Below are 112502 nucleotides of genomic sequence, written 5' to 3'. Positions count from 1 at the left end.
TCCTCGCAGTGGCCGGGGTGGCCGCGCGGGCGGCCGCCGACCTGCGCATCGCCTCCTTCGCCGTGCGGCCGCGCACGCCCCTCACCGCCGGGATCGGTTCGCGGGCCGAGGACGCCGTCGCGCAGGAGTGGGCCGCCGACGCCGTGCGTGCCCAGCGCGCCGTGCTCGCGCAGGTCGAGCGGCTGCCGCGCCGCCCGTCCACGATCGAGGCGGCGGTGGGGCACGGCCCGGACTGGTCGGCCGCGCTCGAGGGCATCGGCTGGAACGACGGCGACCTGCTCGCCGTCGGCTCCAGCACGGCCGGCCCTCTGGAGCGGGTGTTCCTCGGCTCGCGCTCGTCGCGGATCGTCCGGCACTCGCCGGTGCCGGTGGTGGTGGTGCCGCGCGCCGCAGCGCAGGCCCTGGCCGAACGGGCGGAGCGGGGGTAGCGCGCCACTCGGCACACCGGACGCCGGCTGTGCGAAGTGACGCCGGATCACGCTGCGGACTTGGCGTGCACCGTGCCGGGGGTTATGCCTCGTCCCTCCAGGTGGCGGCTCGTCGCCCAGCCCAGGGCTGTGGCTGTCAGGGCGAACGCCACGAGCAGCCAGAGCAGCAGGTTCGGCGAGGATGCCAGCATGCTCGGCGTGACCAGCGCGAACAGGGCGAAGACGAACCGGCCGACGGCATAGGTGAAGCCCTGGGCGGTGGCACGGGCCTCGACCGGCAGGCTCTCCTGCGTCCAGACCTTGTAGTTGGCTTCGCCCGCCACGTTGGAGCCGATGTTGTAGATCACCAGCGCGAGGACGTAGACCAGGAGGACGCCGTTGCCGAGGCCGGCGACCGCCATGGCGCCGGCCTGCACCAGCCCGCCCACGACGAACACCGGATTGCGCCACTTCGTGTCGACGATGCGCACGAACAGCAGTGTGAACAGCAGCCCGACGGGAATGAGCGCAACGTTCAGGCCGGTGGCCAGGGTCTGCCCGGCTCCGCCGACGGTGATGAGGAAGTAGGTGCCGAACTGGCCGAACGTGTTGGCCATCATGCCCCAGAAGATGTAGTACACGCCGGTGAGCGCGATGGGCACGAGCATCGCGCGCGACGTCATGATCGTCCGCAGCGGCAGGGCGGGTCGCGCGGTCTCGTCGCCGCCGCGGCGGGTGACGACCTCGGCCTCCAGGGAGCGCAGCGCCGGGTGGAACCGGCGCACGGCCCAGGTGGCCAGTGCCACCACCACGAGCTGCGCGAAGATGATCCGGATGCCGGTGATCCCCAGGCCGGAGAACGCGAAGCCCAGCAGCTGGGTGGCGGCGATGCCGAGGAACCACATCACCTGCGTCGTGCTGACGAGCCGGCCCTGGGCGCCCTGCGGGGAGCGCTCGGACACCACCGCCACCGACGTCGGGAGGTCGGCACCGGCGGCGAGGCCTGCGATGACGATGCCGACGAACAGCATGGTCTCGTCGACCGCGGCGGCCATCACCGCCATGCCCGCCGCGTAGAGCAGGATGTAGAAGGTGAAGGCGCGCATGCGCCCCACCAGGTCGGCGACCCGCCCCCCGACGAACGCGCCCGCGGCGATGCTGAGCGTGAGGGCGGCGCTGAGGGCGCCGACACCCCAGGTGCTCATGCCGAAGTGCTCCTGCAGGACCGCGAGCCCCACCCCGAGCCCGACGATGATCGCCGAGTCCAGGTAGGACGCCATGCCCGCGGAGATCGCCAGGGTCCAGTGCCGGCGGTCGGGCCGGTCTCCGGAGAACAGCGGTGCGACGCCGGGATCGGTGGTCATCGTTGAACCATCCTTTGCGGGTGCTGGTACGAGCGGCCGTCAGTCGACGTGCACGGTGACCGGACCGAAGAGCCCGGATGCGAGTTGCGCGGGGAAGACCCACGTGGTGGGGGTGGACTCGTGCAGGAACGGGCCGAGGGTGCCTGCGACGGTGATGTCGAGATCGACGGGCCCGTCGGCGGGCGGCAGCGCCCAGCGGAACGGGGCGCAGAACGCCTCGGCCACCAGCTCGCCGTCCACCCGCACGTCGACGCTGCCGCGCAGGTCGCCGAGATCGAGCGTCCAGGGCCGCCCCGCGGGCAGCTCGACGGTGCGCCGGTAGCGCACCGCGCCGCTCCAGGAGCCGAGCCCGATCGCGCGCCAGTCGCCGAGCGCGATCGGGGCGGGCGCGTGGCGGACGAGCGCGGGGCCCGCCCACGCCGCCCCGCCGCGCCGGACCGCGGTGGCCTCGGTGACCACGTCCAGCGTGGCGGGCGCCGGGAGCGGGGCATCGAGCGTGATCACACCCTTCTCCACGGGCACCGGCACGCCGTCGATCGCGCAGCCGGCATCGACCAGCAGCGGCACCGTGACCTCGCAGGTCCCGGCGGGCAGCGCGACGCGGAACTCCTGGCGGGCGGGCGAGGCCGAGTCGGTGACGTGCAGATCCAGGACGGGCTCGCCGACCTGCGGCCTGCCGTTCAACCAGTCCGCGCCGGGCAGCGGGTGCGGTCGGCTGACGGCGTACGCGGACTCCAGCGGTGACCACTGCCCGGCCCGGGTGCGGACGCAGCCGCGGCGCCCGGCGGTGGCCGAGGTCCAGCCGCTGCCGCCGCTCACCAGCGTGCGCGTTCCGGCCGAGCCGGTGACGGCGAGGTCGACGTAGACGACGTCGTCCGGGTCGGTGGTGGCCAGCGCGACGGTGAGGGTCTGCCCGCCGCGCACCCGGCCGGTGAGGTCGTGGGCGAAGAACGCCGGGTCGGCGCCCCGCTGCGACTCGTAGTACTCGACCTTCTCCTGCCGGGCCAGCGCCGTGCCGTCGACGAGCACGGTGGCGGCCGTCGCGGCCCCGACCACGAGCTGCGCGCAGGACACCGCGCCCGCGTCCGGGACCGTCGCCGTGAAGGTGATCGTGCCGTCGCCCGCGCCGGACAGGTCCGAGGCCATGTACTCCGGCCTCGGCGTGTAGCCGCCGGGCGGGGTCAGGGTGAGCGCGGACCCGAGCGGGGCGTCGCCGCCCATCAGGTCGACCGTGGCGGAGGCGCCCAGCCGGTACTCGACGACGTTGACCTCCCGGTCGACGTCCACGCCGGACACCGTCACGTAGGTCTCCCCGGCCGGGGCGAGCAGGCGCGCGCCGTTCCACCACACCTGTGCCGGCGCGCTGGTGGTGAGGACGAGGTCGGCGGGCCCGCGGTGGTCGGTCACGACGAGCGCGCGCACGACCACCTGCCGGCCCGCGCCGGGGTCGGGCGTGAGCACGTGCTCGACCGGGACGCGGCCCTTGGTGCCCAGCGCCCCGGCGTGGTCGCGCCGCACGCCGCGGCTCGCCGAGTACTCGTGCCGGGTCCAGCCCGGCCCGGTCCCGAGCGCCGCGCCTGCGGCGACCTCGGCGCACTGCGCGGGGTCGAGCGGCGCCGGGAGGTCGGCCGGGGCCGCGGGCCGGTGCACGAGGACGCGCTGCCCGAACGTCGCGGTGGTCTCCTGCCACGCGCCGGTGTGCTGCTCGCGGGTGGACATGGCCCAGACCTGCAGGTCCGACAGGTCCGCACCGACCGGGCGGGCGAGGTCACCCCAGGTGTTGTCCAGGGTGGGCACGAGCTCGCCGGTCCAGCCGTCGCTGATGTCGAGCACCTCACCGGCCGCCGGTGGCGTCGGTCCGGCCTGCGCACCGGCGGGGCCGTCCTGCCAGGTGAGCAGGACCATCGGCGCCCCGCCGGTCTCGACCGTGATCGTCGAGGTGCCGTCCGCGGCCACCGCGACGGGGGCGGCGCGCCGCTCCCCGGTGGCGGGGTTCCACACCTGCGCGCCGGCCACCTCGGCGCGCACGGTGACGGCGTGCTCGCGGGCGTAGCGGGAGCGGTCGAAGTCGTCGTCGGTCCAGCGGCCCTGCGCGCCCGCGCGCCGCGGGTACGCGCTCGCGCTCGGGTAGGCGCCGCCGACCAGCGCGATCGACGTGCCGCCGTCGCGCCGCACCAGCAGCGGGGTGCCGGACCGCGCGTACTGCGCGTCGGCGGGCAGGGCCGCGACGGCGGCGGGCACGTCGTCCACGACCGTGCAGCGGGGGTGATGCAGCACCGCGGCGGCGGCAGCGTCGTTCCCGCCGCGGCCGGTGGCCCACCGCGGGCCCTCCCCGACGACGACCACGCGCCCGCCCGCGTCCATCAGCCGCACGAGCGCCCGGGCGCTGTCCTCCTCCAGGAACGGGGCCGACGGGAGCACGACCGTGGAGTAGGCCTGCTCCCGGATCCGCAGCAGGCCGTCGGTGGCGTCGCCGCCTTGCAGGGAGGCGTCGTCGAGCACGTCGAAGGCGATCCCGGCCGCGTCCAGGGCGCTGGGCTCGAAGTGGAACCAGTCGTTCTTGCCGCACAGCTCCCGATAGACCTGTTGCGTGCGCTCGACGTCGGTGAACCCGCCGGTCAGCGGCGTGGTGGGGAAGTGGTCGATCGCGACGTCGAGCGGGATCGCGGCCTGCATCGTCGCGGTCGGGTGCAGTACCGCGACGTCCGCCTCGAAGCGGCCCCACGACATGAGCGCCGCCACCCGCGCGACGGCGCGCGCGAACGCCGGGTAGTGCCGCCAGTAGGGCTGGCGCCAGTCGGTGGACGGCGGTGCCCACTCGAACCAGCCGCCCACGGTGGAGTAGTAGCTCGCGTGCGGGTTGTAGAGGGTGGCGCCGCTGCGCAGGAACGGCAGCAGCCAGTCCCAGGTGTCCTCGAGCGTGCCGCCCCAGCCCGAGGAGTGGAATGCCTCGATCCAGACCCGGTCGTGGCCGTAGAGGTGGGCCATCGAGCTGTGGACCTTGGCGTCGCCCTCGTGGTCGGAGCCGACGGCGGAGAACCAGCGGTGCGTGCGGAAGTAGTCGGTGTAGATCTGCGTGGACTGGGCGGGCAGCCCGGCGCGCGCGGGGTTGGACTGGTCGGCGCCGAGGAGCAGGCCGTGCCCGGCGTGCCACCGGGCCAAGGGCCGGAAGAGGGCCTCCTCGGTGAGCGCGGCCCGCACGGCGTAGTAGTCGGAGCGGACCTTCGCAGCCGCGAGGTCAGCCTCGTCGGATCGGGGGCGTCCGAACAGTGCGGGCAGGTGGTCGAGCAGGTCGTAGCCGGTGCGGGCGGCGAACTCCGCGGCGAACCGCGGCGTCCAGGCGTTGGTGGCGGGAAGCTCGTCCTGGAAGCTCCCGACGACGACGTCGCCCAGGTACTCCGGCACCCGGCGGGCGAACTCGCGGTGCACGGTGTCGAGGAGCAGGTCGACGGCGGCGGGGCTCAGGTAGTCGAACGCCGTCGGGTGCGCGGTGACGAGCAGCAGCTCGGTCGCCTCGGTGTCGGCGCCGACGTCGACGCGCCGACCGTCCGCGGTGTAGGCGGCGACGGGTTCGGCGTCCCCGGGCAGGACGACCCGGCCCGCGGTGGCCGGGGTCGTGGTGGCGCGCAGCGTGCGGCCGGTGGCCCACGGGTGCTCGTGGGTGATCCGGCCCTGGATGTTGGCGCCGGAGAACCCGATCTGGTCGTAGAACCACAGGCGCATGCCCAGCGACCGGGCCACCGCGCAGGCGTCGCGGAAGCGGTCCCACCAGGCGTCGGAGAACCACGGCGGGTCGTCGGCCACCGCGCCGAACAGCGGCCCCGCCGGGGCCAGGTTGATCACCACGAGGTCGTCGATCCCGCCCTCGTGGAAGCGGTGCATCTGCCACTCGAGGCGCTCGCGCGTGACGGGCTCGGCGCTCCACCACCACAGCGGCGTGGGCCCGAAACCGGGGGGCGGGGCGTCGAAGAGGGCGTCGAGCTCGGGGATCACGGGCGCACCTCGACCAGCTCGAGTCCTTTGAGCTCGGCGAACGCGCGCAGGTCGGCCACGCGGTGCCCGGTGCCGAGCGCCCAGTGGTGGTGCACGCCGGTGGCGCTCCAGGCATCCACCCAGTCGCCGGGGTGGCAGCCGAAGTCGACCCGCGAGGTGGTGTTTCCGATCTGCAGCAGCGGGCCCGGCACCGTCTCGCCCTCGGCGGCGACCAGCCGGTAGCGGCCGTCGCGGGTCTGCGCGACGCCCAGCAGCGTGACCGGGCCGTGCGCGACGTCGAACTCCACGGAGACGCCGTGGCCGCGCTTGCCGTGGTAGACGCCCAGGCCGCGCAGCAGCGGCCGGGCAGAACTGATCGCGAGGTGGGCCGGGCCGTCGTGGCCCATCTCGACGACGTCGTCGGTGAAGTCCAGGGCCTGCAGCTCCGTGAACGAGCCGCCTGCGCCGAGCCGGTCGAGGACCAGCATCGCCAGCGACGTGCGCAGCTCGTACTCGCCGACGGTCGGGACGCCGCGGGCGGTGAGCAGCGACGCGCCGAGGATGAGGCCCGCCGCGAGCCGCTCGTGCAGCTCGCCGCCGAGGCCGCGGTGGTAGTAGGCGAGGGAGTCGAGGTCGAAGTCGGCGACGAGCCGGTCGAGCCCGACCGAGACCTTCGCCGCCCAGGCGAGCTCGTCGGGTTCGACGGTGGCGTCCAGGTCGAACACCTCGCGGGCCAGCGCGGCACGCGCCGCCGCCTCGTCGTCGCCGACCTGGGCGACCCGGACCCGCAGGTCGTCGACCTCGAGCACCTCGACGTGGCCGCCGAACTGGCTGGTGACCATCGTGAGGTCGGTGGAGACGTCGAGCATGCCGGGGTAGAGGTGCCCCATCAGCCCGTGCCGGGTGGTGGTCAACGCCGCCGACAGCCCGGCCGCGGCGACCCAGCGCGCGATCTTCTCCCAGGCGCGCTCCTCCTCCATGTGGCCCGACACCGAGCGGAAGGCCACGCCCAGGCGCTCGAACAGGTTCGCGACCTCGGGCAGGGAGCAGGCGCCGCAGTAGGCGAGCCACTGCCCGGTGTCGAAGCTCGCGTGGTCCATCCGCTCGGTCGGCTGGAGGTTGAGCACCAGCACGGGGGCGCCGGCGCGCTGCGCGATCGGTGCGACCATCGACGAGGTCAGGTACGTCGGGACGTAGAGCACGACGATGTCGCAGCCGGCGACGCGCAGCTCCTCGGCGGCGCGGGCGGCGTCGGCGGCGTCGGAGACGAACCCGGCGTCGACGACGTCGGCGGGCATCGCCCCGATCCGCTCGGCGACGCGGGCGGCCCCGCGGCGCAGCTGGGGCAGCAGGTCGGGGAACTGCGGCCAGTAGGCGCCCAGGCCTCCTGCCACCAGTCCGACCGTCGGGCGGCGGGCGACCACCCGCTCGAGGGGTCCCGGCCGGTCGTCGGTCGCGGTCATCGTGGCGCTCCTCACGTCGTCGTGGGCGGGACCATAGCCCGCATTTAAACGTTCTAACAAGCCCGCGCGTCCGTCGCGGTCGGAGGGGCGCGGTTCGTACACTCGCGGCGTGAGGAAAGCGCCCGGGGTGCACGAGGACGGCGGGCCGGCAGGTCGACGCAGGTCGGGCGCTCCGGCGCGGCTCGCCGACGTCGCGCTCGCCGCGGGCGTGTCGACCGCCACCGTGTCCAACGTGCTGAACTGGCCCGGGAAGGTCGGGCCCGCGACCACCGAGCGCGTGCGGCAGGCCATGGCGGCGCTGGACTACGTACCGCACGAGGGTGCCGTGCGGCTGCGCCGGGGGAGCAGCCGGTCGATCGGGCTGGTGCTCCCGGACGTGGCGAACGCCTTCTACGCGCGCATGGCCCGGGGCGCCGCCGACGCCGCCTTCGACCACCACTACACGCTCATCCTCTGCGACAGCGCCGATGACGCCGAGCGTGAGGAGGGCTACCTCGCGATGCTCGCCGAGCAGCGCGCGGCCGGCGCCGTCGTCGCCCCGCTCGGGGCCGGCACGGCGCGGCTACTGCGGCTGCGCCGACGAGGGGTGCGCCTGGCCGTGGTCGACCGGGCGGAACCGACCACGCAGAGCTGCTCGGTGTCGGTGGACGACGTGCGGGGCGGGCGCCTGGCCGTGGAGCACCTGCTGGCGCTGGGGCACCGCAACATCGCCCTGGTCAACGGCGCGCTGTCGATCCGGCAGTGTGCCGACCGGTACGAGGGCGCGCTCCAGGCCGTCGCGTGCCGCCCCGACGCGCGGCTGCGGCAGGTGAACGTGGCCACGATGGATGCGGAGTCCGGGCGTTCGGCCGCCTCCGGGCTGACCGGCGCGGACGCGCCGACCGCCGTGTTCGGCACGAACGACCAGCTCGCGATCGGCGTCACGCAGGCGTTGCTCGGGGCCGGGCTTCGGGTACCGGACGACGTCGCGGTCGTGGGCTACGGCGACCTCGAGATCGCGCCGTACGGTCCCGTTCCCCTGACCACGGTGGCGCAGCCCGTCTACGAGCTCGGTCGCACAGCCGTCGAGCTCATGCTCGACGAGATCGACCAGGGCGACCGGCACGAGCACCGATCGCGGGTCTTCGCCCCGGAGCTGGTGGTCCGGCAGTCGGCACCCCGAGTTTCTTGAGCTGTTCCAGAAACTGCGACAGACTCCGGTCGTGGATCTTCGTGTCAGAGATCCCTGACGCCGTCGTCGGCGAGATGAACGAGGAGAGCGCGGGCGGTTGTCCCCCGACCGCGCCCGGCTTCAGGGGACCGATTTCGTGAGCGTCACGCCCGCCACTGACGGTCCCCGATCACTGCAGCTTCGGTGCCACCGTCGGCGAAGATCACCTGACCGGTGACGAAGCGGTTCTCCGGGCCCGCCAGCCAGCTGAGGAGGTGACCGACCCACTCCGGTCGGCCCGGGAAGCCGCCGAGGGGTTGCGGCGCGGCTGCCTCGATGGTGGTACGCACCTCGTCGTCGGCGAGTATCCAGGCGGCGGCCGGGGTGTCCACGACGCCGGGTGCGACCGCGTTGAGCGGGATGCCGACGCCGGCCCATTCGGGCGTTGGGGCGGTCCTTCGTACCCACCCGTTCAGCGCGCGCTTGGCAATGCCGTAGGCAGAATCGCGCAGCGAGGGATCGGCGTCCACCAAGGCGGTCGCGGTTGCTTCGTCGCCGTCCGCGCAGGCCTGCAGGACCCGTTCGTCCGCGGGCGCCAGCGATGAGGTCGAGGACACGGCGACGGCCCGAGGGGCCTCGCTGTCCGCCAGTAGGGGGCGCAACCCTTCGAGTGTTGCGACCGCGCCGAAGTAGTTCGTCTCGAGGAGCCCGGTCCGGCCGCCGCCGGCGATCGCCAGCACCGCATCGATGTGCCCCCACTTCGCCACCTGGTCGACCAGCGATCGGCGGCCGGCGGGCGTCGACAGATCGGTGATGACGTCGGCGTTGCTCAGGTCGCAGCCGATGACCCTGGCACCTCGGTCCCGCAGGATCGACGCAGTGGCGGCGCCGATGCCCGAAGCCGAGCCGGTGACGACGTACCTGCGCGCGGTCACCGGCCCTCCCCGCATGTGCTGTCGTCAGCAGGTTCGACCTGGAGGTACGGTGCGCCCTTGCGCCGGAAGTACACCTGACTGCACACCTCGGCGAGAATGATCACCGCCACGAGCTTGAGCGCCCCTATCAGCGGGACGCTGTCGATCGGCATCGTGTAGGCCAGTATCACCGTGGTCGCGGCGTCCAGCAGCAACGCGAAACCCCAGGTCATCGTGCCCACGCGCACCACCCGGCGGAAAGCCGGCGTGTCACGCCACGCGGCATTGATCTGCTCGCGCAACGAGCCGCTGGTGAAGAGCTGCAAGGCGGACAGGTAGTACGGGGTCCGCAGGAGGGTGAGGAGGATCCAGATGCCCGCCATCGCGGTGATCCAGCCGTCACGCGCCAGCAGGGTCCTCGGACTGCCGGTCAGGAACGACAGCGCAACGCTGAGAAGCAGGACGGTCACGACGAGACCGGCGAGCATGTCGATCCGCCGCTTCGTGACCACCGAGTGCACCGCCTTGGCGGCCGGTGCGACCAGGCCCAGCATCAGGGCCGGCCACTGGTCGACCCCAGCAGCGCGCAATCCGTAGAACACCGCGATCGGCGCCACCGCGTTGACCACCAGGCTGACGGCGATCGCGCGTTGCGGGCTGACCTCGTTGCTGGTCGGTGCCGGATTCGCGGCAGGGGAGGTCGGGTTCATCCTCGCCCGCCGCGAGCGTGGAAGCGCGTGCTGTTGACCACGCCGTCAATAGTAACTGACTGCGAGGTCAATAGTCGAGCGAGGCGGGTGCGCCGCGTGATGATCTCGATCCGCGGGCGGGCCTGCGCCTGCGTCAGCTCCTGGCCTGCATACCGCCGAGCAGGATCTCTGCGAGCTCCGCCGCGTAGGCGCGCGGTTCGACGTCGGGATGCTCTTCGAGGTACGCGAGCATGGTGTCGATCGAGCCCTGGTAGGTGACCGCCATGACCCTGGTATCGAAATCACCCAGGCTGCCCTCGGCCTGGCCGCGACGGAACAGCTCCTCCTGTCCGAGGTAGGTCTCCTCGTAGAAGTCGGTGGTCACCCGTTCGCCGCCGTCCGGACGGCGCAGGTTGTGCACGATGCGGCTCAGCGCGACCAGTTCGTTCCGGCTGGTCAGGATCTGAGAGGCGGCCTCACGCAGGGCGGCGCGGATGACGTCCGGCACGGGCTGACCGAAGTCGAGCGTGTCGACGATGTTTTCCCGAAGGGTCTCCATCGTCGCTTTCGCCGTCGCCTCCATCAGGTCGTCCTTGCCGCTGAAGTAGTGCCAGACCAACCCCTTGGCGACATCGGCGCGCAGGGCGATGCGGGTCAACGACGCGCCCTCGTAGCCGCGGTCGACGACCTCCTGGATCGCTGCCACCATGATCTGCTTCCGTCGTTGGTCCTCGCTGAGGCGTTGACGCGGGCCGCGCGGCAGGCGGGAGTGGGAAGTCATGACAGGGCCGGCTCCGGCAAAGGCTTCCCCTCCACGGCGCGCATGCTACGGCCCGCAACCTGCGGCCGAGGCCCGGCTGACATCGCATCGTGCGTGAGCAATTCCCGACACGGCCTTCGAGCGGCACCGGCGGCGCCACGGAGCCCGGTTCGTCCGTGCCCGCCCCGACCTACAGCCTGCAGACGTTCCGACGTCGGCGCCGTGCCCGCCGGACGAGAGCCGGAGTTCAGTCAACTGATCGAGTGGAAGCCGGGCGCCGACGAGGACATCGTCGAGGCATGCGACCGTGCCACCGGCGCGGTGCGGTGGACGGCAGCCGCGTCGACCTCGTCTTCGGCTCGAACTCCGAGCTGCGTGCCCTCGCGGAGGTCTACGCGAGCGAGGACGCCGGGGAGCAGTTCGTGAAGGACTTCGTGGCCGCGTTCGCCAAGGTCGTGGACTCCGACCGGTTCGACGTCTGACCTGCCCCGCCGGGGGGAAGCCCGAGCCGCTCAGCGCGTCCGCGGCTCGGGCTTCCCCGCGACGCGCTCGAGCAGCGGCGTGAGGCGGTAGTCGACGAGCCGGCGCATCACGAGCGAGGTCGTGGTGCGCTCCACGCCCTCGGTCGCCAGCAGCAACCCGGCGATGCGGTAGAGGTCGTCGGCGTCGCGGGCGACGACCTGCACCAGGAGGTCGGCCTCGCCCGAGAGGCCCTGGACCTCGAGCACCTCGGGGATCCGTGCGAGTGCCGCGGCCACCGGTCCCAGCTCGCGCTGCACGACCCGCACGGTGACGTACGCGGTGAGCGGGTAGCCCAGCGCCGCCGGGTCGATCCGGCGCTCGAACGTGTCGAGCACGCCCCGCTCCTCGAGCCGCGCCAGCCGGGCCTGCACGGTGTTGCGGGTGAGCCCGACCTCCTCGGCGAGGGCCACGACGGTCGCCCGCGGATCCCGGGTGAGCGCCTGCAGCAGGCGCCCGTCGACTGCGTCGATCGGAGTGCGCACGCTGCCGGTCCTTCCTGTCGTCTGGCTGCGCTGGATTGTGCATCCTGCTCGATCTGGCGTCCACCGCTTGTGCATCGAGATCTGCTCTGTTCGACTCGGTGAGCACACTGCTGCAGGAGGAGCCACCGTGACGACGATGTCGACCCGCCCGACCGAGAGCGACGCGCTCGCCGTCCTGCGGGAGGTCGAGCAGCGGGTGCTCTGGCTGTCGGCGGCCGTGGTGCACCACGCCAACCGGGTGCGGCCCAACACCACGGGGCTCAAGGTGGGCGGGCACCAGGCGTCGAGCGCCTCGATGGTGACGATCATGACGGCGCTCTGGTTCGAGCACCTGCGCGCGGGGGACCGGGTCTCGGTCAAGCCGCACGCCTCGCCGGTGCTGCACGCGATCAACTACCTGCTCGGCGAGCTGGACCAGCGCTACCTGACGACGCTGCGCGAGTTCGGCGGCCTGCAGAGCTACCCGAGCCGCTCGAAGGACCCGGACCCGGTGGACTACTCGACCGGATCGGTCGGGATCGGGGCCACCGCGCCGATCTGGGGGGCGCTGGCCCGCCGGTACGTCGACGCGAAGGGCGCGGGTACGGGTGCCGGACGGCAGTACTCGCTCGTCGGGGACGCGGAGCTGGACGAGGGTGCGGTCTGGGAGGCCGTGCTCGACCCGATGGTCGCCGAGCTGGGCGAGCTCGTGTGGATCGTCGACGTCAACCGGCAGTCGCTGGACCGCGTGGTGCCCAACATCGGGGTCACCCGCCTGCAGGGGATGTTCGCCGCGGCGGGGTGGCAGGTGCTCACCGTCAAGTACGGGCGGGTGCTGCAGGAGCTGTTCGAGCGTCCGGGCGGCGACGCGCTGCGCCGCCGGATCGACGAGATGACCAACCCCGAGTACCAGCGGCTGCTGCGGTGCAGCCCCGAGCAGCTGCGCGAGCGGCTCCCGGCCGGGGATGCGGCGCTGCAGCGGCTGGTGGCCGGCCTGGACGACGACACCCTGCACACGTGCGTCCGCAACCTCGGCGGCCACGACCTCGACGCGCTCGGCGAGGCCTTCGGCGCCATCGACGACACCCGGCCCACGGTCGTCTTCGCCTACACGGTGAAGGGCTACGGGCTGGCCAGCGAGGGGCATCCGCAGAACCACTCGTCGTTGCTGACCGACGAGCAGTTCGGCGAGCTCGCCGCCCGGGTCGGTGCCGCGGTCGACGCGCCGTGGGAACGGTTCGCGCCGGGCTCGGCGCCCGCGCGGCTGTGCGCCGCGGTCGCCGAGCGCCTGCGCCGCGACCCGGTGGTCCCGACGCCCGTCCCGGAAATCCCGGCCGACATCGGGCGCACCCCGTCCGGCACCGCCACGACCCAGGCCGCGTTGGGCCGCGCGCTGCTCGACCTCACCCGCTCGGCCCCCGAGGCCGCGGCGCGCGTGGTGACGCTGTGCCCGGACGTGAGCTCCTCGACCAACCTCGGCGGCTGGGTCAACAAGGTGGGCGTGTGGTCGGCCGCCGAGCGCCCGGACTGGTTCGACGACGACCCGGAGACGATCCTGCACTGGCGGGAGCGCCCGGAGGGCCAGCACGTGGAGCTGGGGATCGCCGAGACGAACCTGGTGGGCCTGCTCGGCGAGCTGGGCGCCACCTGGTCGCGGTGGGGCGAGCCGCTGCTGCCGATCGGGGTGCTCTACGACCCGTTCGTCGAGCGGGCGTTGGAGCCGTGGTCGTTCGGGATCTACGCAGGCGGCCAGTCGATCCTCGTGGGCACGCCGTCCGGGGTGACGCTCGCGCCGGAGGGCGGCGCGCACCAGTCGATCACGACGCCGTCCGTCGGCCTGGAGCAGCCGGGCTGCACCAGCTACGAGCCGGCGTTCGCGATCGACGTCGAGTGGACGTTGCTGGCCGCGCTCGCCCGGCTCGGCCGGCCCGACGGCACGTCGGCCTACCTGCGCCTGTCGACGCGGCCGGTGGACCAGTCGCTGGCCGCCGTGCCAGGCGATCCCGCCGCCCGCGAACGGCGGCGCCGGCAGGTCGTGGCCGGTGCCTACCCGCTGGTCCGCGCGTCCGGAACGCCGGCCGTGACCGTGGCGGCGATGGGGGCGTGCGTGCCGGAGGCGCTCGCGGCCGCCGCCCGCCTGGAGGCGCTCGGACACCCCGCCGACGTGGTGTGCGTGACCAGCCCGGGCCTGCTGTTCGAGGCGGTGCAGGCCCGGGCGGGGCAGGGTTCGTCCGAGAGCTGGGTGCTCGACGCCGCCTTCCCCGCCCGACGTGCCGCGCCGATGGTCACCCTGCTCGACGGGCACCCCCACACCCTGGCCTTCCTGGCCGGGATCCACCGGGTGCGGGCCGCACACCTGGGCGTCACCCGGTTCGGCCAGTCCGGCGACCTGGACGCGGTGCAGAGCCACCACGGGCTGGACGCCGACACGGTGGTGCGCGCCGCGCTCGACCTGATGTGAGCGACCTGACGGCGCGGAGGGCGGGCGGACCGGTGTCAACCCACGACGACCCGGTGGTGGGTGAAGAGCCTCCGCTCCCGGTCGACCACCGTCGCGTTCACCCGTTCCCGCCACTCGGTGGACACCGCTCGCCGGTACTCCGGGGTGTCGAACACCGCCGGGCCGCTGAGTTCGTGCACGGCGAGCCGATCCGGCCCGGCGCCCTCCACCCGCTGGTACCGGACCGTTCGCCGCCAGCCCGGCACCGCCGCGAGCAAGGGCAGGTGTTCCTCGGCGTACCAGGTGTCGAGCTCGTCCGGGTCCGTGCTGGTGAGCGCGACGGTGAGCAGGAGCGGACAGGCCGTGGGCGTGGCCTCTCCCGGCCCGTCGATCCTGGCGTACACGCGGCGGTCGAGTACCGCCAGCCGGTCGACGACCGTCTGCTCGTAGGGGCTGCGTACCCGGGCCGCCGCGTAGGCCGGCGAGTCCAGCGCCGCGAGGCGTAGGGGATAGACGGCCAACCAACCGGGTGCGAGCTCGTCGGCGGCTCGGAAGCGGTGCCCGGCGTGCACGCCCGGCACCCGCAGCCGGGCCGGGCCGTGGTCGGTGTCGTACCAGTGGTGGAACTCGTCCAGCGGTACGCGACCCGGCTCGGACAGGACGAACAGCAGGCCGTCCGGCTCGCCGGTCACGGGAAGTCGAAGCAGGTCGTGGGGTTGTCCACGAGCAGCCGCCGGCGCCGCGCGGGGTCGGGGGCGATGTCGGCGAGCAGGTCGACCAGGTCACCGTCGTCGGGGACGAACCCGTGCGTGTTGGGGTGCGGGAAATCGGTGCCCCACACCACCCGCTCGGGCGCGCTGCGCACCAGCAGCGCGGCCAGCGCCGCCGAATCCGCCATCGACGGCGGGGAGACCGCCAGGCGGTCGCCCCCGGACGCCTTCACCCACACCTCGCCCGTGTCGAGCAGCCGGCGCAGCGCGGTGACGGCGGGGGAGTGCAGGCCGGCACGCAGGTCCACCCGGGCCATGTGATCGATCACCACCGGCAGCGGCAGCGAGCGCACCAGGTCGGCGTGTTCGGCGATGCCGTCGCCGGCCACGTGCAGCGCGACGTGCCAACCGTGCGGGCCGATCAACCGCACCACCGCGTCGATCTCCTCGGCCGACGGCGCCGTCCCGAGGTGCGGGGTGAAGTGCAGCCGGGCGCCGCGGACCCCGGCCTCGTGCAGGCGGGCCACCTCGGCGGGCGAGGTGTCCGGGCGGATCAGCGCCACGCCTCGGTACCGCCCGGCGCCCTCGGCCAGCGCCGCCTCCAACGACGCGTGGTCGGTGCCGTGCGCGGCGGACTGGACGATCACCGCGCGCTCGAGCCCGAGCAGGCGGTGCAGCGCCTGCAGGTCGGTCAGTGGCGCTTCCGGCGGGGTGAAGGTGCGGTCCGGGGCGTAGGGGAAGGCGTTCGTCGGACCGAAGATGTGGCAGTGCGCGTCGCAGGCCCCGGCCGGCAGGGCGAGCGCCGGCCGGTGCGGGTCGGGGTGCGGGCCAGGATTGTGCGGGCCCTTCCGGGTCGTCGTCATTCTCCTGCTCCTCAGTCGCAGCGGGCGGTCATGCCGCCGTCCACGACGATCTCGGTGCCGGTCACGAAGCGGGCCTCGTCCGAGGCCAGGAACAGCGCAGCGTGCGCGGTGTCGCGGCCGTCGCCCATGAACCCCAGCGGGATGCGAGCCAGCCGCTGGGCGAGCAGCGCGTCCACGTCCCCTCCGGCGCGTTGCCCGGCCAGTCGGGCCTCCACCAACGGGGTGTGGAGCTGCCCGGGAACCACGGTGTTGACCCGGATGCCGTGCGGTGCGTGCTCGACGGCCGTGACCTTCGAGAGCTGGATCACTGCCGCCTTGGCCGAGGCGTAGGCCACCTGCGGCGATCCGGTGAACCGCTGCCCGGAGGTCGAGGCGATGTTCACGATCGCGCCGCCGCCACGCGCGCGCATCGCCGGGATGGCGTGCCGGCAACCGAGGTACACGCTGGTCAGGTTGAGCTCGATCTGGGCCCGCCACCCGGCCTCGTCGAGCTCGGTCGGGCCGCCGTGGCGGGACCCGCCGACGTTGTTCACCATCACGTCGACCCCGCCGAAGGCGGCGATCGCCGCAGCGATCATCGCCTCGACCGCCGCCGAGTCGGTGACGTCGCAGATGTGCCCCTGCGCGGTGCCGCCCTCCTCAGCGATGAGGTCGAGGGTCGCACTCAGCGGCTCCGGGGCGCGGTCCACGGCCAGCACCCGTGCGCCCTCCCTGGCGAACACCACCGCGGTTGCCCGGCCGTTGCCCCAGCCGTTGCCGACGCTGCCCGCCCCGGTGACCACCGCGACCTTGCCGTCCAGCCTGCCTGCCATCACGCCGCTCCGCGCTCGCCCTCGTCGCCGACGTGCAGGGCGACGAGGAACCGGGACACCAGGTTGTAGGCACCGATGGTGACGGTCAGTTCGACCACCTCCCGGTCGTCGAAGTGCTCGCGCAGGTATGCGAACACCTCGTCCGGGACGGTGACGTGCGCCGTCATCGCGTCGGTGTAGGCGAGTGCGGCGGACAGGCGGGGCGCGAGCGTGCCCGGGTCGCAGTCCCCGCGCAGCGCCGTGAGATCGGCGTCGGTGAGCCCGGCGGCCCGCCCGAGGGGCTCGTGCGCGCGCCACTCGTAGTCGGCGCCGTTCAGCGCGGCGACCCGCAGGATCGCCAGCTCGCGCACGTCGGCGGGCAGCGTGGAGGCGGTGCGCACCGCGCCCATCAGGGAGTTCCAACCGTCGGCCAGCGGGGGGCTGTGCAGCAGCATCCGGTCCAGCGAGGTCAGCGTGCCGCCGCGGCGGGCGCGGATCCGCTCGACGATCTCGTCGTCCGGGCCTGCGGGGAGGCCGGATCCGGCGTAGTCGAGGCGAGCCATGAATCTCCATGTCGGGTCGGGTGCGGGAGGTCAGGTGGTGGTGACGGCGCCGGTCGGGGTCTCGGTGGTGTGCCCGGCGCCTGCGGCTCCCGGCATCTCCGACTCCGGCAGCTCCGCCACCTCGTCGCCGTTCAACACCGCGCGGGCGCGATCGACGTCGAGCCGCTGCTCCCAGCGGGCGACGATCAAGCTGCCCATGATCTGGCCGGACAGGCTGACCAGGCCGCGCATGGTGGACATGAACCGGTCCACACCGATGATCAGCATGATGCCGACGACGGGGACCACCCCGGTGCTGCTCAGGGTTGCGGCGAGGATCACGAAGCCGGCTCCGGCGACACCGGCGCTGCCCTTCGAGGTGATGAGGAAGACGGCGAGCAGGCCGATCTGCTGCCACAGCGACAGTTCGAGGTCGAAGGCCTGTGCGATGAACAGGCTGGCGAAGCCGAGGTAGAGGCAGACCCCGTCGCCGTTGAACGCGTAGCCCGAGGGCACCACCAGGCCGACGATCCGCTTCGGCGCGCCGAGATGTGTGAGCTTGCGCATCAGGGCCGGCATGACCACCTCGTAGTTCGAGGTGCCGAGGGTGATCAGCAACTCGTCGGTGAAGTACCGGTAGAGCTTGAGGATGCGGAGTCCGCAGAGTCGGGCGACCACACCGAAGACCAGCAGGCTGAAGACGATGCCGCTGACCCAGAACAGCAGCACGAAGCTGCCAAGGCTCACGAGCGTGGTCAGGCCGAACTTCCCGGTGGTGTAGGCCATCGCGCCGAACGCGCCGAGCGGGGCCAGGTACATCACGAGCCTGATCACGCCGAAGGTCGCGTCACCGATCTTCGCGACGCCGCGGACGACCGGGTCCCCCGCGGACCCCATCGCCTTGATCGCCACCGCGAACAGGATGGACACCAGCAGCACCTGCAGCACATTGCCGTCGGTGAACGCGCTGACCACGCCGTCGGGGATGATGTCGAGCAGGAAGTCGTACCACCGGGTGTTCTCGGCCTGCTGCACGTACTGCTCCGCGGAACCGGAGATCTTCAGTGCGCCCGGGTCGGCGTGCAGAGCGGCCCCGGGGCGGAACACGTCCATCACCACCAGGCCGACGATCAGCGCGAGCGTGGTGACGACCTCGAAGTAGACCAGTGCCTTGACGCCGACCCGGCCGACCGAGGCCAGCTCTCCGGCCGACGCGATGCCGGTGACGATGGTGCAGAAGATCACCGGTGCGATCAGCATCTGGATCAGGGCGATGAACCCGGTGCCGACCGGCTGCATCGCGGCGCCGACGCCGGGGGCAGCGAGGCCGAGTGCGGCGCCCGCGACGATCGCGACGAGCACCGTGATGTAGAGCTTCGTCGTGAAGGCGCTGCGGACGAGCGAACGTAGTGACATCGGAAACCTCGCTGTCTCCAGGACGGCCTCGGGGAGCGGCACTTGTGCGACTGACGTACAACTGTGCGATGGACGTACACACGGTTCCGCCGTTGTGCGCCGATGTCAAGGCCTCCCGCGCGGTGCGGAGGTGATCGGGCACCGGCCGGGACCGGTGGGAGACTGCGCGGGTGTCCCGACAAGACCCGGACTTCATCGACTCGGTGGACAAGGCGCTGCAGGTGATGCTGGTGTTCTCGGCGGAGAACCCCGAGCTCAGCGTCAGCCGCGTCGCGGAGCTGACCGGGCAGACCCGGGCGACCGTCCGCCGGGTGCTGCTCACCTTCGCCCGTCTCGGCTTCGCCGAGGTGCGTGACCGCCGTTTTCGGCTCACCTCGAAGGTGCTGCGCCTGGGCTACGGCTACCTCTCCTCGGCGCCCTGGTGGGAAGCCGCCGAGCCGCACATGCGCAGCCTGTCGGGCGAGCTGCAGGAATCGTCGTCGCTGGCCACCCTGGACGGTGCCGAGATCGTCTACCTGGCACGGGTGCCGAGCCCGCGCAGCGTGGCGATCACGTTGAACATCGGTTCCCGGCTGCCGGCCTACCCGACGTCGCTGGGACGGGCCCTGCTGGCGGCGCTCCCCGAGGACGAGCTCGACGCCTACCTGGAGTCGGTCGACCTGCGTCCGCTCACCCCGCACACGATCACGGATCCGGCCCGGCTGCGGGAGGTCCTGCACGACGTCCGGCGCGACGGCTACGCGCTGATCGACGGCGAGCGCGAGGTGGGTGTCCGCTCCGTCGCCGCGCCCATCCGGGATCGGGACGGTGTGATCGCGGCCCTGAACATCTCGGTGAACGCGGCCCGGCTCTCGGTCGACGAGCTGCGCGAGCGGTGCGCTCCGATGGTCATCGAGCACGCGGAGGCCATCTCGGCGGAGATCGCCACTCGCTGACGCCGCGCCGCGTCACGGGCGTCAGCAGCGGCCGGACTGCTGATCGAGGGTGCTGAGGAAGTCGGTGAACGCCCTGTCCGTGCGGGCGTGGTCGCCGGTGGCGTCGAGGTCCATGAGGAGACCGCGGATGACCGCGAGGAGGAGGGTCGCGAGCTCCGGTCGCCCGATGCTGCGCAGGCCTTCTTCGAGCGGCCCGAGCCAGTCGGTCGTGGCCACTCGGCGGAAGTCGGGCCACAGCTGCTGTGCCGCGCTCTCCCGCAACTGCCCGAACATCCGCAGGTAGGGCTGCCCTTCGGGGCCGGTCATGACGGTCCAGGCGGTCGCCAGTGTGGCGGTGTAGGGCTGGTCGGGCCGCACGCGCAGCAGGTCGCCGAAGGCGGAGAGCTGGCGTTGCCGCGCGTGCGTCAGGACGGCGCGCAGCAGGGCGTCGCGGGTGCCGAAGTGGTAGATCAGCATGCGGGTCGAGGTGCCGGCGGCGCGGGCGAGCGGTTCGAGCCTGTCGGGCAGGCCGTGCTCGAGCGCGTGGTCGGTGCAGGCGTCGAGCAGCCGCTCCTTGATCTCCGGTTGCGGTCGCCGTCCCACCGGTGCATTTTTTCATGTAATTATCAGTACGTCTACTGTGGGTCGAAAGGCGGAGTTGGAGGTCCGGATGAGGGTCGTGTTCGTGCACGGGGCGTGCGTGCAGGACGGGTCGTGGTGGTGGCACCGGATGAGCGGGCTCCTGGAGGAGCACGGGGTGTCGAGCGTGGCCCCGGCGCTCCCGAGCTGCGGCGAGGCCGGCGTGCCGGGCGGAGCCGGCGGGCCCGGGCTGGCCGAGGACGTCGGTGCGGTGCGGCAAGTGCTGCAGGACGGTGACGAGCCGACGATCGTGGTCGCTCACAGCTACGGCGGGATCGTGGCGGCGGAGGCGGCCGCGGGCGTCGAGTCGGTGCGCCACCTCCTGCTGATCTCGAGCTACCTGCCCGAGGTCGGGCAGAGCCTGTCGGACTTCGGCGACGGGTCCCCGGCGCCGTTCCTCGACGTCGACCCGGCCGCCGGGACGTTCGGGGTTCGCCCCGAGCTCCTGGTGGAGACGTTCCTGCAGGACTGCGACGCCGACGTGCAGGCAGAGGCGGCCGATCACCTCGCCCGGCAGAACGTGCAGGTGACCGGGCAACCGGTCTGGGCGGCCGCCTGGCACGACGTGCCCTCCACGTACCTCGTGTGCGCCCGGGACGCCGGCACTCCTGCCCGGTTGCAGCGGGAGTTCGCCCGCCGCGCCGGCCGCGTCGTCGAGCTCGACGCGGGACACCACCCGTTCCTGTCCCAGCCCGTCGCGGTCCGCGACCTCCTGCTGAGCCTGTGAGGCGCCCGCGCCTCATCGACGTAGCAGATGCTGGGACCGCTGTTGCAGCTGTTGGGACGCGCTCCTAGCGTCGCGGGTGTGGTCGTCGACGAGCAGAGCTACGGGCAGGGGCATGCGGAGAGTGTCGTGCGGTCACAGACCTGGCGGACCGTGGACAACTCGGCGGCCCACCTCGCCCCGCACCTGCGCCGGGGGCAGCGGGTGCTCGACGTCGGCTGCGGTCCCGGCACGATCACCCTCGACCTCGCCTCCCGGGTGGCTCCCGGGCAGGTCGAGGGGATCGACCTCGCCGAGGCGGTGCTCGACCGGGCGCGTCGTGCCGCCGGGGAGGAGGGCGTCGGCAACGTCCGGTTCGCGCGGGGCAGCGCGTACGAGATCGACGCCGAGGACGACGCCTTCGACGTCGTGCACGCCCACCAGGTGCTGCTGCACCTGACCGACCCCGTCGCCGCCCTGAGCGAGTTCCTCCGGGTGACCCGGCCCGGCGGGTTCGTGGCGGTGCGCGACACCGACTACGCCGGATGCATGTGGTGGCCCGCCGACCCGCGCCTGGACCGGTGGTTGCAGATCTACCGCGCGGTGGCCCGGGGCAACGGCACCGAGCCCGACGCCGGACGCCGGCTGCTGGCCTGGGCGCACGCCGCCGGCGCCACCGACGTCACCCCGAGCGCGTCGATCTGGTGCCACTCCACGCCCGACGAGCGCGCGTGGTGGGGCGGGATGTGGGCCGACCGGATCCTCGACTCCCGCATCGCCGAGCAGGCCGTCGAGGGCGGGCACGCGAGCCGCGCGGAGCTGGCCGACATCTCCTCGGCCTGGCGGCGGTGGAGCACCGATCCCGACGGCTGGTTCGCGATCCCGCACGGCGAGGTCCTCTGCCGGGTGGCCGGCGCCGGCCCGTCCGGGCCCCGGACGGAGGCGTCGTGACCCTGGCCGACCCCACGGTCACCCGCGTCGACGTCGTCGCGCTGCCCACGTACTACCCGCGCCGGGTGGGCCGCAACGCCCGCCTGGGCAGTCACGGGACCGGCGGCGAGTCGCGCGTCGCGGTGATCAGCACCGATACCCGGCACACGGGTTGGGGCCTCGTCGAGGGCCCCGGTGGGGATGTCGCCGACGTCGTCGGGCATCCGCTGTCGGACCTGGTCGATCCCGCCGGCGGCACCCGGCACGAGCGCCACCTCTGGCTCGACATCGCCCTGCACGACCTGCTCGGCGTGGTACAGGACCTGCCCGTGCACGCGCTGCTCGGCGGCCGCGGCGACCGCTCGGTGGAGGTCTACGACGGTGCGATCTACCTCGACGACCTCGATCCCGACGACCTCGATCCCGACGACCTCGATCCCGACGACGCGCCGCGCGGACCGCAGGTCGTGCTGGAGAACTGCCGGTCCGACGCGGCCGCCGGCTACACGGGCTTCAAGCTGAAGATCGGGCGGGGCCACCGCTGGATGGATCGGGCCGCGGGTGACGCCCGCGACGTCGAGATCACCCGCCGCGTGCGCGAGGCGTGGCCGGACGCCAAGATCCTCGTGGACGCCAACGACGGCTACGACCTCGACGGGTTCTGCCGCTACCTCGATGCGGTGGCGGACGTGGGCCTGTACTGGGTGGAGGAGCCCTTCCCGGACGATCCCGGCGATCTCGCGGCCCTGCGGCGGCACCGGGACGTCGTCAGCCCCGCGACGCGCATCGCCGAGGGGGAGACCGCGCCGGACGTCGAGGCCCTGCTCCCGGTCGCCGAACGGCACGACATCGACGTGCTGCTGATGGACGTGGTCTCGTTCGGGATCACCCGGTGGCGACGGCTCGTGCCCCGGCTCGCGGACGCGGGCGTCGAGGCGTCGCCGCACGCCTGGGGTCGGCCCCTGAAGACCCTCTACGCCGCGCACATGGCTGCCGGCCTGGGCGGGATGCCGATCGTCGAGGGGGTCCCGGGGCGCACCGATGGCGTGGACGCCTCCGGGTACGTGTTCGTCGACGGGCACCTCACGGTTCCCGACCGGCCCGGCTTCGGGCTCCCCCTGCCTCGTCCCTGAACCTGATCGTCGCTTTGTCCGGGCCGGATCGCAGCGACACGCGCGCACCCACGCCCCGACTCGCGGGGTTGGGGAGGTCCCCACCCGCGAGTCGGGCTCACACTGCCCGCGAGTCGGGGCCTACTGCCCGCGAGTCGGGGCCTACTGCCCGCGAGTCGGGGTTTGGGCGCGGGTGTGTCGCCGGTCGATGCCGGGCCGGGCTCAGGTCGTGCGGCGGTCCCGCAGCCGCTGCAGCTTGCCCACCGAGCGTTCGAGGGTGTCGGGGTCGACGATCTCGCACGTCACCGTGACGCCGACGGTGTCCTTCACGGCCTGCACCAGTTCGGCGGCCGCGCTCACGCGGCGCTCGGCCGCCGCGTCGGGCCGGGCCTCCACCCGGACGGTGAGGGCGTCCATCCGGCCCTGCGTGGTGAGCTCCAGCTGGAAGTGCGGCGCGCAGCCGGGGGTGCGCAGCACGATCTCCTCGATCTGGGTGGGGAACAGGTTCACCCCGCGCACGATGATCATGTCGTCGCTGCGGCCGGTGATCTTCTGCATCCGCCGCATCCCCAGCCGCGCCGTGCCGGGCAGCAGGCGGGTGAGGTCGCGGGTGCGGTAGCGGATGATCGGCAACGCCTGCTTGGTGAGCGAGGTGAAGACGAGCTCGCCCTCCTCGCCGTCGGGCAGCGCTGTGCCGTCGATCGGGTCGATGACCTCGGGGAGGAAGTGGTCCTCCCAGATGTGCAGGCCGTCCTTGGTCTCCACGCACTCCTGCGAGACACCGGGGCCCATCACCTCGGAGAGGCCGTAGATGTCCACGGCGTGGATGCCCGTGCGGTCCTCGATCTCGGCGCGCATCTGCTCGGTCCACGGCTCCGCGCCGAAGATCCCGACCTGCAGTGAGGTCGAGCGCGGGTCGATGCCCTGGCGCTCGAACTCGTCGAGCAGGGTGAGCATGTAGCTCGGGGTCAGCATGATGACCTCCGGCCGGAAGTCCTGGATCAGCTGGACCTGCCGGGGGGTCATGCCGCCGGACACCGGGATCGCCGTGGCTCCGAGCTTCTCGATGCCGTAGTGCGCGCCCAGACCGCCGGTGAACAGCCCGTACCCGTAGGCGTTGTGCACCTTGTGGCCCGGCCGCCCGCCCGCGGCGCGGATCGAGCGGGCGATCAGCGCCGCCCAGTTGTCGATGTCCTGCGCGGTGTAGCCGACGACCGTCGGCTTGCCGGTGGTGCCGGACGAGGCGTGGATGCGCCGGACCTGCTCCTGCGGCACGGCGAACATGCCGAACGGGTAGTTCTCGCGCAGGTCGGCCTTGGTCGTGGTCGGGAACCGCGCGATGTCCGACAGTTCCCGGCAGTCGTCCGGGTGCACGCCGGCGGCGTCGAAGGCGCGCCGGTAGTGCGGCACGTTCTCGTAGGCGTGGCGCAGCGTCGCGCGCAGCCGCTCGAGTTGGGTGGCCCGCAGCTCGTCCACGGACATCCGCTCGGCCGGGTCGAGCATGTCGGCGGGCGGGGCGTCCCCGAGGTGCTGCGGGCGGGTGCTCGCGGGGTTCGACGGCGTCGTCGAGGTGGTCACAACCGTCCTCCGGGTGCGTGGATCGTTCGACCGGCGACAAGCTCGCTCATCGAGCAGCGTCCTCCTGCGCGTCCTTCTTGGCCACCAGCGTGAGCACGTCGTAGCGGGCGACGGACTCGCCGTCCTGGCGCGTGACGTCGGCGTCCCAGCGCACCTCGCCGTAGTCGGCCGACTCGCGGGGGGTGAGCTGCTTGCAGGTGAGCGTCACGGTCAGCTCGTCGCCGAAGCGCACCGGCGTGAGGAACCGCAGGGCGTCGACGCCGAAGTTCGCGAGCACCGGGCCGGGGTCGGGGTCGACGAACAGGCCCGCGGCCAGCGAGACCACCAGGTAGCCGTGCGCGACGCGCTCGCCGAACAGCGGGTTCGCGGCGGCGGCCTCGGCGTCCATGTGGGCGTAGAAGGTGTCGCCGGTGAACTCGGCGAAGTGCTCCACGTCCTCCTGGCTCACCACGCGCGGACCGGCGACGACGGTGTCGCCCGGGCGCAGCTCCTCCAGGTGCTTGCGGAACGGGTGCACGTCGGTCTCACGCCGCTCGGCGCCGGGCACCCAGCGCCCGGTGATCGCGGCGAGCGTGTCCGGGTCGGCCTGCACGGCGGTGCGTTGCATGTGGTGCAGCACCCCGCGGATGCCGCCCATCTCCTCGCCGCCACCGGCGCGCCCGGGTCCGCCGTGGACGAGCTGGGGGAGCGGCGAGCCGTGCCCGGTGGACTCCTGCGCGTCGCGGGAGTTGAGCACCAGCAGCCGGCCGTGCCACGGCGCGACGCCGAGCACGACCTCGCGGGCGAACGCGGGGTCGGCGGTGACGATCGAACCGGCGAGGCTGCCCTGGCCGCGGGCGGCGTAGTCGATGAGCTGGGCGGTGGAGTCGTAGGGCAGGACGGTGGACACCGGCCCGAACGCCTCCACCTCGTGCGGCTCGGCCCGCTCGGGGTCGCCGACCAGCAGGATCGGCGAGACGAACGCGCCGCGGTCCGGGTCGGCGTCGACCACCTCGACGCGTTCGGGGTCGCCGAAGACGACCCGCCCGGAGTCGGCGAGCGCCTTGACGCTGCGGCGCACCTCCTCGCGCTGGTCGAGGCTCGCCAGCGCGCCCATCCGGACGCCCTCGCTCGCCGGGTTGCCGATGGTGGTCCGCGCCAGCCGTGCCGAGACCGCCTCCACGACGGCGTCGACGTGCGCGCGGGGCACGAACGCGCGACGGATCGCGGTGCACTTCTGCCCGGCCTTCACCGTCATCTCGGTGACCAGACCCTTGACGAACAGGTCGAACTCCGGCGAGCCCGGTGCGGCGTCCGGGCCGAGTGCGGAGAGGTTGAGCGAGTCGGCCTCGGCGGTGAACCGCACGGCGTTGCGGACCAGGGTCGGGTGCGTGCGCAGCAGCTGCGCCGTGGACGCCGAGCCGGTGAAGGACACCAGGTCCTGGCCGGTGAGGTGGTCGAACGCGTCGCCGAGGCTGCCGGCGACGAACGCCAGTGCACCGGGCGGCAGGATCTGCGACTCGACGATGATCTCGATGAGCTCCGCGGTGAGGAACGCGGTCGGGCTCGCCGGCTTCACCAGGCTCGGCACGCCGGCGAGGAACGCGGGCGCGAGCTTCTCCAGGGGCCCCCACACCGGGAAGTTGAACGCGTTGACCTGCACCGCGACACCGTGCAACGGCGTGCAGACGTGCTGGCCGAGGAACGTGCCGCCACGCCCCAGCGGCTCGACGGCGCCCTCGACGTGGACGGTGTCGTTGGGCAGTTCGCGCTTGGCCTTGCTCGCGTAGGCGAGCAGCACGCCGATGCCCCCGTCGACGTCGAACTTCGAGTCGCCCAGAGTCGCCCCGGTGCGTGCGGAGACCGCGTAGAGCCGCTCGCGGTGCGCGCGCAGGTGCTGGCCGAGCGCCTTGAGTAGCCCCGCGCGCTGGTGGAACGTCAGCTCGCGCAGGGCGGGCCCGCCGGTGCGGCGGCCGTGCTCCAGCGCAGCGGCGACGTCGATGCCCGCCGACGAGACGCGCGCGACCTCGGCACCGGTGACGGCGTCGTGGAGCGGCCTGCCCCCGTCGGAGGGGCGCTGCCAGGTGTCGTTCACGTAGCTGCGCAGGACGGGCACCATCGAGTCCTCCGAGAGTAGCTGACCGACCGTTCGTTCGGACGCTAGCACGCGGGAGGTCGCGGGTCCCAGGGGTCCGCTCCGCTCGTACGAACGGCACACTCGTCCGATAGAGCGGTACGAGGGTGCCGCTCGTCCGCGTTCCGTGCGGTCGACGGTCGCGACCGATCGTTCGGTCGGCCGCTACGCTGGCGCGATGACCGATGATCCAGCTGTGCGCCTGGAGCGCGACGGCGCCGTCGCCGTGCTCACCCTGGCGCGGCCGGCCCGCTACAACGCCCTCACGCGGGAGCTCAAGGAGGCGCTGCTCGACGCGCTCACCGAGCTCGCCGGTGCCGAGGACGTGCGGGCGCTCGTGCTCACCGGGTCGGGGCGGGCGTTCTGCGTGGGCCAGGACCTCGGGGAGCACGCGGAGGCGCTGCGGCGCGACGCCGGGAGCGCGCTCGACACGGTCACGGAGCACTACAACCCGATCGTGCGGGGTCTCGCCGCGCTGCCGTTCCCGGTCGTCGCGGCGATCAACGGGCCGTGCGCGGGTGCCGGAATGGGGTTCGCCCTGGCCTGCGACCTGCGCGTCGCCGCGGCGGGAGCGTCGTTCTCGACGGCGTTCACCGGGATCGGGCTCACCGCCGACTCCGGGCTCTCGGCGAGCCTCGCCCACGCGGTCGGGGTCTCGCGGGCGCTGGAGCTGCTGCTGCTCGGCGAGGGCTTCACCGCGGAGGAGGCGAAGGCCTGGGGGCTGGTGCGCGCGGTCGTGCCTGCCGACGAGGTGCTCCCGGCGGCGCTGGAGCTGGCGCACCGGCTCGCGAGCGGGCCGACCAGGGCCTACGCCGAGGTGCGCCGCGCGGTGCGGGACGGCGCGGTGGCTCCACTGGAGGAGGTGCTGGCCGCCGAGGCCGCCGCACAGGCCCGGCTCGCCACGACGTCGGACCACGTGCAGGCGGTCGCGGCGTTCCTCGAGAAGCGGCGCCCGACGTTCGAGGGGCGATGACCACCGACGCCGGGCGGGTGCGGCGGCCGACCCGCGGGCCCGGGTCCCTCCTCGAGATCGCCGTCGGGGAGTTCCTGGCCCGGGGTTACGACGCCACGTCGATGGAGGACCTCTCGCGCGCCGCGGGGATCACGAAGTCGTCGTTCTACCACCACTTCAGCGGCAAGGAGGCGTTGTTGCGCGCCGCCCTGGAGCGGGCGGTCGACGGGCTGTTCGGCATCCTCGACGAGGAGGGTGCGCGGGCCGGGACGGCGCTTCAGCGGCTGCACCACATCGTCCGGGGGCAGGTGGCCGTGCTGGTGGCGGAGCTGCCCTACGTGACGGTGCTGCTGCGGGTCCGGGGCAACACGGAGTCGGAGCGCTGGGCGCTGGAGCGTCGCCGCGAGTTCGACGCGCACGTCGCCGCGCTGGTGCGCGAGGCCGTCGAGGCTGGGGAACTGCGCAAGGAGGTGGAGCCTGCGCTGGCGGCGCGGTTGCTGTCGGGTCTGGTGAACTCCGTCGTCGAGTGGGCGCGTCCCGACCGCGGCTCGGATGCGCTGCCCGATGCCGTGGCGCGGGCCGCCTTCGAGGGCATCCTGCCGGTCGCGGATCCCGGCGGCGGCTGAACCACGCGCCTTGCGCCGCGGGCTCCCGTGCGTCACGATGAGCCGAACGAACATTCGGTACGGAGGCGGGTTCATGAACGAGACGGCACTGGCGGCCGACTTCGACGCGACGATCGCCGCCGACCAGCGGATCGAGCCGCGCGACTGGATGCCCGAGGCCTACCGGAAGACGCTCATCCGCCAGATCGCGCAGCACGCGCACTCGGAGATCATCGGCATGCAGCCGGAGGGCAACTGGATCCTCCGCGCGCCGAGCCTGCGCCGGAAGGCGATCCTGCTGGCCAAGGTGCAGGACGAGGCCGGCCACGGCATGTACCTCTACGCCGCCGCGGAGACCCTCGGGGTCGACCGCGAGGAGCTGACCGAGAAGCTGATCGCCGCGAAGCAGAAGTACTCCTCGATCTTCAACTACCCCACGCTCTCCTACGCCGACATCGGCGTGATCGGCTGGCTGGTCGACGGCGCCGCGATCTGCAACCAGGTGCCGCTGTGCCGCTGCTCCTACGGCCCGTACGCGCGGGCGATGATCCGCATCTGCAAGGAGGAGTCGTTCCACCAGCGGCAGGGCTACGAGCTGCTGCTGGCGATGGTGAACGGCACCGATGCGCAGCGGGAGATGGTGCAGGAGTCGGTGGACCGCTGGTGGTGGCCGTCGCTGATGATGTTCGGCCCGGCCGACGGTGCGTCGCCGAACACACAGCAGTCGATGGCGTGGGGGATCAAGCGGCACACCAACGACGAGCTGCGCCAGCGGTTCGTCGACATGACCGTGCCACAGGCCGAGTCGCTCGGGGTGAGGTTGCCCGACCCGGGCCTGCGGTGGAACGCCGAACGGCAGGCGCACGACTTCGGCGAGCCAGACTGGGACGAGTTCACGGCCGTGATCTCCGGGTCGGGGCCGTGCAACGCCCAGCGCCTGGCGCACCGCCGGCGCGCCCACGACGACGGTGCCTGGGTCCGGGAAGCGGCGCAGGCCTACGCGGAGAAGAACCGATGATCCCGAGCGACGACACCCCCGAGGTGACGGCGGAGGGCGGCCACGGGGCCGTGCCCACCACCGGGGTGGAGACCGGCCAGGGCGAGCGCCCGTCGCGGCGCACCTGGCCCCTCTACGAGGTCTTCGTGCGCGGCAAGCGCGGGCTCAACCACGTCCACGTCGGCTCGCTGCACGCCGCGGACTCCGAGATGGCGCTGCACAACGCCCGCGACCTCTACACCCGGCGCAACGAGGGCGTCTCGATCTGGGTGGTGAAGGCCGCGGACATCACCGCGTCGAGCCCGGACGAGAAGGACCCGTTCTTCGCACCGTCCGCCGACAAGGTCTACCGGCACCCGACGTTCTACGCGATCCCGGAGGAGGTGCCGCACCTGTGAGTGGCGTGCACCAGGAGGAGCACGACGCGACCAACGCCTACCAGTCGCTGTCGGAGACCACCGCCCACGACGACCCGCGATGGGCGTTCGGGTCGGGGTTCGAGGATGTGGAGGCCGAGATCTCCGCGCCCGTGCCCGACGGCACGGACCCGGCCGACCTCGCCGCCTACTGCCTGATGCTCGGCGACGACGCGCTCGTCTGCAGCCACCGCCTCTCGGAGTGGGTGTCGCACGCGCCCGAGCTGGAGGAGGAGGTCGCGCTCGCCAACATCGCACTCGACCTGCTCGGCCAGGCGCGGGTGCTGCTCTCGCGCGCCGGGCACGTCGAGGGGGTGGGGCGGGACGAGGACGCGCTGGCCTACTTCCGCGACCAGGCGGAGTTCCGCAACGTCGCGCTCGCGGAGACCTCCGACGACCGCGACTTCGGCCGCTGCATCGCCCGGCTCCTGCTGTTCTCCACCTGGCGCCTCGCGCTGCTGCAGCGGCTGCGCGGCTCGGCCGACCCGGTGCTCGCCGCCGTCGCCGGCAAGGGTGTGAAGGAGATGGCCTACCACCGCGACTACGCGGCGCGGTGGACGCTGCGGCTCGGTGACGGCACCACCGAGTCGCACCGGCGGGTGCAGGACGGGCTGAACACGGTGTGGCCGTTCGTCGACGAGCTGTTCCGCACCTCCGCCGAGGAGCGCAGGCTCCTGGGGCCGGGCGTCTCGGTCGACCCCGCGCAGGCCCGCGAGGAGTTCGACGCCGTGCTCGACCAGGTCCTGGCCGCGGCCACGCTGACCCGGCCCGACCGGCCCGCCATGGGTCCGCTCGGCGGGCGCGGCGGCCGTCAGGGTGTGCACACGGAGGCCTTCGGGCACGTGCTCGACCAGATGCAGGGCCTCGCCCGCCGGCACCCGGGGGCGACGTGGTGACGGGCGTCCGCGGCGTCGTCGCCCAGGTCGTCGACCCGGAGATGCCGATGCTCACCCTGGACGACCTCGGCGTGGTCCGCTCCGTGGAGGAGGGGGAGTCGGGCGTGGTCGTGACGATCACCCCGACCTACTCGGGCTGCCCGGCCGTCGAGGTCATGCGCGACGACATCCGGGCCGCGCTCACCGGGGCCGGGTACGGGCCGGTCGAGGTGCGCACGGTGTTCGCGCCCGCCTGGAGCACGGACTGGATCAGCGAGGCCGGCCGGCGCAAGCTCGCGGAGGCGGGCATCGCGCCACCCGGGTCGACCGCCCGGCCGGCGACCGGGCCGATCCCCCTCACCCTCACCACACCCGCCGCGGACGTCCGCTGCCCGCGCTGCGGCGCCCCGGGCACGGAGGAGCTGTCGCGCTTCGGCCCGACCGCGTGCACCGCGTTGCGCCGCTGCCGGACGTGCCGGGAACCCTTCGAGCACATGAAGGAGCTGTGAGTCGCGTGATCGGCACCGACGTGGTCGCGCCCCGCACGGCCGGGTTCCACCGCCTGCGGATCGCCGACGTCGAGCGCCTCTGCGACGACGCCGTGGCCGTCACCTTCGACGTCCCCGACGACCTCCGCGAGCTCTACGCGTTCCGCCCCGGCCAGTACCTGACGCTGCGGCAGCGGACCGGCGACGGCGAGGAGCGCCGTTCTTACTCGATCTGCGCCCCGGCCGGTGCGGCACCGCGCGTCGGGGTCCGGCGGGTGGACCGCGGCCTGTTCTCGGAGTGGCTGGTCGACCGGGTCGCGGCGGGCGACGAGGTGGAGGTCGGGCCGCCTGCCGGTTCGTTCACGCCCGAGCTCGCCGCCGGCACCCACCACGGGCTGATCGCCGCCGGGTCGGGGATCACGCCGGTGCTGTCCATCGTCGCGTCGCTGCTGGCCGCGCACGAGGACACCCGCGTCACGCTGCTCTACGGCAACCGGCGCACCGACACCGTCATGTTCACCGAGGAGATCGCCGACCTCAAGAACGCCTACGGCCCGCGGCTGCACCTGCTGCACGTCCTGTCGCGCGAACCCACAGAGGCGGAGATCTTCAACGGCCGGCTCGACGCCGACCGGCTGCGGACGCTGCTCGGCGCGCTCGTCGACGTCGACGGTGTGGACGACTGGTGGCTCTGCGGCCCGCTCGGCATGACCGAGGACGCGGTCGCCGTGCTCACCGACCTGGGCGTGGGGCGCAAGCGCATCCACCGCGAGCTGTTCTACGTCGACGAACCGCCGCCCGAGCTGCACCGCCCCGAGGAGGGGCTCACGGGGGAGGGGAGCGAGGTCACGATCGTCCTCAACGGGCGGACGACCGCGCTCACGCTGCCGCGCGACGCCCCGGTCCTGGACTCCGCGCAGAAGGTCCGCGCGGACCTGCCCTTCGCCTGCAAGGGGGGCGTGTGCGGGACGTGCCGGGCGAAGGTCGCCGACGGCGAGGTCGTCATGCGGCGCAACTTCGCCCTGGAGGACGACGAGGTCGCGGCCGGGTTCGTCCTGACCTGCCAGTCCCTGCCGGTCTCCGGGTCGCTGACGGTCGACTACGACCAGTAGCGGTCAGGGAGCCGGCGGGGAGTGCGTGGTCGTCCCCGTGGCCGCCGTTGCAAGACTCTTCCGGTGATGAGTGAAGCCGATCGCCGGGTGTGCGTCGTGGGGGACTCGTTCGTTGCCGGCGTCGGGGACCCGGAGCACCGCGGCTGGGTCGGTCGGCTGGTCGTTCACCCGCACTGGGACGGCAACCCGCTCACCGCCTACAACCTCGGCGTCCGCCGCGACACGAGCGAGGACGTGTGGCGGCGGCTGCCCGCCGAGACCGCGGCCCGCTACGCATCCGGCTGCGACAACCGCCTGGTCGCGTCGTTCGGCGTCAACGACACCACCCAGATCGACGGTGTCGATCGCGTCGATGCCGCGCGCAGCGTCGCAAACCTCCGTCGCGTCGCGGGCCACGCCGCGGCGGTGGCCGTGCCGCTCCTCGTGGTCGGCCCGCCGCCGGTGGCCGAGGCCGGGCAGAACGAGCGGATCGCAGCGCTCGACAGCGCCTTCCGCGCCGTTGCCGCGAATTGCGGGTTCCCGTACGTCGGCGTGCTGGCCGCCCTCCTGGCCGATCCGGTGTGGATGCGCGAGGTCCGGTTCGGGGACGGGGCTCATCCGGGTGCCGACGGCTACGGGCGGCTCGCGGAGCTGGTGCAGCCGGCTTGGCGGAGTTGGCTCGGGCAGGCACCGTAACGGTCGACGTCGGCTCGTCGGCGCGGTGGCCGAAACCGGAACGTTCGCCCTGGTCCACCGGTCCCTACTCGTTCTGGACGCACTGCCCGTCGACATCGGCCGGTAGGTCGGGGGCGAACCCGCTCGGCCGCCACGTCGCCTGGCGAGTCGCCCAGCGCCGCCAGGCGGGGCTCGCCGCTACACGCGCGTCACAGCGTCGGCGCCACGCCGCCCTTCTTCTCCCGCAGCATGCGCCGCACCGCGGCGATGACCCGATCGATGCCGGACTCCTGCAGGACGATCTGCTGGTCGGGACGGTCGTCATCGCGGATGCCCACGAGGATCGCGCTCCGATCGCCGCTCGAGACGATGATCTCGAACTCGCGCGTCATCGTCTTGCGCAGCGAGAGGTCACCGTCCGTGCCGGCCTGCAGGTGCAGGGAGATCCCCTCCCTCGGCCGCGTTCGTGTCGAGACTGCGACGACGTCCGGGTAGTGGTACTCGTGGGTGTCTTCGTCCCTCCGCCGGCCGGAGGCGAAGTCGAGGACGCATTCGTAGATGGCCAGGTGGTGCCCGGTCGGACAGATGACCATGATGTCGTAGGAGGTGAACCGCCAGACCCGGTCGACGCCACGGCGGCCCTGGGAGCCCTCGGCGGGTCCGAAGACCACCAGCGGACCGCGGCCCTGATCGGCGAGCCTGCGACGGCCGCCGAGCTGGGCCCAGGGATCGACGTCGTCGCTGTGCAGCTCCAGCTCGTCCTGCGTGACCTCGAGTCGGCTCATGGCGCGGCGCGCGGCGGCCGCGAGGTCCTCGTCGAGCGTCCGGTCCATGTCGTGGTCGGCAGGCTTCGGCTCGGCGGCCGCGTACCGCCGGTGGTAGGTCGCCCGCAGCTCGAACCCCCGTACGGTGACCACCGCGCCGATGCCGACCGCCAGGAGGGCCAGCGGCGGCAGCCCGACGAGCAGGAGCGCGGCTGCGCCGAGCAGCAAGGCCATCCCCGCCCAGATTGTGCGCAGTGCCCAGGTCTCGTCCGCGGGATCCGGGGTGACCCGGAAGTACTTGCGGACCGCCCGCCTCCGCTCTGCGCTCCCGGGTGCGCCCAGCGGCGCCGTCACCGCGCCCTCCGCTCGTCCTGCCGGCTTTCGAGGGCGGACCACATCCGCGTCTCGCGCGCGGGAACGTGGCGCCGGATGAGCTCCGCCGACTCGCTCGTGATTCGCAGAACGAGCTCGAGGACGTCCGCGGGGGGCGTGGCGGACCGGCGCCGCATCTGCTGGTGGTCCTCGATGATCAGCGCGTGCAGCACGCGGGCCTCGGGCAGTTCGCGCGCCGCACGGAGGTGCGCGGTGACCCGGTCGAGAGTCTCGCCGCTGTGGCGGCGCGGGCGCCGCCCCTGCAGAAGGGCCACCGCGCGCCAGAAGTGGACCCGCGCGTCAGCCGGGCGCATGCCGAGCGCTTCCTCGAAGCGGCGTGCCGCGAGCGCGTACTGGTCGGTTTCGAGGAGCGCGAGTCCGGCCACCGCGGGGTCGACCGTGGGCGCGGAGCCGGCGTTGTTGATCGTCTGAGCGACCTGGACCGTGGTCGCTTCGATGCGCTCGAACCTATTGTCGTTCACGAGGCGCCGGTGATTGTTCGGACGATGCCGTCGACGGACTCCGCGATGCCAGCGGTGGCGGCCACGCCGGCAGCCAGGTTCCTGAGCTGCGTCAGTATGGTCAGCGTCCGGCTGCGGTCCGGCTGGTCAATGGCCACCTCGGCCTCCGCCGTGCGTGTGAGCGACCGCAGCTCGGTGGCGACCTCGTGGGGGACGGGACCCGCTGCGGTAAGCCGGTCTACGCGGTCCCGCACGGCTGCGATCTGCGACCGTGCCACGGCGGTCTCGGATGCGTCGAGCACCGGACCGCGGTTCGCGATGATGTCGGCGATCTGCACGACGGAGGCGTTGATGCTGTTGCTGGCGAAGTGGTTCTGCATTGTGTCCCCTCGGTGATCATGCGCTCTGCCCGGAGCGCGGGGGGTACTTCGTCGGTGCGCGCTCCGCTGTTGCTCACCTGAGTTGTGGCGCGGTGAAGTCCACTCCTTCGGACGAGCAGCACCGGCGGCTCTTCTCACGCGGAATGCCAGGGCGCGAGTGCATGTTGTTGAGGGCGCAACGACAGGTGGAGGAGGTCTCCCATGACCACGACGTTCGACCGCTACCGCTTCGCGCAGGTCCTGCTGGAGAGCGGCGAGCCGCTGGAGGCGCTGGCGCTCCTGGCGCCGGTGGAGGAGGAGATCGACGGGAACGCCGCCGCCCTGCTGCTGCTGGGCCGGGCCTACTTCCACTCCGCGCAGCTCGAGCGGGCGCGGCAGACGTTCGCGCGGGTCGTCGAGCTCGACCCCGCCGACGCCTACGCGCGTTTCCTCCTCGGCCGCACGCTGGAGCGCCGGAGCCGGCTGGTCGAGGCCCAGGCGCAGTACCGGGTGGCCGTCGCGATGTCGGACCGCGCCGAGTACCGCGAGCGCCTCGACGGCCTCGCCGCGCGCCTCGCCCCGGTCGGGGACTGACCCGGACGGAGCCTGATCCGGCGGACCCGCGCACGGTCGGCGATGCTCGCCGGGGACCGATCAACCGATGGAAAGGGGACCCGGTGGCGGAGCCGAACGTGCGCGGGGCGTGGCCCGCGCTGCGCGTCGCGGACTGGACGGACACGCGCGACACCCTGCACCTGTGGACCCAGATCGTGGGCAAGATCCGGATGGCCCAGGCCCCGCTGCTCAACCACTGGTGGCAGGTCACGCTCTACGTCAGCCCGCGTGGCCTGACGACCTCGTCGATCCCCTACGGGGGCGAGGTCTTCGACATCGAGTTCGACTTCGTCGAGCACCAGCTCGTCATCCGCAGCAGCGCGGCCGGCACGCGCACCGTCGCGCTGCACCCGATGCCGGTGGCGGAGTTCCTCGACCGCACCATGCACGCGCTGGCCGGGCTGGGTCTGGAGGCGCGCATCTCCGCGCGGCCCAACGAGGTCGACCCGGCGATCCCGTTCGCCCAGGACCGCGAGCACGCCGCGTACGACCCCGAGGCCGCGCACCTGTTCTGGCGCCAGCTGGTGTCGGCCCACCGGGTGATGGGGGAGTTCCGCGCGCACTTCGTCGGCAAGGTCAGCCCCGTGCACTTCTGGTGGGGGGCGATGGACCTCGCCTGCACGCGGTTCTCCGGCCGTCCCGCGCCGCGGCATCCCGGTGGGGCGCCGAACTGCGCCGACTGGGTCATGGTCGAGGGCTACTCCCGGGAGCTGAGCAGCTGCGGGTTCTGGCCCGGCGGGGGCGAGGAGGGTGCCTTCTACGCCTACGCCTACCCGGAACCCGATGGCTTCGCCGGGCACCCGGTCGGGCCCGAGGGGGCGTACTACAGCGCCGAGAACGGCCAGTTCCTGCTGCCCTACGAGGCCGTGCGCGCCGCCCCCGACCCCGATGGGGCGCTGCGCGAGTTCCTGCACAGCACGTACGAGGCCGCCGCCGACCTGGGGCGCTGGGACCGAGCCGCGCTCGAGGACGACCCCCTCCGGTGGGACGGGCACCGCTGAGGCGTCAGCGCGCCACCGGTGCCCGGCGCGCACGTGCCCGCAGGGGCAGCGGGATGCGTCGCCGGGGTCGCGCCCGCAGGTGTCCGGCGACGGCGTCGTCGACCAGCGCGCGCAGCGTCTCGGCGGCGCAGCTGCGGTTGGCCCCGATCCCGCCGGTCGAGCCGCGCTTGATCCAGCCGACGACGTAGGTGCCGGGCATCCCCGCCACGCGCCCGCCCGCGTTCGGGACGGTGCCGGTCACGTCGTCGAACGGCAGGCCCGGCAGCGGCGTGCCCCGGTGGCCCACGGCCCGCACGACCAGCCCGGCGGCGATCTCCCGCTCGCCGTCCCGGCCGCTGACCCGTACACCCGACACCCGGTCGGGACCCGTGATCGCGACCGGCGCCGAGTGGAAGCGCAGGACGAGCCGTCGGGGCCCGTCCGGAGGAGGCGCCGACCGGTCGAGGACCTCTCGTCGCACGCCCTGCAGCAGGGCGGCGTGCTCGCCCGGCGCGGCCGCGTCGATCGCCTCGCCGGTGCGCGGATCGCTGTCGTCGACCACCAGTTCCACGCCGTGCAGGTGGGCCAGCGCCAGCAGCTCCGGGCGCGTGTAGGCGGCGTCCTGCGGGCCGCGGCGCCCCAGCAGCACCACCTCGCGCACCGCCGAGTTCCGCAGCGCCTCCAGTGCGGGGCCGGCGATCGCGGTGCCCGCCAGGTCGGCGGGGTCCGCGGTGAGGATCCGCGCGACGTCGAGGGCCACGTTGCCGGTGCCGACGACGACCACCCGCTCCGCGCAGAGGTCGACGGCTGCCGGCGCGACCTCCGGGTGGCCGTTGTACCAACCGACGACGGTGGTGGCGGCGATGCTCGCGGGCAGCTCCTCGCCGGGCACCCCGAGTGCCCGCGGCTCGGACGCGCCCACGGCGTAGATCACCGCGTCGTGCGCGGCGGCGAGCTGCTCCACACCGGTGTCCCGGCCGACCTGCACCCCCAGCCGCATCCGCAGCCGGTGGTGGGCGTGGTGGCGCGCGAACGCCTCCCCGATGCGCTTCGTCGACGGGTGGTCGGGCGCCACCCCGAACCGCACGAGCCCGCCCGGCTCCCGCAGCCGGTCGATCAGCGTGACGCGCGCGTTCGTGTGCAGCAGCAGGTCCTGCACCGCGTACATGCCCGCCGGCCCGGTGCCGACGACGGCGACGTCGAGGGCCGGGAAGCCGGCCGGGATCACGCGGTCGAAGTCCGGCGGACCCCACGAGTGGAACACCGGCGGCTCGGTGGCCTTCGAGCTCGGCCGGTCCGCGTAGAAGTCCGCGTTGATCGCCGCGTAGTCCGCCGCAGCACCGGTCAGGGCGTCGACGGGGTGGACCGCGTCCACCGGGCACGCGTCGGCGCAGGCACCGCAGTCGATGCAGGTGCGCGGGTCGACGTAGAGCATGTCCGTGGTGCCGAAGTCCGGCTCGTCCGGCGTCGGGTGGATGCAGTTGACCGGGCAGGCCGCCACGCACGACGCATCCGTGCAGCAGGTCTGGGTGATCGCGTACGGCATGTGACATGGCCTCCGCTCCGCTCCGGCGGGCTCACGGGCCTTCGAGGCGCCGCCCTGCTCCTCCGGTGCTCGGTCGCTCGTTCCTCGCTCCCTGCGCGCCTCCCCCGCAGGGCGGCGCCGGCCCGCTCGCTCACACCACGGCCATCGACCCGCTAGAGCAGATGCGCGCGGCGGTAGATCGCGCGTGCCGGTGGTGTGAGCAGGCCGGCCGAGCCGAGGAACTCCATCAGCCCGGCGCAGCTCGAGCGCATCATCGACTTGTGGTGCTCGTTGGCGCGGGCCTCCCGCACGGCGCGCGCCCGGTCGAGCCCGGCGGCGGCGTAGACGTCCTCGCTGACCATGCTGGTCACGATGAAGTAGGCCGCGGCGGCGATCACGATGGAGTTGATCTGCCGGCGCAGAGTGCCCGTGCCCGCCATCCGCTCCCGGACCTCGTCCCGGGCGAACGCCATGTGCCGGGACTCCTCGACCACGTGGATGTTGTTGATGGTGCGCACGAACGGGGCGACCCGCTCGTCGCGCATCCAGTCGCGCTGCATCACGTCGAGGACCTCTTCGGCCACGAGGATCGCCGCGTAGGCGGCCTCCCCGCCGGCGAGCGCCTTGAACGCGCGGCCGAGCTCGACGACGTGGCGCTTGGGCCGGTAGGGCCGGGCCCCGAGCTTCGCGACGCCCCGCGCGAACATGATCGAGTGCCGGCACTCGTCGGCGATCTCGGTGAGGGCCCACTGGAACGCCGGGTCAGTGGGGTCCTTGGCGTAGAAGTCGCGCAGCACCATCTGCTGCAGGATCATCTCGAACCAGATGCCGGTGCTGGCCACCGACGCCGACTCCTGGCGGGTCAGCTCCCGCTGCTGCTCGGGCGTCAGCTCCGACCAGTACGCCGTGCCGTAGAGCGTGCACCACTCCGGACTGGCGCCGTGGTGCGCCGTGTCCAGCGGTGTCTCCCAGTCCACTTCGCGCGTCGGGTCGAACGACATCATCTCCGACGAGCGCAGCAGCCGGCTCGCGACGTCCTCGTGCTCCACGTTTCCGGTGCCGGTCCGGGCGGCGGGGTCCCGGGTCGCGGTGTGGTCCATGGTGGCCATGGTCGCTCCCTCGCGGTTCGACGACATTGCCGTTACCGCCGGTAACGTTACTGCTGGTAACAGCTGAGCGCAAGCCGGGACGGTCGACGCGCCGCCATCGGCCGGATGAACATCGGTCAACTTGTCCATACAAGTGGTTGCCCCGGCGCCGGCGGGATGACAGCGTCGGGGCATGAGCGCTGCCGTCCACCCCGACCTCGTCCACGCCCGTTACGCCCGGTGGGACGGGGTCGGGGAACCCTTCACCGTCGTGCCGGCGGCGGTCCCCCACGTGCCGGGGCCGGGGGAGGTGCTGGTGGAGATCGACCTCGCGACGGTCTGCGGCAGCGACCTGCACACCGTCGCCGGGCACCGGGCGTCGCCGGCGCCCGGGGTGCTGGGGCACGAGCAGGTGGGGCACGTCGTCGCCGTCGGACCCGGGGTTCCGGCCCGCTACGTCGACGGTGCTCCGGTGGTGCCCGGCGCCCGGGTCGTCTGGTCGGTGACGTCCTCGTGCGGCGCCTGCGTGCGCTGCCGCCGCGACATGCCGCAGAAGTGCCTGCAGCTGCGCAAGTACGGCCACGAGCCGCTCGACGAGGCCGCCCCGCTGACGGGTGGGTTCGCCACGCACTGCGTGGTCCTGCCCGGCACCGCGATCGTCGCCGTGCCCGACGACGTGCCCGACGCCGTCGCCGGACCGGCCTCGTGCGCCACCGCCACGGTGGCCGCCGTCCTCGCCGCGGCCGGGCCGGTCGTCCCGGGGGCGCGGGCCCTGGTCAGCGGCGCGGGGATGCTCGGGCTGACGGCGGTGGCCATGCTGGCGCAGGCGGGGGCGCACGTGCTCGCCGTGGATCCCGACGCCGCCCGCCGGGCGCAGGCGCGGCGCTTCGGGGCGGCAGAGGTCGCGCCGGACGGCGCGGATGCGGCGGACGTCGACGTCGCGGTCGAGCTCTCCGGCGCGGCGGAGGCCGTGAACTCGTGCCTGGACGCGCTCGCGGTGGGCGGTGTCGCCGTGCTGGCCGGCTCGGTCTCGCCCGGCCCGGCGGTGCCGCTCGACCCGGAACGGCTGGTCCGCGGCCTGCACCGGGTGGTCGGAGTGCACAACTACCGGCCGGGGGACCTGCAGGCGGCCGTCGACTTCCTGGCCGCCCACCACCGCACCTACCCGTTCGCCGAACTGGTCGGCGGCCGCTACCGCCTCGACGAGATCGACGAGGCCGTGGCGTCCGCCCGGCGCGGCCCGGCACCGCGGCAGGCGGTCGTTCCCGGCGCCTGACGCGCCGGGAGGACGCGACACATTCGCGCTCAGCCCCCGACTCGCGCAGGTGGGGGGCACGCTCCCCCTCTCCGCGGGTCAGGCGCCGGCGACCTCGGCCCGCGCGGCGCCGCCCGGGTGCTCCCCGGTCCAGGCCGGGCCGGTCCGGGTGCCCTCGGCTCGCGCGCTGCGCGTGTTGGTGACCGTGACCGTGGCGACGTCGGGCCGGTACCGGTCGTCGGACCACTCGATCGGCGCGCCGGACGAGTCCGTGGTGAGTCGGCGCTCGCGCAGCAGCGGGGCCCCGACCGGCACCTCGAGCAGTGTGGCGTCGACGGCGTCGGCGGCCACCGCGTCGAAGGTGTGGCGTGCTGCGTGCAGGTCCACGCCCTGCGTGGTGAGGAACGCGTAGATCGATCCGGCGTTGAGGTCGGCGGTGAGCAACGACCGGCCCACCTGCTCGACGTAGGTCATCCGCTCGAGCGCCGCGGGGCGCCCGTCGAGCAGGCGCAGCCGCAGCAGCTGGACGGCGAGCGCGTCGGGTTCGAGGCCCAGCGCCGCGGCGACCGTGGCGTCGGGCCGGCGCAGCGCGATCTCCTGCAGCCGTTGCCCCGGCACGTGCCCGGTGATCTCCGCGCGGCGGGTGAACGACAGGAACGACGCGAAGGGCTGGGCCGGGACGGCGTCGAGGACCACCGGCCGTTTCCCCTGCCCGCCACCGATCAGGCCTTCGTCGCGCAGGGCGGCCAGCGCCTGGCGGACCGGACCGCGGGAGGCGGCGAACTCGCGGCACAGCTGCGCCTCCGACGGTAGCGACTCACCCACCGCGAGCTGCCCGCTCCGGATCCGCTGCCGCAGCTCCGCCGCCAGTGCCCGGTGCAGGGGGATCGCCGTCACGAGGGCGGACTATACAAGCTGCGGGGCGTCTGACATGTCCGAATGGTGCCACCGAGTTGAACACTGGGTGCCTTGTCCATACAAGTCATTGCGCGGCTCCGCTCCCGGCTGCCACCGTGGCCGGCGTGACCTCGAGCAGTGGACCCGCCGACCTGATCGTCGTCGGCGCCGGCATCGTCGGGCTCGCGCACGCCGTCGAAGCGGTGGCGCGCGGGCTGTCGGTGACCGTCGTCGAACGGGACGAGCGCGCGGTCGGTGCGTCCGTGCGCAACTTCGGCCACGCGTGCATCACGGCGCAGGCGGGGGAGGCGCACACGTTCGCCCGGCGCGCCCGCGGCACCTGGCTGCGGATGGCGCGCGAGGCCGGCGTCGGTGTCCAGGAGTGCGGCACCGTCGTCGTCGCCCGTAGCGAGGAGGAGGCGGCGGCGCTCGACGAGCTCGCTGCCACCCGCGGCGCCGAGGAGGTCCGCCTGCTCACCCCCGCCGAGGTCACCGCGGCCGTGCCCGTGGCCGTCGAGGGTCTGCACGGGGGCGCCCTGCTGCCGCTCGACCTGCGCGTGGACCAGCGGCGGGCGGCCGGGGCGATCGCCGAGTGGCTCGCCGCACAGCCAGGGGTGCGGATGCTGTGGTCCACACCGGTGCTCGGCGTCGAGGACGGGCTGGTGCGCACGGGGCGCGGTGACCTGCGCGCCCGGCATGTCGTCGTCTGCGCCGGCCACGACCTCGACCGCCTCCTGCCCGAGGTCGCCGACGAGGCCGGGATGCAGCGGTGCCTGCTGCAGATGCTGCAGGTGCGCGTTCCCGGCCTGCGGATCGCCCCGGCCGTCCTCACGGGCAGCTCGATGCTGCGCTACCCGGCGCTGGCCGGCACCGACAGCGCGCGGGCGCTGCGGCGCCGCTGGGCCGCCGAACGGCCCGAGATGCTCGACGCCGTCGTCAACCACATGCTCACGCAGCTGCCCGGCGGCGACCTCGTCGTCGGCGACACCCACGCCTACGCCGCCACCCCAGACCCCTGGTCGCAGGAGGCGCTCGACGAGCTCCTGCTCGCCGAGACGCGCACCCTGCTCGGCCGCGACGACCTCGCCGTCGTGCGCCGCTGGCAGGGCGTCTACGCCTCCGCGGCCGGGGAGTTCCTGCGCGCCCGCGTCGCCCCCGGCGTCACCGCGGTCGCGGTCACCTCGGGGATCGGCATGACCACCGCCTTCGGGCTCGCCCCCGCCGTTCTCGACTCCCTCTGACACCCGCCCAGGAGACATCGTGTCCGTCCGCCGTCCTCTCGCGCTCGCCACGGCCCTCGCGGCCGCGCTCGTGCTCACCGCCTGCGGCGGTGGCTCCGCCCAGCCCGACTCGCCGACCTGCCCGGACGGGCAGATCCGGTTCGGCGTCGAGCCGTTCGAGGACCCCGCCCGGCTGACCCCCGCCGCGGAGGTCCTCGGCGACGCCCTGTCGCAGACGCTGAACTGCCCCGTGGAGGTGCAGGTCACCGACGACTACTCGGCCGAGGTGCTGGCCATGCAGAACGGCCGCCTCGACATCGCGATCTTCGGTCCGCTCGGCTACGTCTTCGCGAGCCAGCGGGCGGGCGCCGAGGCGCTGGCCTCCTTCGGTGATGCCGAGGGCAACCTCTCCAGCTACACCGCCGGCATCTGGGTCCCGAAGGACTCCGACATCACGGCCATCGACCAGCTGCGCGGCCGCTCGCTCGCGCTCGCCTCCGTCGGCTCCACCTCCGGCGACGCCCTGCCGCGCAAGGCGCTCGTGGACGCGGGCATCGCGCAGGAGGAGGTCCGGATCGACTACGCGGGCGGCCATCCCGAGGCGCTGCTCGCCCTGATCAACGGCGCGGTCGACGCGGCCGAGATCAACTCGCAGCAGCTGGCCAGCGCCACCGAGGCCGGCACCTTCGACCCCGCGGGCTACCGGCAGGTCTGGACCTCCGAGCCGATCCCGAACGACCCCGTGACCGTCCGCGGGGACATGGATCCGGCGTTCAAGACGGCCGTGCGCGACGCGCTGCTGAACCTCGACCCCGCCGCCGTCGGCGAGATCGGCGCCCTGCTCGACGTCTCGCCCCCCGGCCCGCTCGTCGCCGTCGACCGCTCCACCTACCAGCCGCTGTTCGACCTGGCGGCCTCCCTCGGGCTCACCGAGGAGGACGCCTGATGCTCGCCCTGACCGGCCTCACCGTGCGTTACGGGGACCGCACGGTGCTGCACGGCGTCGACGTCAGCGTGGCGGCGGGGGAGCTGCTCGCCGTGCTGGGCGCGAACGGCTCGGGCAAGTCGACGCTGCTCCGCGCGGCCGCCGGGCTCACCCCGGCGACCGGCACGGTGGCCGTGGACGGGCGCCCGCGGCAGGCGCTGGACACCGCGCTGGTGTTCCAGCAGATCCACCTCGTGCGCCGGCGCAGCGTGCTCGACAACGTCTGTGCCGGCGCGCTGGGCCGCCTCCCGCTGCACCGCAGCCTCGTCCCGGCGCTGTTCCCCCGCGAGGTGCGCGAGGAGGCCATGGCCTGCCTCGACCGCGTCGGGCTCGCCGACCGCGCCCACGAGCGCGCCGAACTCCTCTCCGGTGGTCAGCAGCAGCGGGTGGCCCTGGCCCGCGCGTTGTGCCAGCGTGCGCCCGTCGTCCTCGCCGACGAGCCCGTCTCCGCCCTCGACCCGGCGGCCGCCGAGCAGGTCCTCGCCCTGCTCGCCGAGCTGGCCGACACCCAGGACCTCGCCGTGCTCGCCGTGCTGCACCAGCCCGAGCTCGCCCGCCGCCACGCCGACCGCATCGTCGGCCTGCGCGACGGGCGGGTGGTGCTCGACGGCGACCCGGGCCAGCCCGTCGACGCCCTCTACCCCCACACCGTGCTGGAGCCCGTGCCGTGACCGTCCTCTCCCGGGAGGCGCCCCGCCTGCCCGTCCCCCCGAAACCGCGCCGCACCCGCGCGCAGGTGATCGGCTGGCTCGTCGCCGCGGTCGTCGTCGCCGCGCACGTCGTGGCCTGGCGGACCACCGAGATGTCGTTCACCGCGCTCGTCGAGGGCTGGCAGGGCATGGCCGACTTCCTCGCCGAGGCGATCCCGCCGGACCTCTCGTCCGAGGTGCTCGGCGAGGGCCTCTCCGCGGCGGCGGTCACGCTCTGGATCGGACTGCTCGGCACGACGCTGTCGATCCCGGCCTCGCTGGTGCTCGCGCTGCTCGCCGCCCGCGGCACCGCGCCCGGCCGCGGGACCTACCAGGCCGCCCGGTCACTGCTGTCGTTCCTGCGCGCCGTGCCCGACGTCGTGTTCGCGCTCATCTTCGTGACCGCGGTCGGCCTCGGGCCGTTCCCCGGCGTGCTCGCGCTCGTCTGCCACAACGTCGGGGTGATGGGCAAGCTCTGGGCCGAGTCGCTCGAGGACGCCGACCCGGGGCCGGCCCAGGCCCTGCGGTCGGCCGGCGCGGGCCGCATCCAGGTGGCCGCCCACGCCCTGCTGCCCACGGTGACCCCGCAGCTGGTGGGCCTGCTCATGTACCGCTTCGACGTCAACGTCCGGTCCTCGCTGGTGCTCGGGCTCGTCGGCGCGGGCGGTATCGGCTTCCTGATCAACCAGTCCATCCAGCTGTTCCAGTTCGACGAGATGCTCACCCACATCCTGATCGTCCTGGTGCTGGTCGTGGCCGTCGACCGGCTGTCCGCACTCGTCCGCCACCACCTGGGGAGCTCCACGTGACCACTCGTGTGATCGCACTCGCCGCCCTCGACATCGCCGGCACCACCATCGACGAGGGCGGAGCGGTCTACCGCGTGCTCGCCGAGGTGGTCGCCGAGCACGGCACGCCCGCCTCCGACGCCGATATCCGGCACTGGATGGGCGCCGACAAGCGCGAGGCCCTCGCCGCGCTCACCGGGGACGCAGGAGCCACCGAGGTGCTGCACGCGCGGTTCGTCGAGCGCCTGCGCCGGGCCTACGCCGACCACCCGCCGTCGCCGGTCACGGGTGTGCCCGAGGCGCTCGCGCAGCTGCGCGCGTCCGGGGTCCGGGTCGCGCTCACCACGGGCTTCGACCGCCAGGTCACCGACCCCCTCCTGGAGGCCGTCGGCTGGCGGGTCGGCGAGCAGCTCGACGCCGTCGTGTGCGCCCCCGAGGTCGAGGCCGGACGGCCGGCGCCGCACATGATCCACGAGGCGATGCGGCGCACCGGCGTGGCCGACGCGGCGCAGGTGCTGGCGGCGGGCGACACCGCGCTGGACGTCCGCGCCGGCCTGGCCGCGGGCGCGGGCCTGGTCGTCGGCGTCCTCAGCGGCGCGCAGGACCGGGACGAACTCGAACGCGAGCACCCCACGCACGTCCTGGGCAGCGTCGCCGAGCTGCCGGAGCTCATCGCGCGCGGGTGACCCGCCTCGCCGGCCCGGCACCGCATAGGGTCGAGTGATGATCGAGACGAACACCGCAGAGGTGGCGCGGCTGCTCCGGTCGGCCCAGCAGACCGGCACGCGCGTGCCGCGTACGGCGGCACCGGGCCTCGACGCCTCCGCGGGCCACGCCGTCCAGACCGCCGGCCGGGCGCTGCGGGTCGGGGACGGCGACCGGCAGGTCGGGTGGAAGGTCGGGCTCACCACGGCGGCCGCGCAGGCCACCGTGTCGGCGACGGGCCCGGTGAGCGGCTACCTCGTGGGCTCGACGATCACCGCGGTGGCGCCGACCTTCGACGCCACCGCCCTGCACGCCCCGCGCGTCGAGGTGGAGGTGGCGTTCGTGCTGGCGGCCGGCCTGGAAGGGCCGGATGTGACGCCGGCCGAGGTGCTGGCCGCGACCGCATACCTCGCGCCGGCCCTGGAAATCGTCGACAGCCGGTGGGAGGGCGGCCCCGACGGCGTCGGCGCGCTGCTCGCCGACGACGTGAGCGCCGCCGCGGTGGTCGTCGGCGAGCGCGTCGACCCGGACGCCGTGGTCCTGCCGGAGCTGCAGGTCAGCGGCCGTGTCGGGGCGGCGGAGGTCTCCGGGGGCGCGAGCAACGTCTTCGGCGACCCGGCGCGCGCCGTGGCGTGGTTGTGCGCCGACCTGCACTCGCGCGGTGAGTCCCTGCGGGCGGGCGACCTGGTCCTGAGCGGCGCCCTGTGCGGCCCCACACCCGTGCGCGCGGGCGACACCGTGGAGGCGGACCTCGCTGCGCTGGGCCGGCTGCGGACGGAGTTCGTCGCGGCGGGGTGAGCGCCGGCGGGGGCGTGGATCCGTGCGCGTTCCCGGCTGGCTATCGTCGCGGGTGACCCGGCCCGTCCGAACGGCGCGGCGGCGACCGGGCCCGTGAGGTGGCAGCCCGAATGTCCACGACGGCCCCCATGCCGGTGGAGACCGAGACACAGGCACCGGCCGGGCGGACGGTCGAGCTGGCGATCGGCGGGATGACGTGCGCGGCCTGCGTCGGGCGGGTGGAACGCAAGCTCGGCAAGCTCGACGGCGTGCGGGCGGCGGTGAACCTGGCCACCGAGCGCGCGCTGGTCAGCGTGCCCGCCGATGTCGCCGACGAGCGCCTGGTCGAGACCGTGGAGAAGGCCGGCTACACGGCCCGCGTCGTGGCACCGGATGCGGCGCCCGAGCCCGAGCGGGTGGACGCCGTCCGGGGGCTGCGGGTGCGGCTCGGCGTGGCGCTGGTGCTCTTCGTGCCGCTCGCGGACCTCTCGCTCGCGATGTCGCTCGTCCCGTCGCTGCGCTTCCCGTTCTGGCAGCTGGTCGTCGCCGCGCTGGCGCTGCCCGTGGTCGGGTGGGCGGCCTGGCCCTTCCATCGCACGGCATGGGTGAACCTGCGCCACGGCACCACCTCGATGGACACCCTCGTCTCCCTCGGGGTCGTGGCGGCGAGCGTCTGGTCGCTGGCCGGGCTGGTGGCGACGGCCGGGCAGCCCCCGGTGGCTTCGGGCTGGCAGGCGGTGTTGCACCCCACGGGGCCGCTCTACCTCGAGGTGGCGGCGGGCGTCACGACGTTCGTGCTGGCCGGGCGCTACTTCGAGGCCCGCGCCCGCCGGCGCGCGAGCGGCGTGATGCGCGCGCTCGCGCTGCTTCGCCCCGACGAGGTCTCCCTGCTCGACGGGGAGCGCGAGCACCGCGTGCCCGCGGCCGTCCTGCGGGTCGGTGACCGGTTCACCGTGCGGCCGGGGGAGCGGATCGCGGTCGACGGCACCGTCGAGTCCGGTGTCGCCGCGGTGGACACCAGCGCGATGACCGGCGAGTCCGTGCCGGTCGAGGCCGGTCCCGGCACGCCCGTCGTCGGCGGCACGATCGCCACCGGCGGGCGGCTGGTCGTGGTGGCCGACCGGGTCGGCGCCGACACCCGGCTCGCCCGCATGATCGCCGCCGTCGAGCGGGCGCAGGCCGAGAAGTCGGCCACCCAGCGGCTCGTCGACCGCATCTCCTCGGTGTTCGTCCCCGCGGTCCTCGCCATCGCCCTGGGCACCCTCGCCGCCTGGCTGCTCGCCGGCGGCGGCGTGCAGCAGGCACTGGCCGCCGCGGTGGCAGTAGTGATCATCGCCTGCCCGTGCGCGTTGGGCCTCGCCACCCCGACCGCGTTGATGGTGGCGTCGGGTCGGGGCGCTGAGCTGGGCATCTTCGTGAAGGGGCACCGCGCGCTGGAAACCGTGCGCGCGGTCGACACCGTCGTGCTGGACAAGACCGGCACCCTCACCGAGGGCCGGATGCGGGTCGCCGGCCTCGCCTGCGTGGCGGGGGCCGACGCCCACGTGGTGCTGCGCCGGGCCGGGGCCGTCGAGTGCGCCTCCGAGCACGCGATCGCGCGGGCCGTGGCGGAGCACGCGAGGCAGGAACTCGGCGAGCTGCCCGAGGTCACGGGGTTCGCCGCCCTGCCGGGCCTGGGCGCCCGCGGCACGGTCGACGGCGCGGAGGTCGTCGTCGGGCGGCCCGAGCGGCTGCCCGACGAGCTGGCCGCCCGCGTCACGGAGTGGGAGGAGGCCGGACGCACCGTCGTCGCGGTCACCGTGGACGGCGCCGTCGCCGGGGCGATCGCCCTGGCCGACCCGGTGCCCGACAGCTCCCGCGCGGCCGTCGACGGGCTGCGGGCCCGCGGGCTGCGCCCCGTGCTGCTGACCGGTGACAGCCCCGCCGCCGCGGCCGCCGTCGCAGCGTCCGTCGGGATCGACTCGGCGGACGTGCACGCCCGCGCCCTGCCCGACGACAAGGTCGCGCTGGTGCAGCGGCTGCGGGCGCAGGGCCGCACGGTCGCGATGGTGGGCGACGGCGTGAACGATGCGGCGGCGCTCGCCGCGGCCGACCTGGGCATCGCCGTCGGCACCGGCGCGGACGTGGCGCTGGAGGCCGCGGACCTGGTGCTCGTGCGCGACGACCTGCGCGCGCTCGTCGCGGCGATCGACCTGGCCCGCGCCACGCTGGCCACGATCCGCGGCAACCTGGTGTGGGCGTTCGGGTACAACGTGGCCGCGATCCCCCTGGCGGCGAGCGGCTTGCTCAACCCGCTGCTCGCGGGTGCGGCGATGGCACTGTCCTCGTTGCTGGTGGTGACGAACAGCCTGCGACTGCGCACCGCCGTGCGCGGCTGAAGATCGCCGGTTCAGTGCACCGGCTGCAGTGCCGACGACGCTGAGCGCACTCAACTCGCGATCATGGTGCCGCGACGGGTGAGTTCGGCGCGGACCACCGGGTCAGTGGTTAGCGGCGGCCCTGCGACAGCCGGGCGAGCATCTCGTTGTAGGCGCCCAGCTCGGCGTCGTCGTCGCGGTCGGCCTTGCGGTCGTGCCGCGTCGCCGACCGCTCGTCCTCGCGGGACCACTGCACCAGCAGGGCGATGACGACCACCAGCATGGGCACCTCGCCGGTTGCCCAGGCGATCCCGCCGCCGACCTTCTGGTCGGCGAGCAGGTCGGGAAGCCACGGCAGTGCCAGCGAGCGGTAGAACTCGCCGCCGATGAGGTCGTCCATGCTCATCAGGGCGATGCCGAAGAACGCGTGGAACGGCATCGCGGCCAGCAGCACGGCCAGCCGGCCCAGGTGCGGCAGCCGCACGGGTGCGTGGTCTGTGCCCACGAGCGGCCAGAAGAACAGGTAGCCCACGGCGAGGAAGTGCAGGTACATCAGCTGGTGCGCCCAGTGGTAGCGCAGCGACGCCTCGAACAGCGGTGTGAAGTACAGGACGTAGAACGAGCCCACGAACAGCGCCAGGGCGACCAGCGGGTGCGTCAGGAGCCGCGCGACCGGGGACGCCACGGCGGTGGTCAGCCACTCTCTCGGGCCCGGCGGGTTGCCGCGTCCGGCCGGGTGCAGCACGCGCAGGGCGAGCGTCACCGGCCCGCCGAGCGCGAGCAGCACCGGGGCCAGCATGTTCAGCGCCATGTGGCTGATCATGTGGACGCTGAAGAGGCCGGGCGCGTACCGCCCGAGTCCCGAGGAGGTCGCGAGCTCCAGCACGAGCCACCCGAGGAGCCACGCGGCGGTCCGGCCGGTGGCCCACTCGTCCCCGCGGGCCCGCAGCACCCGCACGCCGTGCAGGTACAGGGCCACGGCGGCGACCGCGGCCACGGTGAGCAGGATGTTGAGCCGCCAGTCGAGCAGCGCCCGCAGCGCGGAGAACGGCTCGGGCAGGTCGTAGCCGATGAGCACTTCGCCGTCGGTGTCCCCGCGGACCAGGAACCGCGGCGGGACGCTGTGCGCCATCGCCCCGGCCACCACGACCACCGCCGCGCTGACGGCGGCGAGCGGGGTCAGGAGTCGGCCGCGGCGACCCGCGAGGGCCCACAGGGCCAGGGCGAGGGCAGCCAGCCCCGCCTGCGCCAGCTGCCAGCGCCCCCACGCGGTGCCGGGCAGCGAGCCCGGCACCGTCAGCTGCAGGGCCAGCACCAGGGTGGACAGCATCCAAGCCGACCCGCTGCCGGCCAGCAGGATCCGGGCGCGGCGCCACAGCGGGCCGTCGAGACCGCCTCCGTAGCGGCGGTGCAGCACGAGGGCGACCAGCACTCCCAGCCACACCGCCAGCGCGACGGCCTGGACGACCGCGGCGTCCGTGCCCCAGTCGTGGCCGCGCCCGACCGCCGCCTGCCCGACCGCGGGCACCGGCAGCAGCGACACCGTGGCGACCGCGGCGAGCAGTGCGGCCTCCCACCAGCGCAGCGCCCAGGCGCATCCCAGCGCCACGACGGCGAACCCGACTCCGGTGAGCAGCCACGCCATCGGCTCCTCGAGGGCCGCGAAGGTGCTCAGCGGATCTGCGCCGGTCAGGACGTCGGTGAGGGCCGCGCCGGACAGGTCGGCCGCGGTGACCGGCGCGAGCAGCAGCGCAGCGACACCGGCCGCGGCGGCGCACCAGCCGGCCCTCCGGACCGCGCGGTAGCCGGCTGCGTCGACGGTGCCGGAGGGCTGGGCGGGCACCAGGAACGCGGCGTTGAGCAACGAGCCGAGGGACGCGGCCGAGGTCAGGACGACCACGGCGCGCAGGGCCGCGACGAGCACCTGGGTTCCCGTGGCGGCCACCGGGATGCCCAGCCGGGCGTACATCTGGGTGTCCAGCAGCGTCGCCGCTGCGGCCAGGGCGGCGAGCGCGGCGACCGCGCCGATCCCGGCGATGACCAGCCGGCGCGATCCCCACCGGACCTCGGCCCGCTGCGACCGCGCGCGGTCGGTGTCCTGCACGTGCCCTCCTCCGCGTCCGCCCCGCCCGGACCGGACGGCGGGGACAGTACGCCCGGGTAGCGCGTGCTCCCGTGGTCGGGCCGGGAACCGCGGAGCGGCCCGCGACGACCTCTACAGGGGGTTCGTGTGCTCGAATCGAGGTCATGACCTCTCCGCTGGCAGGCCTGCACATCGTCGAGTGCGCGAGCTTCGTCGCCGGTCCGACGGGCGGGATGACCCTCTCCCAGCTCGGGGCCGACGTGATCCGGATCGACCCGCTCGGCGGCGGGCCCGACCACGAGCGCTGGCCCGTCGCGGCGTCGGGGAGCAGCTACTACTGGTCGTCGCTGAACAAGGGCAAGCGCTCGGTGGCGCTCGACATGCGCTCCGACGAGGGGCGGGAGCTGGTGCTCGCCCTGGTCACCGCGCCCGGCGCGGACCGCGGCGTCCTGGTGGACAACGTGGTCGGCCGGCGCTGGATGTCCTACGACGCGCTCGCGACGCGCCGGCCCGACCTGATCCACCTGCGGGTGCAGGGGCACGCCGACGGGCGGCCCGCGGTCGACTACACCGTCAACGCCGAGGTGGGGCTGCCCGGGATCACGGGGCCGGAGGAGGGCGGCGCCCCGGTCAACCACGTGCTGCCCGCATGGGACCTGATCACCGGCCTGTCGGTGTCCACCGGCGTGCTCGCGGCCCTGCACGACCGGGGCCGCACGGGGCGCGGGGCGCGGATCGAGCTCGCGCTCGCCGACGTCGCCCTCGCGGGCGTGGCGAACCTCGGATGGCTCTCCGAGGCCGCGGAGCGCGGCACGGAGCGGCCGCGGCACGGCAACCACGTGTACGGCAGCTTCGGCGTCGACTTCGCCTGCCGCGACCGTGAGCGTGTCATGGTCGTGGCGCTGACCGAGGGGCAGTGGGCTGCGCTGTGCGCGGTGACGGGCACCCGCGAGGTGTTCGACGCGCTCGAGGTGGCGCTGGAGGCCGACCTCACCCGCGAGGCGGACCGCTACCGGCTCCGCGAGACGATCGCGGCGATCCTGCGTCCCTGGTTCCTCGCGCGCGACTTCCCGCAGGTCCGCGAGGAGCTCGACGCCGCGCGCGTGCTGTGGGGCAGCTACCGGGGCATGACCGACGTCGTCGGCGCCCACCGGCGCGGCACCCACCCCGTGCTCGCCGACGTCGCGCTGCCCGGCGGCGGGCAGGCGATCACGGCCCGCTCCCCGCTGCGGTGGAACGGGGAGCACGGTGAGCCGGGGCGGGCGCCGGAGCTGGGCCGCGACACCGTGCCCGTGCTCGCCGAGGTGCTCGGCCTCTCGGACGCCGAGATCGGACGCCTCGCGGGCGCCGGCGTGATCACCGCGGGCGCCGGGGACTGACCGCGGTCAGGAGTGGTGCAGCGCTGCGTAGCTCTCCGGCGGGAACGTGGTGTCCTTGTCGCCCAGGACGAGCGCGCGGTAGGTGGCGGTGGCGGCTTCCTCGAGGTTGGTGATCCGCCGGAACGCCATGCCGACGTCCGCGGCGTGCGCGGAGCAGCCGTGGAAGGACTGGATCACGCAGTCGTGCACCGTGGCCTGCTCCGCGGTGGTGTCGGCGAGCGCGTCGGAGCCGTTGGGGTGGTAGGGCACGGTGCCCACCGAGCGCACGTAGTAGGCGTGGTCGAGGGTGAACAGGCGGACCTCGTGGCCCAGCGCGTCGAGCAGCACGGTGTGCTGCGGGTGCAGGTGGATCACGCAGTTGACGTCGGCGCGCTCCTGGTAGGTGCGCTGGTGCAGCTTCCACTCGCTGGACGGGCGAGCGGCGCCGCCGACGACGTCACCGGCCAGCGTCATGACCGAGAAGTCCTCCGCGGTGAGCCGGTCGAGCCAGGTGCCGGCGCCGGTGACGACGTACTCGTCCTCGCCCGGCAGACGGCCCGAGAGGTTCCCGCCGCTGGCGAGCACGAGGCCGCGTTCGACGGCCATGTGCCCGACCTCGATGAGCTGGTCGATCAGCTCGGTACGGGTGGTGGCCGGTTGCATGGCGACTCCTTCAGACGTCTTCTCGCAGGGCCAGGCTCCACGGCGCCGCAGCTGTCGATCGTCCCTCAGGTCAGGCGAGCACGTCGCGGTGGGTCTCCCGGGAGGTGAGCACCGCGATCAGCGAGACGATCGAGATGAGCGCGTAGTAGCCGACGACGGCCCAGATCGATCCCGCCGCGGCGAACAGCGACGCCGCGATCAGTGGGAAGACGCCCCCGACGGCGCCGCCGACCTGGCGGCTGACCGCGAGGCCGGAGAACCGGTGGGCGGCGCTGCGGAACAGCTCGGCGAAGAAGCTGGCCTCCGTCGCGAAGATCATCGTCTGGATGAGGGCGGGCGGGATCGCGAAGGCCACCACCACGAGCGCCGGGTCGCCGGTCTCCAGCAGGGGGAAGAAGACGAACGCGACGTACAGCACACTGATCACCAGCGACGCCATGATCAGGACGCGGCGGCCCACGTGGTCGGAGAGGCGGCCGAACAGCGGGTTCATGACGATGCCGACGACGTTGCCGATCAGCATGCCGTTCAACATCACCGAGTTCGGGATGCCGAGCTCCTGGCCACCGTGGACCAGGGCGTACACCGTGAACAGCTGCAGCATGCTGGTCTCGGTGATCACGCAGAGGAACACGGTGAGGCACGCCCGTGGCTCCTCGCGAAGAGCGACCAGCAGGGGCGCCTTGCGCGGGCCGTGCTGCACCGCCTCCCGGAAGACCGGGGGCTCGTCGATCCTCGCGCGGATGTACACGCCGACCAGCACGAGCACGGCGCTGAGCAGGAAGGGCACCCGCCAGCCCCACGCGAGGGCGTCCTGCTCGGGCAGGCCCGCGACCAGGGCGGCGGCCAGGGCTGCCAGTACCGAGCCGAGCGCGCCGCCGATCTGGATGACACCTGCGTACCCGCCGCGCTTGCCCTGGGGCGCGCTCTCGGTGGCCATGATGACCGCGCCGACGGTCTCGCCGCCGAGCGCGAAGCCCTGGACGCAGCGCAGGAGCGTGAGCAGGATCGGCGCCGCCACGCCGATGGCGGCGTAGGTGGGGAGCAGGCCGATCCCGGTCGTGGCGGCACCCATCAGGACCAGCGTGACGAACATGATCGGCTTGCGGCCGATGCGGTCGCCGAAATGCCCGAACACCAGCCCGCCGAGCGGACGTGCGACGTAGCCGATGGCGAACGTCGCGAGCACCGCGATCGTCGCCACCAGCGGGTCGGCCTGCGGGTAGAACAGCTGGTTGAACACGACCGGGGCGATCAGGCCGAACAGCAGGAAGTCGAAGTACTCGATCGTGGTGCCGATCGTTCCCGACACCAGGACCCGACGTCGCTGCGTGCGGACGTGCGCGGTGTCGGGATGTGGCTGGGCTGCATGTGGCTGGGCTGCGCTGCCGATGGCCATGTCGGTCCTCCCCGCCGTCGGACACTAGGTCGCCGCCGGGGTCCGGACGACCGACCGATGCCGGGGCGCGATCACGACATCCGTCGCGTTCAGAGGATCAGTGCGAGCAGCAGGATCAGCGGCAACGAGGTCACGGACGCGAGGGTCATCGCCAGCGAGTGCGCCTTGAGCGTGCCCGGGGTCGACAGCCGCAGCACGGTCTGGAACAGCCAGAACGCGTTGCTGTTGACGTGTGGGAGGAACATCGCGCCCGAGCCGGCAGCAAGGAAGACCAGCACGGGATCGATCTGCAACTGCCCGAGGAGCGGGGCGAGGATGCCCGCGGCGGTGATGCCTGCGACCGACACCGAGCCGACGGCGACGTGCAGGACCGCGGCCACGAGCCAGACCAACAGGATCGGGACCGCCGCGCCGGCCGTGAACGCGCCGGCCAGGACGTCCTCGAGGCCGGTCTCGCCGCTCACCGCCGCGAGCGACCCGGACACCCCGGTGAGGATCAGGATCGAGCCGCACTGGTCGAATCCTTCGTTCAGCGCCCGGGTGGCGCCGCGGCGCGAGAGCACACGCCAGGCGAGGGCGTAGGCGAGGCAGAGGCCCAGGAACAGCGCCACGACGGGGCTGCCGAGGAAGCTGATCACGCCCCAGCCGGCCCCCATCGCATCCACGACCGCGGCGGCGCCGATCAGCACCAGCGCCAGCAGGACCGGGGCGCAGGCGAGGGGGAGCGGCAGGTGGCGCGGGGGCGGGTCGTCGTCCGCCTGCGTGGAAACCTGCTCGCCGGCCGGCGTCTCGGCCCAGGCCTGGTCGGTCGCCGGCTTCCACATCCCGTACCGGATCAGCAGCAGGTACGCGCTCGTCGCCAGCAGCGCGGTCGGGATCGCCACCGCGGTGCCGTAGAGCAGCACGGTGCCCAGCGGCACCCCGAGCAGCCCGGAGATCGCCAACGTCGCCGTGCCGGGGACGACGAAGACCAGGCCGACGGCCTCCCCGATGGTCAGGGCGCCGGCGAGCCGCCCCAGGCCGCTGCGGGGATCGATGCGCGGTGCGAGCTCGCGCAGCACCGGGGCAGCGAGGACGAACATGACCTCCGGGTAGATGGCGGGGAAGAACGCGGTCAGGGAGCCGCTGAGCACGTACGGCGTGCGCCGTGGCGTGAGCATCCGCAGCATCGGGCCCAGCGCCCGCTGCAGCGCGCCGGTGGCCGAGAGCAGCGACCCCAGCAGGACGCCGAACCCGATGAGCAGGCCGACCTCCGCCATGAGGTCGCCGAACCCGCGGGCGACGGCGTCGACCGTTGCCTCGAAGCCGAGCCCGCTGGCCAGTCCCAGGTACAGGGTGCCCGCCACCACCGCGATGACCGGGGTGACCCGGGCGAGGGTGATGAGACCGACGATCCCACCGAGCGCGATCGCCGTATGCGTGACGACGAGGGCGCCGCTCACAGCGCGGGTGCGGCGTCGGTCGCGCGCCCGGCGAACCGCGCGGTCGCCCGGTGCTCGAGGCGCAGCAGCAGCACCGTGGGTACGAGCGCGATGATCGTGATCAGGATGACCTCCCCGACGATGTTTCCCATCCGTACGAGCTGCACGTTGCGCAGCAGCTCCCCGCCCAGCCCCGCGGAGCCGCCGAGCAGCTCGGCGATCAGGAGACCGAGGAAGGTGAGGCCGAAGGCGAGCCGCAACCCCGTGACCGCCGACGGCACGATGCTGGGCACGACGATCCGGCGGACGAGCTGCGGTGTGGTGAGCCGCAGGCTGGCGGCGAGCTTGAGGTGGGTCCGGTCCACGCTTGCGGTGGCGCCCAGGACGATCAGCAGCATGGGGATCACCCCGTGCAGGAAGGCGAACCCGATGCGGCCGACGTCGCCGAGGCCGAGGAACACGAGGAACAGCGGGTAGAGCGTGATCTTCGGGATGCTGTAGACCGCGTAGATCAATGGCGAGAGCACGTCCGACCAGAAGGTGCTCAACCCGATGAGGAACCCCAGCAGGGAGCCGATGACCACCGCGAGCGCGTAGGAGCCGAGCAGGACCAGCAGCGTCTCCGCCACCGCGGCGAGGTACGCCGAGGAGCCCAGGTCGGCCACCAGAGTGGCGGCGGCCTCGAGCGGCGTCGGGAAGACCGTGCTGTCCAGCGCCACCGCTGCGACGTGCCAGACCAGGAGGAACGCCACCAGGAGCAGCAGCGGCGCCACCGCGGGCTCCAGCAGCCGCCGCAGTGCCGGACGCGGCCGCGGCGCAGCGACCCCGGGGACCCGGCGGGTCGCACTCGTCATGACCGCCTCCAGTCGAACCGGTTGAGCAGGGCGGACAGTCCGAGATTGGCCCCGAGCGCGAACAGGCAGACGAACAGGATCCCGGCGTACATCTCCTCGGCATCGAAGGTGATGTAGGCGTGCGAGATGAACTGCCCCAGGCCGCGCGTCGCGAGGATGAACTCGGTGGCGAGCACGCCGATCAGCGCGTAGACGAAACCCAGCTTCATGCCGGCGGCGATGTCCGGCGCCGCGGAGGGCAGCAGGACTCTGCGCAGGTACTGGCCGGGCCGCAGCCGCAGGGAGGCCGCCAGCTTGTTGACCGACGGGGCGACGGAGCCGAACCCGGTGAGAGCGCTGGCGGCGATGACGACCGAGCTGAACGCGACGGCGAGCAGCACGATCGGCACCGCGCCGGTGCCGAAGAGCACCACGAGGATCGGGTAGAGCGCGAAGGTCGGCACCGCGTAGTAGACGTTGAGGTAGGGCTGCGCCGCCCGGCGCCACCACCGGGCGCGCCACATGGTGTAGGCCAGCCCCACACCGAGCACGGTGGCAAGGGCGAAGCTCACGGCGATCAGCCCCACCGTCCAGAGCAGGTTCTGCACCAGGAACTCCGGGTCGACGAGCAGCCCGGCGATCCCGGCGAGCATCTCGCTGACCGGCACGAGTTCGGTACCGCTCACCGCGCCGGACCGGGCCAGTAGCTCGACCAGACCCACGAGCGCCACCGCGATCAGGACGGTCCAGGCGGGGGCGCGCAACCCAAGCACCCGGTCCGGCCGGGGCCGGACGTAGCGCGGCACGCCGGACGCGCTCCGGGCCGTCACCGGTGCGCCTGCATCGCCGAGTCGGCCTCGTCGCGCAGCAGCGACCAGAGCCGGTCGACGACCGCGGTGGCCGCCGGCGTGGTCAGGGCGTGCGTGGAGCGGGGGCGTTCCAGCGCGACCGGCAGCTCCTCGAGGACGCGCCCGGGCCGCGCGCTCATCACCACGACCCGGTCGGAGAGCAGCACGGCCTCCTGCAGGCTGTGGGTCACGAACAGCACCGAGCAGGACAGCCGCTCCACCACCGCGAGCAGCTCGGTGGCCATGAGCAGGCGGGTCTGCTCGTCGAGCGCGCCGAACGGCTCGTCGGCGAGGATGAGGTCGGGTTCCATCGACAGGCACCGCGCGATGGCCACCCGCTGGCGCATGCCGCCCGACAGCTGGGCCGGTCGCGCGTCCTCGAACCCGGACAGGCCGACCAGGTCGATCAGCTCGCGGGACCGCGCGTGCCGCTCGCCCCGGCCCACGCCGCGGGACTCGAGCCCGAACGCGACGTTGTCGAGCACGCTGCGCCACGGCAGCAGGGCGGAGTCCTGGAAGATGATCGATGTCGCGTCCCGAGGACCCGTCACCGGTGTGCCGGCGGCCCGGATGCTTCCGGAGTCCGGGATCTGCAGGCCGGCCACCAGCTCGAGCAGGGTGGATTTGCCGCAGCCGCTCGGACCGACGATCGAGACGAACTCGCCGCGGCGCACCGTCAGGTCGACAGGGTCGAGTGCGTGGACGTCGCCGAACCGCCTGGTGACGCCTCGGACGTCGATCATGGTGTCGGTACCGGCCGGTCGGTCGACGGTCGAGCTGGAGTGGGACGTCATCGTCGCTCTCCTTCACAGGTCGGGGATCAGCAGGTGACCGGGAGCCGGAACTGGGTGCCCTCGGGGAGGAACGTCGGGTCGAACAGGTCGCAGTAGGGGATCTCGCCCTCGAACCCGGCGAGCTGGACCGCGCGCTGGGCACTGTCGAGGGCCTCGGGCGAGACACCCGCGGACCACGTGTCGAGCTCCGCCGCGCTGCGAACGGCCGCCACCGCCGACTCCAGGGGCAGGTCGGTGTGCGCGGCGTAGAGGGCGCCTGCCTCATCGATGTGCCCGTGGATCCAGTCCGCGGACTCCTGGTACCCGCCGAGCACCGCCGACACGACCTCGGGGTTGTCCTCGGCATAGTCGGTGGTGGTGGTGAGCACCGTCTGCTGGAACCGTTCGATGTAGGTGTGGGTGGGCACCACGAGGCGGAACGTGTCGGGGTTCTTGGCCCGCACCGCGTCGGGGACGATCGCCACGTCGACGGCGCCGGACTCCAGCAGAGCGACCCCCTCGCCGATGCCTCCTGCAGCGACCCGTTCCACCGCCCGGTCGCCGATCCCGGCGGCCTCCGGGATGAGGTGTGTGAGGGACTCGGTGACTGATCCGGGGTTCGTGAAGGCCCACGTGCGAACGTCCTCGATGCGTTGCACCGCGGTGTTGCTGGACAGGGCGTAGAAGTCGTTGCCGTAGAGGCTCTGGAAGGCGCCGCCGACGGCTGCGACCGGAGTGCCCTCGGCGGCCGCGTCCACGACCGCCGGGTAGCTGACCTCGCCGATCGCCAGGTCGCCGCTGATGAGGTTGCGCAGCGTGGTGCTGCCGCCCTGGCCTGGCACGAGCTCTCCGATCCGGACGCCGCGCTCGGTGAAGAATCCCTGGTCCATGCCGACGAGCCAGGGGACCGTGTAAGTCTCGGTCGCGTTGGTGACGGTGATGTCGATCGTCACCGGATCGGCCGGGTCAACCGCGGCGCCGTCCCCTCCCGCGCAGCCTGCGGCCAGCAGCATCGTCGTGGCTGCTCCAGCTATCCACGTGCGGCGCATCTAAGCGCTCCTCTCCGTTGAGGTGGTCAGGTGGCCGTCGCGTTCTAGCTGGGCGATCAGCCCGCCGCTGCGCAGGATTCGCAGGAGGAACTCAGGGATCGGTGGGCTCTGGAGCTCCTGCCCGGTGCGCCGGTCGCGCACGGTGCCCGCGGCCACGTCGACGTCCACGGTGTCGCCGTCGGTGACCTGGCCGGTGATCCCGGGGACCGTGAGCGCGGCCAGTCCGTAGTTGATGCAGTTGCGCAGGAAGAGAGAGTTGAACTCCTCCGCCAGCAGGCACCGGACTCCGAGCTCCTGGAACAGCAGCGCGACCGGCCGGCTCGAGCCGAGGCCGAAGTTGCGCCCGCCCACGACGATGTCCCCCGGCCGCACCAGCTGCGGCCAGTCGGGCCGTGTCGCGTGGAACATGTGCCGCGCACCCTCGGCGATCGGCAGCTTCATTGCGAAGCCCGGGTACATGTCGTCGGTGTTGATCTCGTTGCCGAACACCCAGACGCGTCCGGCGAAGGCGAGCCGATCGTCGTTCACGACGCCGCCCCCGCCTGCGCGGTGTCGCGGACGTCGCTGATCCGGCCGCGCAGGGCCGACACGGCCACGGTGGCAGGTGAGGCCATGTAGATCGACGCCTCGCGGCTGCCCATCCGGCCGGTGAAGTTGCGCGTGCTGGCGGTGAGGCAGACCTCGCCCGGCCCGACCACTCCCATGTGGTAGCCGAAGCACGCCCCGCACGTCGAGTTCGTGACCACCGCACCCGCCTCGACCAGGGTCTCGACGTAGCCGAGCCGCACCGCGTCGAGGTAGACGGCCTGCGATGCGGGGGTGACGATCAGCCGGACTCCCGGGGCGACCCGCTGTCCGCGCACGATCTCGGCGGCGGTCGCGAGGTCCGCGAGCTGCCCATTTGCGCAGGAGCCGATGAAGGCCTGGTCGATCGCCACGTCCGGAAACGCCGAGACCGGCCTGGTGTTGTGGATGACCGTGCCGGGCTGGGCGATCATCGGCTCGAGCGCGCTCAGATCGATCTCCCGGACCTCGGCGTAGGTCGCGTCGGGGTCGGGCAGGACGGGGTGCATCGGCGCGTCGGGCGCGACCGATGCGACGAACTCGAGGCACGCCCGATCGGCAGGGAAGATCGAGAAGTCTGCGCCGACCTCAGCACCCTGAGTCGCGATCGTCCGCCGATCCGCCATCGACAGCGCGCCCAGCCCTGGTCCGCCGTACTCGAGCGCGCAGTTCGTGGCGTCGCCGAACTCGCCGGCGATGTGCAGGAAGAGGTCCTTGCCGTTGATCCAGGAGTGCGGCGCGCCGGTCAACTCGTAGCGGATCGTCGGCGGGACCCGGTGCCACGTGGTGCCGGTGCACACGATCTGCAGGATCTCGGCAGGCCCGAGCCCGCGGGCGGCGCAGCTGTACGCGCCGGCGGCGCAGGTGTGGGAGTCGGTGCAGGCCACGAGCGTGCCGGGCAGCGCGAGGCCCTGCTCAGCAAGAACCTGGTGCACGATCCCGTGCCGGCCCACGTCGAAGAACTTCTCGACGCCGTGCCGGGCGGCGAACTCGCGCGCGTGCGTCCCAGCTTCTGCCTCCCGCAACCCGGGGGCCGGCACAGCGTGGTCCATGACGATCGCCAGCCGATCCCGGTCGTGCACGGCGACCACGTCGAGCAGCCGGTCGTGCAGGAACTGGATGTCGAGCAGGACGGTCATGTCGACGTCGCACACCACGATGTCGCCGGGGCGTACCGCGTCGCGGCCGGCCGCGCGGGCCAGCACCTTCTCGATCAGGGTGCCCGCCACGGGTCAGGCCCGAGCAGCTGCGACGTCTTCCACGGGCAGCTCGTGGCGCTGCCGCAGGTCCTCCCAGAACGGGAGACCGAGCGCGTCGAACAGCTCGTGCGGCGACAGCTGGGGTACCGCACCGGTGTTGTGCTTGCCTGCGCGCAGTGCCCGCAACCCGGCGTCGATCGCCACCGCCGCCGCGCCGTTGCACAGTCCGGGCGCGATGACTAGCCCGTACCCGAGCTCCGCGAGGGTGGCGTGGTCGACGGCCGGCGTGTGTCCGCGTGGGACGTCGTTGAACAGGCACGGCACATCGAACTCACCTGGGATGCGGCGAATCTGCTCCATCGTCTGCGGGGCCTCGACGAAGATCAGGTCGGCGCCGGCCTGCGCGTAGAGCTTCGCCCTGCGCAGCGCCTCGTCGAAGCCGAGCGGGGCGAGTGCATCGGTTCGCGCGATGATCAGGAAGTCCTCGTCGGTGCGCGCCTCCTGCGCCGCGTGAAGCTTCGCGGCGAACTCCTGCGCCGGGATGACCTCCTTGCCGTCGAGGTGCCCGCAGCGCTTGGGGAATGCCTGGTCCTCTAGCTGGATCGCCGACACCCCGGCCCGCTCGTACTCGCCGACGGTGCGGTAGACCTGTGCGACGTTCCCGAAGCCGGTGTCGGCGTCGGCGATGAGCGGGATGTCGCCGAGCACGGCGGTGATCCGCTCCGCCGCCTGGCGCATCTCGGTCAGCGTCGTCAGCCCGATGTCGGGCCGGCCGAGGACGCTCGCGGCCACGCCCGCCCCGGTCATGTAGGCGGCGCTGAACCCGGCGTTGCGCACGAGTGCCGCGGAGAGGCCGTCGTAGACGCCCGGTGCGAGCACCGGTGCGCGCTCGGCGAGCTGGGTGCGCAGGGACTGGCGTGGATTCATCGGGACCTCCCGGTGCCGCGGGACGGAGGGTGGTGCCCTCCAGGGGTGGGTGTGGGTGTCGGGCCGTCGATCCAGCCGATGGCGCGTGACAATGCGGTGGCGCCGCTCGCCACGTCCGGCCCCAGGCGCTCGGCCACATCGCGGGGGAGGCGAAAGGCAGGCGCGCCGAGGCTGAGTGCGGCGACGAGGCGCCCGCCCGGCCCGAACACGGGTGCGGCAATCGAGCTCAGCCCGGTCTCGCGCTCCTGGTCAGCGAACATGAAGCCGCGTTCCCGGCCCCTCGCGAGCTGCTCGTCCACGGCATCCCAATCGGTGACGGTGCCATGCGTGAACTGTGGGATCCCGAGGGGACGGGCGCGTTGCAGCGCGGCGGGGTCCCATGCCATGAAGACCTTGCCGGCGGCGCCCGCGGCCAGCGGCATCGCCTCGCCGACGGTGCCGCGGAAGATGATCGATTGGCGGGACTGGGCCACGTCGACGATGACGCGCTGGGCGTCCTGCCGCACGAAGAGCACGCTCGTCTCGCCGGTGTCGTCGCGAAGCCGACGGATCAGCGGTCCCGCGGCGGCGAGCAGCACCGACCCGGCGGTGGCCGCTGCACCCCAGACGAGCACGCGCAGCCCGATCCGGTACACGTCGCCCTCGCGCTGCAGCAGGTCCTGCTCCACCAGGGTGCGCACGATGCGCAGGCACGTCGTCGCCGGCAGTCCCGTCCGCTCCCTCAGGTCAGCCACGCGCATCGCCGGGTTGTCCGCCGAGAAGCAGTCCAGCACCTTCCCGGCCTTCTCGAGCACCTGGACCGAGCCCGAACGTTCGACGCGAACCCCGGCGTCCGTGGTCAGCACGAGCATCCGCCTGACCGCGAGGCTCCGCATCGTGGACATGTGAACTGCATAGCGGATGTTTAGATCGCGTGAGGTCGCGCTGTCAAGGAAACGACGGGCCCCTTGACGGGGGACACCGCCGGCCCGCACCCTGAATTGGTCAGTCCACTGACCACCGCCGGACAAGGAGGTCCAGGTGACGGGGACGGTGCAGGGGAGCGGGAAGCAGTCCTTGGCGCGGGTGGCGTTCGCGTCGGGGATCGGGTCCTGCCTCGAGTGGTACGACTTCTTCATCTACGGCACCGCCGCGGCGGTCGTGTTCAACGTGCTGTTCTTCCCGGAGCTCGACCCGGCGACCGGCACCCTGGTCGCGTTCGCGACGTTCGGGGTCGGCTTCGTCGCACGGCCGCTGGGCGGGCTGTTCTTCGGGCACTTCGGCGACCGCATCGGCCGCAAGAACGTGCTGATCGCCACGCTCCTGCTCGTGGGCGGGGCGACGTTCCTGATCGGGTTCGTGCCGGGGTACGACACGATCGGCATCGCCGCGCCGGTGCTGCTGGTCCTGTTCCGCCTGCTGCAGGGGTTCGGGGCCGGCGCCGAGTACGGCGGTGCGGTGATCTACGCGGTCGAGCACGCCCCGCCGGACCGGAGGGGGTGGTTCGGCAGCTGGTCGCCGATGGGGGTCTCGCTCGGCACGCTGCTGGCGTCCGGGGTGTTCGCGCTGGTGTCGACGTTGCCCGAGGAGCAGTTCCTGTCGTGGGGCTGGCGGGTGCCGTTCTGGGTCAGCATCGTCCTGGTCGGTGTCGGGCTCTACCTGCGGTTGAACCTGGCCGAGACGCCGGTGTTCGCGCAGGCGCGGGAGCGCCGCGACGTCCTGCGCACTCCGATCGTGCACGCGCTGAAGACGCAGCCGCGCAGCTTCGTCGTGGTCATCGGGGCGCGGTTCGCGGAGAACGCGCTGGGCTACCTGTTCCCGACCTGGAGCATCAGCTACCTCAGCAACTCGCTCGGCTACTCGCGCACCACGGCGCTGATCGCCGTCACGATCGCGACCTGCGCGCAGTTCGTCATGGTGCCGGTCTGGTCGATCCTGTCCGACCGGATCGGCCGCAGACCCGTCTACGCGGGCGCCGCGCTGTTCTGCGCGCTGTTCGCCTACCCGTACTTCCTGCTGCTGCAGTCCGGCAGCACGCCGGTGGTGGTGTTCGCGATGGCCGCGGCTGTCGGCATCGGCGTCGCCGGGATGTTCGGGCCGCAGGCGGCGTACTTCACCGAGCTGTTCGGGCCGCGGGTGCGCTACAGCGGGTTCGCGTTCGCCCGCGAGCTCGGCTCGATCCTCGCCGGCGGGCCTGCGCCCTTCCTCGCCAGCCTGCTGCTGGTCTGGGCCGGCGGCACGCCGTGGGCCGTGGCCGGGTACATGGTCGTGCTATCGCTCATCACGTTCGCCGCGGTGCTGTGGGGACCCGAGACCTACCGGAGCGACATCATGGCCGAGCCGGTCGGCCCGGCCGCGTCGCGGGAACGGTCATGACCGCAGGCGCCACAATCGCGGTCATGACCGCAGAACGCCGTCCGTTCCGCCTGCTGCCGATCACCCAGGTCCACGTGTACCGGGAGGTCTTCGGCCAGCTCGACCGGATGGTGGGGAGCATGGCGCCGGGCGAGCGCGTGGCGTCGGAGCGCGACCTCGCCGAGCGTCTCGAGGTCAGCCGCGTCTCCGTGCGCGAGGCCCTGCGCGCCCTGGAGAGCATGGGCAAGATCGAGATCCGGCGCAACGCGGGCGCGTTCGTCCTCGATCCGCAGGGCACGCTCCCCGCCGAGCAGTTGCTCGCAGGCATGGAGCCGGCCGCGGACTCGCTGCAGTGGCTCACGGATCTTCGCGCCGCGATCGAGACCCGGGTCGTGCAGGTGCTGGCGCGCCAGGCGGAGCCGGACCTCGCGGCCGTGCGGGAGTTCCTCGAACGGGCGGCGGGCGAGCTGTCCGACCAGGACGTCGAGCAGGGCAGCCTCGACGTGCGCTTCGAGGCGCTGTTGGCCCGGGCGGCCGGCAATCCCGTGCTCGAGCGCGTGCAGAAGTGGGTGCACCAGGCCTGGGTGACCGCGTGGGGCGAGTTCGGCCGCGCGCCCGGTGACCGCCAGACCCTGCACGCCGAGCACCTCGCGATCCTGGCCGCGCTGGAGGCGGGCGACGCCGCCCTCGCGGTGGCCCGGATGGAGGACCACGTCGACTGCCAGGTCCGGGACGCCGCGACGCGCGGCCGCCACGAAGGGAGACGCCAGTGCACCTGACGCCCGAACAGATCGACACCTACCGCGCGCAGGGGTTCCTCGCGGTACGCAACGTCTTCACACCCGAGGAGGTCGCCGAACTGCAACGGGTGACCGACGAGTTCGTGGAGCGCTCGCGCGAGGCCACCACGCACACCGACGTGTTCGACCTCGAGCCGGGTCACACCGCCGCCGACCCGCGGCTGCGGCGGTTGAAGGCGCCCCACCGCCGCCACCCGGCCTACGACGGCGCGTTGCGCAACGAGTCGGTGCTCGCGGTCGTGCGGCAGCTCGTCGGCGACGCCGTGCGGTTCCAGAACACGAAGCTCAACCTGAAGTCGCCCGAGTTCGGCAGCCCCGTCGAGTGGCACCAGGACTGGGCGTTCTACCCGCACACCAACGACGACGTCCTCGCCGTCGGCATCGCCGTCGACGACATGATGCTCGAGAACGGCTGCCTGATGGTGGTGCCCGGGTCGCACCACGGCCCGGTGCACGACCACCACCAGGACGGCGTGTTCGCCGGGGCGGTGCCGGCCGACGGGTTCGCCGAGCAGGCGGTGCCGATCGAGCTGCGTGCGGGCGACATCTCCGTGCACCACGCGCGGCTGCTGCACGGCTCGGCCCCCAACCGCTCGCAGCGCCCGCGCCGGTTCCTGCTCCACGAGTACGCCGCCGCGGACGCGTGGCCGCTGGTGGACTTCCCCGGCTGGGAGGCGTTCAACGAGCGGCTGCTGTGCGGCGAGCCGACCGCCACACCGCGGGTCGAGCCGGTGCCCGTGCGGATCCCGCTGCCCAAGCACGCGCGGGAGGGCTCGATCTACGAGGTACAGAGCGCGCTGGCCCGCAGCGCCTTCTCCTCCTGACGTCGCAGCCGCACCCGGCAGGCGTCACCCGTGGGTCGTCGCCGCCCACCGGCCTGCCCACCGGTCGAGCGGGGCGATGGCGTCGCCGAGTTCGCTGCCCAGCGCGGTGAGCTCGTAGCTGCCGCCCGTGTCGCGGTGCAGCAGCCCCGAGGCCTCGAGGTCGCGGAGGCGGTCGTAGAGCACCGACGAGGAGAGCCCGTCGCATCGCGCGAGGAGGGCGCGCGGCCCGAGCGGGCCGTCGCGCAGCTCCCAGAGCACGCGCAGCGCCCAGCGGCGCCCGAGCAGGTCGAGCGCCGCCATGAGTGGCCGGCCGGTGGTCGAACCGCGGACCGGTCGTCCCGGCCGCGGGGTTCCGGGCGGCGGACGTGTCGCCAGGGTCCTCACCTCGTCGCTCGAGCGGTTGTGTTTCGGAAACCAGAACACTAGCGTTCTGATTTCCGAAACGCCGGGAGGTACCCCGTGACACCGCGCATCGCGCCCCTGTCGCCGCCCTACGCCCCCGCGGTTGCGGCGCAGCTCGAGACGATGATGCCGAAGGGCGTGCCGCCGATCCGGCTGTTCCGCACGTTCGCGCGCAACCTCCCGATGACGGAGGGGCTCGCGGCGTGGGGGCGCTACTACCTCAGCCGGCGACTGTCGCTGTCGCTGCGCGACCGCGAGCTCGTGATCGACCGCACGACCGCGCGGTGCGGCTGCGAGTACGAGTGGGGCGTGCACGTGCTCCACTACGCCGAGCGCGCCGGCCTGACGGCGCACCAGGTCCGCTCCCTCGTGTACGGGTCGGCCGCCGACTCCTGCTGGGACCCGCACGACGCGCTCGTCCTGCGCGCCGTCGACGCGCTGCACGACACCGGGTCTGTCGACGACGAGCTGTGGGCGCACCTCGCCGCCGAGTTCGCCGACGCCCAGCTGCTGGACCTGCTGCTGCTCTGCGGCTGGTACCACGCGATCAGCTTCGCCGCGAACGCCACGCGGGTGCAGCCCGAGGACGCCGCGCCGCGGTTCGGGGACGTGCGGGGGTGATCGGCTCGGCGCCGCCCGAGTAGGTTCGGAACCGATGACGAAGCCACGGGAGCGCGCACGGGCTTTCTGCGACCGGTACGGGTTGCGGGTTCCGATCTTGGCGGCCCCGATGGCGGGAGCCTGCCCCCCGCAACTGGCCGTCGCGGTGGCCGAGGCGGGCGGGATGGGTGGCAACGGGGTGGTGCTGGACCAGCCGGAGCGCATCGCCGAGTGGTGCGAGCAGTTCCGTGCGGGCTCGGCCGGGCCGGTGCAGCTCAACATCTGGATCCCCGACCCGCCGGACGCCCCGCAGCAGCGGATCGACGACGCGCTGCAGTTCCTCACGCGCTTCGGCACGCCGGGCGAGCCCGGGCCGGCCGGGCCGGACCACGCCGAGCAGTGCGAGGCGATGCTGGCGGCCGCGCCGACCGCCATCTCCTCGATCATGGGCCTGTTCGAGCCCGACTACGTGCGCCGGCTGAAGGAGCGGGGCATCGCGTGGTTCGCCTGCGCCACCACGCTCGACGACGCGCTGGCGGCGCAGGAGGCCGGCGCCGACGCGGTCGTCGCGCAGGGCATGGAGGCAGGCGGCCACCGCGGCACCTTCGATCCCGAGACGGCCGAGTCCACGTCCGTCGGGCTGTTCGCGCTGCTCCCGCGGTTCGTCGACCACCTCAGTGTGCCGGTGATCGCCAGCGGCGGGATCGCCGACGGGCGAGGGGTGGCCGCCGCGCTGGCCCTGGGCGCGAGCGCCGTGCAGGTCGGCACCGCGCTGCTGCGGGCCCCGGAGACGGGCATCGCGAAGGACTGGGCTGCGGCGCTCGACGGACTGGCGCCCGAGGCCACCGTGGCGACGCGCGCCTACTCGGGGCGGCTCGGGCGGGCCGTGCCCACCCCGTACGTCACGGCGTGGAACGAGCCCGACGCACCGCGTCCGGCGCCGTACCCGCACCAGCGCAGGCTCGTCGGCCAGTGGCGCCGGGGGGAGTCCCACGGGCTGGACCGCGTCAACCAGTGGGCCGGGCAGAGCGCGGCCATGGCGACCGAGGAGCCCGCCGGGCAGATCATCGCCCGGATGTGGCGCGAGGCGGGAGAGCTGCTCGCCTGACCGCGTTCCGCGGAACGCGCGGCGGGATCGACGATTCGGGATACCCAGGCCTGGGTGTCGGGGTGATCAGGCTGGGTGATCGGTTCGAGAAGTGCGTGGGTGCTGTCGCGGCGACGTCAGGTGCTTCTCGCGGCGATCACCGGCGGGCATTCGCGGGCCCTGCCCGAGTCTCTAGCTGCGCCCCCGCCGGGTGCCCGGGCCGGCTTCCGCCAGCTCCTGCTGGGCCTCCTGCACCACGGTGCACGCGTCCTCGCCCTGCGTGGTGCGGGTGGCGAGCACGCGCAGGAGGTGGCGCAGGTGCTCGCGTTCGGCCGGTCCGAGCGGGTCGAGCAGGTGTTCCTCGGCCGCGGCGAGCCGGCGTTCCAGGTCGCAGAGCCGCGCGCCGCCTGCGGAGGTGAGCACGATCCGCCGGACGCGCCGGTCGGCCGGGTCCGGGCGGCGTTCGAGGAGCCCGGCGCGTTCCAGGTCGTCGAGCAGGTAGGTCATCACCGTGCGGTCGAGGCCGAGGTGCTGGGCCAGTGCGAGCTGGCTGCGCGGCTCGCCGGCGGCGGCGGAGAGCACCTGGTAACCGCGGGGGCCGCCCGGGACGTCTCCCACGGCCTCGGTGGTGGCGCGCAGGTACGACCGCATCACGGCGCCCAGCGCCCAGCCGAGATCCGACTCGACGGGACCGGGTGTGCTCACGCTCGCATCGTACCGGGGGAATGTGATGCCGCAGGCGATCTGTTGACAAGACCATCTGGAGGGCAGACGATCTGCTCAACATCCCAACCGTCTCACAGGAGTTCCGATGACCTTGTTCCGCGTCGACGCCAGCATCCGCGTGGAGGGTTCGGTGAGCCGCGAGCTCGCCGACACCGTGGAGCGGACGTGGATCGAGCACCACCCGCACGACAACGTGCTGCGTCGCGATCTCGCCGCCGACCCGGTGCCGGCCGATGCGTGGCCGCTCGCGGCGACGGCCTCGTTCGCCGCCGAGGAGGACCGCACTCCCGCGCAGCGCGACGCCGTCGCGCTGGCCGCGCGGCTCGCCGACGAGGTGAGCGCCGCCGACGCCGTCGTGGTCGCGTCGCCGCTGTACAACTTCGGCGTCTCTCAGCACCTCAAGGCGTGGATGGACCTGCTGATCACCGACCCGCGCTTCGCCCCCGGTCAGCAGCCGTTGCAGGGGAAGCCGGTCACCGTCGTCGTCGCCCGTGGGGGTGGCTACGCCCCGGGCACCCCGCGCGAGGGCTGGGACCACGCCACGCCCTACGTCGAGCGGATCTTCGGCGATGTCCTCGGGGGAGACGTCGCGGTGGTGACCGCCGAGCTGACACTCGCCGACGTCAACCCGCAGATGGCAGGCCTGCGCGACCAGGCGGCCGCCTCCCGCTCGGCCGCCCGCGAGCTCGCCGAGACCACCGGGCGGGCCCACGCCCGCCACGTCGCCCTCGCCCGCTCCGGCGCGGCCTGATCCCTGCCGGGCCGGCGCGCGAGGGGTCGCGCCGGCCCCAGAGCGTCCTGTTCAGGGCACCGGAGCAACTCGATTGCCCCGAGCGGTGATCCTGCGCTCGAATGCCGAAGTGGCCTTCTCAGAGATGCCCTTCGACCCTCGCTCCAGCTTCGGGCCGCGTGTCGCGGCCGGGTACGACGACGAGCCGCGAGGCGACGAGGCCGCGGCGGTGGCCCGCCTCGCCGAGCTCGCAGGCGACGGGCCGGCGCTGGAGCTCGCGATCGGCACCGGCCGGATCGGCCTTCCGCTGGCCGCCTCCGGTGTGCGGGTGGACGGCGTCGAGCTCTCGGCCGCGATGATCGAGCGGCTGCGGGCGAAGCCGGGCGGCGACGCCCTGTCGGTCACCTGCGGCGACATGGCCACCGTCGTGCTCCCGGACCGCTACCGGCTCGTGTACGTCGTGTTCAACTCGCTGATGAACCTGGTCACCCAGGACGCGCAGGTCGAGTGCGTGGCCAACGCGGCGCGGCACCTCACCGCCGACGGGGTGCTCGTCGTCGAGAACGTCGTGCCCGACCCGATGTACGGCCTGCGCCAGGACCGCGACGGCGTGGACCAGTACGTCGACGCCGGGCGGATCGGGCCGGACGGGGTGACGATCGAGGTCGGCCGCTACGACCGGGTCAGCCAGCGCGTGGACAAGTGCCACCTCGGGTTCGGGGCGTCGGGTGTCGAGGCCGAGCCGCTCGCGCTGCGCTACGTCTGGCCCAGCGAGCTGGACCTGATGGCGCGGCTGGCGGGCCTGCGGCTGCACGCCCGCTGGGGCGGCTGGTCCGGCGAGCCGTTCGACGCGCGCAGCACCCGGCACGTCTCGGTGTACGGCGGCTGACCCGCGGGGCGCTCAGCCGCACTCGTCGAGCAGCGGTCGCACCGCGTCGAGCAGGCGCTCCGCCGCGCCCCGGGCGAACGGGCCGGGCATGCCGTAGTAGCGGTGCGCCTCGGTGACCTCGTACCCGCCGGACGCGTGTTCCTCGGCCGGCGGGAGGTAGCCGGGGCAGCCGTTGCTGTAGCCGGCGACGAGCACGGTCGTGCCGGGGCCTGCCTGTCGGCGGATCTCGTGCGCGGCGGCGGCGAACGGCTCCCCGGGCAACGCGACGAGCAGCGCGGGGCCCCAGCGCAGCACGCTCACCACCCCCGACCACGTCGCCGGGCCCGCGGGCCGCGCGCGCCCCCACGCCGACCACTCGCGCAGCAGAGCGGCGCGGGCCGGCTCGGCCGTGGCCGCCTCCGCGTCCCACGCCGCGATGTGGGCGGCGATCTCGGCGGCCGCGGGGACGTCGAGGTCGAGCACCACCTCGCGAGCGGCCGCGAGCACCGGGCCCGACCCCGGTCGCGGCTCGGCGGTGAGCGCCGCGTCCGCGACGCGGGTGCCGATGCGCTCGGCGGCGGCGAAGGTCCGCCCGGCCGCGGCCGCCGTCGAGATCGACGCCGCGGCGCTGTGGCCGGTGTTGGCGTCCCCCGCGCACCCGGTGACGAACAGGACGGGCCCGCCGAGCCGCTCGGCGAGCATCCGGCGGGCGACACCCGGGTAGTCGGCGGTGAACAGGGTGTTGTCGGCGCCGAGGACCACCGGGTGGCAGGCGTAGGAGAGGACGGCGGCCAGCAGTGACCCGTCCGGGCGGCCCAGGTGCAGCACCGGGAGCGCGTCGTCGACGGGGCCGCCCGGCCGGCGGCGGTTGCGGGCCACACCCGGGCCGGCCCCGTACCCCGCCCGCACCTCGACCGGCTCGCGCGCGGCGCGCGCGGCGTCCACGGCCTCGGCGCAGGTGGCGACGAGCGCCGCGAGCCAGGCCTCGTCGACCGGGGCTCCGAGGCGCCCGCGCATGCTCACGGGTCCGCCGTGGGTGTGCGTGGCGTGCACGACCACGCCGTCCGCGGGCCCGGTGCACCGCCTGCGGATCTCCGCGCAGTCGTCCTCGTGCAGGCCGACGACGTCGACCGTCACGAGCGCGGTCTCCTCGACCACGAGCGCGTGCACCAGCAGCGGGTCGTGCACCCCGGTGGCCGGGGCCGTCCGCGCCGCGAAGCCGGACATCGCCGCGCCAGGAGGCGGTGTGACGTCGCGGACCGCGACCCCGGCCCTCACCCCACGACCTCGCCGCCGGCCACCACCTGCCGGACCCGCAGGTCCGGGTCGAGGAGCAGGAGGTCGGCGGGCGCGCCGGGAACCAGGTGGCCGCGGCCGCCGGTGAACCGCCCCGGGTTCGCCGTGGCGAGCCGCACGGCGTCGCCCAGCGGGAGCCCGGTCAGCCGGACGACCTGCGCGACGCCATCGGCCAGCGAGCGCGCCGCCCCGGCGAGGTAGGGCGTGCCGGCCTCGGACAGGCGGCCGTCGGGGGAGAGTACGACCGCGCCGCCGACGGGTGTCGTGTACTCGCCCGGCGGCATCCCGGCCAGCGCGACCGAGTCGGACACCAGCACCGACCGCTCCAGGCCCTTCGCGCGGAGCATGGCGGTGAGGGTGTCGGCGGGCAGGTGGTGGCCGTCGGCGATGAAGCTCGCCGTGAGCCGGTCGTCGGCGAGCTGGGCCCAGAGGTAGTTCGGGTGCCGCGCGAGCACGGCGTGCGCGCCGTTGCCGAGGTGGGTGGACAGGCGCGCGCCCGCGTCGGCGACCGCGCGCACCTGCGCGGGCGTGGCGTGCGTGTGCCCGATCGCGACCAGGGTGGCGCTCCGCGACAGGTGCGCGGTGTAGGCGGGTGCCCCGGGGTGGTGCGGGGAGAGCGTCACCATCCCGACGAGCCCCTCGCACGCCTGCTGCCAGCGGTCGAACTCGTCCGGGTCCGGCGGGCGGACCTGCTCGACCGGGTGCACGCCGCGCGGGCCGTCCTCGGGCGAGAGGTGGGGGCCCTCCACGTGCACGTACGGCACCGCCCGCCGGACGGTCGCGTCGCGTGCCCGCGCCTCGGCGATCGCGCGCAGCGACCGGACGATGTCGCCCTCCGGCGCCGTGATCACGGTCGGGACGACGGTGGTGGTGCCCGCGCGGGCGAGGGCGCGCACGAGCGCGACCACCACCTCCGCGGTGACGTCGGGGCCGTTGACGTCGTGCCCGCCGAACCCGTTGACCTGCAGGTCGACCAGGCCGGGAAGGAGCCACGGGACATCGCGGGCGCCCGTCGCCTCGCGGACGTGGGCGATCACCGGGCCGTCGGTGTCGACCTCGAGGAGCCGTCCGGTGCCCGGATCCCGCCCGCGGAGGATCACAGCGAGCGCACCCGGCCCCGGAACCGCGCCAGGAACCGCCCGTTCGCCTCGTCGCCGCCGGGCGCGTTGCCGCTGCGCCACACCGGCGGTTCGACGCCGCGCGCCGCGAGCGCCTCGACGGTGGCGAGGGTGAGGCAGTTGAGCACGTAGGCGTTCGCGAACGTCGAGACGGCGGCGACGGGCTCGGCGGAGCCCGGCACGTCCACCACGGCGTCGCCGATGGGCACCTTGCAGTCGATCGCGACGTCGACCAGGTCGTGCAGGTTCGCCGCCGTCGGGTGCCGTGCCGGGTGGTCGGGCGCGGTGTTCTCGGCGTGCGCGCGGGAGCTGATGCCGATCAGGCGCACGCCGCGCTCGCGGGCGGTGAGCGCCGCGTCGATCAGGGCGGCGTTGATCCCGTAGGCGTTGACGAGCACGAGCAGGTCGCCCTCGCCGAGGCCGCGGTCGGTGATCACCACCCGCCCGTAGCCCGGGGTTCGCTCGATCGCCATCGACCGCAGCGCCCCGTTGGACAGCAGCGTGCCCTCGTCGAGGATCGCGGAGACGTGCATCAGCCCGCCGGCGCGGAAGAACACCTCCTGCGCGGCGAGGTTGGAGTGCCCGCCGGGGCCGAACACGTGCACGAGGCGGTCGGCCGCGATCTGGTCGGCGAGCAGGTCGGCCGCCGTGCGGATCGTGCCGGTCTCCTCGTCGAGGATCCGCTCGAGGAGCCCGTTCACGGTGTCCAGGTAGGAGCGGAACGTCGGGTCAGGCACGGGGGTCGGCCTCCGCATCGAGGTAGAGGGTCACGGCCGGGTGCGTGCGCAGCGCGGTCGCCGGGTCGGCCGCGGAGACCGGCGCGTGCAGGGCACGCTGCACCGCGTTCCGCTTCGCCGCGCCCGGCACCACGCAGAACAGCCGGCGCGCGTCCAGCAGCCGCGGGATCGTCAGCGTGATCGCGTGGGTCGGCACGTCCTCGAAGGTCGCGAACTGGCCGTCGTCGACCTGCTGCTGCCGGCAGGTGCGGTCGAGCTCCACGACCTTCACGTCCTCCGGGTCGTCGAGGTCGGCCACCGGCGGGTCGTTGAACGCGAGGTGCCCGTTCTGGCCGATGCCGAGGCAGACGACGTCGATCGGCGCCTCCGCCAGCAGCTTCGCGTAGACGGCGGGGCCGACCTCGGGGTCCACGCGGTGCACCTGCGCGAACGGGAGCCGCGTGAACACCGCGCGGTCCAGCCAGTTCGCGAACCGCGCCGGCGAGTCCGCGGGCAGGTCCAGGTACTCGTCCATGTGGAACGCGGTGACCCGGGACCACTCGATCCCCGGCGCCGCGACCAGCCGGTCGAGCATGTCGCTCTGGCTCGGCGCCGCGGCGAAGATCACCCGCACGGCGTCCTGCGCGGCCAGGCGGGCCCGCAGCTCCTCGGCGACGTCGGCGGCTGCGGCCGCGCCCATCGCCGCGCGGTCCGGGAAGGACCGCACCTCCGGCATGCCTGGCACTTCCTCGTTCACCCTGCTCCTTCCATCTCCACCAGCATGAGCAGCGACCGCGCGATGTGGAACGGGTCCTTCACCGGCAGCGCCACGGTCTTCTCGAGGGGCACGCCGTCGCGGGCGCGGATCTGCGTCCACTCCCGCCCGGGCCCCTCCGGGAACGTCGCGAACACGTAGTCGTGCAGCTGCTCGTGCCGGTCCGGCAGGAGCAGCGCGGTCGCGTACAGCGCCTCGGCGTTCGGCCACCACAGCTTGGTGTCCCAGGTGTCCACCACGAGCGCCTCGTACGGGTCGTCCGTGCGGGCGCCGGCGGGCACGCCGCCGTCCTGGTCGACGTAGCGCAGCAGGCCACCGTGCTCGTCGTCCCAGCCGAGGTCCAGCGCCCGCGCGGCGATGCGGGCGAGGCGCTCGCGCTCGCCGAGCGCCGATCCCGCCAGCAGGTCGCGGGCGTGGTGCAGGAACCACGTCGCCTCCAGCACGTGGCCGGGCGTGCGGTGGCGCGCGAGCAGCCCGTCGGTCTCCGAGGGCATCTCGGCGACGTCGTCGCCGTGCAGGTGGTGCTCCTCGATCTGACGCGCGGCCTCCCGCACGATCGCCGCGGACGCCGCCGATCCGGTGGCGCGATGCACCTGCTCCCCGACGCCGACGAGGATCATCGGCAGCCCGAACGAGCGGTGCCCGGCCGGCACCGGGTACGGGTCGGAGCGGAAGCGCGCGGCCTCGATCGCCGCCGCCGAGCGCACGAGGATGTCCTCACCGAGGGCACCCCAGTCCTCCTCGGGGCGCAGCCGCGCCACCCCGGCGAAGCCGAGCGCGGCGAACAGGTCGGCGTAGACGCTGGTGTGCGGCCCCGCCTCGGCGCCGCTCCGGTCGGTGACGAACGCGGTCGTGCCGTCGGGCAGCAGCGCGTGGTCGCGGACGAAGCGCGCGGTGCGCACCGCCTGCTCGGCGTACCAGCCGCCGTCGACGCCCAGCAGCCCGGCGGAGAGCGCGACGCGGGCGGTGAGCCAGGCCCACCGGCCCTGCGACCAGGTGTACTTGTCTTCCCCGACGAGCCGGGTCCCGGCGTTGTCCCAGCAGGTGAGGACACCGCCGTGCTCGTGGTCCGGCCCGTGGGTCGTCCACCAGGCCAGCACGTCGTCGACGAGGTGGTCGCGGTAGCTCACCGTGCGGGCTCGCCCTCGGCCGCCGGCTCGTCGCGGGAGATCGCGTCGACCAGCTCGTCGGACGCCGCGTTCCGCCACGGTGCGACCAGCCCGACGACCACGAACGTGATGATCGAGCAGACCACCGGTCCGCCGACCGAGACCGCGGTGGCCTGGTCCGGGGCGAGCGCGTCGATCGCCCCGTCGAACACGTAGCGGGTGAGGGCGAACACCGCGAGGCCTACGGCCCACGACGAGATCGCCGCGACCGGCCCGCACCGCCGGAACGCCGGCAGCATTCCCAGCAGCATCGGGATCGCGATCGGCCCGACCAGGCCGCCGAACCACAGGATGATCAGGCCGAGGACGCCGCCGAAGCTGTCGGCGGTCAGGGCGATCACCATGCTCAGCGCGATGAACGAGAACACGCTGATCCGCCCGATGACGAGCTCGGTGCGGGTGTCGAGGGAGCGGCCGCGCTTCCAGACCGCGGGCAGGATGTCGCGCGTCACGACCGAGGAGATGGCGTTGGCGTCCGAGCCGGTCATCGCCATCGTGTGCGAGAACAGCCCGGCCAGCACCAGCCCGACGAGCCCGGCGGGCAGGAGTGCCTCGGTGAGCAGCGCGTAGGACTGCTCGGGGTCCTCCAGCCCGGGCAGCAGCAGCGGCGCGGCCCACATCGGGAAGAACATCACCAGCGGCCAGACCAGGTAGAGCGCCGCGGAGAACAGCGCGGCGCGCCGGGCCGTGCTGCCGGTGGGGGAGGCGATGAACCGCTGCGCGAGGTTCCAGGTGCCGCCGTTGTAGGACAGCGTGTTGATCAGCAGGTAGACCATGACGAACAGCACCGTGTACTGCCCGTTGAACGGCTCGGCGTTGCCCTCGGGGAGCCGGTCCCACAGGGTCCAGATCGTCGGGAGGCCGTCCAGTGCGGAGAGGACGGCGAAGAACATCACGACGCCGGCGACGAGCTGGATGAGGAACTGACCCATGTCGGTCAGCGCGTCGGCCCACAGGCCGCCGATGGTGGAGTAGATCAGCGTGACGCCGCCGGTGAGCAGGATGCCGAGGCCGAGCGGCACGCCGGCGAACACGTTGAGCAGCAGGGCGGTGGCCGTCCACTTGGCACCGACGTCGAAGACCTTCAACGCGGTACCGCTCCACGCGAGCAACTGCTGCGTGGGCACGTTGTAGCGGATCTTGAGGTACTCCAGCGGCGAGATGATGCCGAGCCGCTGCCGCAGCCGCGGCCAGCGCGGCACGAACACGAACGCGCCGACCACCATGGCGAACGTGATGCCGAGCGCCCACCACACGTAGAGGACGAAGCCCTCGGTGTAGGCGATGGCCGCGTACCCGACGAAGACCGCGGAGCTGTAGCCGGACATGTGGTGCGAGATGCCCGAGAGCCACCAGGGCATCCGCCCGCCCGCGGTGAAGAAGTCGCGGGAGTCGTGGATGCGGGACTTGGCCCACAGCCCGATCACCACCATCACGACGAAGTAGCCGCCGACGACCAGCCAGTCGAGGATGCCCATTGTTCCTCCGGTGTTCCGCCATCCGTTGGCGGGGGATGTTTGCGTGCAACCGGTTGCACGTCAAGCTCGTGTCCTGATCCGTTACCCGGAGGACACGCGGGGCGGCGCCGTAGAGTGCACCGCGTGGCTCGACGCGACGGGCGCCGCAAGCTGCCCACGATCAAGGTCGTCGCGGCGGCCGCAGGGGTGTCCACCTCCACGGTCTCGCGCGTGTTCTCCCGGCCCCATGTGCTGAGGGAGAGCACGGTCGCGCACGTCACCGAGGTGGCCACCCGGCTCGGCTACGTCCCGCACCACGCCGCGCGGGCGCTGAGCACCGGCCGGCTCGGGATGATCGCCGTGGTGGTCCCCGACATCGCGAACCCGTTCTTCCCGCCGGTGATCCGCGCCGCGCAGGCCCGGGCGTCGGCCGGCGGTGCCAGCACCGTGCTCGGGGACACCGACGAGGACCCGGCGAAGGAGCTCGACCTGCTCGTGAAGCTCCAGCAACGCACCGACGGCGTCGTCCTGGTCTCCTCGCGGCTGCCCGAGGACGTCGTGCGCGAACGCGGGCAGCACGGGCCGCTGGTCCTGGTGAACCGCGACGTCGCAGGCGTCGGGCGGGTGCTGGTGGACTCCGCGCCGGGGATCCGCGAGGCCGTCGACCATCTTGCCGATCTCGGTCACCGGCACCTCGCCTACGTCAGCGGGCCCACCACGTCCTGGTCGGACGAGCAACGGCGCCGCGCCGTGGGGGAGCGCTGCGCGGCGCTCGGGGTGGCGGTCAGCGTGCTGCGCGCCCACCGCCCCGACCACGAGGAGGGCCGGGCCGCGGCGGGGGAGGTCCTGGCCGTCGGCGCCACCGCTGCGATCGCCTTCGACGACGCGCTCGCGCAGGGCGTGCTGGCCGGGCTGGCCGAACGCGGCGTCGCCGTCCCGCGCGACGTCTCCGTGATCGGCTGCGACGACATCCTCGCGGCCACGACGTACCCGCCGCTCACCACGGTCCACGGCCGCGGCGCCGAGGCCGGCCGCCTCGCCGTCGAGCTGCTGCTGGAGCTGGTCGAGGACCCCGACGGCGAGCCGGACCACCGTCGCCTGCTGCCGTCGTCGCTCACCTGCCGCGCGACCACGGCGGTACCGCCCGCGGGAGACGGACCAGGGAGAGGGGACTCGTGATGCAGGAGCGGTACGACGCCGTCGTGGTCGGCGCCGGGATCAACGGCATGGCCGCCGCCGCGCACCTCGCGCAGGCCGGCTGGTCGGTGGCGCTGGTGGACGAGCACGAGAGCATCGGCGGGTTCGTCGCCGCCGGGCAGCGCACGGTGCCGGGGTACCGGCACGACACCTACTCGTCGTGGCACCCGCTGTTCGTCACCGGCCCGGTGTACGCCGAGCTGGGGGCGGACCTGCACCGCCACGGCCTGGAGTACGCCAACACCGACGGCGCGCTGACGGCCACGGCGAGCGACGACGGCACCGTCACCACCGCCTTCCGCGACGTCGAGGAGACGGTGGCGGGCTTCCGCGAGCCGGCGGACCGCGACGCCTACCGCGCGGCGCTGCGCCGGTTCGGCACGCACGCCGGCCGGATCGGCGGGCTGCTGGGCAGCGAGCTGCGCTCGCGTGAGGCATTCGGCCCGCTGTGGGGGCTGGCGCGGGCGGGTGGGCGCACGGAGCTTTCGGCCTACGCCCGGGAGGTCGCGACGAGCGGGCGGGCGTGGTCGCGCTCCCACTTCCGCGGCCCGGAGGTCGACCGGCTCTGGGCACCCTGGCTGCTGCACGCGGGGCTCGCGCCCGACAGCGCGTCCGGTGGGCTCATGGTGCCGGTCCTCGCGGCGACCCTGCACGGCGCGGGCCTGCCCGTCGTCGTCGGCGGCGCGGGGAACTTCGTGGCCGCGTGGGAGCGGCTGCTGGCCGAGCGGAGCGTGGCCGTCCACACCGGGCGCCGGGTCGAGCAGGTGCTGCTGCGCGACGGCGCCGCCGTCGGGGTGGCGGGGGAGGGCTTCAGCTTCTCGGCCGAGCGTGCGGTGTTGGCGTCGGTGACCCCGACCGCTCTGTACGGGTCGCTGCTGCCCGCGGACGCCGTGCCGCCGGAGGTCGCGGACGAGGCGGCGCGCTTCCGGCCCGGGCGTGCGGCGATGCAGCTGCACGTCGCGCTGTCCGGACCGGTGCCGTGGCGCGATCCGGCCCTGGCCGCGGTGCCGCTCGTGCACCTGTCCGACGGGTCGGGATCCACGGCGATCGCGTGCGCCGAGGCGGAGGCCGGGCTGCTGCCGCGCCGCCCGACCGTGGTCGTCGGCCAGCAGCACGTCCTGGACCCCTCGCGCGTGCCGGCCGGGGCGGGCTCCCTGTGGTTGCAGCTGCAGGAGGTGCCCTTCGCCCCCGTGGGCGACGCGGCGGGGGAGCTGGACCCGGCGGGCGGCTGGGACGCCGCGCTGGCCCGCGGCTACGCCGACCGCGTGCTCGACCGGGTCGGGGCGCACGCCCCGGGCCTGCGCGAGCTGGTCCTCGGGCTCGACGTGATCACCCCGACCGACCTTGCCGCCCACAACCCGAACGCGCTCGCGGGCGACCCGTACGGCGGCTCGGCCGAGCTGGACCAGAACTTCCTCTGGCGTCCGCTGGCCGCGACCTCCGGCCACGCGACGCCCGTGCCGCGGCTGTGGCACATCGGCGCGTCCACCCATCCCGGGCCGGGCTTGGCGGGGGCGTCGGGCCACCTCGTCGCCCGCCGCCTCCTGACCCCGACCCGTCGCGAGCGGCTGCGCAGGCGCGCTCGCGGTTGAGCCCCGCCGGGGACCACGACGAGCGCGACCGCGATCACTGTCAGGCGGAGGAGAGTTCGACGACCGCCTTCACCACGGTGGCCGCCGACCCGACGATCGCGAGCGCGGCCACCATCGTGCGGGCGCGGCCCGGGGTGACGACCCGGGCGAGAAGGTGCCCGACCAGGACGCCGATGACGAGCGCGCACCCGGAGACGAGCCAGACGGCGGGCGCCAGGTCCGGCCAGCCCTTCGCCGCGATCGACCCGGTGTTCAGCAGCACCGAGTACAGCTGGACCGTGGCGACGTAGGACCCGTGCGCCCACCCGGTGGACAGGGCGTAGAGGGAGATCGCCGGGCCGCCGACGGCGGCGGTCACGTTCATGAAGCCGGACGCGGCCCCCGCGGTGATCGCGCCGCCGGTCCCGCGCAGCACCCGGGCGCGCTCGCTGGCCAGGACCGCGAGGAGCGCGACCAGTACGAGCCCGCCCGCGGTGAGCGCCAGCAGCGGCGCCGGGAGCGTGTGGGCCACCCAGGCCCCGGGCACGACGGCGACCAGCGCCGGCCCGGCCAGCAGGAGCGCCTTGCGCACCTCCACCGCCCGCCAGGTCTGCGCCAGCACGACGAGGTTGGTGCCCAGGCTGAGTGCGTTGGCCAGCAGGATGCCGGTGAACGGCCCGAGCAACAGCACCAGGAACGGGGCGCTGACCAGCGAGAAGCCCAGCCCGGTGACGCGCTGGGTGCCCGCCCCGACGAGGACGGTCGTGCCGAGGAGCGCCAGTCCGGGGACGGTCGGGTCGATCACGCCGGGCCGGTGCGTTCGGGCAGGTCCGAGAGGCCGTGCCGGACGACCCGCTCCGCGACCGCCTGGGTCCCCACGGAGTCGGCGGTCGCGCCGCGCAGCGCGACGTGCGTGGTCGTCCCGTCGAACCCCAGCAGGGAGCGCGTCCCGTCCGTGTCCCCCACGACATGCAGCGTCCACGCAGCGTCGCGCAGGTCGTCGGTGTTGCGGATGTGCTGGCCCACGGTCACGCGGGGCAGCATCGCACCCGTTCGCGCCAGCAGCGGCATCCGTTCCAGCGGCACCTCGACCTCGGCGAACGCCGGCCCGGTGAACGACTCGCCGGTGAGCAGGTCCGTCCAGCGACCGTCGGGCACGAAGAACCGGCGCTCCACCGGTGCGAGACCGTCGTCGAAGACCGGCACGACGAGCAGGTCGGACCCGAGCAGGAACTGGTCGTCCAGGCCGGGCGCCACCGGGTCGTCGGGGTACTCCAGCGCCAGCGGGCGCAGCACCGGCCGGCCGTGGTGGGCGGACTCCGCCGCCACCTGCCAGAGGTGGGGGAGCAGGGAGTAGCGCAGCCGGACCCACTCCCGCGCGATGCCCAGGGCGCGCTCGCCGAACGCCCACGGCTCCCGCGGGCGCAGCCCGTGGGCCCGCATCAGCGGGGAGAGCGCACCGAGCTGCGTCCAGCGCACGTACAGGCCGGGCGTGAGCTCGGGACCGAAGAACCCGCCGATGTCGTGGCTCCAGAAGCCGGGGGCGGACATGGCGTAGGAAAGGCCGCCGCGCACGGTGGCCTGCATCCCGGCCACCGTCGACTCCGCGTCGCCGCCCCACTGGCCCGGGTAGCGCTGCGAGCCCGCCCAGCCGCTGCGGCCCCAGACGAGCGGGGCGCGCCCGGTTCGCGCGCCGATCACCTCGCTGACCGCGCCGTTGTAGCGCAGGGGGTAGAGGTTGTGGGCGTGCGCGGCGGGGGTGCCGTCGGCGAGGGCGACGTCGTCGGGGAGCCCCTCCCCGAAGTCGGTCTTGAACACGGCCACCCCGTCGTCGAGGAACGGCTCGTGCATCCGCTGCCACCAGTCACGGGCCCGCGGGTTCGAGAAGTCGACGAGCGCACGATGTCGTCCGTCCGGGGTCGGGGTGCCGCGCACGTGGGCGGTGGCGCCGTCCGGGCGCCGCACCAGGTACCCGGCCTCCTCCGCCTCGGCGTAGCGCGGTGATGCCGGGTCGAGGTAGGGCAGCTCCCACACCGAGAGGCGGCAGCCGAGATCGCCCAACGCCGCGACGAGCTCGCGCCGGTCGCCGAACCGGTCGGTGTTCCAGACGAAGTCGGTGTTGAGCCGGTCGACGACGAGCCAGTCCGGATCCAGGTGCAGCACGTCGCAGGGCACGCCGTGCTCACGCATCCCGCGGGCGACGCCCTCCAGCTCCTCCCGGGAGTGGTACCGGCAGCGCCCCATCCAGTACCCGAACGCCCACAGCGGCGGCAGCGGGGCCCGGCCGGTCAGCGCGGTGTGGTCGGCGAGGCGGACCTTCGGGTCCGGCGCCACCGTCACGTACAGGTCGAGGGCCTCGTCGGCCACGGTCAGCCCGAGCACGCTGGGCCGGGTGTGGCCGACGTCCGCCGTCACCGTCGCGCCGGTGTTGAGGAAGCCGGTGTAGCCGAGGCCCCCGGCGCGCGAACCGGAGTGCCACACCGGCACCGGCTTGTACGCCATCCCGGTGCCGGTGCCCAGCGCGTCCTCGACGCGCAGCCGCAGCCGCTGCCCGTTCTTGACCAGCCGCCCGAACTGCTCCCCGAAGCCGAGCACGTCCTCGTCGGTGGAGAGCTCCAGGTGCAGGGTGGTGCCGCGATCGTCGACGAGTACCGGGGGCGCCATCGGGAAGCCGGCCACCTGCCGCAGCCGCTCGGCGGTGCGCAGCACCGTCCGACCGGTGGCCGGGTCCTGCACCTGCAGCGTGAACGGGCTGCGGGTGATCCGGACCCGGATCCCCGGTCCGCAGACCGTCACCGCCTCCTCGTCCTGCGCGACGTGCAGGGCGGCGGGCTCCGGGTGCGGGTCGGTGACGATGCCGAGCCACGTCGGGTCCTCGCCGTGGACCTGCGCGTCCGGACGCCCGACGACGATCCGCGCGGTGCGCGGCCCGGCCAGGGCGACCGACACCTCGAACGGCTCGTCCTCGACCGGGGGAAGGGCGAGATCCGGGGGGAGGTTGGGCATCGTCACCTCGATGCCCTGGTGGCGGGCCGGCTCGCCGGTCAACCAGCCCGGCGTGCCGGGCAGCTGCACCGCGGGCAGGGCCGTGACCCCGATCCGGACCTCCTCGCCGCGCTCGCGGACGTCGGTGACGTGGCGGAGGATGCGGGCGCTCATCCCTTCACCGCCCCCGACGTCATGCCGGCCACGAAGTAGCGCTGCAGCAGCACGTAGGCCAGCACGACCGGCAGCGAGGCGATCACCACCCCGGTGAACAGCAGCGGGTAGTCGGTGAGGAACTCCCCCTGGAACTCCAGCAGCGCCAACGGCAGCGTCTTCAGGTCGGGGGAGCGGATGAACAGCAGCGGGTACAGCAGATCGTTCCACTGGATGACGAACAGGAAGATGGCGGTGGCCGCTACCGACGGCAGTGACATCGGCATGATCACCGACCGGTAGGTGCGCCACGGTCCGGCGCCGTCCACCGCACTGGCCTCGTAGGCCTCGCGCGGCAGCGTCTTCATGAAGCCTCCGAGGATGAAGACCGCGACCGGCAGGCCCACCACCACGTTGATCGCCACCAGACCGACCCGGCTGTCGAGCAGGCCGAGCTGGTCGAACAGCACGTACTGCGGGATCATGTTCGCCTGCGCGGGCACCGACATCCCGAGCACCAGGAACCCGAAGATCAGCCAGCCCTTCCATCCCGGCGTGCGGGCGATCCCGTAGGCGGCGAGGCTCGCGACGAGCAGCGTCAGCGCCACGGACGCGCACGTCACCAGCACGCTGTTGAGGAAGGCCTGGTCCAGGTTCTGCTCGCGCAGCACGATGTCGTAGTTCTCCAGCGACATCGACGACGGCAGCCCGAAGGGCGACTCGAACAGCTCGGGCGTGGTCTTGAACGTCCCGAAGACGACCACCGTCAACGGCACGACGATGAGGACGGCGTAGACCGCGAGGACGATCCAGCGTGTCGGGTTCACGCGCATGGCAGGCCCCTCAGACGTCTTTCTGCGTGAGCTTGAGGACGCGGCGCTGGGCAACGACGATCGCCGCGATGACCGCCATGAAGACCAGCGACTCGGCCGCTGCGTATCCGAACTCGGAGTTCGCGAACGACGTGTAGATCCGCGTGGAGAGGATGTCCATCGAGAGCTTCGGCGGGTTGCCGCCCAGCCCCAGGATGAGGTCGAACGCCTTGAACGACTGGATCGTCGTGTAGGCCACGACGATGGCCGTGGCCGGAGCGATCATCGGCCAGGTGATGTGGCGGAACTGCGCCCACTTGCTCGCGCCGTCCATCTCCGCCGCTTCGTAGAGCTCGGCCGGCACGGCCTGCAGGCCGGCCACGAAGATCACCATCATCTGTCCGGCGTGGAACCAGACCTGCGTGATCGCCACCCAGTAGATCGCGGTGGATGCCTCCCCGAGATAGGCCAGCTGCACGTCGATGCCCACGCCGTCGAGCACCCGGTTGCCCAGCCCGAAGTTCGGGTCGTAGATGAACTTCCAGATGAACGCCACCGACACCGACGACAGGATCGTCGGGAAGAAGAACAGCGCCCGCAGCAGTACCGAGCCGCGCGAGTTCTTCACCAGCAGCACGGCCAGCAGCAGGGCGAACGCCGTCTGGAAGACGACCACGACGAGCATGAACTTGACGTTGTTGAGCAACGCGTTCACGAACAGGTCGTCAGCGGTGAGGATGCGCCGGAAGTTCTCGGTGCCCACGTTCTCGAACGTGGCGCTGAACCCGTCCCAGTCGGTCACCGCGTACTGCACCGCCTGCACGGTGGGGATCGCGAAGAAGACCACGTAGATGACGAGGGCGGGCAGCGGGAAGAGCAGGAGCGCCGGATGCGGCCGGGTGGCGCCGTGGGGCCGCCGGCTGCGCGGGGCCCGGGGCGGTGTCGCGGCCGGTCCGGACTCCACCTGGGTGGTCACGGAATTCCCTCCCTCGGTCCGTGGTGCTCGGACTAGCCGCCGACCCGCTGGTCGACGATGCGCTGGGCGTCCTCGGCGGCCTGCCGGGGATCGGTGCCCCCGACCACCTGGATGCACGAGCTCTCGACGGCGTTGCGGATGTCGAGGTCGTTGAACTGGAACCGCGGCGCCAGCAGGGTCTTGCGCTCCAGCCAGTCGGCCGTGGCCGCGAGGTCGGGGTTGTCGTAGGTGACACCGGTGACGGTGAGGTGCTGGCCCGTGCCGTTGGCGTAGACGGCGGCGTTGACCGGGTCGGAGAGGAACTCGATGAACGCCAGGGCGGCCGGCCGCACGTCCGAAGCCGTGTTGACGCCGAGGATGAACGTGGCGTTGTGGATGCCCTCGTAGGCCGCCTCCTCCGCCGACGTGGTGATCGGCGACAGGAGCCCCACGGGGAACTGTGCGCCGAGCGCCCGGACGGCGGCGATGTGGAACGACCCGGTGGCGAGCAGGGCGGCCTGCCCGGTCGCGAACAGCTGCTGCGCCGGTTCCACCGCGGTGCCGGTGGCATTGGGCTGGACGTAGGGGCGCAGCTGGGCGTACTGCTCCAACGTCTTCAGGAACCAGTCGTCGGTGCACTTGTACTCGCCGCTCTCGAGCTTCGTGCACATGTCCGGCGACGGCGCGTTGTTCATGACCATCGAGTTGAACAGGTGCCCCGCGTTGCCGGTCTCCCCGCCCGGCCAGGCGATCGGCACGAGCCCGGCCGCGAGCACGGCCTCGCACATCGCGAGGAACCCGTCCCAGTCCGCGGGCGCTTCGCCGACCCCGGCCGCGGAGAGCACGTCGAGGTTCGACACCGGCATGTTGAAGACCATCTGGTAGGGCAGCCCGTACTGGACGCCGTCGGCGGCACCGGGCTCGATCAGGGCCGGCGCGTAGCGGTCGACGACCGGGAGCCCGGACAGGTCGGAGAACATGCCTGCACCGACCATGTCGACGAACTGCGCGCCCCGGAAGGCGGTGAAAACGTCGCCGACGGATCCGCCGCGGATCCGTTGCAGCGCCGTGCTCTGGTAGTCGTTGGAGGGCGCGATGTCCTGGCTCACGCTCACCCCGGCGTGCGCCGCGGCGAACGTCGCGATCAGCGTTTCGAGCACCTGCTGGTCCTCGGCGCGCCAGTGCGCGAAGGAGATGTCGCCCTCGACCGGGCCGTCGGGGATGGGTCCGGCGTCGCCCTGCGAGCCACCGCCCGTGGAGCCCGGCCCGGCGCAGGCGGCCGTGGCCGCGAGGCCGCCGAGACCCAGGAGCCGCAGGAGCTGCCGGCGGTCCAAGGACTGGTCCAGTCGTCTGTTCGGTGTCATGTGTCGGTCTCCTTTGAACGACGGGTGGTCACCACTCGGTGATGGGGATCCCCAGGTGGTCGGCGGCGGCGCGCAGCTCCGGCCGCACGTCGGTCCAGGCGAGCACGGTGTGGTGCGGGAACCCGCCGGTGACCAACCCGTGCACGAAGGTCGTGGCGTCGGTGTCCAGCCGGACGTCGGCGGTGTTGCCCTGGAATCGGTTGACGGCCGGCAGGGACTCGCCCGCGGCGATGAGCAGGCGCAGCCCGCCCGAGGCGTTCTCGGTGAGTCGGGCCAGCACCACGCGTCCGGGGCGGAGCGCGAAGTCGCCGGCCACGCCGATCTTGCGGTTGCAGTGCACGGACTGGCGCGCCGCCGCGGGGTCGGCGGCGAGCTCGGTGGCCGCGGACCCGCAGTGCCACAACCGCACCAGGTTCTGCGCGGCATCGAGGTCGACGGTGTCGACGAGGTAGGTCGTGCCCGACCCGAGCGCCTCGAGCAGCAGCATCGTCACCGCGCCGTGGACGTCGCGCTCGCACTGGGTCGGCACGCCCTCGTCGGCGAGCCGCGACAGCGACGAGCACGGGCACACACCCAGCTCGGTGGGGAACTCCGGCCAGCACCGCACCGCGACGGCCGCGAGTGCGGCATCCGCGGACCAGTCCCGCAGGGCCGAGGTGACGGCGGCGTGCCGGTCGACCACGTCGTCGTCGAGCTCGCGCAGGCTCGGCCGCTGCGCGGTGGCCGCGGTGACCTCGTGCCGGCGCTGCGCCGGGCCGATCGCCCGCACGCGCTCGAAGACCTCCTCGACCGTCACGGGCTCGACGCTCAGGCCGAACAGCCGCTCCAGCACCACGGGGTCGAACTCGCTGGGCGTGAAGCCGGGCGGTGCATCGCCCACGGCGCCGATCACCTTGCCCCGAAGCGAGTCCAGCGCGGCGCGTGCACGGGCGGCGTCGCCGCGGCGCAGCTGCCGCTGTGGCAGCGTCGGCGCCGGGGGCAGCTCGCCCGCAAGGGCGGCCCTCAGGACCTCGGCCACCTCGGGCTCGTCCGGGTCGCCGTGGACGAGCCGGACCTGCCCACCGCCGCGCACCAGCGCGTGCCCGAACAGGTTGGCCCCGCACAACGAGTTGAGCCACAGGCGGTCGCCGACCGGGCCCGACTCGCGGAACGACCAGAGCAGGACGGGCCGGTCCAGCTCCTGGTAGAGATGCAGCGCAGGGTTCGCGTCGGAGAAGGACGCGCAGATGTTGATGACGAGATCGGCGCTCCCGTCGAGGTGGGCGGCGGCCTTCTCGACGTCCTGCGGGCTCATGACCAGCTGCTCGGGGCCGCTGACCTCGGCGCCCAGGTCGGTGAGCAGGGCGCGGGCAGCGTCCGCCCGCTGCTGCGCGACGTCGGTGACGAACGTCGGCCGCGCGGTGGGGATGACCACGACCTGTGGCACGGCGCTGCTCACTTCCCCACCGCGGCATCGACGATGTCGCCCAGCCGCTGCAGCCGCGCGGCCGCGGGGCCTTCCAGCTCGCGCTCGACGTCCGCGGCACCGATGCACGATGCCCACACGGCGCGGCCGGCGAGGAAGCCCGAGGCGCCCTCGGCGCAGGCGAGCTCCACGGCGGTGGGGAACACGTCCTGCGGCACGCCGGAGGACAGCACGACCCACGGCGAGTCGACGGTCGCGCTGATCCGCGCGCAGCGCTTACGGATCTCGTCCTCCTCGCCCTGCCCGCGCATCGGTACCTCGGCCTTGTACAGGTCCGCGCCGAGGCGGCCCAGCTCCCGCGCCGCGGCGAGCACGCCTGCGTCCCAGTCCCACTCTCCGCCGCCGAGCGGGGCGCGCGAGACGGGCTCGATGATGCTGATCAGGCCTGCGGCGCGGCAGGTGTCGACGAACTCCTCGACCATCGCGACGCGCGGCCGGGCCGGTGTGTCCGGGCGGTAGAGGACCAGCAGCTTCATCGCCACCGCGCCCTGCTGCTTCACCTGGTGCGGGTCGACGGCCCGGTCGATCGTCACCTCGCCGACGAGCTCCCCGTGAGCCGAGGTGAAGTCGTCGGCTGCCGCGATGAGCCCGCACCCGGGGGCGACGGCGGACTCGGCCACCACCCGGTCGAAGGCGAACTGCCGGTCGACGAGCACCGCCGACGCGTACGGGGTGAGGATGCGGGCGGCGGCGAGCTTGAACGCGGTTACCTGCTCGTCGGCGACGGGCTGGGCCTGGTGCTCGGCGAACATGTTGCGCAGCGCCTCGCGCTGGTCGATCGCGAGCATCGCGAATCCGCCGGACGGACGCGCGAGGGCGGACAGGTCCGGGGCGGGTGCGACACCGGATGAACTCACTCAGTCTCCTCGGATCGGGTCGACGCGGGGACCGTGGAGCGTCCGGCGATCGTGTCCGGCGTCAGGGCGCCGGTGCACAGGACCCTCGCTGCCATGGCCCCTCCGCACCTCGCGGTCTACATTGGCGGCTAGTAAACACGAGATGTTGGAAACTCAACACCCCGAGATGGTGGGCGGAAGGGCGGGCATGACGGAGTCGACGACGGCCGCGAGGGGCGGCCGCGCGCGCCGCGACGAGATCATGCGGAGGCTGCAGGCTGCCGGGTTCCTGTCGGTCACGTACCTGACAGCGGAGCTCGGGGTCTCCGACATGACCGTCCGGCGGGACCTGAAGCAGCTGGCCGAGGCGGGTGAGCTGCGGGTCGTGCACGGCGGCGCCAGCCTGCCCCACGGCACCCTGCGGACGGCGGACTTCTCCAGCCGGGCCCAGCACGAGCGGGAGGCCAAGCGCCGCATCGCGCGGCAGGCCACCGAGCTCGTTCGACCTGCAGCCACGATCGCCGTGGACGCGGGGACGACGGTCTTCGAGCTGGTCGCCGCCCTTCCCGACACCTTCCGCGGCTGCGTGATCACCCACTCCGTGCCGGTGCTGCAGCACATGCTGCACCTGCCGGCGGCCCGCGTGATCGGCCTGGGCGGGGAGTTGCTCGCCGACAGCCAGGCGCTGGTGGGTGCGCTCACCGTCCAGGCCCTCACCGGGCTGCGGGCGGAGGTCGTCTTCCTCGGCGTCGCCGCCGTGAACGAGCGGGGCCTCTACGTCGCCACCGACCTGGAGCGGCCCACGAAGCTGGCCCTCATGGAGGCCGCGGACCGCGTGGTGCTGCTGGCCGATCACTCGAAGTTCAGCGGGTCCGCCCCGGTGCGGCTCGCGCCGCTGGACGCGGTGGACGTGCTGGTGACCGACGCCGTGCTCCCGGCGCCCGCCGCCGAGGCAGCCGAGCGGGCCGGGGTCGCCGTCCGCATCGGCGAGCCGGCGCCGTGACGGGGCTGGGGTCGACGCGGGGGTCGGCGCAGGAATCGGGGCTGGAGCGCCGCCTGGCGCGGGCCTCCGCCCACGGGTTCCACGCTGCCGAGGTGCCCGCGCCCGCGTTCGTCGCCAAGCCGGGGAGCCACGACGACGGTCCGTCGCACGGCATGTTCCTGGGCGCGATCGGCGGGCCCGCGTTCTCCCGCGACCTGACGGGCCGGTTCTCCCGCTGGCACCTGCGGCCCGGTACCCACCTGGTCGCCGACCTCGACTGCGCGTTCCTCGTCGTGGCGTGGGAGGCCGACGGGACGCGGCGGCACGCGGTGCTGCGCCGCGAGGCGGTGGCGCGCCACGAGGTGAGCGTGCTCTTCCCGATCACGCACGAGCGGTTCTCCGGCCCGGACGTGCCGTTCGTCGTCACGCTCTCCGCGTTCTCGCCGGTGGTCCCCGGCCGGGAGGAGGACGCCGCGCTGCCCGTCGTCGTGTGCGACGTGCAGGTGCAGCCGGCCGCGGACGGGGCCTGCTGCCCGCCGGTCGACGTCGCGTTCTTCTGGCCCAACCTGAACGGCTGGACCCCCTCCCTGGTCACCGCCGACGATCGGGGGGACCGTGCCTGGCCCGGGCACCACCACGCCGGGAACGTCAACGACCTGCTCGACCCGCCGGTGCGAGGGGCGTTCGTGCGCCAGGGCCGCCGTGGCGTGGCGGGATCGGACGGGGCGATCTGCCTGAGCGTCGCGGCGGGGGCCGGGGCGCAGTTCTCGGCACAGGCGCAGTTCAAGACCGAGCAGAACGCCACCGGCGTGCCGGACGCCGAGCAGCCGTTCACGATCGCCGCGGTGCGTCACGCGTTCGCCACCACCGGACGACTGGGGACGACGCCGGACGGCAGCTGGGAGGCCCACTGGCACGAGCCGATCGGCTCCGCGGTGGCCGCGCACCTGCCCTCCGGCGGTGGGCGGGCGCGCTTCGTGCTGGCCTTCGACCAGCCCGAGGTGCGCTTCGGGCAGGGTCGGCGCTGGGCGCGTCGGCATGCGGCCCGCGAGGTCGGCACGGTGGTCGACCTCGCCGTGGACGCGCACGCCCGCGCCGACACCTGGCTGGCCGGGATCGACGACTGGCACGTGGGCACGCTCGACGGGCTGGCCGCCGCGGGCTGGTCCGCGCGCGTCGCCGGTTGCGTGGTGAACGAGCTCGGGCTGGTCACCGCGCTCGGCACGGCGTGGGTCGACGGGACCGCACCCGGTCATGAGCCGCCGGGCGACGCGGTGCTGACCGGTCGCGAGCACCTCGGCCTGCTGGAGGGCTTCGACGAGGGCTACTTCTACTACGACACCAGCGACCTGTGGCACTACGCCTTCCCGGCGGTGAGCCGGTCCTGGCCGCGGCTGGCGGAGCTGGTGTTCGACGATCTCACCGAAGCGCTCGCCGCCGAGGTGCCGACCCGCAGGCCGGTCTACCGCGTGGGCGAACCCCGGCCGCAGCTGCTGGCCGACAACCTGCCCCACGACCTCGGCAGCGCGCCGGAGGATCCCTTCGTGCGGCTCAACGGCTACGTCATGCGCGATGATCCGAACACCTGGCGTGACTCCACGCCGGCGTTCGTGCTGGCCCGGCTGCTGCACGCCCGGATGAGCGGTCTTCCACCGGACGACCGCTCCTGGGACCGGTTGCGCGCCGCGGCGGAGCTCACCGATCAGCAGGACGCCGAGGGGGCCGGGGTCCCCCGGCACGACGAGTTCGGCGACAGCACCTGGGACAACCTCGCCCTGCGCGGCTACTCCACGTACACGGCGGCGCTCTGCGCCGGGATGTGGGCCGTCCTCGCCCGGGAGACCCGCGCCCGCGGCGAGGCACCGGACCGCTACGAGCGCCGGCTCGCGGGGGCGCGCACCGTGCTCGACGGCTTGTGGACCGGCTCGTTCTTCCGCGCCGCCTCCGAGGGCAAGTACATGGAGGCGGTCATGCCCGACTCCGTGATGGGCGTGTTCTACGCGGACCTGTGCGGTGCCGGGCCCGTCGTTCCCCGTGAGCGCGTGGCTGCGCACCTGCGGGCCGCCTACGAGATCTGCCACCGCGGGTACGCCGACGGTCGGGTCGGGCCGCTGTTGATCGGAGAGCGGGAACTGCGCACCTACGCACGGGACGGCGGCGAGGAGCTGCAGGTCAACGAGGTGCTCATCGGTTCTGGGTGGTTGTTCGCGGCGATGTTGCGCCACTACGGCCTGGCCTCGGAGGCCGACGACGTGGCGGGCAGCCTGCGCGAGGTGCTCTACGGCGGCACCGGGCTGCAGTTCCGGACCCCGGCCGCGGTCGACGGGCACGGCCGGTTCCGCGCCCCGCTGAACCTGCGTCCCCTGGCCGCGTGGTGGCTGCCAGGAGTGACCGGGTAGCGCCGCTCGCGCGCCGTCGGCGCTACCGGCGCCGGAGCAGGATCGCGCCGCCCTGCCCGCCGCCCCCGCAGATCGCGGCGACGCCGTGCTCGGCGCCGCGGCGGCGCATCTCGTGGGCCAGGGTGAGCACGAGGCGGAAGCCGGACGCGCCCAGCGGGTGCCCGAGGGCGATCGCCCCGCCGTTGACGTTGACGCGGTCGTGGTCGATCTCGAGGTCCCGTTCCGTGGCGAGCACGACCGCGGCGAACGCCTCGTTGATCTCCCACAGGTCGATGTCGCCGGGGGCGAGCCCGTGGCGCTTGAGCAGGTCGCGCGCCGCGTTCGCCGGCTTGAGGTGCAGGGTCGGGTCCGGGCCCGCGACGGCGGCGTACCCGACGATCTCGGCCAGGGGCTCGACCCCGAGCGCCGCCGCGTGCGCGCTGGTGGTGACGATCCCCGCCGAGCCCGCGTCGGACATCTGCGACGAGTTGCCCGCCGTCAGCGTGCCGCCCTCGACGAAGGCGGGGCGCAGGCGGGCGAGCCGCTCGGCGGTGCTGTCGGGGCGGACGCCCTCGTCGGCGGCGAGCTCGGGGATGGCGACGATCTCCTCGGCCAGGCGTTCCCCGGCTGCGGCGGCCCGTTGATGGCTGGCGAGGGCGAGCGCGTCCTGGTCGGGGCGTGCGATGCGCAGGTCGGCCGTGGCCGCGTCGGACATCTCGCCCATGCCCTGCTCGCTGAGCGCGCACCAGAGCCCGTCGCGGACGAGCAGGTCGACCAGCGCGCCGTCGCCGGTGCGCGTGGCCTCCCGCACCTGCACGCCGTGCAGCGCCCGGCTCATCGACTCGAACCCGCCCACCAGCGCGGTGTCGGACTCACCGGTGCGGACCAGCGTGGCGGCCATGCCGGCCGCCGTCATGCTCGCAAGGCAGACGTTGTTGAGTGTGATGCCGGGAACGGTGGTCGGCACGCCGCCACGGGTGGCCGCGACGCGCGCGGGGTTCTGCCCGTTGCCGGCCTGCACGACGTTGCCCAGCAGGATCTGGTCTGGCACCGCACCGCCGGCCCGCTCGAGCGCGGCCCGCACGGCGGCGGCGCCGAGGTCGACGGCGTCGACGCCGCGCAGCGCGCCCCCGAACCGGCCGACGGGTGTGCGCGCCGCGCTGAGCAGGACGGGGGTGCGGGATGCCGGGTCTGCCACGGCCGCGACCCTTCCAGCCGGGCGCGGGCGCCGTCCAGCGGAGCGGCGGTGATCTGCGCCGTGCTCAGCGGCGCAGGGCCGCGGCACCGGCCGCGACCAGGACCAGCGGCACCGCCGCGGTGACGAGCCCGCCGAGCCCGGTCTCGGACACCGCGAACAGTCCCACCGCCGCGGCGAGGGCCCCGGCGAGCACGGCAGGCGTCGCCACCGTGCCGCGCGCCCGGGCGCCCGGCCGCTGCTCGACGCGGCGGAACAGCGCGACGAGCCCGACGCAGGCCAGGGAACACGCGACCAGCCAGCCCGCGAGCGCCGGGAACCACAGAACGGTGTCGGCGGCAGGCAGCCGCGCGTCGACCACCAGGAGCACGCCCTGCACCAGGTAGCAGGCGGTGAGGTGCCAGCAGAACAGCGTCATGATCACCGAGTTGCCGGACGCCACCGCGAACCACGCCCGCGGCCGGGCCACCAGCGCGCTGCCCGCCCGGCGCAGGAGCAGCGCGGTGCCGACCAGGAAGAGGCTCTGCGCCAGCAGCGCGAGGGTGGGCGGCGCCGAGTTCGACGCGTCGTTGCCGGGCAGCCCGACCATCAGCACCGGGTACGCCGAGGTGCCGAACACCAGCAGCACCGCGCCGGCCAGACCGCCGCACGCGAGCAGCCCCGCGAGCCGGTGGCCGCCACGCTGCAGCGTCCCGTCGGCGTAGCCGTAGCCCAGCTGGTGCACCGCCACCCAGACGAACAGCATGTTCGCGTAGCCGATCTGCGCCACACCCGTGCCCATCCGCAGCCCGTCGACGGTCGCGACGGCCAGCACGAGCGCCCCGAGCACCGGCCACAGCCCGAACCGCCGATGCAGCGCCATCGTGGTCGGCGCCGCCAGCACGATCACCAGGTAGACGCCGAGGAACCACAGCGGCACCGTGATCATCTGGAGGCCGGTGGCGAACGCGCCGGTGGTGAGCCCCGTGGCGTGCATCAGCACCGCCAGCGCCGTCCAGACCGCGAGCATGACCAGCGCGGGCGGCAGGAGCCGGGCCGACCGGGCCCGGACGAACTCGGCGGCGCGTGGCCCGCGGCGCAGCGCCCGGGCGTGTGCGAACCCGCCCACGAAGAAGAACAGCGCCATCACCTGCCACACCCAGGTCGACAGCATCAGCGGCAGCGACGTGGCCACCGGGCCCGCGCCGTGCATCGTGAGCAGCGCGACGACCCAGTGCCCGAGCACGACCATGCCGATCGAGAACAGCCGCAGCAGGTCGACGTAGCGGTCCCGGTCGAGCGGTGTGGCGGCGGCGAGCGCCGCCGCGTTCGGCGGGGCCGTGGGTGCGGTCGTCGTCATGCGGCCAGACTCGTGGGCCGCGGCCTGCGGGGGATCCGCGAGACTACGCAGCTCCCGACGCGGCGACCCGGCGTGCCCACGCGAGCTCGAGCTTGCCGGTGGGCGTGCGCGGGAGCCGGTCGACCACCACGACCGTCCGGGGGATCTTGTAGCCGGCGAGGGTCTCCCGGGCCAGGTCCTGCAGCTCCCGCGCCAGGCCGGGGCGCGGGACGGCGGCGACGACGGCCGCGACCCGCTCACCCCAGGTGGCGTCGGGCACGCCGACCACGGCGCAGTCGGTGACCTCGGGGTGGGCGAGCAGGACCTCCTCGACCTCCGGGGGGTGCACCTTCTCCCCGCCGGTGTTGATGACCGCGGCGCCGCGGCCGAGGAAGCGGATCGCGCCGTCGGGCTCGAGCGCGGCGAGGTCGCCGGGAATCGCGTACCGCACGCCGTCGATGTGGCGGAACGTCGTGGCGGTCCGGGCGCCGTCCTTGTGGTAGCCCAGCGGGAGCGGGCCGCTGTAGGCGAGCACGCCGACCTCTCCCGGCCGGGCGACCCGGTCGTCCGCGGTGACCACCGTGGTGGCGGGCACGGGGTGGAAGCGGGACGGGAGGTCGGCGCCGGACCGCGTGATCGCGAACGCGTAGGGGCCGCCCTCGGTGGAGGCGATGGCGTCGGTGACCGTGACGCCCGCGCGGTCGTGCAGCGCCCGCTTGAGCTCGTCGCCGAGCGCGGTGCCCGAGCTGAGCACCGACCGCAGCGACGACAGGTCGTGCGGGCGCCCGGCCCGCTCGGCGGCGACGAGCTCGTCGACCAGGGGCCGGCACACCGCGTTCCCGGCCACGATGATCATGCTGACGCGCTGGGCGGCCACCGTCTCCCACACGTGCCGCGGGTCCAGCCCGCCGGCGCGGGCGGTGACGGCCCGCCCGCCGACGAGCAGGGCGCCCATGGTGTTGAACAGGCCGGTGCCGTGCATCAGCGGCACGACCGGCATGACCACCGGAGCACGGCCGGTGGCGCGGGCCTGCGCGGCCAGCGCGACCGCATCGTCGAGCGTGTCCGGCAGCGCCGCGGCGCCCAGCGGCCCGAAGACGGGCACCGCGAGGCTGTGCAGCAGGTCGGACTGCTGCCAGACCACGCCCTTCGGCATCCCCGTGGTGCCGCCGGTGTACATGAACAGCCGATCGGTGCCCGGCCGTGGCGTGGCCGGGCGCGGGTCGGTGGCGGCCAGCAGCGCCTCGAGCTCGGGCGCGTCAGGTCCGGGATCATCGTCGGGTGCGGGCCCGTCCCGGACCAGCAGGCGCAACGTCGGCACGTGCGCCGCGGCGTGCGTGACGTGGGCGGCGAGCGCCCCGCTGAACACGATCGCCGCCGCGTCGGCGTCGGCGAGCAGCGCGGTGAGCTCCTCGCGCGTGTAGCGGTAGTTCGCGTTGACCGGGACCGCCCCGATCTTGAAGGCCGCGAACACGGTCTCCAGGTAGGCCGCGCCGTTGTGGAGGTAGCAGGCTACCGTGTCGCCCGCGCGCACGCCCGCGGCCTCCAGCGCGGTGGCCAGGCGCGCCGCGCGGTCGTCGAACTCGGCGTAGGTGGTGTCGCGGCCGGGCTCGGAGAGGGCGATCGCGTCGGGGAGCCGGGCCGCGACCCCCTCCCAGACGGTGCCGAAGGAGGCGTCCACTACACGGAGGCAGCCGTGCGCCACCCCGGGCGGTAGTGCTCGCGCGCCGTGGCCGCGTAGGGCGCCGGGCTCACCACGGCCCGCACCGCGAGCTGCTCGTGGGGCTGCACCGTGGTCTTGCGGCTCCCGCCGTCCGGCTCGCCCCAGAACACCTGGACCTCGGCGCCCAGCGGCACGTCCGGGTTCACCGTGGCGAGCGAGAGGGCCTTGCGCTCGTTCGCGCTGTAGCCGGTGAACAGCGACAGCCCGACGACGTTGCCGCCCCCGTCGACCACCGAGTCGAAGTTGGACGAGCCGAAGTTGGCGTTGGGCAGGTCGAAGAACTGGTAGCCCGGCCCGTCCGGGTCGACGGGGGAGGCGAGCAGCTTCGCCACGTCCTCGGCGTTCCAGGCGAGCGTCACCTTGCGGCGCTGGCTCTGCGTGTCCATGGCCGCCAGCGCGTCGCGGCCCACGAAGTCGTGGTCGAACTTGACGAAGGAGCCGTAACCCAGCTCCCACGGGTTGAGGTAGTAGTCCTCGATCCGGTCCGACACGAAGCTCCCGGCCAGGGCGTTGGTGGCCTCGTAGCCGTCCGCCGGCAGCCACTCGCGGTACGGGCGCAGCTCCTCGCCGGTGTAGACGGCCGGCAGCGGCGAGGGGATCCAGCCCGATTCGAGCGTGTTGCAGGAGTAGGCGCGCGCCCCCGCCGGCTCGAGGCCGAACTCGCGGCCGGCCTCCAGGATGGCGTCGCGCACCTTGTCGTAGCTCTCGTACGGGCCCCAGATCTCCAGGCCCGGCGCGCCCGCCATGCCGTGGCGCAGCGTGCGGATCTGCTCGCCGGCCACGCTCATGCGGCCCATCGTGAAGAACTTGACCTGCTCGACGGGCCCGCCGTTGACCTTCTCGATGACCTCCCACGCCCGCGGGCCCTGGATCTGGAAGCGCCAGACGTCGCGGGTGACCGGCTTGCCGTAGGGGCGGGAGGGGGAGCGCTGGTCCTGGCGGATGTCGACGTCGTAGCCCTGGCCGGCCCGGAACGTCAGCCAGTTGGCCACCGGCGCGCGGCCGACGAAGACGAACTCCTCCTCGGCGAGCCGGAACAGGATGCCGTCGCCGATGACGCCGCCGTTCGGCGCGACGGGCACGAACTGCTTCGCTGTGTCCACCGGGAACTTCGCGAAGCTGTTGATCGCGGTGTCGGAGAGCAGCCGCAACGCGTCCGGACCCGACACCCAGAGGTTGACCATGTGGTGGGTCTGGTCGAACAGCACCGCGGTCTCGCGCCAGGCGATCACCTCGCGGCGGAAGTTCGTGAACTCCGCCGGGACGACCGGGTAGATGTAGGCGCCGAGCTGGGAGTTCCGGAGCAGCTCCACGGTGTCGCCGGCCTGGTCCAACACGTCCTGCAGGTTCTTCGCGCTCATGTGCACCCGTTCTCGTTCGCCGTACCCCGCCCGCCGCGGCCATGCTCGGCGTCCTGTGGACGTGGGGCTACCCGTCGGCGCCAAGCTACGCACGGCGGCGCCGGCGCAGACAGCGTGCAATGGCGTGGCCGGCCCGGCCGAGGACGCAGGGGAGGTCGGGTCATTTGACGTAGCGGCAGTGGAAGGCGAACGGGCTACGTCATCCGTCGCGGGCGCGCGGTGCCGATGGGCGTCCCGGCGACCGTCATCCGCGCGATGGCCCCTGCCGACGGGGCGGTCTAGCGTCGGCTGCCGGAACCGGTCGGCACGCACGCCGCGACCAGGGAGCGCCAGATGAGCAGTGCGACATGACCAGTGAGGATCGCGTGGGCCCGCGGGCCACGTACGTGTTCGACGGGGCGGCGAGCCGCCTCGGTTACCGGATGAACAAGCTGTTCATGAGCCTGCGTGACACCTCCGCGCGGGAGGAGTTCCTCGCGGACGAGGCCGCCTACTGCGACCGGTTCGGGTTGTCGCAGGCGCAGAAGCGGGCGGTGCTGCACCGCGACTGGCAGGAGATGCTCGAGCTGGGCGGCAGCATCTTCTACGTCTACAAGCTGGCGATGATGGACGGGCGATCCATGCAGTACCTCGGTGGCGTGTTCACCGGCATGAGCGAGGAGGAGTTCGTGGCCGCGATGCGGGCGGGAGGGCGCACGGATGGCTGAGGTGATCTGGGGCCTCGCGACCTCGCACGTCCCGTCGATCGGGGCGGCGATGGACCGGGGCAAGACCGAGGAGCCGTACTGGAAGCCGCTGTTCGACGGGTACCGCCCGGCGCGCGAGTGGCTCGCGCAGAACCCGCCCGACGTCGCGGTCCTGATCTACAACGACCACGCCAACGGCATCGACCTCGACGTGGTGCCGACCTTCGCCCTCGGCACCGCGGAGGGCTACCGCGTGGCCGACGAGGGGTTCGGCCGGCGCCCGGTGCCCGATGTCGTCGGCGCCCCCGAGCTGTCGCAGCACCTCCTGAAGAGCCTGGTGGACGACGGCTTCGACCTCACCGTCTTCCAGGAGCTCGACGTCGACCACGGGTTCACCGTGCCGCTGTCGGTCTGGACCCCGGAGCCCGGCGAGGCCTGGCCGTGCCCGGTCGTGCCGCTGCTGGTCAACGTGATCCAGTACCCGCAGCCGACCGCGGCCCGCTGCTACGCGCTCGGGCAGGCCCTCGGGCGCGCGATCGCGAGCTTCGACGGCGCTGCCACCGTGGGGATCCTGGGCACGGGCGGGATGTCGCACCAGCTCGCGGGCGCCCGCGCCGGGTTCATCAACTCGGCCTTCGACCACATGTTCCTCGACGCGATCGAGCACGATCCTGGGAAGCTCGCGGCGCTGAGCCGCGAGGACTACATCCGGGAGGCCGGTGCCGAGGGCATCGAGATGATCATGTGGTTGGTGATGCGCGGCGCGATGAACGCGCAGATCCGCAAGGTGCACTCCACCTACCACGTGCCGGCCTCCAACACCGCTGCGGCGCTGGCGCTGTTCGACAACCGTCCCGCGTGACTCCCGACCACGAGGAAACGATGCCCGAATCCCTGCTGGTCGTCAGCGCGCACGCAGGCGACTTCGTCTGGCGCGCGGGCGGTGCCATCGCCCTCACCACGTCCCGCGGCGGCCGCGCCACCGTGGTCTGCCTGAGCTACGGCGAGCGCGGCGAGTCCGCGCGGGCGTGGCGCGAGGGCCGCTCGCTCGAGGAGATCAAGGCGATCCGCAGGGGCGAGGCCGAGCAGGCCGCCGCCGTCCTCGGAGCCGACATCCGGTTCCTCGACGCGGGTGACTACCCGCTGCCCGAGACCCCCGAGCTGGTCGACCGGCTGGTGGGGGTCTTCCGCGAGACGGTGCCGACCGTCGTGCTGACCCACACGCTCACCGACCCGTACAACGGTGACCACCCTGCCGCGGCGCGCATGGCCGTGCAGGCCCGCATCCTCGCGCAGGCCGTGGGCTACGACGCGCCGGGCGAGCCGCTGGGTGCCCCGCCGCTGTTCCACTTCGAGCCGCACCAGCCCGAGGTGAGCGGGTTCCGGCCGGACGTGCTGCTCGACGTCACCGACGTCTTCGCCACCAAGCGCAAGGCGATGGAGAGCCTCCCGGCCCAGCAGCACATGTGGGACTACTACACGGACCTGGCCACGCGCCGCGGCGTGCAGCTCAAGCGCAACGCCGGACCCAACCTCGGACTGCCGGTGACGGCGATGGCGGAGGCCTACATGCGCCTGTACCCCCAGGTCACGGACACCCTCGCATGAGGCCGGTCGTCGTCACCGGGCCCCCGCGGGCCGACGTCGACGAGGCCGAGCGGCTCGGCGCGTACGGCGTGGCCACGGTGCACGAGGCGCTGGGCCGCACCGGCTACCTCGGGCCCGCGTTCCGGCCGGCGTGGGCGGGCGCCCGCACCGGCGGCACCGCCGTCACGGTGCTGTGCTGGCCCGGCGACAACCTGATGATCCACGTGGCCGTGGAGCAGTGTCGTCCCGGTGACGTCGTGGTCGTGGCCACCACCTCGCCCTGCACCGACGGCCTGTTCGGCGACCTGTTCGCCACGGCCTTCGCCGAGCGGGGAGTGCGCGGGGCGGTGCTCTCCACCGGCGTCCGCGACGTCGCCGACCTGCGGGAGACGCGGTTCCCCGTGTGGTCCACCGCGGTGAGCGCCCAGGGCACGGTGAAGGCCACGGCCGGCGCGGTCAACGTGCCCGTCGTGCTGGGCGGGCAGCTCGTGCACCCCGGCGACGTCGTGCTCGGCGACGACGACGGCGTCATGGTCGTGCCGCGCGCCGACGTCGGCCGGGCGCTGACCGGCGCGCAGGCCCGGGTGGACAAGGAGGCCGCCACGCGCGAGGCGTTCCGGCGCGGCGAGCTCGGCCTGGACCGCTACGGCCTGCGCGAGCGGCTGCCCGGCCTCGGCCTCGAGTACGTCACGCACGAGGAGTGGGTGGGGCAGGAATGACGAGCTACGTCCTGGTCCACGGGGCCTGGCACGGGGGCTGGTGCTGGGACCGGGTCGCACCGCTGCTGCGCGGCGCGGGCCACGAGGTGCACGCGCCGACCCTCACCGGGCTCTCGGAGCGCGCGCACCTGCTGTCCCCGCAGGTCGGGCTCGACACCCACACCGAGGACGTCGTGCGGCTGCTCGACGTCCTCGACCTGCGCGACGTCGTCCTGGTCGGGCACAGCTACGCCGGCCAGATCGTCACCGCGGTGGCCGACCGGCGCCCGGAGCGGATCGCCCGACGCGTGCACCTGGACGCGTTCGTCGGGGACGACGGCGAGGCCGCGCGCGACCTCCTGCCCGAGACGGTGGCCCACCACTGGGCGGAGTCGGCGACCGAGGCCGGGTTCGGCTGGCTCGTGCCCGTCCGGAAGCTCTCGGTCCTCGGCGTCACCGCTGCGTCCGACGTCGACTGGCTGACCCCGAAGCTCACACCGCACCCGTGGAAGACCTACACCGACGCGCTGGACCTCACGGGCGCCGTGGACGCGGTTCCCGCCGCCTTCGTCGAGTGCGTCTCGTGGATGCGGGTCTTCCGGGCGCAGGCCGAGCGTGCCCGGGAGCGCGGGTGGCCGGTCCACGAGCTCGACACCGGGCACGAGGCGATGGTGACGGCGCCGGAGGCGCTGGCGGAGGTGCTGCTCGAGATCTCGGGGGCACCGGTCACGCGAACACCACCGTCCGGGAGCCGTTGAGGGCCACCCGGTTCTCGCTGTGCCAGCGCACGGCGCGCGCGAGTGCCCGGCACTCCACCTCGCGGCCGTGGGCGGCGAGCTCCTCGGTGCTCATGGAGTGGTCCACGCGCAGGAGCTCCTGCTCGATGATCGGTCCCTCGTCGAGGTCGGCGGTGACGTAGTGCGCGGTGGCGCCGATGACCTTGACGCCCCGCGCGTGCGCCTGGTGGTAGGGCCGGGCGCCCTTGAAGCTCGGCAGCATCGAGTGGTGGATGTTGATGGCCCGCCCGTCCAGCTGCTTGCACGTGTCGTCGGTGAGGACCTGCATGTAGCGGGCGAGCACGACCAGGTCGATCTGCTCCTCGCGCACGAGGTCGAGCAGCGCCGCCTCGGCCTGCGCCTTGGTGTCGGGCGTGACCGGGATGTGGCGGAACGGCACGTCGTAGCCCTCGGCGAGCCGGGCGAGGTCGGGGTGGTTGGACACGACCGCGACGACGTCCAGGTTGAGCTCGCCCACCGACGTGCGGAACAGCAGGTCGTTGAGGCAGTGTGCGAGCCGGCTCACCATGAGGACCACGCGCTGGCGCTCGGCGGCGTCCACCATCCGCCAGGTCATGCCGAAGCGGGCGGACACATCGGCCACGTCGCGGCGCAGCTGCCCGACGTCGAGGACGTCGCCGTCGGCGTCGGCGTCGGCGAACTCGACGCGCATGAAGAACGTGCCGCTGCCGGGGTCGCTGAACTGCTGGCTCGCCACGATGGTGCACCGCTGCGCGACGAGGAACCCGGCGACGGCGTGGACGATGCCGGGGGCGTCGGGGCACGAGAGCGTGAGCACGGCGTGCCGGCCGGGGCGGTCGGGGGTCACGACGCCTCCGCGGCCAGCCGGGCGATCCGGTCGCGGCGCCACGCCTCGGTCTTCTCCAGCTCGTTGAACGTGAAGACGTGCAGGCCGTGCAGCGGACCGCCGAGAGCGGGGGCGAGCCGGTCGACGAGGCGGTCGGGGCGGTAGCCGCCGGGCAGGAAGAAGCGCCAGAACATGCTCTGCTGCTTGGCCAGGAAGCGCGCGGACTGCCCCAACCCGAGCCCGGCCGAGATGCGCACGAGCTTCTGCCGGCTCACCACACCGGGCACGCCGACCCGCAGGGGCAGCGTGACGCCCCGCTCCCGCACGGACCGGGCCCAGCCCGCCGTCGTCGCGGCATCGAAGCACAGCTGCGTGAGGACGTGGGTGGCGTGGGGCGCCTTGCGGTGCAGGGCCTTCTCGATGAGGTGGTCGTCGATGCGGGCGTGGCCCTCCGGGTAGCCGGCGATGCCGACCGAGCGGAAGGGGCGGCCCAGCGCGTCGAGCGCCTCGAGCAGGGACAGCGCGTCGGGGAACGGGCCGGCGGGTTCGGGGGCGTCGCCCGCGATCACGAACGCGCTGGTGACGCCCGCCTCGCCGAGCCGGGCGACGACGTCGGTCAGGTGCGCCTTGTCCCGGACGAGCCGGGCCGCGAGGTGGGGTGCGACGCCGTACCCGTGCCGGGACAGGCTCTCGGCGAGGTCGAGGGTGCGCTCCAGCCCTTTCGCCTCCGTGGTCGTGACGGTCAGCGCCACCTCGCGCGGGACGTGGGTGACCACCGCCTCCTCGGTGCTCCGGAAGGGCAGCACCTCGTAGCTGGCACCGCGCAGCGCCCGAGCCAGCAGTTGCCGCGGCGACACCCCGGGGCGGGGCGGGTGCGCCACCGCGTCCGGCGCAGCCCGGTCGGCTTCGGAAGTCATGTCAGCGGCCCCCATCCCTACGACCGCCTGTGACGGCCGACACCGGCCCCGACGAGCTCCGGGCCTGCAGGAACGGTAGGAACTGGGGCCCCCTCAGGGGATCGCGCGGATGACCGGAACTCCGCGCTGCCGCCGTCGCGAGGTGGCTACGTCAACTGACCTACCTCCGGGCGGTGAGGTCGTCGGAACGACCCGCTTCCACCCGTGCCCACTGGCTGATGGGACGTCCGTTCACGCGGTAGGGATGGGGGTGCCCGCGTTCGCTCCCCCATGGCTGCGGCCAGCCGGGCGGGGAGTCCTCGAAGGGCTCCTGCCTCCCGTAGACGGTGAGATCCAGTAGCCCGTAGCTGTTGTCCATCGCCTCGACGCCACGCGAGTGGGTCCAGTAGGTCTCGAAGACGCGGTCGCCGTCCCGCAGGTAGCACACGATGTGGAACAGGCCGATCTCACGCCCGACGAGGAGCGAGTCGAGCGACGGTTGCGCCGAGTACCACGGCAGGTCCCAGCCCATGAAATCGCGGTACCGGACGCTCTGCGCGTACGGTCCTTGGCAGAGCACGGCGAACGTGGTGTCGCGGGAGTGCAGGTGGGCGAGCTCGTGGAGCTGGGCGTTGTAGAACGTGCAGCCCTCGCACTGCTCCTGGGCAGGGCGGCCGTCGGCCCACATGAAGAAGTAGGCGACGAGCTGCCTGCGCCCCTCGAAGACGTCGAGCAGGGTGGCGGTGGCATCGGGCCCGACCAGTTCCTGACCGGCGTCCACCTCGACCATCGGCAGGCGCCGCCGGGCCGCGGCGATCGCATCGCCCTCCCGGGTGTGCGCCTTCTCCCGCAGCCGCAGCCCGTCGAGCTCCGCCTGGAACACTGCCCGGTCGACGACCGCGGGCACGGACTGTGCGTTCATGACATCTCTCCCTTCCGCGCGAATCCGGTGGCGGCGACGACCACGCCGAGGACGGCGAGGACACCGACGACCGTGAAGGCGGCGTGGAAGCTGTCGAGGTCCGAGCCCGTGACGAGCACCGTTGACACCGCCGCGACCCCGGCCGCGCCGCCGATCTCGCGCGAGGTCTCCACGAGTCCGGACGCCAGCCCGGCATCCGATCGCGATACCCCGGACAGGGCGCCGAGCTGCAGCGCGGGTCCGCAGAACCCGAAACCGACCCCGGCGAGCAGAAAGGCGGGCAGCAGGTCCGTGACGTAGCCGGCGTCGGCGGGGACCCGTGTCATCCAGAACGCCCCGACGGCGACCAGCGACATCCCGGCGATCAGCAGCCCGCGCCCCCCGATCCGGGCGACGAGCCGACTGCCCGTCATGGCCGCCACGAAGAGGGTGACCGTCGTGGCCAGCCACGCCACGCCCGCGATCGCCGGCGAGTAGCCCAGCGCCTGCTGCATCAACAGCGAACCGATGAAGATGAACGACAGGAGCGCGGAGAACGCGAGGAAGGCGGTGACGTTCGCGGTCACCCGCGTGCGGTTGCGCAGCAGTGCGGCGGGCACGAGCGGAGCGGTCGCCCGTGCTTCGATCCGGACGAAAAGGGCCAGCAGCGCGCCGGCCGCGGTGAACGTCACCAGGGCGGACCAGGTGAACCAGCCGTGACCCGCAGCGTGGTGCAACGCGTAGACGAACACCAGCAGGCCACCCGTCACCGTGACGGCTCCGGCGACGTCGAGGCGGGGAGCGCGCTCCTCGGCGCGATCCGCGGGCAGGAGGACGAGGGCGGCCACGAGCAGCGAGATCCCGACCGGCACGTGGATGAGGAACGCCCACCGCCAGCCCGGACCGGCGGCCAGCAGCCCGCCCACGACGACCCCGGCCGACGCGGCCACGCCGTCGACAGCCCCGAAGAGGCCCACGGCGCGGTCCCGTTCGGGACCTTCGGCGAACGTGACGGCCAGCAGCGACAGCGCTGCCGGTACGACCAGTGCCGCGCCCACTCCCTGGACCGCACGTGCCGCGATCAACAGACCGGCGTGCGGCGCGATCCCGGCCAGCAGCGAGGCGCCGGTGAAGACGGCGATGCCGGTCAGGAAGACGCGTCGCCGTCCGAGCTGGTCGGCCATCCGCCCGCCGAGCAGGAGGAACCCGCCCAGCAACAGGCCGTAGGCCACCACCACCCATTGCAGCGCGGCGTGATCGACACCGAGGTCGTGCTGGATCGAGGCGAGCGCGACGTTCACGATGGCCCCGTCGATGCCCACGATCGCCGTGGCGGTGCAGACGAGGGCGAGCACGAACCCCGGTCCGGCCCGCATCGCCGCAGTGCGTCCGGTGGGCGTGGTGCTCCGTCGTCCTCCCGTGCGGGAGTCGGTGGTCGTGTCGGTCGTCGGGATGGACATGCTGAGACCTGCCGATCTCGTCGTGGGTGGAAGGGGACGTCGGGCATGCGGGGTCACGCGGCGAGGCGCGTGCGGCCTCGCCGCGCGAACCCGTCGTCGTAGGGGGTGTGCGGCGATCAGGACCGGGGCGGCGGGTCCTCGTCGGGCTGCTCGGCCAGTTGCTTGATCCGCAGCAGGCGGCTGTCCCATGACCGGCCGATCCGGTCCAGCTCGTGGGCGAGCGAGCTCAGCCGGGCGCCGACGACGAGGTAGACGACCTCGCGCCCGCGCTGCTCCGGCTCGACGAGCCCGACCTCACGCAGCACCTCGAGGTGCTTGCCGATCGCCTGCCTGCTCACCGGGAGGACCCGGGCCAGTGCGGAGGCCGACATCGCGCCGTGCCCGAGCCGCGCGAGGATCTCCCAGCGGGTCGGGTCGCTCAGCGCGGCGCACATGGTCGGGAGGTCCTGCACGTTCATGATCCCGCGTCTGCCTGCGCAGCCCCTGACTCGACGAACGCCTTGGCGCAGCCCAGCTCCTCCGCCCAGCCGCGGTCGTTGCCCTCGCGCTCCTTCAGCCAGGCCGCCGGGTCCTCGGAGAGGGTGGAGAACCCGCTCTCCAGGACGCGCAGCGTCACCCCGCCGCCGGAGCGCTCGTCGATCCAGAACTCGACGAGCGTGCCCTCGGAGACGGGGCGCGACGGTGTGCTCAGCCAGCGGAACGCGGCGTAGCGCGGCTTGTCCAGCTGCACCGTCCGGAAGCGGAACTCCCCGTGCGGCGCGAGTGTCACGACCGCGACGTCGCCCTCGTACCTCAGGTCGGGCTCGGGCTCGACGGCGCCGTCGTTGACGTACCAGCCGGGCCGCGCGACGAGCTCCCACACGCGATCTGCCGGCGCGTCGATGTCGATCTGGCGAGCGATGCTGTCGAGCTCGGCCAGCTCCGCCTCGGTGTACGTGGTCTCGCTCATGGTGTTCCCTCCAGCGGGGTCTGTGTGCAATAAGAGGGTTGCACATCACTCTTCTACGTGCAACCACTGAATTGCAGAGCAGGCGATCATGATCTGTGACCCACTCGTTCGGGCTGTTCCGGCCCCTCGGCCGGGCGACCTGCGCGGCGTGTCGCCTTCCTGGTGCGCACGATGCGGTCAGGGCGACGGAGGTGGCGGGTGGGACGCGACGGGAGACGGGCGGGCCGACGGCGCCTGCGGCTGGGCGATCAGCTGCTCCTCGCGGGAGCGCTCGTCCTGGTGCTGGTGCTGCTCGTCGGCCAGCAGTTCCCGCCGCCGTCGGCGGCCGCGCCGGCCGCGCCCGCACCGGATCGCGACGCGACAGCCGATCCCGTCCAGGCCCAGGTCGACAGGGCGGGCGCGCGGCTCGCGCAGTGGATGCGGCCGCTCGCACCGGGCGAACGGCCCCCGCAGTTCGTGCTCTTCTCCTTCGACGGCGCCGGCTCGCACCGGCACTGGCAGCAGATGCTGGCGGTGGCGGCCCAGGCGGAGGCGCGGTTCACCGGGTTCCTGTCGGGCGTCTACCTCGTGCCCGACGACGAGCGCACGCGCTACCGGGCTCCGGGGCACACCGCGGGCAGCTCGGCGATCGGCTTCGGCGGGTCGCGCGAGGAGATCGACGTGCTGATCGCCGACCTCATGGAGGCGCGCAGGCGCGGCCACGAGATCGGCACCCACTACAACGGGCACTTCTGCGCGGGCGACGCCCCGGGCGTCGGGTCCTGGTCGCGGGCGGCGTGGACGTCGGAGCTTGCGCAGTTCTCCGCGTTCGTGGACGCGGCGCGGGAGCGCGGGTTGGACCTGGACCCGGTGCGCGGCGGCCGGACGCCGTGCCTGGAGGGGAAGTGGTCGCAGGCCTACCCGGCGATGCGCGAGCACGGGCTCACCTATGACGCCAGCCGCCCGGCCGACGGCATCGTCTGGCCGACGAGGTCGCACGGGATCCGGGTCTTCTGGATGCCCTCGGTCCGCGTGGAGGCGCTGGGGGAGCAGGTGCTGCTGATGGACTACAACCTGTGGCTCGCGCTCAACGGCGGCCGCGACGAGCCGGAGAGGGCGATCGAGTTCCGCGACGCGGCGCTCGACGCCTACCGCGGCGCCTACGCCGCCGCGCTGAACGGCAACCGCGCGCCGCTCGTGCTCGGCAACCACTTCAACCGCTGGTCGGGCGGCGGGTTCTCGGACGCGATCGCGCGGTTCATGGCCGAGGTGTGCGTGCAACCCGAAACGGTCTGCGCGACCCACTCGGACGTGAGTGCGTGGATCGACATGCAGGATCCTGCGGTCCTCGACGCCTGGAGGGACATGCGGCCTGCCGGAGTGGGGTGAGCGTTCGATGAGTCCCGGGCGGGCCGGCGGGCACCGCCGACGGACTGATTGACAGGACGGGGGCCGGTCGGCAGCATCGACCTTCTGAACGATCGCTCAGTAACGGCGGGTGGCGCGGGCGACGAGGGGAGCTGCGACGGTGCAGCAGCAGGACGCGGGGGAGCGGGTCGATCTCGCCGAGGCGTACCGGGTGCGCGGCGGGCTGGGGTTCTTCGAGATCGCCGACGCCGATCCGCAGCGGCTCGCGATCGTGGACGTCGACGGGTCGCGCACCCGGTTCGGCGAGCTGCGGGACCTGGTGCACCGCCTCTCCCACGGGCTGCGCGCGCAGGGGCTCGTGGCGGGTGACACCGTGGCCGTCGCGCTGCCCAACCACCGCGCGTTCGTGGCCCTGCAGCTGGCCACGAGCCAGCTCGGGCTCTACCTCACCGCGCTCAACTGGCACCTGACCGCGCCCGAGCTCGCCTACATCCTCGCGGACAGCGAGGCGAAGCTGCTGCTCACCGGGCCGCGGCTGGCCGACGCGGCCACCGCGGCTGCCGACGAGGCCGGGCTCCCCACGCAGCGCCGGTTCGCGGTGCCCGCGTTCCCCGGTTTCCGCCCGCTCGAGGATCTCCTCGAGGGCATGCCGGTCACGCCTCCCGAGGGCAGGCGCCAGGGGTCGGTGATGCTCTACACGTCCGGGACGACCGGCCGGCCCAAGGGCGTGCGCAAGCCGCTGCCGCAGGCGGGCCCCGAGGAGAGCTTCGCGGCGAGGCTGGACATCCTGCCGCGGATGCTGGGCAGGCCCGGGGAGCAGGGCTGGGCGGCCGGGTCGGGCGTGCACCTGGTAGCGGCACCGCTCTACCACGCCGCCCCCAACGCCTACGGGAACCTGGCCCTGCACCTGGGGCACCCGCTGGTGCTCATGGACAAGTGGACCCCGCCGCTGTTCCTCGAGCTGGTGGCGCGCCACCGGGTCACCGCCACGCACATGGTCCCGATCATGTTCCACCGCCTGTTGGCGCTGCCGCAGGAGCAGCGCGGCGGCGCCGACCTGTCCTCGCTCACCCGGATCGTGCACGCGGGCGCGCCGTGCCCGGTGGCCGTCAAGCAGGGCATGATCGACTGGCTCGGCCCGGTGCTGTACGAGTACTACGCCGCCACCGAGGGCGGCGGCACGTACGTGGGTCCCCATGCGTGGCTGGAGCACCCGGGCACGGTCGGGCGGGCGTGGGAGGGCAGCGAGGTGGTGATCCTCGACGACGAGGGCTCCCCGCTGCCGCCGGGCGAGGTGGGCACCATCTGGTTCCGCAGCGGCGACGCCTTCGAGTACTTCAAGGCGCCGGAGAAGACCGCGGCCGTCCGCCGAGAGGACCTGTTCACGGTCGGCGACCTGGGCCACCTCGACGCCGACGGCTGGCTGTTCCTCAGCGACAGGCGCTCCGACCTGATCATCTCCGGCGGGGTGAACATCTACCCCGCCGAGGTCGAGTCCGTGCTGCTCACCCACCCCGCCGTGGCCGACGCCGCCGTGATCGGGGTGCCCGACGCGGAATGGGGGCAGCGGGTGGCGGCGCTGGTCCAGCCGCACACCGGCGCGGACGTCGGGCCGCAGGAGCTGCTTGCGCACTGCCGGGCCCGGCTGGCCGGGTTCAAGTGCCCCACCTCGATCGCCTTCCGCGAGCTGCCCCGCACCCCGACCGGCAAGCTGAGCCGGGCGGCACTGCGGGCCGAGACGGCCGCCGAGGCCGGGGGAGCGTGACGTGCCGACCACACCGATCGAGAGGAGAGACATGGCCGCCGACGCCCCCGAGGTAGCCGACGCCCCCGAGGTGCTGGTGAGCACGCCCGCCGACGGCGTGCTCGTGGTGACCATCGACCGTCCGCGGGCCCGCAACGCGGTGACCGCGGCCGTGGCGCAGGGGATCGCCGAGGCGATGGACCGGCTCGACGCCGACCCCGGGCTGCGTGTCGGGGTGCTGACCGGCGCGGGCGGCACGTTCTGCGCCGGCATGGACCTGAAGGCGTTCGTGCGCGGGGAGCGCCCGGTCGTGCCCGGGCGGGGGTTCGCCGGCGTGACGCAGCAGCCGCCCGCCAAGCCGCTGATCGCCGCGGTCGAGGGGTACGCGCTGGCCGGTGGCTTCGAGCTCGTGCTCGCGTGCGACCTCGTGGTGGCCGCCGAGGGCGCCACCTTCGGCATCCCCGAGGTCAAGCGGGGCCTCGTCGCCGCCGCGGGTGGGCTGCTGCACCTGCCCCGGCGCATCCCGTACCACCAGGCGATGGAGCTGGCGTTGCTCGGCAACCACATCCCGGCCACGCGGGCGCGCGAGCTGGGCCTGGTCAACCGCCTCGTCCCGGACGGCACCGCGCTCGACGCGGCGATCGCGCTCGCCGGTGAGATCTCGGCGAACGGCCCGCTCGCGGTCCGGGCGAGCAAGCGCATCGTGGCCTCGGCCCCCGGCTGGTCGGACGAGGAGCGGTGGGAGCGCCAGGCCGAGGTCGCCGGGCCGGTCTCGTCGTCGAAGGACGCGATCGAGGGTGCCCGCGCGTTCGCCGAGAAGCGTGCGCCGGTGTGGAGCGGCGAGTAGACATCCGATCGAGCCGCTCGGCTCCGGCCACCGAGGGGACCCTATGACCACCGCGCATCCGCCCGACCTGACCCTGCGCACGCTGTTCGCGAGCGCGCTCGACCGGTTCGGCGAGCGCCCGGCCCTCGTGTTCGCGGACCGCACATGGTCCTACCGGGAGCTGGCCCGCGACGCGAACCGGCTCGCGCACGCACTGGTGGCTGCCGGTGTGGGGCCGGGCACCCCGGTCGCGCTGATGATGTCCAACCGGGCCGAGTACGTGATCGCCGACCAGGCGGTGCTGCGCTGCGGGGCGGCGAAGGTGCCGATCAACGACATGCTCTCGCCGTCGGAGATCGCCTACATCCTGTGTGACTCCGGCGCGGTCGTGGCGCTCGCCGACGAGGGCATGGCCCCTGCGGCCCTCGCCGCGGACGCGCCGGCGCTGCACACGGTGGTGCTGGTGGGCGACGGCGACGTGCCCGGCACCACGGCATGGCTCGACGTGTTCGCCGGCACCGACGCCGACGCGCCCCCCGACGTCGCGGTCGCGGGCGGGGACGTGGGCATGATCGCCTACACCGGAGGCACCACCGGCCGGCAGAAGGGCGTGGTGCACACCCAGCGCGGGCTCGCGGTGAACATCCTGGCGCATGCCGTCGAGATGGCGCTGGGCGACGACGAGCGCCTGCTGCTGACCTCGCCCCTGCCGCATTCGGCCGGGTTCGTGTTGCAGGCGGGCCTGCTCAAAGGGGCGCTGCACCTGCTGGAGCGCCGGTTCGACCCCGAGGCCGTGCTGCAGCGGATCGCCTGCGACCGCGCGACGTTCCTGTTCATGGTCCCGACGATGATCTACCGGTTGCTCGACCGGGCCGAGGGGCGGCAGCTCGACCTGTCCTCGCTGCGCACGATCCTCTACGGCGCCGCCCCGATCACGCGCGAGCGCCTCGAGCAGGGGCTGCACCGGCTCGGGCCGGTGTTCATGCAGCTCTACGGGCAGACCGAGGCCCCGAACTTCCTCACCCGCCTCACGCGTGAGGACCACGACCCCGCCCACCCCGAGCGCCTCGGGAGCTGCGGACGGGCCGCGTCACTGGCCGAGGTCGCGATCCTCGACGAGGACGGCGCCCCGGTGCCGGCGGGCGAGCCCGGGGAGGTGTGCGCCCGCGCGCCGTACGTGATGGCGGGCTATCACGGGCTGCCGGAGAAGACGGCCGAGACGCTGCGCGGCGGCTGGTTGCACACCGGCGACCTGGGCCGGATGGACGTCGAAGGCTACGTGTACCTGCTCGACCGGAAGAACGACATGATCATCAGCGGCGGGATGAACGTGTACTCCACCGAGGTCGAGAACGTCGTGCAGGGCTGTCCCGGCGTCGCCCAGGTGGCGGTCGCCGGCGTGCCGCACCCCGACTGGGGAGAGGCGGTCGTCGCGTTCGTGGTGGCGTCCGGAGCCGGCTTCGACGAGCCGGCCGCCGCGGCGACGTGCCGGGCGGAGCTCGCCGCGTACAAGCGGCCCAAGGCGTACCGGAGGATCGACGCGCTCCCGGTGACGCCTTACGGCAAGGTCGACAAGAAGGCGCTGCGCGCCACGTGGCCGGGCTGGTGAACCCGCCGAACACACGGCGCGCGCCGATATTCACTTCAGACAAGGCCCGCCCTGTGCGAAGTGACCACTGGATGTGCGAAGCGACGCTTCCGCCCGGGATCGGGAGGGCGGATCAGCGGTGGTGGTCGACGATCCGCAGTGCGATGGCGGTGTAGCGGTCGGCGAGGTGGGGCAGGTCGATGTCGCCGTGGGGCTCGTACCACTGGGCGATCGCGTTGCAGGCCGCGACCACGGCGCGCCGGGCGTCGTCGGGGTGTGCGCAGCGGAAGGCGCCGCGCGCCACGCCGTCCTCGATGATGTCGGCCCACAGCTGGCTGGCCGCGCGGCGCAGCCCGTCGAGGCGCTCGCGGTTCTCCGGCTCCAGGTTGCGCCACTCGAGGTTGCCGATGTTGCTCTCCACACGCCGGCGCACGCGGTACTCCACGGTGGCGCGCACCATCGCGCGCAGCCGGTCGGCCGGGTCGTCGCCGACCTCGCGCAGCGCCCGGTCGCAACGCTGGAAGTAGTCGTGCGTGCTCTCCTCGATCAGCGCGGCGAGCAGGTGCTGCTTGCTGGGGTGCCAGTAGTAGAGGGCCGAAAGTGACAGTCCGGCGCGTTTGGCGATGTCTCGGATCGACGTGCCGTGGTACCCGCGGTCGGCGAAGATCTCGCGCGCCGCACCGGTGATGGCCTCCCGGCCGGCGCCTCGCGGGAGCGCAGGGGCGCCACCGGGCGGCGGGTCGGCTGCCGTGCTCATCGAGCCAGCATATGGGCGCGGGCCGGCCGGGACCGGGCGTGGAGGGCCGCCGTCATGAAGCGGATGCCGCACCGCCGCCGGGGCGCGCCGGGCGACTTCGCGCGGCTGGCCGTGTACCTGGCCACAGCGGGAGTGGGTGTGCGCGCCTGGCGGTGGGTCCGTCGGTGTCCTCGTCGGGGGCTGGGTGCGTTCCGCGGAACGCGGTCAGGCCGCCGCCCGGGCCCGGGGCCGGCGCGGGAGCAGCGCATCCAGGATCGGCTCCGGGTCCAGACGCTCGCCGAACCAGTTCGGGGTCAACGTCGCACCCTCGATCCGGCCCGGGCGTGCATCTCGACCAAACGCTCGGCCCGACCGCTCAACACCGGCCCGACCGCCGGGACCGCGGAGCCGTCGGGGCGTAGGAACTGCCACCGGTCACCCAGCCGGTGAATGCGGTAGCCGTGATCATGGATTACACCGTGGTGATACGAACACACCAAGATCAGATTGTCGACGTCGGTACGACCACCCACCCGCCACGGAACCAGATGATGGGCGTGCAAGTGACGGGTATGGGCACAGCCCGGGAACTGGCACCGTGCCCCGTCCCGGGAGGTGAGCGCCGCGATCTGCGCCGGCGACGCCAACCGCCGAGATCGGCCCAGGTAGAGCCTGTTGCGGGCGCGGTCCTCGAGCAACACCTGCACCCGCGCATCACAGGCCAGCCGCTCCACCGTCGCCGCCGGAACCTCCGGCCCGCCGCGGATCTGCGCGGCACCGGTGGCGGCGTCCAGGTG

Annotated in this window: 106 protein-coding genes and 1 pseudogene (1 of these 107 running past the window's edge); 47 read left to right on the top strand and 60 right to left on the bottom strand. The window is 73.5% G+C overall.

From position 1 onward, the window contains the following. On the top strand, nucleotides 1-428 hold the end of the coding sequence (locus tag CFP66_RS32645; protein WP_094929069.1) for a universal stress protein. It extends 493 nt beyond the left edge of the window; only the last 428 of its 921 coding nucleotides appear in the window; its start codon lies off the left edge, out of view; the stop codon is at nucleotides 426-428. A 47-nt stretch (nucleotides 429-475) separates the two neighbouring features. On the opposite strand, the gene CFP66_RS32640 is transcribed toward CFP66_RS32645, so the two are convergent. Genes CFP66_RS32640 through CFP66_RS32630 form a run of 3 tightly spaced genes read right to left on the bottom strand, consistent with a single transcriptional unit; the run spans nucleotide 476 to nucleotide 7206 of the window. Then, nucleotides 476-1771 carry an MFS transporter gene (locus CFP66_RS32640; RefSeq protein ID WP_094929068.1) on the bottom strand — a complete coding sequence of 432 codons (1296 nt, stop codon included), beginning with the start codon at nucleotides 1769-1771 and terminating at the stop codon, nucleotides 476-478. Between the two features lie 39 nt (nucleotides 1772-1810). After that, the gene (locus CFP66_RS32635; protein ID WP_094929067.1) at nucleotides 1811-5764 is read right to left on the bottom strand and encodes a glycosyl hydrolase; all 3954 of its coding nucleotides are present in this window, start codon (nucleotides 5762-5764) and stop codon (nucleotides 1811-1813) included. After that, nucleotides 5761-7206 (bottom strand): L-fucose/L-arabinose isomerase family protein, encoded by a 1446-nt coding sequence (locus CFP66_RS32630; RefSeq protein ID WP_094929066.1) that lies wholly within the window; start codon nucleotides 7204-7206, stop codon nucleotides 5761-5763. Before CFP66_RS32630 ends, CFP66_RS32635 begins: the two co-directional genes overlap by 4 nt. Before the next feature lie 109 nt (nucleotides 7207-7315). Here CFP66_RS32630 and CFP66_RS32625 point away from each other — a divergent pair, with 109 nt between their 5' ends. Then, a complete protein-coding gene (locus CFP66_RS32625; RefSeq protein WP_198961807.1) occupies nucleotides 7316-8377 on the top strand; it encodes a LacI family DNA-binding transcriptional regulator in 1062 nt (353 codons plus the stop codon). Nucleotides 8378-8520: 143 nt separating this feature from the next. On the opposite strand, the gene CFP66_RS32620 is transcribed toward CFP66_RS32625, so the two are convergent. The 3 genes from CFP66_RS32620 to CFP66_RS32610 all read right to left on the bottom strand — a co-directional run bounded on the left by CFP66_RS32620 (nucleotide 8521) and on the right by CFP66_RS32610 (nucleotide 10668). Further along, the gene (locus CFP66_RS32620; RefSeq protein WP_198961806.1) at nucleotides 8521-9291 is read right to left on the bottom strand and encodes an SDR family oxidoreductase; all 771 of its coding nucleotides are present in this window, start codon (nucleotides 9289-9291) and stop codon (nucleotides 8521-8523) included. After that, a complete protein-coding gene (locus CFP66_RS32615) occupies nucleotides 9288-9899 on the bottom strand; it encodes a VC0807 family protein (protein ID WP_143517437.1) in 612 nt (203 codons plus the stop codon). The genes CFP66_RS32620 and CFP66_RS32615 overlap by 4 nt, the downstream gene beginning before the upstream one ends. Nucleotides 9900-10113: 214 nt before the next feature. After that, nucleotides 10114-10668 (bottom strand): TetR/AcrR family transcriptional regulator, encoded by a 555-nt coding sequence (locus CFP66_RS32610; protein WP_158228285.1) that lies wholly within the window; start codon nucleotides 10666-10668, stop codon nucleotides 10114-10116. 321 nt (nucleotides 10669-10989) lie between these two features. On the opposite strand from CFP66_RS32610, the pseudogene CFP66_RS48650 reads away from it, so the two are divergent. Then, nucleotides 10990-11201: pseudogene (locus CFP66_RS48650) on the top strand (hypothetical protein); the annotation flags it as partial. Between the two features lie 30 nt (nucleotides 11202-11231). On the opposite strand, the gene CFP66_RS32605 reads toward CFP66_RS48650, so the two are convergent. After that, complete coding sequence (locus tag CFP66_RS32605; RefSeq protein WP_233159918.1) at nucleotides 11232-11723, bottom strand: Lrp/AsnC family transcriptional regulator; 492 nt, start codon at nucleotides 11721-11723, stop codon at nucleotides 11232-11234. 136 nt (nucleotides 11724-11859) lie between these two features. Between CFP66_RS32605 and CFP66_RS32600 the strand changes: the two genes are divergently transcribed. After that, nucleotides 11860-14163 (top strand): pyruvate dehydrogenase, encoded by a 2304-nt coding sequence (locus tag CFP66_RS32600; protein ID WP_094929137.1) that lies wholly within the window; start codon nucleotides 11860-11862, stop codon nucleotides 14161-14163. Between the two features lie 35 nt (nucleotides 14164-14198). Here CFP66_RS32600 and CFP66_RS32595 read toward each other — a convergent pair whose 3' ends face one another. From CFP66_RS32595 to CFP66_RS32575, 5 genes are read right to left on the bottom strand one after another with little or no spacing between them, the layout of a single operon-like run. After that, nucleotides 14199-14834, bottom strand: coding sequence for a hypothetical protein (locus CFP66_RS32595; RefSeq protein ID WP_094929060.1), 636 nt, complete (start codon nucleotides 14832-14834; stop codon nucleotides 14199-14201). Continuing rightward, nucleotides 14831-15715: an amidohydrolase gene (locus tag CFP66_RS32590; protein ID WP_094929059.1), complete on the bottom strand. Its 885-nt coding sequence runs from the start codon at nucleotides 15713-15715 to the stop codon at nucleotides 14831-14833. The genes CFP66_RS32595 and CFP66_RS32590 overlap by 4 nt, the downstream gene beginning before the upstream one ends. A gap of 11 nt (nucleotides 15716-15726) precedes the next feature. Then, nucleotides 15727-16527 (bottom strand): SDR family NAD(P)-dependent oxidoreductase, encoded by an 801-nt coding sequence (locus CFP66_RS32585; RefSeq protein WP_094929058.1) that lies wholly within the window; start codon nucleotides 16525-16527, stop codon nucleotides 15727-15729. Beyond that, nucleotides 16527-17069, bottom strand: a complete 543-nt coding sequence (locus CFP66_RS32580; protein WP_094929057.1) for a carboxymuconolactone decarboxylase family protein — start codon at nucleotides 17067-17069, stop codon at nucleotides 16527-16529. Before CFP66_RS32580 ends, CFP66_RS32585 begins: the two co-directional genes overlap by 1 nt. A gap of 30 nt (nucleotides 17070-17099) precedes the next feature. Beyond that, nucleotides 17100-18464: a cation:dicarboxylate symporter family transporter gene (locus CFP66_RS32575; RefSeq protein ID WP_094929056.1), complete on the bottom strand. Its 1365-nt coding sequence runs from the start codon at nucleotides 18462-18464 to the stop codon at nucleotides 17100-17102. A 170-nt stretch (nucleotides 18465-18634) separates the two neighbouring features. Here CFP66_RS32575 and CFP66_RS32570 point away from each other — a divergent pair, with 170 nt between their 5' ends. Further along, on the top strand, nucleotides 18635-19399 hold the full coding sequence (locus CFP66_RS32570) for an IclR family transcriptional regulator C-terminal domain-containing protein (protein ID WP_094929055.1): 765 nt from the start codon (nucleotides 18635-18637) through the stop codon (nucleotides 19397-19399). A 21-nt stretch (nucleotides 19400-19420) separates the two neighbouring features. Here CFP66_RS32570 and CFP66_RS32565 read toward each other — a convergent pair whose 3' ends face one another. Continuing rightward, on the bottom strand, nucleotides 19421-19981 hold the full coding sequence (locus CFP66_RS32565; protein WP_094929054.1) for a TetR/AcrR family transcriptional regulator: 561 nt from the start codon (nucleotides 19979-19981) through the stop codon (nucleotides 19421-19423). A 67-nt stretch (nucleotides 19982-20048) separates the two neighbouring features. Here CFP66_RS32565 and CFP66_RS32560 point away from each other — a divergent pair, with 67 nt between their 5' ends. From CFP66_RS32560 to CFP66_RS32550, 3 genes are all read left to right on the top strand, one after another. Next, nucleotides 20049-20744, top strand: coding sequence for an alpha/beta hydrolase (locus CFP66_RS32560; protein ID WP_094929053.1), 696 nt, complete (start codon nucleotides 20049-20051; stop codon nucleotides 20742-20744). Nucleotides 20745-20822: 78 nt separating this feature from the next. Continuing rightward, nucleotides 20823-21671 carry a methyltransferase domain-containing protein gene (locus tag CFP66_RS32555; protein WP_233159916.1) on the top strand — a complete coding sequence of 283 codons (849 nt, stop codon included), beginning with the start codon at nucleotides 20823-20825 and terminating at the stop codon, nucleotides 21669-21671. Continuing rightward, entirely contained in the window at nucleotides 21668-22783 is a 1116-nt protein-coding gene (locus tag CFP66_RS32550) for an enolase C-terminal domain-like protein (RefSeq protein WP_094929051.1), read from the top strand. The genes CFP66_RS32555 and CFP66_RS32550 overlap by 4 nt, the downstream gene beginning before the upstream one ends. Nucleotides 22784-22984: 201 nt before the next feature. On the opposite strand, the gene paaK is transcribed toward CFP66_RS32550, so the two are convergent. Both paaK and paaZ read right to left on the bottom strand, forming a co-directional pair. Then, nucleotides 22985-24265 (bottom strand): phenylacetate--CoA ligase PaaK, encoded by a 1281-nt coding sequence (gene paaK / locus CFP66_RS32545; protein ID WP_094929136.1) that lies wholly within the window; start codon nucleotides 24263-24265, stop codon nucleotides 22985-22987. A gap of 121 nt (nucleotides 24266-24386) precedes the next feature. Then, nucleotides 24387-26435 (bottom strand): phenylacetic acid degradation bifunctional protein PaaZ, encoded by a 2049-nt coding sequence (gene paaZ / locus CFP66_RS32540; RefSeq protein ID WP_094929135.1) that lies wholly within the window; start codon nucleotides 26433-26435, stop codon nucleotides 24387-24389. Between the two features lie 196 nt (nucleotides 26436-26631). Here paaZ and CFP66_RS32535 point away from each other — a divergent pair, with 196 nt between their 5' ends. The 8 genes from CFP66_RS32535 (at nucleotide 26632) to CFP66_RS32500 (ending at nucleotide 32573) form a co-directional block, all read left to right on the top strand. Then, nucleotides 26632-27426, top strand: a complete 795-nt coding sequence (locus tag CFP66_RS32535) for an enoyl-CoA hydratase/isomerase family protein (RefSeq protein WP_094929134.1) — start codon at nucleotides 26632-26634, stop codon at nucleotides 27424-27426. Then, nucleotides 27423-28031 (top strand): TetR/AcrR family transcriptional regulator, encoded by a 609-nt coding sequence (locus CFP66_RS32530; protein WP_094929050.1) that lies wholly within the window; start codon nucleotides 27423-27425, stop codon nucleotides 28029-28031. The genes CFP66_RS32535 and CFP66_RS32530 overlap by 4 nt, the downstream gene beginning before the upstream one ends. 73 nt (nucleotides 28032-28104) lie before the next feature. Next, nucleotides 28105-29028 (top strand): 1,2-phenylacetyl-CoA epoxidase subunit PaaA, encoded by a 924-nt coding sequence (gene paaA / locus CFP66_RS32525; protein ID WP_094929049.1) that lies wholly within the window; start codon nucleotides 28105-28107, stop codon nucleotides 29026-29028. Between the two features lie 65 nt (nucleotides 29029-29093). Then, nucleotides 29094-29405, top strand: coding sequence for a 1,2-phenylacetyl-CoA epoxidase subunit PaaB (gene paaB / locus CFP66_RS32520; protein WP_198961820.1), 312 nt, complete (start codon nucleotides 29094-29096; stop codon nucleotides 29403-29405). Further along, nucleotides 29402-30319: a 1,2-phenylacetyl-CoA epoxidase subunit PaaC gene (gene paaC / locus CFP66_RS32515; RefSeq protein ID WP_233159914.1), complete on the top strand. Its 918-nt coding sequence runs from the start codon at nucleotides 29402-29404 to the stop codon at nucleotides 30317-30319. Before paaB ends, paaC begins: the two co-directional genes overlap by 4 nt. Then, a complete protein-coding gene (paaD, locus tag CFP66_RS32510) occupies nucleotides 30313-30807 on the top strand; it encodes a 1,2-phenylacetyl-CoA epoxidase subunit PaaD (protein WP_094929047.1) in 495 nt (164 codons plus the stop codon). Before paaC ends, paaD begins: the two co-directional genes overlap by 7 nt. A gap of 8 nt (nucleotides 30808-30815) precedes the next feature. After that, nucleotides 30816-31898, top strand: coding sequence for a 1,2-phenylacetyl-CoA epoxidase subunit PaaE (paaE, locus tag CFP66_RS32505; protein WP_094929132.1), 1083 nt, complete (start codon nucleotides 30816-30818; stop codon nucleotides 31896-31898). A 66-nt stretch (nucleotides 31899-31964) separates the two neighbouring features. Then, entirely contained in the window at nucleotides 31965-32573 is a 609-nt protein-coding gene (locus CFP66_RS32500) for a GDSL-type esterase/lipase family protein (protein WP_094929046.1), read from the top strand. Nucleotides 32574-32761: 188 nt separating this feature from the next. Here CFP66_RS32500 and CFP66_RS32495 read toward each other — a convergent pair whose 3' ends face one another. The 3 genes from CFP66_RS32495 to CFP66_RS32485 are packed head-to-tail and all read right to left on the bottom strand — an operon-like array spanning nucleotide 32762 to nucleotide 34487. Continuing rightward, nucleotides 32762-33670 carry a hypothetical protein gene (locus tag CFP66_RS32495; protein ID WP_094929045.1) on the bottom strand — a complete coding sequence of 303 codons (909 nt, stop codon included), beginning with the start codon at nucleotides 33668-33670 and terminating at the stop codon, nucleotides 32762-32764. After that, nucleotides 33667-34170 carry a hypothetical protein gene (locus CFP66_RS32490; protein ID WP_094929044.1) on the bottom strand — a complete coding sequence of 168 codons (504 nt, stop codon included), beginning with the start codon at nucleotides 34168-34170 and terminating at the stop codon, nucleotides 33667-33669. Before CFP66_RS32490 ends, CFP66_RS32495 begins: the two co-directional genes overlap by 4 nt. Beyond that, entirely contained in the window at nucleotides 34167-34487 is a 321-nt protein-coding gene (locus CFP66_RS32485) for a hypothetical protein (RefSeq protein ID WP_143517436.1), read from the bottom strand. Before CFP66_RS32485 ends, CFP66_RS32490 begins: the two co-directional genes overlap by 4 nt. Nucleotides 34488-34730: 243 nt before the next feature. Here CFP66_RS32485 and CFP66_RS32480 point away from each other — a divergent pair, with 243 nt between their 5' ends. Both CFP66_RS32480 and CFP66_RS32475 read left to right on the top strand, forming a co-directional pair. Further along, nucleotides 34731-35102 (top strand): tetratricopeptide repeat protein, encoded by a 372-nt coding sequence (locus tag CFP66_RS32480; protein ID WP_094929042.1) that lies wholly within the window; start codon nucleotides 34731-34733, stop codon nucleotides 35100-35102. 83 nt (nucleotides 35103-35185) lie between these two features. Continuing rightward, on the top strand, nucleotides 35186-36124 hold the full coding sequence (locus CFP66_RS32475) for a DUF5996 family protein (protein WP_233159910.1): 939 nt from the start codon (nucleotides 35186-35188) through the stop codon (nucleotides 36122-36124). A gap of 4 nt (nucleotides 36125-36128) precedes the next feature. Here CFP66_RS32475 and CFP66_RS32470 read toward each other — a convergent pair whose 3' ends face one another. Beyond that, nucleotides 36129-37649, bottom strand: a complete 1521-nt coding sequence (locus tag CFP66_RS32470; RefSeq protein WP_094929041.1) for an FAD-dependent oxidoreductase — start codon at nucleotides 37647-37649, stop codon at nucleotides 36129-36131. 152 nt (nucleotides 37650-37801) lie between these two features. Then, entirely contained in the window at nucleotides 37802-38728 is a 927-nt protein-coding gene (locus CFP66_RS32465) for a diiron oxygenase (RefSeq protein ID WP_094929130.1), read from the bottom strand. Nucleotides 38729-38909: 181 nt separating this feature from the next. On the opposite strand from CFP66_RS32465, the gene CFP66_RS32460 reads away from it, so the two are divergent. Then, nucleotides 38910-39992, top strand: coding sequence for a zinc-binding dehydrogenase (locus CFP66_RS32460; RefSeq protein ID WP_094929040.1), 1083 nt, complete (start codon nucleotides 38910-38912; stop codon nucleotides 39990-39992). A 78-nt stretch (nucleotides 39993-40070) separates the two neighbouring features. Here the strand turns inward: CFP66_RS32460 and CFP66_RS32455 are convergent, their stop codons facing one another. Then, nucleotides 40071-40868 carry a GntR family transcriptional regulator gene (locus CFP66_RS32455; RefSeq protein ID WP_198961805.1) on the bottom strand — a complete coding sequence of 266 codons (798 nt, stop codon included), beginning with the start codon at nucleotides 40866-40868 and terminating at the stop codon, nucleotides 40071-40073. A 125-nt stretch (nucleotides 40869-40993) separates the two neighbouring features. Between CFP66_RS32455 and CFP66_RS32450 the strand changes: the two genes are divergently transcribed. The 7 genes from CFP66_RS32450 to CFP66_RS32420 all read left to right on the top strand — a co-directional run bounded on the left by CFP66_RS32450 (nucleotide 40994) and on the right by CFP66_RS32420 (nucleotide 48410). Continuing rightward, nucleotides 40994-42109, top strand: a complete 1116-nt coding sequence (locus CFP66_RS32450; protein ID WP_233159908.1) for a TIGR03364 family FAD-dependent oxidoreductase — start codon at nucleotides 40994-40996, stop codon at nucleotides 42107-42109. Nucleotides 42110-42128: 19 nt separating this feature from the next. After that, entirely contained in the window at nucleotides 42129-43034 is a 906-nt protein-coding gene (locus CFP66_RS32445; protein ID WP_094929039.1) for a phosphate/phosphite/phosphonate ABC transporter substrate-binding protein, read from the top strand. Further along, nucleotides 43034-43744: a phosphonate ABC transporter ATP-binding protein gene (locus CFP66_RS32440; protein ID WP_094929038.1), complete on the top strand. Its 711-nt coding sequence runs from the start codon at nucleotides 43034-43036 to the stop codon at nucleotides 43742-43744. Before CFP66_RS32445 ends, CFP66_RS32440 begins: the two co-directional genes overlap by 1 nt. Continuing rightward, a complete protein-coding gene (gene phnE, locus CFP66_RS32435; protein ID WP_094929037.1) occupies nucleotides 43741-44571 on the top strand; it encodes a phosphonate ABC transporter, permease protein PhnE in 831 nt (276 codons plus the stop codon). The genes CFP66_RS32440 and phnE overlap by 4 nt, the downstream gene beginning before the upstream one ends. Further along, a complete protein-coding gene (locus tag CFP66_RS32430; RefSeq protein ID WP_233159906.1) occupies nucleotides 44568-45236 on the top strand; it encodes a phosphonatase-like hydrolase in 669 nt (222 codons plus the stop codon). Before phnE ends, CFP66_RS32430 begins: the two co-directional genes overlap by 4 nt. A 37-nt stretch (nucleotides 45237-45273) precedes the next feature. After that, a complete protein-coding gene (locus CFP66_RS32425; protein ID WP_094929035.1) occupies nucleotides 45274-46053 on the top strand; it encodes a 2-keto-4-pentenoate hydratase in 780 nt (259 codons plus the stop codon). Nucleotides 46054-46163: 110 nt separating this feature from the next. Then, entirely contained in the window at nucleotides 46164-48410 is a 2247-nt protein-coding gene (locus tag CFP66_RS32420) for a cation-translocating P-type ATPase (RefSeq protein WP_094929034.1), read from the top strand. A gap of 109 nt (nucleotides 48411-48519) precedes the next feature. Here the strand turns inward: CFP66_RS32420 and CFP66_RS32415 are convergent, their stop codons facing one another. Further along, nucleotides 48520-50493 (bottom strand): cytochrome c oxidase assembly protein, encoded by a 1974-nt coding sequence (locus CFP66_RS32415; RefSeq protein ID WP_233159905.1) that lies wholly within the window; start codon nucleotides 50491-50493, stop codon nucleotides 48520-48522. A gap of 143 nt (nucleotides 50494-50636) precedes the next feature. On the opposite strand from CFP66_RS32415, the gene CFP66_RS32410 reads away from it, so the two are divergent. Then, nucleotides 50637-51851: a CoA transferase gene (locus tag CFP66_RS32410; protein ID WP_094929033.1), complete on the top strand. Its 1215-nt coding sequence runs from the start codon at nucleotides 50637-50639 to the stop codon at nucleotides 51849-51851. Nucleotides 51852-51857: 6 nt separating this feature from the next. On the opposite strand, the gene CFP66_RS32405 is transcribed toward CFP66_RS32410, so the two are convergent. From CFP66_RS32405 to CFP66_RS32355, 11 genes are all read right to left on the bottom strand, one after another. Beyond that, nucleotides 51858-52493 (bottom strand): class II aldolase/adducin family protein, encoded by a 636-nt coding sequence (locus tag CFP66_RS32405; protein WP_094929032.1) that lies wholly within the window; start codon nucleotides 52491-52493, stop codon nucleotides 51858-51860. A gap of 70 nt (nucleotides 52494-52563) precedes the next feature. Further along, entirely contained in the window at nucleotides 52564-53892 is a 1329-nt protein-coding gene (locus CFP66_RS32400) for an MFS transporter (RefSeq protein WP_094929031.1), read from the bottom strand. Nucleotides 53893-53981: 89 nt separating this feature from the next. After that, entirely contained in the window at nucleotides 53982-55334 is a 1353-nt protein-coding gene (locus CFP66_RS32395; RefSeq protein ID WP_094929030.1) for a GntP family permease, read from the bottom strand. Next, nucleotides 55331-56167 (bottom strand): ABC transporter permease, encoded by an 837-nt coding sequence (locus tag CFP66_RS32390; RefSeq protein WP_094929029.1) that lies wholly within the window; start codon nucleotides 56165-56167, stop codon nucleotides 55331-55333. The genes CFP66_RS32395 and CFP66_RS32390 overlap by 4 nt, the downstream gene beginning before the upstream one ends. Next, nucleotides 56164-56976 carry an ABC transporter permease gene (locus CFP66_RS32385; protein WP_094929028.1) on the bottom strand — a complete coding sequence of 271 codons (813 nt, stop codon included), beginning with the start codon at nucleotides 56974-56976 and terminating at the stop codon, nucleotides 56164-56166. The genes CFP66_RS32390 and CFP66_RS32385 overlap by 4 nt, the downstream gene beginning before the upstream one ends. Then, the gene (locus CFP66_RS32380; protein WP_094929027.1) at nucleotides 56973-57788 is read right to left on the bottom strand and encodes an ABC transporter ATP-binding protein; all 816 of its coding nucleotides are present in this window, start codon (nucleotides 57786-57788) and stop codon (nucleotides 56973-56975) included. Before CFP66_RS32380 ends, CFP66_RS32385 begins: the two co-directional genes overlap by 4 nt. A gap of 26 nt (nucleotides 57789-57814) precedes the next feature. Beyond that, on the bottom strand, nucleotides 57815-58816 hold the full coding sequence (locus CFP66_RS32375) for an ABC transporter substrate-binding protein (protein ID WP_094929026.1): 1002 nt from the start codon (nucleotides 58814-58816) through the stop codon (nucleotides 57815-57817). Further along, nucleotides 58817-59344 carry a 3-isopropylmalate dehydratase gene (locus tag CFP66_RS32370; RefSeq protein ID WP_233159904.1) on the bottom strand — a complete coding sequence of 176 codons (528 nt, stop codon included), beginning with the start codon at nucleotides 59342-59344 and terminating at the stop codon, nucleotides 58817-58819. It lies immediately after the preceding gene. After that, the gene (locus CFP66_RS32365; protein ID WP_094929025.1) at nucleotides 59341-60609 is read right to left on the bottom strand and encodes an aconitase/3-isopropylmalate dehydratase large subunit family protein; all 1269 of its coding nucleotides are present in this window, start codon (nucleotides 60607-60609) and stop codon (nucleotides 59341-59343) included. Before CFP66_RS32365 ends, CFP66_RS32370 begins: the two co-directional genes overlap by 4 nt. 3 nt (nucleotides 60610-60612) lie before the next feature. Next, nucleotides 60613-61506, bottom strand: a complete 894-nt coding sequence (locus tag CFP66_RS32360; RefSeq protein WP_094929024.1) for an oxaloacetate decarboxylase — start codon at nucleotides 61504-61506, stop codon at nucleotides 60613-60615. Further along, on the bottom strand, nucleotides 61503-62390 hold the full coding sequence (locus CFP66_RS32355) for an IclR family transcriptional regulator (RefSeq protein WP_233159903.1): 888 nt from the start codon (nucleotides 62388-62390) through the stop codon (nucleotides 61503-61505). The genes CFP66_RS32360 and CFP66_RS32355 overlap by 4 nt, the downstream gene beginning before the upstream one ends. Nucleotides 62391-62526: 136 nt before the next feature. On the opposite strand from CFP66_RS32355, the gene CFP66_RS32350 reads away from it, so the two are divergent. Genes CFP66_RS32350 through CFP66_RS32340 form a run of 3 tightly spaced genes read left to right on the top strand, consistent with a single transcriptional unit; the run spans nucleotide 62527 to nucleotide 65464 of the window. Then, nucleotides 62527-63861, top strand: coding sequence for an MFS transporter (locus CFP66_RS32350; RefSeq protein WP_094929023.1), 1335 nt, complete (start codon nucleotides 62527-62529; stop codon nucleotides 63859-63861). Between the two features lie 23 nt (nucleotides 63862-63884). Continuing rightward, entirely contained in the window at nucleotides 63885-64619 is a 735-nt protein-coding gene (locus CFP66_RS32345; protein WP_158228284.1) for a FadR/GntR family transcriptional regulator, read from the top strand. After that, entirely contained in the window at nucleotides 64610-65464 is an 855-nt protein-coding gene (locus CFP66_RS32340; protein WP_198961804.1) for a phytanoyl-CoA dioxygenase family protein, read from the top strand. The genes CFP66_RS32345 and CFP66_RS32340 overlap by 10 nt, the downstream gene beginning before the upstream one ends. Nucleotides 65465-65488: 24 nt before the next feature. Here the strand turns inward: CFP66_RS32340 and CFP66_RS32335 are convergent, their stop codons facing one another. Next, nucleotides 65489-65764 (bottom strand): helix-turn-helix domain-containing protein, encoded by a 276-nt coding sequence (locus tag CFP66_RS32335; protein WP_094929021.1) that lies wholly within the window; start codon nucleotides 65762-65764, stop codon nucleotides 65489-65491. A gap of 159 nt (nucleotides 65765-65923) precedes the next feature. On the opposite strand from CFP66_RS32335, the gene CFP66_RS32330 reads away from it, so the two are divergent. Together CFP66_RS32330 and CFP66_RS32325 are read left to right on the top strand one after the other, a co-directional pair. Next, a complete protein-coding gene (locus CFP66_RS32330) occupies nucleotides 65924-66487 on the top strand; it encodes a carboxymuconolactone decarboxylase family protein (protein WP_198961803.1) in 564 nt (187 codons plus the stop codon). Between the two features lie 34 nt (nucleotides 66488-66521). Then, a complete protein-coding gene (locus CFP66_RS32325; RefSeq protein WP_094929020.1) occupies nucleotides 66522-67574 on the top strand; it encodes a nitronate monooxygenase family protein in 1053 nt (350 codons plus the stop codon). 171 nt (nucleotides 67575-67745) lie between these two features. On the opposite strand, the gene CFP66_RS32320 is transcribed toward CFP66_RS32325, so the two are convergent. Next, the gene (locus CFP66_RS32320) at nucleotides 67746-68258 is read right to left on the bottom strand and encodes a MarR family winged helix-turn-helix transcriptional regulator (protein WP_233159902.1); all 513 of its coding nucleotides are present in this window, start codon (nucleotides 68256-68258) and stop codon (nucleotides 67746-67748) included. A 106-nt stretch (nucleotides 68259-68364) separates the two neighbouring features. Here CFP66_RS32320 and CFP66_RS32315 point away from each other — a divergent pair, with 106 nt between their 5' ends. After that, entirely contained in the window at nucleotides 68365-69030 is a 666-nt protein-coding gene (locus CFP66_RS32315) for an FMN-dependent NADH-azoreductase (protein ID WP_094929019.1), read from the top strand. A 124-nt stretch (nucleotides 69031-69154) separates the two neighbouring features. Further along, nucleotides 69155-69898 carry a class I SAM-dependent methyltransferase gene (locus CFP66_RS32310; RefSeq protein WP_094929121.1) on the top strand — a complete coding sequence of 248 codons (744 nt, stop codon included), beginning with the start codon at nucleotides 69155-69157 and terminating at the stop codon, nucleotides 69896-69898. A 12-nt stretch (nucleotides 69899-69910) separates the two neighbouring features. Here the strand turns inward: CFP66_RS32310 and CFP66_RS32305 are convergent, their stop codons facing one another. The 6 genes from CFP66_RS32305 to CFP66_RS32280 are packed head-to-tail and all read right to left on the bottom strand — an operon-like array spanning nucleotide 69911 to nucleotide 76429. After that, nucleotides 69911-71155, bottom strand: a complete 1245-nt coding sequence (locus tag CFP66_RS32305) for a hypothetical protein (protein ID WP_198961802.1) — start codon at nucleotides 71153-71155, stop codon at nucleotides 69911-69913. Next, complete coding sequence (locus CFP66_RS32300) at nucleotides 71152-72273, bottom strand: N-acetylglucosamine-6-phosphate deacetylase (RefSeq protein ID WP_094929018.1); 1122 nt, start codon at nucleotides 72271-72273, stop codon at nucleotides 71152-71154. Before CFP66_RS32300 ends, CFP66_RS32305 begins: the two co-directional genes overlap by 4 nt. Continuing rightward, nucleotides 72270-73028, bottom strand: coding sequence for a sugar isomerase domain-containing protein (locus CFP66_RS32295; protein WP_198961801.1), 759 nt, complete (start codon nucleotides 73026-73028; stop codon nucleotides 72270-72272). The genes CFP66_RS32300 and CFP66_RS32295 overlap by 4 nt, the downstream gene beginning before the upstream one ends. Then, nucleotides 73021-73743 (bottom strand): 6-phosphogluconolactonase, encoded by a 723-nt coding sequence (locus CFP66_RS32290; protein WP_233159901.1) that lies wholly within the window; start codon nucleotides 73741-73743, stop codon nucleotides 73021-73023. The genes CFP66_RS32295 and CFP66_RS32290 overlap by 8 nt, the downstream gene beginning before the upstream one ends. A gap of 17 nt (nucleotides 73744-73760) precedes the next feature. Next, a complete protein-coding gene (locus tag CFP66_RS32285) occupies nucleotides 73761-74912 on the bottom strand; it encodes an AGE family epimerase/isomerase (RefSeq protein ID WP_094929016.1) in 1152 nt (383 codons plus the stop codon). Then, nucleotides 74909-76429 (bottom strand): sodium:solute symporter family protein, encoded by a 1521-nt coding sequence (locus CFP66_RS32280; RefSeq protein WP_094929015.1) that lies wholly within the window; start codon nucleotides 76427-76429, stop codon nucleotides 74909-74911. Before CFP66_RS32280 ends, CFP66_RS32285 begins: the two co-directional genes overlap by 4 nt. Before the next feature lie 123 nt (nucleotides 76430-76552). Between CFP66_RS32280 and CFP66_RS32275 the strand changes: the two genes are divergently transcribed. Then, nucleotides 76553-77587, top strand: a complete 1035-nt coding sequence (locus tag CFP66_RS32275; RefSeq protein WP_198961799.1) for a LacI family DNA-binding transcriptional regulator — start codon at nucleotides 76553-76555, stop codon at nucleotides 77585-77587. Continuing rightward, nucleotides 77587-79197: an NAD(P)/FAD-dependent oxidoreductase gene (locus tag CFP66_RS32270; protein ID WP_094929118.1), complete on the top strand. Its 1611-nt coding sequence runs from the start codon at nucleotides 77587-77589 to the stop codon at nucleotides 79195-79197. Before CFP66_RS32275 ends, CFP66_RS32270 begins: the two co-directional genes overlap by 1 nt. A 40-nt stretch (nucleotides 79198-79237) precedes the next feature. Here CFP66_RS32270 and CFP66_RS32265 read toward each other — a convergent pair whose 3' ends face one another. From CFP66_RS32265 to CFP66_RS32235, 7 genes are read right to left on the bottom strand one after another with little or no spacing between them, the layout of a single operon-like run. Next, complete coding sequence (locus CFP66_RS32265; protein ID WP_198961798.1) at nucleotides 79238-79981, bottom strand: TSUP family transporter; 744 nt, start codon at nucleotides 79979-79981, stop codon at nucleotides 79238-79240. After that, complete coding sequence (locus CFP66_RS32260; protein ID WP_094929013.1) at nucleotides 79978-82335, bottom strand: TIM-barrel domain-containing protein; 2358 nt, start codon at nucleotides 82333-82335, stop codon at nucleotides 79978-79980. Before CFP66_RS32260 ends, CFP66_RS32265 begins: the two co-directional genes overlap by 4 nt. After that, nucleotides 82332-83147 carry a carbohydrate ABC transporter permease gene (locus CFP66_RS32255; protein ID WP_094929012.1) on the bottom strand — a complete coding sequence of 272 codons (816 nt, stop codon included), beginning with the start codon at nucleotides 83145-83147 and terminating at the stop codon, nucleotides 82332-82334. The genes CFP66_RS32260 and CFP66_RS32255 overlap by 4 nt, the downstream gene beginning before the upstream one ends. A gap of 10 nt (nucleotides 83148-83157) precedes the next feature. Further along, the gene (locus CFP66_RS32250; RefSeq protein ID WP_198961797.1) at nucleotides 83158-84102 is read right to left on the bottom strand and encodes a carbohydrate ABC transporter permease; all 945 of its coding nucleotides are present in this window, start codon (nucleotides 84100-84102) and stop codon (nucleotides 83158-83160) included. Nucleotides 84103-84134: 32 nt separating this feature from the next. After that, a complete protein-coding gene (locus CFP66_RS32245; protein WP_094929011.1) occupies nucleotides 84135-85445 on the bottom strand; it encodes an ABC transporter substrate-binding protein in 1311 nt (436 codons plus the stop codon). 28 nt (nucleotides 85446-85473) lie between these two features. Continuing rightward, the gene (locus CFP66_RS32240; RefSeq protein ID WP_198961796.1) at nucleotides 85474-86883 is read right to left on the bottom strand and encodes a hypothetical protein; all 1410 of its coding nucleotides are present in this window, start codon (nucleotides 86881-86883) and stop codon (nucleotides 85474-85476) included. Further along, a complete protein-coding gene (locus CFP66_RS32235; RefSeq protein ID WP_304528781.1) occupies nucleotides 86880-87767 on the bottom strand; it encodes a hypothetical protein in 888 nt (295 codons plus the stop codon). The genes CFP66_RS32240 and CFP66_RS32235 overlap by 4 nt, the downstream gene beginning before the upstream one ends. A 187-nt stretch (nucleotides 87768-87954) precedes the next feature. Here CFP66_RS32235 and CFP66_RS47425 point away from each other — a divergent pair, with 187 nt between their 5' ends. Then, nucleotides 87955-88749 carry a DeoR/GlpR family DNA-binding transcription regulator gene (locus tag CFP66_RS47425; RefSeq protein ID WP_158228283.1) on the top strand — a complete coding sequence of 265 codons (795 nt, stop codon included), beginning with the start codon at nucleotides 87955-87957 and terminating at the stop codon, nucleotides 88747-88749. Next, nucleotides 88746-91127 (top strand): GH116 family glycosyl hydrolase, encoded by a 2382-nt coding sequence (locus CFP66_RS32225; protein WP_094929010.1) that lies wholly within the window; start codon nucleotides 88746-88748, stop codon nucleotides 91125-91127. Before CFP66_RS47425 ends, CFP66_RS32225 begins: the two co-directional genes overlap by 4 nt. Before the next feature lie 22 nt (nucleotides 91128-91149). Here the strand turns inward: CFP66_RS32225 and CFP66_RS32220 are convergent, their stop codons facing one another. The 4 genes from CFP66_RS32220 to CFP66_RS32205 all read right to left on the bottom strand — a co-directional run bounded on the left by CFP66_RS32220 (nucleotide 91150) and on the right by CFP66_RS32205 (nucleotide 96703). Then, nucleotides 91150-92304, bottom strand: a complete 1155-nt coding sequence (locus tag CFP66_RS32220; RefSeq protein ID WP_233159900.1) for an acetyl-CoA C-acyltransferase — start codon at nucleotides 92302-92304, stop codon at nucleotides 91150-91152. 64 nt (nucleotides 92305-92368) lie between these two features. Continuing rightward, nucleotides 92369-93640 carry an acyltransferase gene (locus CFP66_RS32215; RefSeq protein WP_094929009.1) on the bottom strand — a complete coding sequence of 424 codons (1272 nt, stop codon included), beginning with the start codon at nucleotides 93638-93640 and terminating at the stop codon, nucleotides 92369-92371. Between the two features lie 43 nt (nucleotides 93641-93683). Then, entirely contained in the window at nucleotides 93684-95300 is a 1617-nt protein-coding gene (locus CFP66_RS32210; protein ID WP_094929008.1) for an AMP-binding protein, read from the bottom strand. Continuing rightward, the gene (locus tag CFP66_RS32205) at nucleotides 95300-96703 is read right to left on the bottom strand and encodes a glycine cleavage system protein T (RefSeq protein ID WP_094929007.1); all 1404 of its coding nucleotides are present in this window, start codon (nucleotides 96701-96703) and stop codon (nucleotides 95300-95302) included. The genes CFP66_RS32210 and CFP66_RS32205 overlap by 1 nt, the downstream gene beginning before the upstream one ends. Before the next feature lie 347 nt (nucleotides 96704-97050). Between CFP66_RS32205 and CFP66_RS32200 the strand changes: the two genes are divergently transcribed. Genes CFP66_RS32200 through CFP66_RS32180 form a run of 5 tightly spaced genes read left to right on the top strand, consistent with a single transcriptional unit; the run spans nucleotide 97051 to nucleotide 100432 of the window. Next, nucleotides 97051-97410 (top strand): protocatechuate 3,4-dioxygenase, encoded by a 360-nt coding sequence (locus CFP66_RS32200; RefSeq protein ID WP_094929006.1) that lies wholly within the window; start codon nucleotides 97051-97053, stop codon nucleotides 97408-97410. Beyond that, entirely contained in the window at nucleotides 97403-98251 is an 849-nt protein-coding gene (locus tag CFP66_RS32195; RefSeq protein ID WP_094929005.1) for a class III extradiol dioxygenase subunit beta, read from the top strand. Before CFP66_RS32200 ends, CFP66_RS32195 begins: the two co-directional genes overlap by 8 nt. A 20-nt stretch (nucleotides 98252-98271) precedes the next feature. Then, nucleotides 98272-98997: a PIG-L deacetylase family protein gene (locus CFP66_RS32190; protein ID WP_094929004.1), complete on the top strand. Its 726-nt coding sequence runs from the start codon at nucleotides 98272-98274 to the stop codon at nucleotides 98995-98997. Beyond that, on the top strand, nucleotides 98994-99695 hold the full coding sequence (locus tag CFP66_RS32185; protein ID WP_094929003.1) for a 4-carboxy-4-hydroxy-2-oxoadipate aldolase/oxaloacetate decarboxylase: 702 nt from the start codon (nucleotides 98994-98996) through the stop codon (nucleotides 99693-99695). Before CFP66_RS32190 ends, CFP66_RS32185 begins: the two co-directional genes overlap by 4 nt. Next, nucleotides 99692-100432, top strand: coding sequence for an alpha/beta fold hydrolase (locus CFP66_RS32180; RefSeq protein ID WP_094929002.1), 741 nt, complete (start codon nucleotides 99692-99694; stop codon nucleotides 100430-100432). Before CFP66_RS32185 ends, CFP66_RS32180 begins: the two co-directional genes overlap by 4 nt. Here CFP66_RS32180 and purU read toward each other — a convergent pair. The 6 genes from purU to CFP66_RS32150 form a co-directional block, all read right to left on the bottom strand. Next, nucleotides 100401-101279, bottom strand: coding sequence for a formyltetrahydrofolate deformylase (gene purU / locus CFP66_RS32175; RefSeq protein ID WP_094929111.1), 879 nt, complete (start codon nucleotides 101277-101279; stop codon nucleotides 100401-100403). The two genes, CFP66_RS32180 and purU, sit on opposite strands and share 32 nt — an antisense overlap. Then, entirely contained in the window at nucleotides 101276-102175 is a 900-nt protein-coding gene (locus CFP66_RS32170; RefSeq protein WP_094929001.1) for a methylenetetrahydrofolate reductase, read from the bottom strand. The genes purU and CFP66_RS32170 overlap by 4 nt, the downstream gene beginning before the upstream one ends. A gap of 160 nt (nucleotides 102176-102335) precedes the next feature. Continuing rightward, nucleotides 102336-103076 (bottom strand): DUF899 family protein, encoded by a 741-nt coding sequence (locus CFP66_RS32165; protein ID WP_094929000.1) that lies wholly within the window; start codon nucleotides 103074-103076, stop codon nucleotides 102336-102338. Continuing rightward, nucleotides 103073-104515, bottom strand: a complete 1443-nt coding sequence (locus CFP66_RS32160; protein WP_094928999.1) for an MFS transporter — start codon at nucleotides 104513-104515, stop codon at nucleotides 103073-103075. The genes CFP66_RS32165 and CFP66_RS32160 overlap by 4 nt, the downstream gene beginning before the upstream one ends. 116 nt (nucleotides 104516-104631) lie before the next feature. Beyond that, nucleotides 104632-104973, bottom strand: coding sequence for a helix-turn-helix transcriptional regulator (locus CFP66_RS32155; RefSeq protein ID WP_094928998.1), 342 nt, complete (start codon nucleotides 104971-104973; stop codon nucleotides 104632-104634). Beyond that, nucleotides 104970-105464, bottom strand: a complete 495-nt coding sequence (locus tag CFP66_RS32150) for an ATPase (protein ID WP_094928997.1) — start codon at nucleotides 105462-105464, stop codon at nucleotides 104970-104972. The genes CFP66_RS32155 and CFP66_RS32150 overlap by 4 nt, the downstream gene beginning before the upstream one ends. A 198-nt stretch (nucleotides 105465-105662) precedes the next feature. Between CFP66_RS32150 and CFP66_RS32145 the strand changes: the two genes are divergently transcribed. The 4 genes from CFP66_RS32145 to CFP66_RS32130 all read left to right on the top strand — a co-directional run bounded on the left by CFP66_RS32145 (nucleotide 105663) and on the right by CFP66_RS32130 (nucleotide 110990). Next, the gene (locus tag CFP66_RS32145; protein WP_233159898.1) at nucleotides 105663-106832 is read left to right on the top strand and encodes a polysaccharide deacetylase; all 1170 of its coding nucleotides are present in this window, start codon (nucleotides 105663-105665) and stop codon (nucleotides 106830-106832) included. Nucleotides 106833-106971: 139 nt separating this feature from the next. Then, a complete protein-coding gene (locus CFP66_RS32140; protein WP_233159896.1) occupies nucleotides 106972-108576 on the top strand; it encodes an AMP-binding protein in 1605 nt (534 codons plus the stop codon). A 31-nt stretch (nucleotides 108577-108607) separates the two neighbouring features. Beyond that, nucleotides 108608-109402 (top strand): crotonase/enoyl-CoA hydratase family protein, encoded by a 795-nt coding sequence (locus CFP66_RS32135; protein WP_094928996.1) that lies wholly within the window; start codon nucleotides 108608-108610, stop codon nucleotides 109400-109402. Between the two features lie 43 nt (nucleotides 109403-109445). Then, entirely contained in the window at nucleotides 109446-110990 is a 1545-nt protein-coding gene (locus CFP66_RS32130) for a class I adenylate-forming enzyme family protein (RefSeq protein ID WP_094928995.1), read from the top strand. A 112-nt stretch (nucleotides 110991-111102) separates the two neighbouring features. Here CFP66_RS32130 and CFP66_RS32125 read toward each other — a convergent pair whose 3' ends face one another. Beyond that, on the bottom strand, nucleotides 111103-111726 hold the full coding sequence (locus CFP66_RS32125; protein ID WP_094928994.1) for a TetR/AcrR family transcriptional regulator: 624 nt from the start codon (nucleotides 111724-111726) through the stop codon (nucleotides 111103-111105). 293 nt (nucleotides 111727-112019) lie between these two features. Further along, the coding region (locus CFP66_RS32120; RefSeq protein ID WP_143517434.1) for an HNH endonuclease signature motif containing protein at nucleotides 112020-112502 on the bottom strand (483 nt) is incomplete at its 5' end.

Origin of the sequence: Pseudonocardia sp. MH-G8 (assembly GCF_002262885.1) — a bacterium.
Taxonomy (GTDB): Bacteria; Actinomycetota; Actinomycetes; order Mycobacteriales; family Pseudonocardiaceae; genus Pseudonocardia.
Note: the sequence above shows the minus strand (reverse complement) of the source record. Positions and strands in the feature narration are given on the sequence as shown.

Bases quoted from the DNA above. Each gene is read 5' to 3' on its own strand.
- CFP66_RS32410 (WP_094929033.1), top strand. From the start codon at position 50,637: ATGACCTCTCCGCTGGCAGGCCTGCACATCGTCGAGTGCGCGAGCTTC.
- CFP66_RS32325 (WP_094929020.1), top strand. From the start codon at position 66,522: ATGACGAAGCCACGGGAGCGCGCACGGGCTTTCTGCGACCGGTACGGG.
- CFP66_RS32580 (WP_094929057.1), bottom strand. From the start codon at position 17,069: ATGGCTCGCCTCGACTACGCCGGATCCGGCCTCCCCGCAGGCCCGGAC.
- CFP66_RS32560 (WP_094929053.1), top strand. From the start codon at position 20,049: ATGAGGGTCGTGTTCGTGCACGGGGCGTGCGTGCAGGACGGGTCGTGG.
- CFP66_RS32135 (WP_094928996.1), top strand. From the start codon at position 108,608: ATGGCCGCCGACGCCCCCGAGGTAGCCGACGCCCCCGAGGTGCTGGTG.
- CFP66_RS32180 (WP_094929002.1), top strand. From the start codon at position 99,692: ATGACGAGCTACGTCCTGGTCCACGGGGCCTGGCACGGGGGCTGGTGC.
- CFP66_RS32610 (WP_158228285.1), bottom strand. From the start codon at position 10,668: ATGGTGGCAGCGATCCAGGAGGTCGTCGACCGCGGCTACGAGGGCGCG.
- CFP66_RS32130 (WP_094928995.1), top strand. From the start codon at position 109,446: ATGACCACCGCGCATCCGCCCGACCTGACCCTGCGCACGCTGTTCGCG.
- CFP66_RS32480 (WP_094929042.1), top strand. From the start codon at position 34,731: ATGACCACGACGTTCGACCGCTACCGCTTCGCGCAGGTCCTGCTGGAG.
- CFP66_RS32500 (WP_094929046.1), top strand. From the start codon at position 31,965: ATGAGTGAAGCCGATCGCCGGGTGTGCGTCGTGGGGGACTCGTTCGTT.
- CFP66_RS32640 (WP_094929068.1), bottom strand. From the start codon at position 1,771: ATGACCACCGATCCCGGCGTCGCACCGCTGTTCTCCGGAGACCGGCCC.
- CFP66_RS32575 (WP_094929056.1), bottom strand. From the start codon at position 18,464: ATGTCACTACGTTCGCTCGTCCGCAGCGCCTTCACGACGAAGCTCTAC.
- CFP66_RS32270 (WP_094929118.1), top strand. From the start codon at position 77,587: ATGCAGGAGCGGTACGACGCCGTCGTGGTCGGCGCCGGGATCAACGGC.
- CFP66_RS32200 (WP_094929006.1), top strand. From the start codon at position 97,051: ATGACCAGTGAGGATCGCGTGGGCCCGCGGGCCACGTACGTGTTCGAC.
- CFP66_RS32215 (WP_094929009.1), bottom strand. From the start codon at position 93,640: ATGACGACGACCGCACCCACGGCCCCGCCGAACGCGGCGGCGCTCGCC.
- CFP66_RS32185 (WP_094929003.1), top strand. From the start codon at position 98,994: ATGAGGCCGGTCGTCGTCACCGGGCCCCCGCGGGCCGACGTCGACGAG.
- CFP66_RS32535 (WP_094929134.1), top strand. From the start codon at position 26,632: ATGACCGATGATCCAGCTGTGCGCCTGGAGCGCGACGGCGCCGTCGCC.
- CFP66_RS32245 (WP_094929011.1), bottom strand. From the start codon at position 85,445: ATGACACCGAACAGACGACTGGACCAGTCCTTGGACCGCCGGCAGCTC.
- CFP66_RS32255 (WP_094929012.1), bottom strand. From the start codon at position 83,147: ATGCGCGTGAACCCGACACGCTGGATCGTCCTCGCGGTCTACGCCGTC.
- CFP66_RS32150 (WP_094928997.1), bottom strand. From the start codon at position 105,464: ATGAGCGAGACCACGTACACCGAGGCGGAGCTGGCCGAGCTCGACAGC.
- CFP66_RS32165 (WP_094929000.1), bottom strand. From the start codon at position 103,076: ATGAACGCACAGTCCGTGCCCGCGGTCGTCGACCGGGCAGTGTTCCAG.
- CFP66_RS32400 (WP_094929031.1), bottom strand. From the start codon at position 53,892: ATGGCCATCGGCAGCGCAGCCCAGCCACATGCAGCCCAGCCACATCCC.
- CFP66_RS32630 (WP_094929066.1), bottom strand. From the start codon at position 7,206: ATGACCGCGACCGACGACCGGCCGGGACCCCTCGAGCGGGTGGTCGCC.
- CFP66_RS32335 (WP_094929021.1), bottom strand. From the start codon at position 65,764: ATGGCGGCGCTCGACCTGCTCGGGCGCCGCTGGGCGCTGCGCGTGCTC.
- CFP66_RS32125 (WP_094928994.1), bottom strand. From the start codon at position 111,726: ATGAGCACGGCAGCCGACCCGCCGCCCGGTGGCGCCCCTGCGCTCCCG.
- CFP66_RS32345 (WP_158228284.1), top strand. From the start codon at position 63,885: ATGACCGCAGAACGCCGTCCGTTCCGCCTGCTGCCGATCACCCAGGTC.
- CFP66_RS32405 (WP_094929032.1), bottom strand. From the start codon at position 52,493: ATGCAACCGGCCACCACCCGTACCGAGCTGATCGACCAGCTCATCGAG.
- CFP66_RS32465 (WP_094929130.1), bottom strand. From the start codon at position 38,728: ATGGACCACACCGCGACCCGGGACCCCGCCGCCCGGACCGGCACCGGA.
- CFP66_RS32260 (WP_094929013.1), bottom strand. From the start codon at position 82,335: ATGAGCGCCCGCATCCTCCGCCACGTCACCGACGTCCGCGAGCGCGGC.
- CFP66_RS32585 (WP_094929058.1), bottom strand. From the start codon at position 16,527: ATGGCAGGCAGGCTGGACGGCAAGGTCGCGGTGGTCACCGGGGCGGGC.
- paaK (WP_094929136.1), bottom strand. From the start codon at position 24,265: ATGCTCGACCCGGCCGAGCGGATGTCCGTGGACGAGCTGCGGGCCACC.
- CFP66_RS32360 (WP_094929024.1), bottom strand. From the start codon at position 61,506: ATGAATCCACGCCAGTCCCTGCGCACCCAGCTCGCCGAGCGCGCACCG.
- CFP66_RS32375 (WP_094929026.1), bottom strand. From the start codon at position 58,816: ATGCGCCGCACGTGGATAGCTGGAGCAGCCACGACGATGCTGCTGGCC.
- CFP66_RS32315 (WP_094929019.1), top strand. From the start codon at position 68,365: ATGACCTTGTTCCGCGTCGACGCCAGCATCCGCGTGGAGGGTTCGGTG.
- CFP66_RS32310 (WP_094929121.1), top strand. From the start codon at position 69,155: ATGCCCTTCGACCCTCGCTCCAGCTTCGGGCCGCGTGTCGCGGCCGGG.
- CFP66_RS32440 (WP_094929038.1), top strand. From the start codon at position 43,034: ATGCTCGCCCTGACCGGCCTCACCGTGCGTTACGGGGACCGCACGGTG.
- CFP66_RS32530 (WP_094929050.1), top strand. From the start codon at position 27,423: ATGACCACCGACGCCGGGCGGGTGCGGCGGCCGACCCGCGGGCCCGGG.
- CFP66_RS32355 (WP_233159903.1), bottom strand. From the start codon at position 62,390: ATGTCCACGATGCGGAGCCTCGCGGTCAGGCGGATGCTCGTGCTGACC.
- CFP66_RS32170 (WP_094929001.1), bottom strand. From the start codon at position 102,175: ATGACTTCCGAAGCCGACCGGGCTGCGCCGGACGCGGTGGCGCACCCG.
- CFP66_RS32460 (WP_094929040.1), top strand. From the start codon at position 38,910: ATGAGCGCTGCCGTCCACCCCGACCTCGTCCACGCCCGTTACGCCCGG.
- CFP66_RS32155 (WP_094928998.1), bottom strand. From the start codon at position 104,973: ATGAACGTGCAGGACCTCCCGACCATGTGCGCCGCGCTGAGCGACCCG.
- CFP66_RS32160 (WP_094928999.1), bottom strand. From the start codon at position 104,515: ATGTCCATCCCGACGACCGACACGACCACCGACTCCCGCACGGGAGGA.
- CFP66_RS32390 (WP_094929029.1), bottom strand. From the start codon at position 56,167: ATGACGAGTGCGACCCGCCGGGTCCCCGGGGTCGCTGCGCCGCGGCCG.
- CFP66_RS32205 (WP_094929007.1), bottom strand. From the start codon at position 96,703: ATGAGCGCGAAGAACCTGCAGGACGTGTTGGACCAGGCCGGCGACACC.
- CFP66_RS47425 (WP_158228283.1), top strand. From the start codon at position 87,955: ATGACGGAGTCGACGACGGCCGCGAGGGGCGGCCGCGCGCGCCGCGAC.
- CFP66_RS32380 (WP_094929027.1), bottom strand. From the start codon at position 57,788: ATGACGTCCCACTCCAGCTCGACCGTCGACCGACCGGCCGGTACCGAC.
- CFP66_RS32600 (WP_094929137.1), top strand. From the start codon at position 11,860: ATGTCGACCCGCCCGACCGAGAGCGACGCGCTCGCCGTCCTGCGGGAG.
- paaA (WP_094929049.1), top strand. From the start codon at position 28,105: ATGAACGAGACGGCACTGGCGGCCGACTTCGACGCGACGATCGCCGCC.
- CFP66_RS32190 (WP_094929004.1), top strand. From the start codon at position 98,272: ATGCCCGAATCCCTGCTGGTCGTCAGCGCGCACGCAGGCGACTTCGTC.
- CFP66_RS32420 (WP_094929034.1), top strand. From the start codon at position 46,164: ATGTCCACGACGGCCCCCATGCCGGTGGAGACCGAGACACAGGCACCG.
- CFP66_RS32425 (WP_094929035.1), top strand. From the start codon at position 45,274: ATGATCGAGACGAACACCGCAGAGGTGGCGCGGCTGCTCCGGTCGGCC.
- CFP66_RS32195 (WP_094929005.1), top strand. From the start codon at position 97,403: ATGGCTGAGGTGATCTGGGGCCTCGCGACCTCGCACGTCCCGTCGATC.
- CFP66_RS32470 (WP_094929041.1), bottom strand. From the start codon at position 37,649: ATGCCGTACGCGATCACCCAGACCTGCTGCACGGATGCGTCGTGCGTG.
- CFP66_RS32590 (WP_094929059.1), bottom strand. From the start codon at position 15,715: ATGACGACGACCCGGAAGGGCCCGCACAATCCTGGCCCGCACCCCGAC.
- CFP66_RS32290 (WP_233159901.1), bottom strand. From the start codon at position 73,743: ATGCCGGAGGTGCGGTCCTTCCCGGACCGCGCGGCGATGGGCGCGGCC.
- CFP66_RS32280 (WP_094929015.1), bottom strand. From the start codon at position 76,429: ATGGGCATCCTCGACTGGCTGGTCGTCGGCGGCTACTTCGTCGTGATG.